Consider the following 115,343-nt stretch of genomic DNA (forward strand, 5'->3'; position numbering starts at 1 on the left):
CTTTCCAGATTTTACAAGAGGAATGTGGGTAAAACGTAAACCTTATAACTGGATGAAAGAAACATACTAAACTAATTAACAACTATATATAACTAAAACTAAAAACTATTTTATGAAAAAACTATTTACTTTTTTAGTGTTATTATCTACAGCTTGTTTTTGTTTTGAGACACATGCACAAAGTAGTGGCAAAACAATAACAGGAACTGTATTTGATGATAGCAATACACCAGCAATAGGTGTAAACATTGTTGTAGAAGGAACTTCTACAGGAGCAACTACTGATTTTGATGGAAATTATTCTATTAAAGTACCAGATGGAGGAACAGCGCTTACATTTTCTTTTTTAGGATTTAAAACTCAAACGATTGTTATTAACAATCAAACAACTATTAATGTAACCTTAGAAACCGATACCTCCACTTTAGATGAAGTTGTTGTTGTAGCCTATGGAACTCAAAAAAAGGAAGCTATTACATCCTCAGTTGTGAGTATTAAATCTGATGATTTAAAGGATATTACAACACCTGATGTATCTTCTATGTTACAAGGAAAAGCTGCAGGGGTGCAAGTAGCAGCATCTAGTGGAGCTCCAGGAGCTACTCCAAGTATTTTAATACGAGGTAGAGCCTCTTTGGGTGGACGTGTTACTCCTTTATGGGTTGTTGATGGTGTAATTCAACATGGTACGCCTATTGTAAATCCAAATGATGTAGAATCTATCTCTGTACTTAAGGATGCTTCAGCTACTGCTTTATATGGTTCGAGAGGTGCAAATGGGGTAGTTATTGTGAATACAAAAAGAGGTAAACTTGGGAAGTCTGAAGTTACTGTTAATACAAAAATAGCTATGAATGAGTTTAATACTGGAGAATTTGAAGTGATGAATTCACAACAGTTATACGATTATCATACGCAGTTTGGAAATACAAACCCATGGTTTACTCCAGACTTATTAACAAGAGATACAGATTGGCTTAATTTAGGAACTCAAACAGGTATAGTTAGGGATGCTAATGTGTCATTTACTTCTGGAACAGATAAACTAAATTTATTCATTAATGCAGGTTACTATAACGAATCTGGTACTTTACGTGGTAATGAATTAGATCGTTATACATTTCGTATGAATTTGGATTATAATATTTCTGAGCGCTTAAAGATAATGCCAAAAGTGTCATTTAGTTTTGATGATAGAGAGCGTGTGGCAGAAGCTCCTTTATACGAATTGTATTTGAACTTACCTTGGGATGTGCCATTTGAAGCAGATGGAACTCCAATAAATGCAGACCAGTCTCAAGATTGGTTAGGTAGAGATAAGCGAAACTATTTTTTCGACCAACAGTGGAATTATTCTTCTAGCAATATCTTTAATATGAGTGCTAACTTTGATTTTGACTATCAAATTGTACCTCATCTAACTTTTAAGTCGATTAATAATTTCACACTTTATCGTTCTTTATCGAAATCTTATACAGACCCAAGATCTAATGGAGGTTTGGCATCTGGCGGTAGTGTAAATGATTTTACAGCGAATAGAATAACAAGGCTTACAACACAAATGCTTAGGTATAATAATACATTTGGAGAGCATTCAGTAACAGCTTTGGCTGGTTATGAATATAACGATTACGTGTATGAGGATTTTGGAGCTACTGGAAATGGAATTATTCCTGGAGGAGAAATTTTAAATGCAACTAGTGAGCCTGGTTCAATTAATGGGTTTAAAAATGATTATGCTTTGCAGTCTTATTTTTTATCTACAGAATATGGTTTTGGAGATCGTTATTTTGCTAAAGCTTCAATACGTCGAGATGGAGCATCAAACTTTGGTTTAGATAATCAATATGGTAACTTTTTCTCTATTGGAGGAGGATGGCTAATCCATAATGAAGACTTTTTCAATAGTGAAGCTATTAACGAATTGAAATTGCGAGCTAGTTATGGTTCAGTAGGAAATAGACCTTCATCATTATATCCATATCAAGGAACTTATAGAGTAAATACTCAATACATTGGAATTCCTGGAGCTGTTCTTAATCAATTTGCAAATCCAGATTTGGGTTGGGAAAAATCATATGAAACGAACATTGCTATAGATGCTAGATTATTTGATAGAGTAGATGCCACAGTTGAGTATTATAATAAAGATACTTCAGACCTTTTATATTTTGTTAGTCTACCAGACATTACTGCATTTAGTGGTTTTTGGGAGAATATTGGTGGTGTCAAAAACAGTGGAATTGAGGCAGTAGTTTCTGCTGATATTATTCGAAATGATAATTTTAATTGGAATCTAGGCTTTAATATAGGTTTCAATACAAATGAAGTTACTGAATTATTTGAAGCTGATGAATTACCACAAGGAAGTAAGATCTGGAAAGTGGGAGAAGATGCTGACTCTTGGTTTATGAGAAAATGGCTAGGTGTTGACCCAGCTAATGGGCAACCACTTTGGGAAGTTGTAGATCCAGATACAGGAGCACGTTCAGAAACAAGTGATTATGCTAGCGCAACACCTCAGTTTTTAGGCAATAAATCGTCACCAGATTTCATCGGTGGTTTTAATACTAGCTTATCTTATAAAGGGATATCTTTAACTGCTAATTTTGATTTTTCTAAAGGGGGAGAGATTTACAACTCATCAAGAGAATTATTTGATTCAGACGGATTTTATTCAACATTCAATCAGCAAGTATTAAAAGATGGTTGGACAAGATGGCAAAACCCAGGGGATATAGCTACACACCCACAAGCTATAGAAGGAGGTAATAACAATTCTAACAAACCATCATCACGTTATTTAGAAGATGGTAGTTATTTAAGAATGCGTAATGTTACATTATCTTATAATTTGCCTCAGCTGGTGCTTAACAAATTAGGAGTGAGTAATGTTAATGTATACGTCTCAGGAGATAACTTATTTACATTTACTAAATATAGTGGTGTTGACCCAAGTGTAGGAGGTTTAGGCGGAAGCGCTAGTTTAAGTTATCCAATACCAAAACGTTATGTTTTTGGCGTTAATGTATCATTTTAATAAAAAAAAGAAAGATGAAAAAAATTATAATATTATTACCAATTATCGCACTACTATTAGTATCATGCGAATTGGAAAGAAATCCTTACGATCAAATAGCAGTAGATGATTTATTATCAGACCCAGGATCTATTGAAACAGCTACTGTTGGTAATTACGCCTTACTAAAAGGAAATGTAGGGTATGATGGATGGGTAGACGACTTACATAGAATATCTGAATATGCTGGAGATAATGTAACACTTAGTGGAGGTACAACCGATCACTTGTTTTTCTTATATAATTATCAATCTATACCTACAAATTCAAGGGTTGCTAGGTTTTGGAGTAATTCTTATAAAATTGCAGTAGGAACCAATGTAATGATTGAAAAAATTCCAGAAGGAGAATCAGATGATAAAGATCAGCTGTTAGGAGAAAATTATTACCTAAGAGGGTTGGTGTATTTTCAAATGGGAAATGTTTTTGGAAAGCCATATAGCCAAGGTAGTTCGAACCTGTCGGTACCACTAAAATTAACTTCAGATACAGAAGATAGACCAGATAGGCATACGGTACAAGATGTTTATGATCAAGTTCTAAGCGATTTGCTAAAAGCAGAAAGCTTAATGACTATTAATAAAGGAGCATCTTATGCTTCTAAAGAGGCAGCACAGGCTTTATTGTCGAGAGTGTATTTATACATGGGTGATGATGTAAAAGCGGAGGAGTATGCCAATAAGGTTATAGGCTCTGGACAATACAGTTTATTGTCTAACAGCGAATTTCAAGAAATGAATAAATTGATACCAAACAATAATGCAGAAGCTATTTTTGCAGTTACTTTAAGTAGTGCATCAGATCTTTTAGGTCAATGGGATGACTGGTTTACAATTGGATCGTTTTATGCAAGTATTGAAGGTTCTGGTTGGGGAGAAATGTATGCTTCTAGATCTTATTTAGATTTAATCGAACAAAACCCTACTGATGCTAGAAAAGCATTTATTGCACCACAATATACAGATGATGGTAGTGGTGGAAAAGTTCCTGCAGTATACTGGGTAAACGATGAATATAAGTACGAATTTAGAAATACAACAGAAGCTGGAGGCGTAACTACATTTACAGATGGAGGTACAACATATACTGTAGAATCTGAAGTTGCTGGAGGGAAAACAGTGTATTATTTTAATGGACCCAATGGAAGACAGGATGTTATAAAAGATTTTGATTTACAGAAACGAAATGGTCATCCTAAGTTCTTTATTCTTAAAGCATCATTACAAGAAGACGATGTACATATGTGGTCTCCAATGGTATCGCGTTTAGCAGAAATGTATCTTAATAAAGCAGAATCGTTAGCAAAACGAGGCCAAGATCAAGCGGCCTTAGACGAAATTAATGTTTTAAGAGATCGAGCTGGTATTCCAGAATATACTTTAGGAACTATCCCATCTGGGAAAACAGTGTTAGATGTAGTTTTAGAAGAACGTAGATTAGAATTGGCCTACGAGGGTCATAGGCGTTACGATGTATATAGAAACGGACGTACTATGAACCGTCGTTATCCAGGTACGCATTTAAATGGATCTAATCCATTTTTCGAGATACAAGCAAATAATAATAGAATTATTGAATTTATTCCAGAGCAGCAAATTATTCTGCAACCAAGTTTAATTCAAAACGATTAGATAATTAATAGTTAAGCCCCTTTCGGGGGGCTTTTTTATTATATTATGGTTTATGAGGTATATACAATATAAATATAGAATAGTTTTAGTGTTTTTTTTTCTTGTGTTTTCGTGTCAAAAATCAATTGATACATTACAAGCAGAAAAATTATTTTCAAAAGTGCCAACTGAAATTACAGGTGTCACTTTTGAAAATAAAATTTTAGAATCTGAAAAAATACATTATTATAAATACCTATACATTTATATTGGAGGAGGTGTAGCTGCTGCCGATTTTAATAATGACGGATTAGAAGATCTTTTTTTTACATCCAATATATACCATAATAAACTCTTCTTAAATAAAGGTGATTTTAAGTTTGAGGATATTACCTTAAAAGCAGGTATTAAAAAAAGAGTAGGATTTGATGTTGGTGTATCTGTAGCTGATGTTAATAATGATGGGTTTTTAGATATTTATATTAATAGAGCAGGTTGGTACAATGGAGACGAAAAACTAGCCAATATGCTTTATATAAATAATGGAGACCTTACTTTCTCAGAACAAGCTAGCGCTTATGGTTTAGCCGAAACAAATAGGTCTATAGCATCAACATTTTTTGATTATGATAAGGATGGTGATTTAGATGTTTATATAGCCAATGCACCCTCAGGGTTTGCATTATCTGGAAAATTAATTGATCTAGAAAAAATTCAAAAAAACGAAGAAACAAAAGCATTTAGAGGCAGTGATAAATTATATAATAATGATGGTAATGGGTATTTTACAGATGTATCTTTAAAAGCTGGAATTCTGCCAGACTTAGGATTTGGACTTAATGCTCAAGTTGGAGACCTTAATAATGATGGTTGGCCAGATATTTATGTGTCTAACGATTTTATCGGACCCGATTTCGCTTATATAAATAACGGAGATGGTACTTTTAAAGATGATCGAAATCACTTATTTAAACACATCTCTTATTATAGCATGGGTAGTGATATAGCTGATATTAACAATGATGGTCTGTCAGATTTATTGGTGTTGGATATGAGTCCAGATGATTATATTCGATCAAAAACCACTATGTCTATGATGTCTATAGATCGATTTCAAGACATGATTGATAAAGATTACCATCACCAATACATGCATAATGTTATGCAAGTAAATAATGGTAATGGTACTTTTAGTGAAGTGGCAAATATGTCTGGAGTTGCAAAAACCGATTGGAGTTGGGCGTCTCTTATGGCAGATTTTGATTTAGATGGATTAAACGATATTTATATAACAAATGGTATTTACAGAGATGTTGTAGATAGAGATACTAATATTGAGATTAATAAATACATTGATGCTAACAAATCAACCTTAACAGAAAAAGATTTTTTTGATTTTACACAAAAATTACCCCAGCAGAAACTTACTAATTATTTGTTTAAAAATAAAGGCGATTTACAATTTGATAATAAAACAGACGATTGGGCTGATGAATCTCCTAGCTTTTCAAATGGAGCTGTATATGTAGATTTAGATAATGATGGCGATTTAGATATTGTTACAAATAATTTAGATGAAAATGCTACTATACTACGTAATAATGCTACTACTCTAACAAAGAATAACTATATAAAATTCAAGTTTAAAGGAGCTGTAAAAAATAAATTTGGAGTAGGTACAGCTGTTAAAATACATCAAAAAAACGGACAGGTATTAACCAGAGAACTAGTAAATTCTAGAGGTTATTTGTCTTCAATGTCAAATACATTACACTTTGGGTTAGGGTTAGACGCTACAATTCCTAGAATAGAAATTGTTTGGAATGATGGTAAAACACAAACTTTAAAGAATGTTAAAGCAAATCAAACCTTAATAGTTAACCATTCAGAAAGTATTAAGCTTGCAGAAAATACAAATACAGCTAAAAAGGAAAAACTATTTACTGAGTATGATTTTGATTTTTCACACCAAGAAATACCTTTTAAAGATTACGATAAACAATTATTATTACCTCACAAATTATCACAAACAGGACCGGCAGTAGCGTCTACAGATTTAAATGGCGATGGGCTAGATGATGTTTTTATAGGAGGGGCACATCAGCAATCTGCTCAACTATTAATTGGAAATAGAGAAGGAAACTTTAAAGCAATATCTATATCAGATTTCACAAAAGACAGTAAATACGAAGATGTTTCTGCTTGTTTTTTTGATGCAGATAATGATGGTGACGACGATTTATATGTGGTAAGCGGAAGCTATGAATTTGATGAGGATTCAGATTTGCTTCAAGACAGACTTTATATTAATCATGGTAATTATAATTTTAAACGCTCAAATTTAAAATTACCAGTATTAAAGTCATCAGGTTCAGTTGTAAGTGCTTCAGATTATGATAATGATGGCGATATAGACCTTTTTATAGGTAGCCGTGTTATTCCTGGAAAATATCCATATGCCCCAGTTAATTATCTTCTTATTAATGAAAAAGGAACCTTTATTGATGGTACAAAACAATATGCTCAAGATGTAGAAAAAGTAGGAATGGTTACAGATGCTCAATGGAATGATATAGATAATGACAATGATTTAGATTTAATTATAACTGGAGAGTGGATGGGAATCGAAATTTTTGCAAATAACAATGGACATCTTTCAAGAGATTATAATTATTCTGACTTAGCATTAGCAAAAGGTTGGTGGAATAAAATCCTAATTGAAGATATTGACGGAGATGGAGATCAAGATATTATTGCTGGCAACTTAGGCCTTAATTATAAATTTCATGCTTCAAAAGAAAAACCGTTTCACATATACACTAATGATTTTGACAATAATGGAACAGAAGATATTGTATTGGCTAAATATTACAATTCAAAACAAGTTCCTGTAAGAGGAAAATCTTGTACTTCGCAACAAATGCCATTCCTAAAGGAAAAGATTAAAACATATACTGATTTTGCAAATTCAGATTTGAAGGGCATTTTAGGAGAGGGTATTAATTCGTCATTACATTATGAAGCCACAGAATTCCAATCAGGTATTTTTTTTAATGAAGGAAATAATCAATTTAGTTTTTCTGCATTTCCAATAGAAGCACAAACAGCTCCCATTAATAGTATTATTTATAAGGATTTTGATGGAGATAATGTAAAAGACCTTTTAATGGCAGGCAATAATTATCATTCTGAAGTTGAAACAACACGTGCTGATGCTGGAGTCGGGGTGTTTTTTAAAGGAACTAAAACTAAAGATTTTAAACACATATCTAATAGACAAATAGGTTTATACGCAGATTCTGATGTTAGAGCTTTAACCTATTTAAAAACAGTAGATGGTAATCTTGTGCTGATTTCAAACAATAATAATAAACATCAATTATATAAAGTTTTTAATAATTTATAACATGCATATAGTAAAAACACGAATAAATTTATTGAGTTCAAACCTCCTATTAATATTCTTAATTAATATTTTAATTTCTTGCAGCTCTTGTTCTCAACATGATAGTTCTTCAGAAATAGAACTAGAAGAAGAAACAGAAGCATTAGAGTTAACAAAAGCAATTCCGATAGGATCAAATAGTTGGGTAGTAAACAATTTAACTCAAGATAATAGTGTTGTATCTGATTCTGGAATACATAATTGGACATCTTTGGATGACGTTATTCGTACTTATGTTAAAACAGGTGCAGGTAAATTAAATTTAGGTTTTAAAATTAAATCACCAGAAACATCTAAAATAAAGGTAACAGTCGGGAGTGTTTCAAAAGAAATAACTATTTCCAATAGTACATATAAAACCGAAGAGGTTGGAACATTTACTGTTCCTGAAGGGTATAATCACATTGAAATTCAAGGGTTAGAAAAAACAGGAAACTACATTGGCGATATTAATGAAATTCTTTTTGGAGGACCTGCAGTAAGTTCTGGAATTACATTTGTCCCTACAAATAACTTTCACTTTGGAAGAAGAGGTCCGTCTGTTCATATGAGCTATGAAGAACCAGAGGGTAAAAATGTACAATGGTTTTATAACGAGGTTACAGTACCTGAAGGGGAAGATCAATTAGGTACATTTTTTATGGCAAATGGTCATGCTGAAGGTTATTTCGGAATGCAAGTTAATTCATCTACAGAAAGGCGTGTTTTGTTTTCCATTTGGAGTGCCTTTAGTACCGATGATCCTAATCAAATACCAGAAGATTATAAAGTTACTAATTTAGGAAACGGAACAGGAGTAACTGTTCAGGATTTTGGTAATGAAGGTTCGGGCATACAATCTTTTATTGATGTAGATTGGAAAGCAGGGGTAACATATAAGTTTTTACTAAAAGGAGAGCCTTCTATTGGCGTTTCTGGATCTACAGATTATACAGGATATTTTTATGACCCTGAGGTTGGAGATTGGCAATTAATTGCTAGTCTAAGAAGACCAAAAACAGACACTCATTTATCAAGATTACACTCATTCTTAGAAAATTTTAATCCCAGCACCGGATATCTTTCCAGAAAAGTAAATTACGGAAACCAATGGGCATATACTACCGATAATACATGGACAGAAATGACAAACGGGACATTTACTGTTGATGCAACAGCTGCGAATGGAGAAAGATTAGACTTTGAAGGAGGTACAAATGGTAATAAGTTCTTTTTAAAGAACTGTGGTTTCTTTAACGCTAATGTGCAACCTAATACAGCTTTTACGAGAACGACATCTGGTGCTGCTCCCAATATAGATTTTACTACCCTAGAAATTCCTAAACTTCCAGACCCTCCTGCTCCAGTAACATTGTTAGACAGAAGTACATGGACAATTTCAGACTTTAGTACTCAAGAAGACAATGGAGGTGAAGGAGATACTGGTAGAGCTGCCGATATTTTAGACGATAATTTAGAGACTTACTGGCATTCTTGTTGGAGCGGTTGTACAGCAACAGCACCGCATTATATTGTTATAGATATGGGGGCAGAAATAGAAGTTGAAGGCATACGATTTGCTCAAAGGCAAACATTGTCTAGGGCTGTAAAAGATATTGAAATACAAATAAGTTCTGATAATACAACTTGGGAAAGTATGGGTGATTTCGCATTACAAAATGTCGCCACAGAGCAAGACATAGATTTTGGGGCAGCAAAAACATATAGATACCTTAAGGTTATAATAAAAGCATCACACGACGGTACCGATAATGCAGCTATGGCAGAAATTATGGGATACACAAAGTAACATTTTTATTTGAGTTAGTTTTTTTCACTATGCCTCTGGTTGTTTTTATAATCAGGGGCTTTGCTTTTATAAAACCAAATAGGGTAATTTTTTACGTGTTAAAAATAAAACCTCACAAAGGGTGCCCAAGAATCTGCATAAATACTTTTATCGGCATCATATAAAACATCGTATCTAACACCAAAAGTTACATTGCCATTTCTGTAACCTGCTCCAAAAAATAAAGCAGGAACCCAATAGTTTTCTTTACCTAAGTTTAAATTAACATCGTAGGTTCTGTTAACATTAAGTTGTTCAAACTCTGCAGAAAGCTGCAATTCTGTTAAAACATTAAATAAACCAATTATGCTACCACCAAGAATTGTTGATTTGTAAACGCCTTTTTGTTTGTTAAATGTAGCATTGAGCCCAAAACCAAGAGCTACATTATTATCAAATTCATAAATAGAACTAGGAGCAATGGTGCCACTAAAGTATCCATCACCAAAACTTAATCCTATGCCTCCGCCAAATCTAACATGATCCCAAAATTCACTGTTTTGCTGCTGTGCAATTAAAATATTTGAACTTATAAAAAGTGTTAAAAAAACAAGTTTTACTTTTTTGTTAATGAATGAATTTGTAATCATATAAAATAAGAAATAATCAAAATTTTAATAAAGAGTGATTGTTTATTTTTTAAACATTTGATAATTCTTATAAATATAATAAAAGAAACATCTAATTTTAGTAAAAGTTGTATTTTTGAAAAATATTTTGACTAACCTTTACGGTATTAAAAATAATAATGGATAAATTTTCATTTTTAAACGCAGCACATACAGCATATTTTGCTGATTTATACGAGCAATATTTACAAAATCCTGACGCGGTAGAACCAAGTTGGAGAGCTTTTTTTCAAGGTTACGATTTTGGTTCCGAGAATTATGGATTAGAAGGTGAAATTGTTGAAGGGGTTTCTACTCAAATCCCAGAACATGTTCAAAAAGAATTTCAAGTAGTTAAGCTTATTGATGGGTATAGAATACGCGGACATTTATTTACAAAAACTAACCCTGTAAGAGAGCGTAGAACATATACACCTACTTTAGATATTAGTAATTTTGGACTAACTGAAGGAGATCTAGATACTGTATTTAGTGCTGGCGATATCTTAGGCATAGGCGCAAAAACTTTGCGTGAAATAGTAGTACATTTAGAAGATATTTATTGTAGTTCTATAGGTATAGAGTACATGTATTTGCGTAATCCAGAAGTTATAAAATGGTGGCAGAGCCAATTAAACGAAAATGACAATCAACCTAACTATTCGGTTGAAACAAAAAAGTATATTCTTTCAAAATTAAATCAAGCTGTTACTTTCGAAAGCTTTTTACAAACAAAATATGTTGGTCAAAAACGTTTTTCGTTAGAAGGAGGCGAATCATTAATCCCGGCCTTAAGCAATGTGCTTTATTACGCTGTTGAAAAATATGGTGTAAAAGAATGTGTTTTAGGAATGGCACACCGTGGACGATTAAGCACTCTAGTAAACATTTTTAGAAAACCATTAAGAGAGCTTTTTAGTGAGTTTGATGGAAAAGATTTTGAAGACGAAAACATTGATGGTGATGTAAAGTATCATTTGGGGTTAACGCTTGATAAAACGTACCAAAACGGAAAAAATATCAAGATGAATTTGGTTCCAAATCCATCACATTTAGAAACGGTAGCTTCTGTAGCAGAAGGAATTACAAGAGCAAAAATAGATTCCGACTATGGAGGTGATGATTCTAAAATAATTCCGATAATTGTACATGGTGATGCTGCAATTGCTGGACAAGGTATTGTATACGAAGTGGCACAAATGAGCCAGCTTAATGGGTATAAAACAGGAGGAACAATACATATTGTAGTAAACAATCAAATAGGTTTTACAACCAACTATTTAGATGCACGCTCAAGTACCTATTGTACCGATGTTGCTAAAGTAACACTATCTCCAGTTTTACATGTAAATGCTGACGATGCTGAAGCTGTTGTTCATGCAGTTGAAATGGCTTTAGAATACAGAATGCGTTACAAAAAAGATGTATATATAGATTTATTGGGGTATAGAAAATATGGGCATAATGAAGGAGATGAGCCTAGATTTACACAGCCAAAATTATATAAAAATATTTCAAAGCATTCAAATCCTTTTAAAATTTATTCTGATAAACTTATAGAGGAAAGCACTATTGATAGAACATACTTAGATAACATAGTATTAAGCTTTAAGGATACTTTAGAAAGGGAATATTCAAAATCAAAAGAAGCTGATTCATCTAAAGTTAGAGAATTTATGCAAGAACGTTGGACAGCGTTTGAGCGTAGAGGAATAGATTCTATGCTAGAATCTGTTAATACAAATTACTCTAAAGATAAGTTAGAGCACATATCAAAAGTGGTTTCAACAGTGCCAGAAGGTGTTAAGTTTTTACGTAAAGCAGAACGCATTTTGGATGGTAGAGCAAAAATGGTTTTTGAAACCGATATGCTTGATTGGGGAATGGCTGAAACTTTAGCTTATGGTAGTTTGATGGAAGAAGGGTTTAACATCCGTATTTCTGGACAAGATGTAGAACGTGGTACTTTTAGTCATCGTCATGCTATTTTAAGAGATGAGATTTCAGAAGAACGCATAAATCTGTTAAATACAAACCCAGAAAACAAAGGTAAAATGGATATTTATAATTCCTTTTTATCAGAATATGGTGTATTAGGCTTTGACTATGGATATGCAATGGCCAACCCTAATACTTTAACTATTTGGGAAGCGCAGTTTGGTGATTTTAGTAATGGAGCTCAAATTATTTTCGATCAATATTTATCGGCAGCAGAAGATAAATGGAAAGCACAAAATGGTATTGTTGTATTATTGCCACATGGATATGAAGGACAAGGGTCTGAGCATTCATCTGCAAGAATGGAGCGCTATTTACAATTGTGTGCCGAGGACAATATGATTGTTGCAGATTGTACAACACCTGCAAATTTTTTCCATTTATTACGTCGTCAAATGAAGCGTGATTTTAGAAAACCTTTAATCGTATTTACGCCAAAAAGTTTATTACGTCACCCAAAAGCAGTTTCATCAATAAAAGAATTAGCAACAGGCACTTTTGAAGAGGTTATAGATGATACGGTAAATCCAAAGAGCATAAAAAAATTAGTATTCTGTACAGGAAAATTCTATTATGACTTATTAGCTGAAAGAGAAAAATTGAATAATGAAGATGTAGCATTGGTAAGAATAGAACAATTATTCCCGTTGCATTTAGATAAAATTCAGCAAGTGATAGACCGTTATTCAAATGTCGAAAATTATGTTTGGGCTCAAGAAGAACCGAAAAATATGGGAGCTTGGAGCCATATAATGGAACGCTTAGATTTGGTTAAATTAAATGTTTGTGCCAGACCATATAGTTCTGTGCCAGCACCAGGATCTAGTACAAGAGATAAGAGAAGACAACAACGCGTTATAAATGCTGTTTTCAATAACGAAAATTAAAAAGCGATATTTATAAAATTCATATACAATTCAAATTATAGAGCATGATTTTAGAAATGAAAGTACCATCACCAGGGGAATCTATTACAGAAGTAGAAATAGCAACATGGTTAGTTGAAGATGGAGATTATGTAGAAAAAGACCAGGCTATTGCCGAGGTAGATAGTGATAAAGCAACCCTTGAATTACCAGCTGAGGTTAGCGGAACAATTACGCTTAAAGCAGAAGAAGGAGATGCTGTTGCTGTAGGAGCAGTAGTTTGTTTAATTGACACTAGTGCAGAAAAACCAGAAGGAGGAGATGCTGTAAAAGAAGAAAAAAAGGAAGAAGACCCAAAAGCTGAAAAGAAAAGTGCTAGTTTGAGTACTAATGAAAACAAAACATATGCTACAGGAACAGCAAGTCCAGCAGCTAAAAAAGTTTTAGCCGAAAAAGGAATAGATGCAGCTTCAGTTTCTGGAACAGGAAAAGATGGTCGTATTACAAAAGAAGATGCTGTAAATGCGGTGCCTAGTATGGGAACGCCAACAGGAGGAAGCAGAGGGACTTCTAGAAGTAAAATGTCTATGTTGCGTCGTAAAGTAGCAGAACGTTTAGTTGAAGCTAAAAATACAACAGCTATGTTAACCACATTTAATGAGGTTGATATGTCTCCAATCTTCGCATTACGAAGAGAGTATAAAGAAACCTTTAAAGCAAAACATGGTGTTGGCTTAGGGTTTATGAGTTTCTTTACTTTGGCTGTAGTTAGAGCTTTAAAAATGTATCCGGCTGTGAATTCTATGATTGATGGAAAAGAAATGATTTCTTATGATTTTTGCGACATTAGCATTGCAGTTTCTGGACCAAAAGGACTTATGGTTCCTGTAATGAGGAATGTTGAAAATTTAAGCTTTAGAGGTGTTGAATCTGAAGTGAAAAGGTTAGCTATTCGTGCTCGCGACGGACAAATTACTGTTGATGAAATGACAGGAGGAACATTTACCATTTCTAACGGAGGTGTTTTTGGAAGTATGTTATCTACACCAATAATTAACCCACCACAAAGCGGTATTTTAGGAATGCATAATATTGTTGAACGACCAGTAGCTATTGATGGAAAAGTTGAAATACGACCTATTATGTATGTGGCATTATCATACGACCATAGAATTATTGATGGTAAAGAAAGTGTAGGGTTCTTAGTAGCTGTTAAAGAAGCTTTAGAAAACCCAACAGAATTATTAATGAATAACGATATTAAAAAAGCATTAGAGCTTTAGTAATATTAAGTTTTTATATACAAAAAAAGCCACCTTCTTTAGGTGGCTTTTTTTTTCAATTAATTCTTTTTTAAAGACTAACTAAAACTAAAAAAAGGTAACAAGAATATTAATTGAAATCACAATTAAAACCAATATTATTAGTCCTATTGCAAAAAATTTTTCAAGAGTATTATTTCTTTCCATTTTGTATATATAAAGACAGGTTTGGGGTAAATTAGTTCTCTTTTTTTTAAAGACTCTGTATTGTGAAAAACACAGAGCCTTCAATAATTCTCCCTAAGAACTAATTAATAGCACTGTAAAAGTATAGTATAGTATTGATAAAAAAAATACGTACTTCTACGTATTTTTTAGATGGATATTATCATTAAATAAAAAAAGCTCTAAATCATTACAATTTAGAGCCTTCAATAATTCTCCCTAAGAACTAATTAATAGCACTGTAAAAGTATAGTATAGTATTGATAAAAAAAATACGTACTTCTACGTATTTTTTAGATAGATATTATTATTAAACAAAAGAAAGCTCTAAATCATTACAATTTAGAGCCTTCAATAATTCTCCCTAAGAACTAATTAATAGCACTGTAAAAGTATAATATAGTATTGATAAAAAAAATACGTACTTCTACGTATTTTTAAAGAAAGTCTTTATTTAAGTTCGCCCAAATTGAAAGGGAGGTAGGTTTGTTGTCTAACCCTAATTTTGCTACAATATTACTTCTGTGCTTTTCTACAGTTCTTACAGAAATTATTAATTCGTTGGCAATGTCATGGCTGGTTTTATTTTCAGATATAAGCTTAACAATTTTTAACTCAGATTTACTTAAGGAAGCTAAAGCATCTGGCTTTTGTTGACTAGCGCTTAAATAATCAGCAATTTCTTCACTAAAATACGACTTGTTATTTACAACGTGTTTAATGCAAGTTTCAATTTCTTCAATAGCAAATTCTTTTAAAATATATCCGTAAACACCAAACTCTAAAGCCTTGTCATAAACTTCCTCTTCTTTATCAAAGGTTATTAAAATAACTTTGGTATTAAGATTGTTCTTTTTGCAAGCTTCTGCAATTTCTAAACCAGTTTTGTGAGGCATTCTTATATCTAGAATGGCAATTTCAGGTTTTAATTTTACGATAAGATTATAAGCAGCATTTCCGTCTTGAGCACTCCCAACAATATTAAAACCTTTTGAGGTTAAAAAATCGGATAGACCTCTTAACATTAGCGGATGGTCGTCTGCAATTACAATGCTATGATTCATTAATTAATTGGTAGGGATTATTTTGCTATATAATTATATTATAAATGTAAGGATTAAAACTATAGATTCTTATAGTTTTAGGTATAAATATTTCTTTTCGTAATCAATTATAGCTTTTGCTTTTTTTAAAATATCTGCACCAATAATACCATCAACAGGTTTTGCGTTATGATTTATAAGGGCAGTGTTAACGTGCGAAAGGTTAAATAAAACCAAAACAATTTTATTATGCTTCCATTTGCCTATTTTAATTTTATTTTTCTTTGCCATTTTAGTATCCATATCTATAGCACCAGCACCTGCTGCTTTAATTAAAGAATCTTCGGCTAATAGGTTAAAATTTTCAACAGCCTCAAACCCCACACATGAACTAGATGCTCCTGTATCTAAAATAAAAAGACCTTTTACACCATTAATAGTCGCCTTGACTTCAAAATGATTTGTTTTAGTAAGCTTCAATTTTACTTTTGTGTAGCCTTTATCTAGTAAAAATTGCTGGTGAGATTGCATCTAATTTAGTTTTAAACAAATATAATGATGTAAAACAATTATTTTTACAAAATAATGCTAATGATACCACATAAAATAATAAAATTTGATAATAACAGATACCCACACTCATTTATATAGCGAGTCTTTTGATGAAGATAGAGAGCAGATAATAAATCGTGCTATTGAGCTAGGCGTAATACGATTTTTTATTCCAGCAATAGACTCTACCTATACAGATGCCATGTTTCAACTTGAAAAAAAATACCCAGATTATATGTTTTTAATGATGGGTTTGCATCCAACGCATGTAAAGAATAATTATATTGAAGAATTAAAGCATGTTGAAAAGTTGCTTGCAGAAAGAAGTTTTTATGCTATTGGAGAAATAGGGATTGACTTATATTGGGATACATCTACTCTAGATATTCAAAAAAAGGCTTTTAAGCATCAAATTCAATTAGCAAAGAAATACCAGTTACCAATTGTTATTCATTGTCGTGATGCTTTCGATGAAATATTTGAAGTTTTAGAAGAAGAAAAGAGTGACGATTTGTTTGGGATATTTCATTGCTTTACAGGAACTATAGAACAAGCACATCAGGCTATATCCTACAATATGAAATTAGGTATAGGAGGAGTGGTTACTTTTAAAAACGGAAAGATTGATAAGTTTTTAAATCAAATCGATTTAAAACACATAGTTTTAGAAACCGATGCCCCATATTTGTCTCCCGTTCCCTATAGAGGTAAGCGAAACGAAAGTTCATATATAATAAAGGTGTTAGAAAAGTTATCAGACCTATATAATATGTCTCAACAAGATATAGCTAAAGTCACAACCGAAAATTCAAAATCTGTTTTTAAAATTTAAAATTATGGCAAATACCAAACCTAATATATTACTTATATATACTGGCGGAACTATAGGTATGATTAAAGATTTTAAAACAGGAGCTCTTCGAGCTTTCGATTTTAAAAACCTTTTAAAGAGAATTCCAGAGCTAAACTTATTAGATTGTAATATAGATACAATCTCATTTAAAGAACCTATTGATTCTAGTAATATGAACCCTAAATATTGGGTGCAAATTGCAGAAATAATTGAGAAAAATTATGATCAGAATGATGGTTTTGTTGTGTTGCACGGAAGTGATACCATGAGCTATACAGCATCGGCATTAAGTTTTATGTTAGAAAACCTTGCAAAACCAGTAGTTTTTACAGGATCACAGCTACCTATAGGTGATTTACGAACAGACGCCAAAGAAAATTTAATTACCTCAATACAAGTCGCATCATTACGACATAGAAAAAGACCAGTAGTTAAAGAAGTGTGTTTGTATTTTGAATATAAATTGTATCGAGCAAATAGAACAACAAAAATTAATGCAGAACATTTTGAAGCTTTTGCTTCATTAAATTACCCAGACCTAGCAGAGTCTGGAGTACATTTAAAAGTCAACAACGAATATTTGTTTAAGCCTAATTTAAAAAAAAGCTTAGTTGTTCATAAAAATTTAGATAAGAATATAGCGTTGGTAAAGCTATTTCCAGGAATTTCAGAGCAGGTTTTACAGAGTATTTTTAATACTCCTGATTTGAAAGGTGTTATTTTAGAAACCTATGGAGCCGGTAATTGTAGTACTGAAGATTGGTTTGTTACTTTGCTGAAAAATGCAATATCAAAAGGGATACATATTATAAATGTAACGCAGTGTTCGGGAGGTGGAGTTATTATGGGGCATTATGAAACGAGTAACCAGCTAAAAAAAATAGGCGTTATTTCAGGAAAAGACATCACAACAGAGGCTGCTATTAGTAAATTAATGTATTTATTAGGGCAAAATATTTCGAGTAAAACCTTCAAAACCAGTTATGAAATGGGTTTAAGAGGAGAAATATCTTAAAATTAACTGTTAAAATTTTAACACCTTGATTTTTTTTTGTTATTTGAGCCACCGTAATTAAAAGTACTGTGAAATACAGAGAGGTGGCCGAGTGGCTTAAGGCGCACGCTTGGAAAGCGTGTATGCGTTAATAGCGTATCGAGGGTTCGAATCCCTTCCTCTCTGCTGTTATTTTTATTTTTTAATTGCTTTTTTTTTATATCTTTAACACTTTAACTAATAAAATTAAGATCGAGAACATGAAAAGATTATTTTCTATCCTAGCCATTACAGGAATAATGGCGTTCGGAACTGTTAATGCAACAACAAATGCAAACGCGACTACAGCAACGACTACTGTAGCAACTATTACTCAAGAAACCAATGAAGCTCCTGCTGAAGAAGCGAGTTTTCATCAAGATTTGAAAAAGAGATTCGTTGAAGGAGGTCCTGGATTTATGGGGATTGTATTATTATGTTTAATATTAGGATTAGCAATAGCTATCGAGAGAATTATCTTTTTAAACCTTTCTACAACTAATACTAAAAAATTAACTCAAAATGTAGAAGACGCATTATCATCTGGTGGTGTTGAAGCTGCAAAAGAAGTTTGTAGAAATACAAAAGGACCTATTGCGTCTATATTCTACCAAGGATTAGATAGAACAGACGAAGGTATTGAAGCTGCTGAAAAAGCTGTTGTAGCTTATGGTGGTGTACAAATGGGTCAATTAGAGAAAAATGTATCTTGGATATCTTTATTTATTGCCTTAGCACCAATGTTAGGTTTCATGGGAACTGTAATAGGGATGATTCAAGCTTTTGATAAAATTGAAGCTGCTGGAGATATGAACCCGTCATTAGTTGCCGGTGGTATTAAAGTAGCACTTTTAACAACTGTATTTGGTTTAGTTGTGGCAATTATACTTCAAATTTTTTACAATTATATTATTGCGAAAATTGATAGCATTGTTAACGATATGGAAGACGCTTCTATTACGTTAATGGATTTGCTAATTAGACAAAAGAAGTAATAATTTAAAATTGTAAGTATTATGAAAAAAATATTAACCATATTGTTAGCAATAGTAGGAGTTCTTTCTATTATATTTCTAGCAATGATAATATCAACTGGCGATGATGCTATCAAAGCAGGAGAGTCTAGTGGTACAGTAAACACGTTTATGTACATTGGATACTTAGTTTTGATTTTAACTTTAGCCTTTGTTGTTATCTTTAGTTTAAAAAATATCTTTAGTAATTCTGAAACACTTAAGAGTACGCTTAAAGGCGTTGGGGTATTCGCCTTATTAGCTCTTATTAGCTATTTTGGATTTGCTAATGGCGTGGAAACAGAATTAAAAGATGGAGACATGTTGTCTGCAGGAGGTTCGCAATTATTAGGAGCAGGATTATATTTATTTTATTTCCTACTTGCTATTGCTGGAGGCTCAATGCTGTTTTTCGGAATAAAAAAAATGATAAGGTAATATGGCAAAACGAGCAGCACCAGAAGTTAATGCAGGCTCAATGGCCGACATTGCCTTCTTACTATTAATTTTTTTCTTAGTTACAACAACTATTGAGAAAGATTCTGGTATTAACCGTAAGCTACCTCCTATTGATGATAGTGAAGTAGAACCACCAATTATAAAACAGAAAAATATTTTTACTGTTTCATTGAACAAAAACAATGATTTATTGGTTGAAGACGAAAGAATGAATATTAAAGATTTGCGCAAAGCCGCTGTTGAATTTTTAGACAATGGAGGTGATGGTACTTGTGATTATTGTGATGGCAAGAAAGACCCAGCATCATCAGATAACCCAGACAAGGCTATTATATCTTTAAAGAACGACCGTGAAACATCTTACGCAGCTTATATTTCTGTTCAAAACGAATTGGTTGCAGCTTATAATGAATTAAGAAACAGAAGAGCACTTCAGGTAGGTCCTCAAAAAGGGTTTAGTGATATGGACTTCATTAAGATGCAAAACAATTATAAGGACGTTAGGTGGAATGGTAATAAAGAAAAGTTAAAAGAGGTTATTGATCAAATAAAACTTGAAATACCTCAAAAGCTTTCAGAAGTTGTAGAATAATTTAGAATTAAATAAATTAAAGATTATGTCTAAATTTAAAAAGAAAAAAGATGGAGGGTTGCCTCCTGTTAATACAGCATCATTACCAGATATTGTATTCATGTTATTATTCTTTTTTATGGTTGCTACCGTAATGAGAGAAGATACACTTAAAATACAAAATCAATTACCGCTTGCAGATCAAGTTGAAAAACTGGATAAAAAATACCCAATTAGCTATATATATATGGGTAAACCAAGTGCTAATTATAAAAAGTTCGGTAATGTTGCAAGAATTCAGCTTAATGATAAATTTGCTGATGTTTCTGAGGTTGGACGATTCATCGATGCTGAAAGACTAGCCATAAGAGAAGAATTAATTCCTTACTTAACAGTATCTTTAAAAGTAGATAAAGATGCTAATATGGGGATTGTTGGAGATGTTAAACAAGAGCTGAGAAAGGTAAATGCATTAAAAATTAATTATACCACCGGCGCTGGAGATGCATTGAGCAACATGGAATAAGAAATCTTAATTTTATATTATAAAAAGCGTTTTGATGATTCAAAACGCTTTTTATTTTTTAATTGCAATGCAATTTTAATTATACTTGTATGTTACTATAATAAATGGATATAAATAAAATGAAGAACCTCTTTTTTATTGTGCTTTTTATACTGGGTTTTCAATGCGTTTTTTCTCAAGAAGTCCAAAATAAAGCTGTTGACTCGCTTTACAAGGAAGATCATTTTTATATTGGAATAACTTATAATTTATTAGGAAGCATTCCAAACGATTTAAAACAAAGTGGGTTTTCATCTGGGTTTCATTTAGGATATATTAAGGATATGCCAATTAATCAGAACAGGAATGTGTCTATAGGAATAGGTATTGGGTATTCAGCAAATTCATTTAATCAAAACTTACTTGTTAATAAAGATAATTCTAGAAACTTCGAGTATAGTATTTTAACAGATAGTGATACATATTCTAAAAATAAATTCTCAATGCATTTGGTTGAATTGCCAATTGAATTTAGATGGCGTACATCTACGGTAGCTAATTACGATTTTTGGCGTATTTATACAGGTTTTAAGCTAGGATATGTACTTGCGAGCACAACCAAGCATGTTGGAGACTTAGGAGCTTTTAAATACAATAATGTTAGTGGTTTTAATGACTTTCAATACGGATTAACATTAAGTGTAGGTTATGGCACATGGAATCTACATTTATATTATGCTTTGAATCCTATATTTTCTAGTGATACCAAAATAAATGGGAATAAAATAGATATAAACGCTATTAAGGTTGGGTTGATGTTTTATATTCTATAAATACTTTTTTCAACCTTACGATATGGGATTCTCCTATAACCAGTAATTTACTAAAATTAGCTGCGGAAACATACCAATAATAAAGCCAATAATTAATTCTTTATAAGTATGTGCATTAAGGTGTAATCTTGAAGTCGCTACAGCTCCAGTAATTATAGACATTAACGCTAATTCATCATTGATGTTAATGTTAAAATGAATGCTCAAAGCTATAAAGAACATAAATAAGCCGGATACTGCAATCATATGAATACTAGCTTTAAATTTAAAAATGGCCAAAATTAAACAAGCTAATGTTGAAATTAATATGCCAACGAAAAAGAAATAGAGCTCAATAATTTGATTTGGAGTAATAATGCGCTGAAGCACCAAAAGGATAACTATACAGTTGAGTATTAAAGGGAAAACTCGCTCCTTAGTGCTTTCTAAATGAATCGACTTAACCTTGCCTAAAGTTTTTAATAAAAAGTATAGTAATATTGGCAAAACAATGGTTAAAATAAAAAGTGAAATTAATTTTGCCTGAATAATTTCATTAGGAATAAATCGTGGTGTTTTTATGAAGTAAAAAGCAACACCTAATAATGGCATTAATAAAGGGTGAAAAATATACGAGATGCTTTTTAAAATACGATCTATCATATTTTTTTGCGTAAACGTGCTACTGGAATGTCCAATTGCTCTCTGTATTTAGCAACGGTACGCCTTGCAATTGGGTAACCTTTTTCTTTTAAAATACCTGCTAAAGTTTCATCAGTTAATGGTTTGCGTTTATCCTCTTCATCAATAACAGTCTCTAAAATTTTCTTTATTTCTCTTGTTGATACGTCTTCACCTTGATCGTTTTTCATCGATTCAGAAAAGAATTCTTTAATCAATTTTGTTCCGTAAGGCGTATCAACATATTTACTATTTGCTACCCTGGATACTGTTGAAACATCCATAGAAATTTCATCTGCAATATCTTTAAGGATCATTGGCTTTAAAGTGCGTTCGTCGCCTGTTAAAAAATATTCACTTTGATAATGCATAATAGCGCTCATGGTTACAAATAATGTTTGTTGGCGCTGTTTTATAGCTTCAATAAACCATTTTGCTGCATCTAATTTTTGCTTAATAAAAATAACCGCATCTTTTTGAGAGCTCGATTTTTCTTTGCTGTCTTTGTAGCCCTTAAGCATATTATTATACTCTCTGGAGACATGAAGTTCTGGAGCATTTCTACCATTAAGTGTAAGTTCTAATTCTCCATCAACAATTTTAATGGCAAAATCTGGTACAACATGTTCAACAATTCTATTGTTTCCAGCATAAGAACCACCAGGTTTCGGGTTTAAATGCTCTATTTCTGAAATAGCATCTTTCAGCTGTTCTTCAGTTATGTCAAACTTTAGAAGCAATTTTTTGTAATGTTTTTTTGTAAATTGATCAAAAGCATTATCAATAATACTTATTGCTAATTCACAATCTGCTGTTTTTTCTTTTCTATGCAGTTGAATACTTAAACATTCTTGTAAACTTCGTGCTCCAACACCCGCTGGATCTAATTGATGTACAATGTTTAAAACAGATTCTACCTTTTCTTCGTCTGTGTAAACATTTTGAGTAAATGCTAAATCATCTGTAATATCAGATAACGAACGGCGTATATATCCACTTTCATCTACGCTTCCTACTAAAAATTCAGCGATATCACGTTCTTCATCGGATAAGCGATACGTATTTAATTGATTGATTAAATGCTGTGTAAACGATGTTCCTGCAGCATAAGGAATTGTTTTTTCATCATCATCGCTACTATAATTATTTACTTGTGTACGATAATCAGGAATTTCATCATCACTTAAATACTCATCAACATTAATGTCTTCGGTATTTATAGTTTCATTGTCATTAAAATCGTCAGTAGAGTTATCTAAATCAGAATCGTAATCACTATCATGTTCCTCTTTACCTCCTTCAAGTGCAGGGTTCTCCTCAAGCTCTTGTTTTAAACGTTGCTCAAACGCTTGTGTAGGCAGCTGAATCAATTTCATTAATTGAATTTGCTGCGGCGACAGTTTTTGTGATAATTTAAATTGTAAGTGTTGTTTGAGCATATATACGATTTGGTTTAAGATAAAAGTAAAAAAAACTTTTATCTCTTAGTTACCAAGTAACGATTCTTTTTTATAGATATGTTAAAATTCAGCATTTTGAGGTGTTCTTGGAAAAGGAATTACGTCTCTAATGTTACTCATTCCTGTTGCAAACATAACCAATCGTTCAAAACCTAAACCAAAACCAGAATGTACTGCAGTACCATATTTACGTAAATCTAAATACCACCATAATTCTTTTTCATCAATATCTAACGCTTTCATTTTTTCTTTTAGCACTTCTAAACGTTCTTCACGCTGTGATCCACCTACCATTTCTCCAATACCAGGGAATAGTATATCCATGGCACGAACCGTTTTTCCATCTTCATTTAAACGCATATAAAAAGCTTTAATATTTGCTGGATAATCAAATAAAATAACAGGACATTTAAAATGTTTTTCAACAAGAAAACGTTCATGCTCGCTTTGTAAATCGGCACCCCATTCGTTTATAATGTATTTAAATTTCTTTTTCTTATTTGGCTTACAATTACGTAAAATGTCTATGGCTTCAGTGTAACTAACACGTTTAAAATTGTTTTCGGTAACAAATTTTAACTTTTCTATTAAACTCATATCGCTACGTTCAGCCTGCGGTTTTGTTTTGTCTTCGTCTTGTAAACGTTTATCTAAAAATTCTAAATCGTCATGATTATTCTCTAAAACATAGCTAATTACAGATTTCATAAAATCTTCTGCTAAGTCCATGTTACCTGCTAAATCCATAAAAGCAACTTCGGGTTCAATCATCCAGAATTCTGCTAAATGACGTGAAGTATTTGAGTTTTCTGCTCTAAATGTTGGTCCGAAAGTGTAAACTTTACCAAGAGACATGGCATAGGTTTCAGCTTCTAATTGTCCAGAAACAGTTAAGTTGGTTTCTTTTCCAAAGAAATCTTCTTTATAATCAACTTCGCCGTCATCATTTAATGGCGGATTTTTATCATCTAAATTTGTTACTCTAAACATTTCGCCTGCACCTTCAGCATCACTACCTGTTATAATTGGCGCGTGCATGTAGTAAAATCCATTCTCATTAAAGTATTTATGTATAGCAAAAGAAAGTGCAGAACGCAAACGCATCACAGCACTAAAAGTGTTAGTACGTGTTCGCAAATGAGCATTTTCTCTTAAAAATTCAAAGGAGTGTTTTTTTGGTTGAATAGGAAACGTTTCAGGGTCCGAATCGCCTAAAATCTCAATTGAATTTACATTAATTTCAACCTTTTGACCTTTTCCTTGACTCTCTACCAGCTCGCCTTTTATATGCATAGCTGCACCAGTTGTTATGCGTTTTAATATGGCCTCGTCAGTATTTTCAAAATCTACTACACATTGTATATTATTTAAAGTGGAACCATCGTTTAAAGCTATAAAACGATTAGCTCTAAAAGTTCTTACCCATCCTTTAACTTCTACTTCGGGTGTAGCTATCTTTTGCGATAATAATTCTGAAACGGTACTTAATTGCATGTGTATTAAATTTTAAAGTGCAAATATAAATTTTTATCTTTTATTGATTAGTGTTTTCGTCATCATCTCCTTCAGGAATAATATTTATTGAAGGTTCTTTTAAAACTTCTTTATTGGCAATACTGCGCTCTAAAGAGAGTAATAATGACGGGAGTAATAAAAGGTTTGAAAGCATTGCGAAAAGCAAAGTGGCTGAAACCAACGCACCTAAAGCAACAGTGCCACCAAAGCTAGAAATCGTAAAAACAGAGAATCCAAAGAACAAAACGATGGATGTATAAAACATGCTTACACCAGTTTCGCGTAATGCAGCATAAACCGATTTTTTAATTTTCCAGTGGTTTGCCTGTAACTCTTGACGGTATTTTGCTAAAAAATGAATAGTATCGTCTACCGATATACCAAAAGCAATACTAAATACTAATATAGTTGAAGGTTTTATAGGTACACCTAAATACCCCATTAAACCTGCGGTAACTAATAATGGTAATAAATTTGGGATAAGTGATACAATAATCATTCTACCCGATCTAAACATATATGCCATAAATAATGAAATAAGAAAAATGGCTAATGATAATGATATTGCTAAGTTTTTTACTAAATATTTTGTTCCTTTTTGAAACACCAATGCCTTACCTGTCATACTTACATTGTACCTTTCTTTTGGGAAAACTTTGTCTATTTTAGCTTGAAGGTTTTCTTCTATGCGTTCCATTTTATCTGTACCAATATCTTTCATAAAAGTTGTAATACGTGCGTATTGACCAGTACTATCTACAAAGTTTTTAAGCAAATCAACATTCGAAGAGGAGTTTTTTGCGTACGATAAAATAAAACTGTTTTCTTGTGAAGTTGGTAATTGGTAATGCTTAGGATTACCGTTATAATATGCTTGTTTCGAATACTTAACAAGACCAACAACCGAAATGGGTTTTGATAATTCTGGTGTTTCAATAATCAAATCCTCCAATTCATTCATTCGCTTTAGCGTAGCAAGTTTCATAACACCTTTTTTGCGCTTGGTGTCAATCATTATTTCCAAGGGCATAATACCATTAAACTCATTTTCAAAAAAACGAATGTCGTTTACAAACTCTGACTCTTGTGGCATATCTTCAATTAAACTGCCAGAAATTTTAATTTGATAAATACCAATAATACTAGCTATAAGTAAAACCACAGATGTTGCATAAATGGCGATATGTTTTTGTTTTACCATATATTCCATCCAATTGACAAACCCTCCAATCCAGCGTTTGTTTAAGTGCTCTAAATGACGATCCTTGGGGTAGGGTAAAAACGTGTAGATAATAGGTATTATAAGTAAACATAAAATAAAAATAGCAAGAATACTTAGCGATGCTACAATACCAAATTCTTTTAAAAGCTTACTTTCTGTTAAAATAAACGTAGCAAAACCAGAGGCTGTGGTAACATTAGTCATTAATGTAGCATTACCAATTTTTGTAATAACGCGTTGTAGTGATTTTACTTTGTTGCCGTGTAATTTTACTTCGTGTTGATATTTATTAATTAAGAAGATGCAATTAGGAATACCTATAACAATAATTAAAGGCGGAATTAATGCGGTTAATACAGTAATTTCATAATTTAATAAACCAAGAAAGCCAAGTGTCCACATAACACCAACACAAACTACAATAAGTGAAATAAAGGTTGCCCTAAATGATCTAAAAAAGAAAAAGAAGATAAGTGAAGTTACAAGCAATGCCGCTAGAATAAATTTGCCAATCTCGTCAACAATTAGTTGCGCATTAAGTGTTCTAATATATGGCATGCCTGAAACTCTAACATCTATATTATTAGCTTCCTGGAAATCTTCTACAATCGGATTTAAAATATTAACAATAAAGTCTTTTCTTGCTGAAGTGTTAACAATATCTTTTTTTAAATAAATTGCTGTTCTAATTGTTTTACTCTCTTTGTTGAATAAGAAATTGTCATAAAACGGATACTTGTTAAAAAGCTCATCTTGAAGTATTTCTATTTGTTTTATAGAAGAAACGGAATCTTTTATAAAAGGTTCAAGAATAAATTTTTCATTAATGTTATCTTTAACAAGTTTTTGTAAATCTTTAATTGAAACAACAGTTTCTACTTCTTTAAATTGTTTGAAGTTTTCCGAAAGTTTATTCCAAGCATTTAATTTTTCAACTGTGAAGAAAGTAGAGTCTTTAACTCCAAGGATAATTAAATTGCCTTCCTCTCCAAAGGTTTTTAAAAAATCATTATACTTTATATTTACCTCATGGTCGTCCGGCAAAAGATTAGCTTCGGTATAAGTAAATCGCATATTCTCCCACTGAAAGCTAAAAAAAATGGTAGCAACAACTATAGCAATAAGAATAGCAATTTTATTGCGCAAAATTAACCTTGCAGTTATATCCCAAAAATTTGTTGTAAAAAGTTTAAACATGCTATGTTTTAAAGATGCGCAAAGGTAGAAAAAACCTATATATAACTAGCTTTAATTGACTTATAATGTTACGTTAAAAGTGAATTTTAGAGCAACATTATCAGCAATTTCTGGTAAATGATATGCACCATATCTGTAAGTGAAGCTTAAACCAAAGCCAAATAGTAATTTATTAAGCTCGAAACCCGATTCTGTATAGCCTTCTTTTAACGAATTAAAACTTACATTTTGGTGTCTTTCAGGGTTTTTAATATTGCCAATAGCATAACGTGTTATTAATACTAATTGTGGTTGGTAACGCGTAGAAATTTTAAAAGGAGCAACATAATGTTTAAGTTGGAAGGTGGTAAACTTATCCGAAAAGAACTCATTAAAAAACATGGTTTCAAAACTATTTAATCCAGCTACAGAAAAGCGTTGCATAATAGTTTCTTTACTAATATTGTTTGGGTAAGCGTGGTATAAATGTGTTAAAGGGGCGTTTACAGAAGTAATTCCAGATACTAATGTGATTTCTGAAAGGGCTTCGTTTTTATGCTGTATTTTATGAATAGTTCTAAAGTCTAATTTGGAAAAATGAATATTGCTATTAAGTAAACCTTTAAAACTATTTGTATACTGAAGTGTAAATTTTGGATAGCTTTCTTTGGTTTCTACTAATTTGTTTTTTTTATATTCAAAACGACTAAAAGGGCTCCATTGCAATGCTAAGGTTATTGTGCTTAAATGAAACTCGCTTAGCGTATCATTATTAAATACATATTGATAGTTATAAGTTGGGTTTATATTGCTTACAGCAAATTGTGTTTCGGTTAATAGCTTAGGTGCCAACTGATGTTGTAAAGAAATGGATTTGGTTATATGTTTATGAAACAAATCAATATTCAATAAACGGGGCTCAAAAAACTGAAAAAAACGTTTGTCAGTTAAAAACTTCGTACTTCCTGTTTCTTGTAAATCGTTTGTATACGAAGCATTTATCCATGTATTTGTTTTTTCTGCTAATCTAAATCCAGCACCAATGCTGTATTTAAAACGATGATCTTTAAAACCGTAAACGGTATAGCCATTAATTCGAAATTTTTCTGAAAATGCCTCATTAGTTATACCTCCAATACCAGTTCTAATAGCTTCGTATTGATTGTATTTTATTAAATAGCGTAAGTCGAAATTGAAATATTTGGTGGGCAAGAAACCGTTTCCAAGTTGTTTAACAAAAGCGCTTTTTTTTATAGAATCTTGTTTAGGCTCTATATCATTTTCAGAAAAAGATTGAGAGTGTGCTAACATTGTAAAAATGAAAAACAATAAAGCTGTACAATGTTTTAGCATATGGACAATAAAAAAGCTAGGGTTTATAAAAAAAAGCGACGTTTTAGTCGCTTTTTAAATTATACGGTCATAATTTCTTTTTCTTTATTTTCAAAGACATCATCTATTCTCTTAACGTAACTATCTGTCATTTGTTGTATATCTATTTCAGCGTTCTTTTTAAGGTCTTCTGAAACATCTTCATTTTTTTTAACATCGTTCATAGCGTCTTTTCGTGCTGTTCTAATACTTATTTTTGCGTATTCTGCTTCAGATTTCGCTTGTTTTGCTAAATTACGACGACGTTCTTCTGTTAAAGGTGGTACATTTATAATAATAGTTTCGCCATTATTCATAGGGTTAAAACCAAGATTAGCATAAGCTATACCTCGCTCAATTTCTTGTAGCATGCTTTTTTCCCAAGGCTGAACAGTTATGGTTCTACCGTCTGGTGTGTTTACGTTAGCCACTTGGCTTAATGGAGTTTGAGATCCATAATAATCTACCATAACACTACCAAGCATAGATGGACTTGCTTTACCAGCTCTAATGTTTACCAATTGTTTTTCTAAATGCTTTATGGCATTATCCATGGCTTCTTTAGCTGTGTCTAATATAAATTGTATGTCTTCATTCATTGTCTTAAACTTTTATGTCAATAAATATTTCAAAAATTACGCCAAAAATTAAATGTTCACTTCTGTTCCAATTTTTTCTCCCGAAACAACTTTCATTAAATTACCTCTAGTATTCATGTCGAAAACAATTATTGGTAATTCGTTTTCTTGACTTAGAGTAAAAGCGGTGGTATCCATAACCTTTAAGCCTTTTCTTAAAACATCATCAAACGTGATGTGTTCAAACTTTATTGCAGAAGTATCCTTTTCTGGGTCTGTATTATAAATACCATCAACACGTGTTCCTTTTAAAATTACATCAGCTTCAACTTCAATAGCTCTTAAAACAGCTGCCGAATCTGTTGTAAAATAAGGATTTCCAGTGCCTCCACCAAAAATAACAACTCTACCTTTTTTAAGATGACTCATGGCCTTTCTGCGTATAAAAGGTTCAGCAACTTCATTAATTTTTATTGCAGTTTGTAAACGTGTTTTTACACCTGCATCTTCCAAAGCATTTTGTAGTGCTAAGCCATTTATTACGGTAGCTAGCATACCCATATGATCTCCTTGAACTCTATCCATGCCATTCATAGCTCCAGCTACACCTCTAAAAATATTACCGCCACCAATTACTATAGCGACTTCAATACCTTTTTCTGTAACGGCTTTTATGTCTTGAGCATATTCTGCTAAACGTTCAGGATCAATACCGTATTGACGATCGCCCATTAAGGCTTCACCTGATAATTTAAGGAGTATTCTTTTGTATTTCATTAGATGTTTATGAGGTTTCCACAGATGTGAAAATAAAAGTTTAGCAAAGCTACATAAAATTTTTATTTTTTGAATTTATATAAATCAGGATTTTAAGAATAAAAAAACCACTATTCTAATTAGAATAGTGGTTTGATATAATACGGTTTCGCAAGAAAGCGAAAATTTTATATTTTATCCAACAGTAGCACGTTTGAAACCTGAGATTTCAACTTCTCCATAAGAAGAAACATATTGAGCTACATTTTTCTTTTCATCTTTGATGAAATTTTGATCTAACAAGCATTGCTCTTGATCAAGAGTAGTATTATCAGAAATAAAGCGTTCCATTTTACCTGGTAAAATTCTATCCCAGATTTGTTCTGGCTTACCTTCAGCTTTTAGTTCCGCTTTAGCATTTTCTTCAGCTTGAGCTAAAACTTCTGGAGTTAATTGAGCCATAGAAATATACTGAGGTACATTTTTAAGTGTTTTACCCAAACGCCCTAATTCAATATTATCTTTTTCTATAACTGCAATTCTTGCTTCTGTTTCTGATGCTATGAAAGCAGGGTCAAAATCTTTATAAGATAATGTAGTAGCTCCCATAGAAGCGACTTGCATAGCTACGTCTTTAACTAAAACATCAGCATTATCAACTTTACTAGTTAAACCTACTAAGGCAGCAATTTTGTTAATATGAACATAAGAGCCAACAAAAGGGGCTTGTAATTTTTCAAAAGCTGTAACATCTAACTTTTCACCAATTACACCTGTTTGTTCAGTTAATTTTTCTGCAACAGTCATTCCATCAAAATCAGCAGCTAAAAACTCTTCTTTAGTGTTATAGTTTAAAGCAACCTCAGCTAGTTGATTAGCTAATGCTAAAAAGTTTTCGTTTTTACCAACAAAATCAGTTTCACATCCTAATACAATAGCAACGCCTTCAGTTTGGTCTGCATTGATTTTAGAAACAGCAGCACCTTCAGATGAATCTCTGTCTGCTCTTTTTGCGGCAACTTTTTGTCCTTTTTTACGTAAAACTTCGATAGCTTTATCGAAATCTCCTTCAGCTTCAACTAATGCTTTTTTGCAGTCCATCATACCTGCACCAGTAGCTTGTCTTAATTTATTTACTTCAGCGGCTGTAATTTTTACTGTAGTACTCATAGTTATGATAATTTAAAAAAGTCGTTCAATATGTTTTCAATAAAGAAAAGAATCAAACGACTTAAATGTGTTGTATTAATGTTGTTTATTCTTCTTCTTCAGCAGCAACTTCAGCTTTTTTTGCAGGAGCGGCTTTAGCTTTTGGTGTTTCAGCTTTAGGAGCATCTTTTGCTTCTTTTTCAGCTTTACGCTCAGCTAAACCTCCAGCTATTGCAGATGTTACATGAGATAATATTTTATTAATCGATTTAGAAGCGTCATCATTTGCTGGGATTACATAATCAACCTGACGTGGGTCAGAGTTTGTATCTACCATTGCAAAAATTGGAATGTTTAATTTTTGAGCTTCTTTAATCGCGATATGCTCACGTTTAATATCTACAACAAATAAAGCACCTGGTAAACGAGTCATGTCGCTAATTGAACCTAAGTTTTTTTCTAACTTGGCTCTTAAACGATCAACTTGTAAACGCTCTTTTTTAGATAATGTCATGAAAGTACCATCTTTCTTCATTCTATCAATAGAAGCCATTTTCTTAACAGCTTTTCTAATAGTTACAAAGTTAGTTAACATTCCACCTGGCCATCTTTCAGTAATGTAAGGCATGTTAATTTCTCCTGCTTTTTCAGCTACAATATCTTTTGCTTGCTTTTTTGTTGCAACGAATAAAATTTTACGTCCTGAAGCTGCAATTTTTGCTAATGCTGCTCCAGCTTCGTCAATTTTAGCCGCTGTTTTGTAAAGGTTAATAATATGGATACCGTTACGCTCCATATATACGTAAGGTGCCATGTTTGGATCCCACTTACGTGTAAGGTGTCCGAAGTGTACACCTGCTTCAAGTAATTCTTTTACTTCTACTGCCATTTTGTAATAGTTTACGTTCTGTTGAATTAGCAATAATTAAGTGGTCTTGAAATAGGTTCAATCGCCTTAACTATTTAGATGCTAAACTAAATCCTGTCATTTTTGGACTAGGACAACAATAACTGTTTAATTTTTTGTTTAAATTTCAACAAGATTGAGAAATAAATCCCCAACCCAGTTGAGGATAAATTAACGTTTCGAGAATTGGAATTTTTTACGCGCTTTCTTCTGACCGAATTTTTTACGCTCTACCATTCTTGGATCTCTAGTTAATAAACCTTCTGGTTTTAATGTTAATCTGTTCTCTGCATCAACTTCGCACATTGCACGAGAGATTGCTAAACGAACAGCTTCAGCTTGACCTGTAATACCTCCTCCAAATACATTTACTGTAATATCAAAGTTGCTATCATTGTTAGTCATAACTAAAGGTTGCTTTACTTTGTACTGTAATGTTGCAGTTGTAAAGTAAGCAGTTACGTCTTTTTTATTAATCGTGATGTTCCCTTTTCCTGGGGCTACATACACACGAGCAACAGCCGTCTTTCTACGGCCAATTTTGTGAATTACATCCATTATTTGAATTCGTTTAAGTTAATTGTTTTTGGTTTTTGTGCAGCATGTGCATGTTCTGAACCAACAACAACTGTTAGATTACGGAATAATTCTGCACCTAATTTGTTTTTAGGGAGCATTCCTTTTACTGATTTTTCTACTACTCTTGCAGGGTCTTTCCCGTACAATTCAGTAGCAGTTAAACTTCTTTGACCTCCTGGGTATCCAGTGTGACGAATGTACGTTTTGTCGTTCCATTTGTTACCAGATAAAGTGATTTTTTCAGCATTGATAATAATTACATTATCTCCGCAATCAACATGAGGTGTGAAGTTTGGCTTGTGTTTACCTCTTAAAAGTTTTGCAACTTTAGAAGATAAACGACCAAGCGCCTGACCTTCAGCATCAACCAAAACCCACTCTTTATTTACAGTAGCTTTGTTTGCTGAAATCGTTTTGTAGCTTAATGTGTCCACACTTATTATTTTTTCTAATTAAACATTCCTCTCTCAAAAAGAGTTTGCAAATTTACGATTATATATTTGATTACCAAATAGTGAAGTGAGATTATTTTATCATTAAAAATGAATCGTATTTCACATTATAATGAGTAGGTGAAAATAATAATAAAACTATGGGTTATAAATTTCTGGATCTGGATAAAATGTAGCTATAGCAAACCAATAACTTACTACTGATTTTACAGCTGTTAATTTTTCGCCAGTTCGGGGTCCTTCAATAGCTTCACCAAAAACAGACCATTTGTTACCTTCATTATCCTTAAAGAAAGATTCTGAGTCATTAAAGTCATAAGAGAAGGTAAGGTTAGCATATTCTCCACTTAGTTTAAATGCTTTTATAAGATTTTGATTGCCCACAACTAAATGTTCAATACTATTGAATGAATCTTTTATAACATTACCATTTTCAAAACTTGTAAATTGATATATTTTAGATTCATTTTTATCAATAATTGCATATACGCGTTCTTTGTTTGGTAGAGCATCATTAAAAATAGCTGGCTGAAAAATAAAATACGTATTACTGGTTCTATAAGGGCCATATGGGTAGTTATTGTAATTTCTTGAAAAGCCAGTATCTGTACTTAAAACCTCTGAGTTAGGATATAAGGCTTTCCAGGTTTTCCAATTAGTTTCTATAATGTTAACCAGTTCTGGCCTATCTCCAATTAATTGCCCGTTGACACATTCTAATTTCATTTGAGACCAATTGCTACCAGTATTTCTATCATATAAAATTAAATTTGCATTGTATAATAAGCCAGAAACTCCAAATGTTGTTTTTGTGTCGTTTACTTTGCTTTTCCACCCAAAAGCTGTGCCTGTTAATGGACAATAATTTATAGTTACAAACTCTCCGTTTACTTCATCATTTAAAACTTCATGCCAATCTAAAATAGGATGTGGATAAGCTCTAACAACATTGCCGTTTACTATTCCAACAATTAAATCATCGTCACTTAAAAAATCTATTTGGTTAATATTTAAAAATTTAGGATTATCTATTGATGGGATACCATCTTTTCCTGGACCACCATCTTTAACTTCTGCAATTGGGATTGACCAATTACCAGCTTCATTATTTCCGTTTTCAGATAAAGTTGTTCCTTCCTGACTTGTACTACAAGCTATTGTAATTATAATAACTAAAGCGTATATAATATTTTTTTTCATAGCGTTTAATTTAAATTAATAACGTTTTCTTTTTTAGCTAAGGTTATTAAAATACCAGTAGTAATTCTGTAAGTTGGAGTTAATTGAGTGCCATCTACTTTACTGTAAATAGGAAGTTCTGCCTTAGTTGAAAAGACCAAATTTGAAGTTAAATTAATTGAGAAATTTGGAATTATAAAAACCCAATCTCCGCCTGTATTGTTTAAGTTAAAACCACCAATTTTATCTTGTTTTGCATTTCTATATTTAAATGAAATACTGGGATTTGTGAGTGTTTTTAGAAAGACAAATTGGTCTGAAAAATTTATAAAAGCTTGGAATTCGTTACCAAATTTATAAGTGGTATTTTCTAAATAAGAATTATTAGTTCCTGTACTCCGATAAATAATTCTTGATGATAAATTAAATGTTGGTCTAAAGTTAAAGCGTTTTGAAAAGGACGATAAATAAACAATGTCCCAAGCATTGCTTCCAGGTTGTAAATCGGCATTTAAAACTATACCATTTTCATCTTTTTCAGTTGAAGATCCTAAAGGAATTTTTGAACCTAAACCTAAACCCCATTCACTATTTTTACCTAAAACATTTTTAAAGTTATATTTAAAAAGTACAACGGCATCACCAATGCCTGAAGATTGATCTAAATCTACATTGCCAAATTGCGAAATTTTTCTACGTTGATTTACCCAAGAAAATAATCCTTCAACAGAAAAATTATTGGTTACAGCATAACCAATATTTATTAGTGCAGAGTGCGTAATGCGTAATCGGGCATTATCATTAAGTTTTTCTGATTCAAAATTTAAAGTATTTAAATTGTTGTAGTCGTAATTTAAAGCTATTTGAAGTGTGCCTTTTTCGGTAGTTTCTAAACCAATACTATTTGATAATGGAATACCTCCAGAGCAACAAGTTTGCGCATTAGTTAATGAAAATACAGAGCAATATAAAATAATATAAAAGACTCTTAAATTCATAGCACAACTTTTATTAACTCTTAAAGTGTCGTTAACAAAGGGGTGTCCTTACTAATTTTAACAGTATATAAAAATTAATGCGCCTCCAACCAATTATCTCCAATATCTAAATCAACATCTAATGGAACGTCTAATTTATAAGCATTTTCCATTTCGCTTTTTACTAGGGTTTTGATAGTGTCTAATTCTGGTTTATAAACATCAAAAACCAACTCATCATGCACTTGTAAAAGCATTTTAGTTTTGTAGTTACCTGCTATAAGTTTTTCATGAATATTAATCATAGCTATTTTAATGATATCAGCAGCACTACCTTGAATTGGTGCGTTTACTGCATTGCGTTCTGCAGCGCCACGAACTACAGCATTTCTAGAATTAATATCTTTTAAATAGCGACGACGACCTAAAACGGTTTGTACATAACCATTATCGCGAGCAAAATCAACTTGCTCACTTATAAAATTTCGTAGTTTAGGATACGTTGCATAATAAGTATCAATCAATTCTTTAGATTCACTTCGAGATAAATCAGTTTGATTACTTAATCCAAAAGCAGATACACCATAAATAATACCGAAGTTCACAGTTTTAGCGTTACTACGTTGCTCACGAGTTACTTGGTTTAACGGCACATCAAAAACTTTTGAAGCTGTTGATGCGTGAATATCTTCACCATTTTTAAAGGCTTCAATCATGGTTTCTTCTTTACTTAAAGCAGCAATAATACGTAATTCTATTTGAGAATAATCAGCAGCCAATAGGGTGTAATTTTCATTTCTTGGAATAAATGCTTTACGTACTTGTCTTCCTCGTTCAGTGCGAATTGGAATGTTCTGTAAATTAGGATTATTACTACTTAGTCGACCTGTAGCAGCAACGGTTTGCATATAATCTGTATGCACTCTTCCTGTTGTTTCTTCAACTTGAGTTGGTAAAGCGTCTACATACGTGCTCTTAAGCTTTGATAAACCTCTAAAATCTAATATATTTCGAATAATCTTATGATCTTTTGCTAAGTAACTCAGTACATCTTCAGAGGTTGAGTATTGCCCAGTTTTAGTCTTTTTTGGTTTATCAACTAGCTTCATTTTTTCAAAAAGGATAATTCCTAATTGTTTTGGTGATGCTATATTGAATTCCTCTCCTGCAGTATCATAAATACTTTTTTCAAGATTAGCAATATCAGTATTGAGTTGTTCAGATAGTGAATTCAAAAATGCTTTATCTAAATTAATGCCTTCCAACTCCATTGTTGATAAAACACGCAACAGTGGAATTTCAATTTCATCAAAAAGCTTTTGAGTATTAGCTTCTCCTAATTCTTTTTCAAAATGTTCTTTTAACTGAAGCGTTATATCTGCATCTTCAACGGCATATTCGGTTTGTTTTTCAAGATCAACTTCTCGCATTGAAAGTTGGTTTTTTCCTTTTTTTCCAATGAGTTCGGTTATTGAAATAGGAGTGTAGTTTAAATAGGTTTCGGCTAATACATCCATGTTATGACGCATATCTGGATTGATTAGATAATGCGCCAGCATAGTATCAAATAACTTGCCTTTTACAGTTACGTTGTATTTTGCTAAAACTTTGATATCGTATTTTAAATTCTGGCCAATTTTTTGAATGGATTCACTTTCAAAAAATGGGCGTAGCTGCTCTATAAGTTCTTGGGCTTCATTTTTATCTTCTGGAAAAGGCATGTAAAATCCTTTACCAATTTCCCAAGAAAAAGCAATACCAACTAATTCTGCTGTTATTGGGTTTAGGCCTGTAGTCTCAGTATCAAAACACACTGATGTTTGATTCATTAAATTTTTAATGAAGAGTTTAGTAGCAATTCCAGGAGCAACGCTTTGATAAAAATGAGATGAGGTTTTAGCTGTTTGTCTTGTGTATTCTGAAGTTGTTTCAGTTGTAACAGAATCATCTACGCCAAATAAAGAAAATTGACCAGCTCCAGCAGATTTTTGTTCTTTAGGGGTGACTTTTTGTGCTTCTTGTTTTTGCGGTGCAGAAGTTGGAGTTGTTTCAGTTTCGGTGGAAAATGTTTTTAAGAAATTATCAGTTAAACGCCTAAATTCTAAATCTTGAAAAATATTTTTTACTGCTTCAATATCAGGGTGGTCGAGTTCAAAATCTTTTGCGTCAAAAGTTACAGGAACATCTAGCATAATGGTAGCTAGTTTTTTTGAAAGAATACCAAGCTCTCCATTAGCTTCAATTTTTTCCTTCATTTTACCTTTAAGTTCATGAGTATTTGCAAGTAAGTTTTCCATACTGCCATATTGAGCTAAAAACTTTTTTGCTGTTTTTTCGCCAACACCTGGTAATCCAGGAATATTGTCGCTAGAATCTCCCATCATCCCTAAAAAGTCAATAACTTGCAGTGGATCTTCAACCTCAAATTTCTTTTGTACTTCAGGAATACCCCAAGTTTCGTAACCGCCTCCAAAAACTGGGCGATACATAAAAATGTTTTCGGAAACTAATTGAGCAAAATCTTTATCGGGTGTTACCATAAACGTTTTATAACCTTCTTTTTCGGCTTGCTTAGAAAGCGTTCCTATAACATCATCAGCCTCAAAACCTGCTTTTACCATAATAGGAATATGCATAGCCTTTAAAATATCTTGAATAATAGGAACGGCAATTTTTATAGCTTCGGGTGTTTCATCTCTATTGGCTTTATATTCAGCATACATTTCAACACGATCAGTACTTCCGCCTTTATCGAAACAAACTGCTAGATGGTCTGGACGTTCACGTTTAATAACATCTAAAAGAGAATTCATAAACCCCATGATAGCAGAGGTGTCGACCCCTTTAGAGTTTATTCTTGGGTTTTTAATAAAAGCGTAATAGCCTCTGAAAATTAAGGCAAAGGCATCAACTAAGAAAAGACGTTTTTGATCAGACATTGAATTTATTTTTGAAGATTATAAAACTACAAAAACTTATGCGTTAAATAAGCATTATGTGAAATGCAATTTGTAATTTTCGCCTTTAATTTTTTAGAATGAATACATTTTCAATAGCCATTCATGGTGGCGCAGGCACTTTAGTAAAAGGGATGATGACTCCTGAGTTAGAAACTCAATATAAGGAAGATTTAAAATTAGCTTTAGATAAAGGGTATACTATTTTAGCAAATGGAGGAACAGCTGTTGAGGCTGTTGAAGTAGCTGTTGTTGCGCTTGAAGATTCGCCATTATTTAATGCTGGAAAAGGGAGTGTGTTTACGGCCACCGAAAGCCATGAAATGGATGCTAGTATTATGGATGGAAAAACGTTGAATGCTGGAGCAGTAAGTTTGATTACTGGAATTAAAAACCCTGTAAGTTTAGCACGAGATGTTATGGAAAAGAGCGAGCATGTTTTTTTAGCAGGAGAAGGCGCAATGCAGTTTGCAAAACAGTTAGACTATAAAGTTGAAGATGCTTCTTATTTTTATGATAAGTTTAGACATAATCAATGGTTAGAAATAAAAGATTCTGACAGTTTTCAGCTAGATCATTCAATAAAAAAGGATTCTAAATTTGGAACAGTAGGTGCAGTAGCTTGTGATAAAAATGGTAATATCGCTGCGGCAACATCTACAGGAGGAATGACTAATAAAAAATGGGGACGTGTAGGGGATAGCCCTATGATTGGTGCTGGAAATTATGCTAACAATAAAACCTGTGCTATAAGCTGTACCGGAAGTGGAGAGTTTTTTATTAGAGGTGTTGTGGCTTACGATGTGGCTTGCTTAATGGAACACAAAGGCTTGTCTTTAAAAGAAGCTTCAAACGAAGTGATTAACAAAAGAATTCTAGAAATAAATGGTGATGGTGGTTTAATTGCTGTGGACACACAAGGGAATATTGCAATGCCTTTTAATACTGAAGGCATGTATCGTGCTTCAAAATCATCAAATGGAAAAGAAGAAGTTTCTATTTATAAAGATTAAATAAAAGGAGCTTCAATTGGCAATACCGAAACCTTTCTGTTTTTAATATCAAATTTATCACCATTTGAAAGTACGTGAACAGTAAGGTTAGCCATAGTCATGGGTGTGCCTTCTTTTAAAACTTTTTCGTTATTATGAGTTAGTTTGCTTCCATCAAATACTATAGTCATTCCAGACCCAATTACGGTACAATCATTTCCGTTTTTAATAATCATTCCAGTATCTTCTGCAAGACCAATCCCAATTAAATTAGGATATTTTGCAACGGCTTCACTTTGTCTTCCAAAACGACCTCTTCTAATAAAGTGTGTGTCAACTATCAATTCTGGAATTAAGCTTAAACCATTGTACATAGTAACTGCGCCTTTTATAAAAGCTTCGGTTGCGCTTCCTCCTGCTATCATTTGATTTGCCATAGCCATGGCACCAGCACTAGTTCCTGCAATTACAAAATCAGTGTCGTTTTGATAACGGTCTAACATTATTTTATGAATAGTTGTATCCCCTATTTTATCTGTAATTTTAGATTGATCACCACCAGAAAACATAATACAATTTGCATTTTTTACTAACTCAATAGCGTTCTCAGTTTCAGAATCTTCTTTAGATCTAATATCTAAAACTTCTATGTTTTTGCAACCTAATTTTTTAAAGGCACTTAAATAGTTTTCGCCAACTTCAACAGGAATACTTGATGCTGTTGGAATAACCACAATATTTGCATTAACACCACCAGATTCTTTAACAACATGATATAAAATACCTTCATCAATAAACTCTAAAGTGTACATTTCATTCTCATCTAACCCTTTATCTTCATTTCCTCCAATAGGAATTAATGTTCCTTTTATCAACTTCATAAAATTTAAGCTCTTTTTTATTGTATCGACAAAAATAAACTAATTTTTTAAGGGAAAAATGTATATATTTATAATCTTTCATTAAAAATTAACTAAACTCAATCCATATGAAGATACGTGAAATAAATGCCATGAGAGGACCAAATTATTGGTCGGTTAGAAGACATAAGTTAATAGTAATGGTTCTTGATCTTGAAGAGATGGAAGAGTTGCCATCAAATAAAATTGATGGTTTTCCAGAACGATTAAAAACAATGTTTCCTTCTATGTATTCTCATCGCTGTTCTGAAGGTTGTGAAGGCGGTTTTTTTATGCGTGTAGATGAAGGTACTTGGATGGGACATATTATTGAGCACATTGCATTAGAAATTCAAACTCTAGCAGGTATGGATACTGGATTTGGAAGAACACGAGGTTATGGAGAAGAAGGTGTTTATAGTGTAGTTTTCTCTTATATGGAAGAATCTGTTGGTCGTTTTGCTGCTAAATCTGCTGTCCGAATTTGCGAAGCCTTAATTGCTGGAGAAGATTACGATTTAACTGAAGATATTCAAGAAATGCGCGAACTTCGTGAAGCAGATCGTCTTGGTCCTAGTACAGGTTCAATTGTTGAAGAAGCTGAAGCTAGGGGTATTCCGTGGATTCGATTAAATAAATATTCACTTTGTCAATTAGGATATGGTGCAAATCAAAAACGAATACAAGCAACAGTTACAAGTGAAACTAGTAGCATAGGTGTAGAATTGGCTTGTGATAAAGAAGATACTAAATACCTATTAGAACAGGCTGAGGTTGAGGTGCCTCGTGGCGATATTATTCGTCGTGAGCGTAGTCTAGAAGAAGCATGTCGTTATGTAGGCTATCCGTTAGTTATAAAACCAATTGATGGAAATCATGGTCGAGGTATAACTGTTGACATTCAAAACTATGAGGATGCGCTTCAAGCATTTCATCATGCAAAAGAGAGCTCAAAGAGTGGGGCTATTATAGTTGAAAAATTTATTGTTGGAGACGATTACAGATTATTGGTTATTAATAATAAGTTAGTTGCAGGAGCTATACGAACACCTGCACATGTTATTGGTGATGGTACATCTACAATACAAGAACTTATTGATAAAGTAAATAGTGACCCACGTAGAGGTTATGGTCATGAAAATGTGTTAACTCAAATTAGTGTAAACGAATTAACGAAAACTATTATTAAAGATGCTGGTTATACTTTAGATTCAGTAATACCAGAAGGAGAAAGATTTATTTTAAAAGATACCGCAAACTTAAGTACAGGAGGAACGGCAGAAGATATTACAGATATTATTCATCCAGCAAATGTCTCTATGGCTGAGCGAATATCTAAAATTATTGACCTAGATATTTGCGGAATTGATATTATGACAACAGATATTTCTAAACCACTATCTGAAACAGGAGGAGCGGTTCTAGAGGTTAATGCTGGACCAGGGTTTAGAATGCACTTAGCGCCAACAACAGGCTTGCCCCGTAATGTAGCATCACCAGTAATTGATAAGTTATTCCCGCAAAAAGGAGATACAGGTCGTATTCCAATTATTGCAACGTCAGGCACTAATGGAAAAACGACTACAACTCGTTTAATTGCACATATAGCTAAAATGAAAGGTTATCGCGTTGGTTATACAACCAGCGATGGGGTTTATATACAAAATCGATTATTGATGACAGGTGATTGCACGGGTCCTGCAAGTACAGAGTTTGTTCTTAAAGATCCAACAGTGAATTTTGCAGTTTTAGAATGTGCAAGAGGAGGTTTGCTAAGAGCAGGTCTTGGTTTTAAAAAGTGTGATGTTGCTGTAGTAACCAATGTAGCCGCTGATCATTTAGGTTTAAAAGGAATACATACTATAGAACAATTAGCAAAAGTGAAAGCAGTTGTGCCAGAAACAGTCTTACCCGATGGTTATGCTATTTTAAATGCAGATGATGATTTAGTATATGATATGAGACGTAATGTGGATTGTAATGTTGCCTTATTTTCTATGGATGAGAATAATCCACGAATCAAAGCTTTACAGCGTCTTAATGGGATTACTGCAGTATACGAAAACGGTTGGGTTACCATTTGTAGAGGCGAATGGAAAATGCGTATCATGAAAGCTGAAAATATTCCGTTAACCTATGGGGGGAAAGCTAAATTTATGATTCAAAATGTACTTGGAGCCATACTTGCTGCTCATGTTCAAGGTATTAGTATTGAAGATATGAAAGCAGCTTTAGAAACTTTTATTCCTTCGGCGTCACAAACACCAGGACGATTAAATTTATTTGAATTTAAAGACTTTACTATTCTTTTAGACTATGCTCATAATCCAGCGGGAATGCGTGCGCTTAAAAAGTTCACAGACGAATTAGATGCCACAGTAAAAGTGGGAATTATTGCAGGTATTGGAGATAGACGTATTGAAGATAACAACGAAATGGGGGGTATTGCTGCTGAAATGTTTGATGAAATTATTATTCGTCAAGATAAACGCTTACGCGGAAAAACAGAAGAGGAGCTTATTAAAATGTTGAATGATGGTATTAAAACGAAAGATCCAAATAAGAAAACAACCATTATCCCATCTGAAAAAGAAGCCATTACCTATGCTGTAAAAAACGCAGTAAAGGGATCACTTATTATATTATGTAGTGATGTTATACCAGACGCGTTAGACCTAGTTCAACAATTTAAAGATAAAGAAGCCAAAGGCGAATTAGTATTTGCAGATTAGAGCAAAGTAAAGTATTATAAATATTTATCATTTACTGGAGGGTTCTTAATTTTCTAATTTTAGAACCCCGAAAGAATTAGGGACATGAAAGTTAGGTTTGTCAGGGTTGCTAACAACCCAGCTAATCCATTTTATGGCAATTTTGCCATCATCTTTATGGTAATATTCTCCTCTATATAATCCCGCATTTAAAATTCCATCGTCATGATAAATACCTAATTGTTTCAGTGATGCAAAACTTATTGCCCCTTCCACAATATAGCCTTCTTCATTTTGACTAGCTTTCAATATGAAATTATTCTCTGGCCAATCCCAATCAATATCAATCTTTTTATTAAATATTCCTTCAGAATCAAGGCATCTGCCTAAAGCATCCATTTCTAGTGAATAGTATGGCTTTTTTTCATCTGCTGATTTAAAGAATATTTCTACTCTATCAGATTTAACGGTATCCATCTCTCCGAGGTTTCCTTGCGGTGTGATGATTTGACTATCCTCTACATGATACAGAAAATACAAATGAGTTTTTGACGATAAAGCACGGAATGTTGTAGAAGGCAAGCCTTCTGGTTCCCATGGGTGTAAAAATTCTGTTAGAATATTGGCATTTTCCCAAGCTTTGTCAGACCCATGTCCTGTTATACTAATAGAATCATCTGTTTTCTTAACTAAATAAGTTTTGGTTTGCGAAATACAAGATGAACAGAGATAATAGAGAAAAATTAAAAGCGATACATATTTCACTGATTATTAATATTTGTAATGGTTAATGGTTTTTCTTTTTGTAAAAAGAATCAACCTGTTCATTTGTATGTCCAGCACTAGTAGCTTTGCGATAAGTAAATCCAGGGTGTACACAATAACCCCCTGTTTCGCCTTTTTTATTTAGTGCCAAAAAGCCAATCTGAAAATCTTCTCGTCCTTTATTTTTTGCCATAATACGTTTTACACCTTCTTCGCAGGCTTCTTGTGGAGACTTTCCTTGACGCATTAATTCAACAATTAAAAAACTACCAACCGTACGTATTACTTCTTCACCAACACCTGTTGCTGTAGCTCCACCAACCTCATTATCAACATATAATCCTGCACCAATTATAGGGGAATCGCCAACACGTCCACCAACTTTGTAAGCCATGCCACTTGTGGTACAAGCACCAGCTATGTCTCCTTTTTTGTCCATAGTTAACATGCCAATAGTATCATGGTTTTCAATATTTATAATGGTTTCATATTTAGATGTTTTTTTCCACTCCAGCCATCTGTTTTTAGCTTCTTCGGTTAACAGATTAGTTTTTTTAAAGCCTTGTTCATAAGCAAACTGCTCTGCCCCTTTGCCAGCTAAGATAATATGTGGGGTCTCTTCCATCACTTTTCGTGCAACAGCAACCGGATGTGCAATGTTTTGCAGATATACTACGGCACCACAATTTCCATCTTTATCCATAATACAAGCATCTAACGTAACATTTCCGTCTCGATCTGGTGTTGCTCCTATACCAACAGTAGTGTTTTTTATATCAGCTTCCTCTGCCATGGCACCTTTCTCAACAGCGTCAAGAGCATTGCCTCCATTTGCCAATACTTCCCATGCTTTAGAATTTGCATTTTCAAAATTCCATGTACAAACAGATATAGGTTTAATTGTTTTTGCGTTTTCTTGTTTTGTAACTGTTTTTTTGTCTTCGCATGATGCTAATAATGAAGCAGAAATTATACCTGCGGTACTTAAGGATGTATTTTTAATAAAGTTTCTTCTTTTCATTTAAATATTATTTTTTATTTCTATGAAACCTTTAGATTCATGAATTCATTACTACAAAAACTTTAAACAATGATTAATGCGAAAGTCTTATTTATACATTGTTTAGAATATCTGTTAACTTAGATTTTTTTGATTAATTTTGGCTTCTAATATACTAAAAATGCTACTAGAAATTTGCGCAAATTCGTATCGCTCTGCTAAATGTGCAGAAAAAGCTGGTGCACACCGAATTGAGTTATGTTCAGAATTAGCCATCGGAGGAATAACTCCTAGTTTTGGATTGATAAAAAAAGTGATAGATACCCTTAAAATTCCGGTATTTGTTTTAATACGTCCAAGAAGTGGAAATTTTACTTTCTCTGATGATGAATTTGATATTATGAAAAATGATATAGAACAATGTAAAATTTTAGGATGCCATGGCATTGTTTCTGGGGTTTTAAATAAAAATAATACGATTGATGTTGAAAGAACAAAAGTATTGATTGATCTAGCAAAACCTTTACCTTTTACATTTCATCGTGCTTTCGATTGGATTGAAAACCCGTATGAAGCGATTAAGCAACTTCTAGATTTAGGAGCAGAAAGGGTGTTAACTTCGGGTCAAGAAACAACTGCTGAAAAAGGTATAGAATTACTTGAAGAATTAAAAGAAAACACCAATAACAAGATTATAATACTTCCTGGGGGCGGTATAAACGCTGAAAATGCTAGCATGTTTAAGGGAGCAGGTTTTAATGAAATTCATTGTTCAGCTTCAACAAAAAATTTGGTTATTGAAACCCCTAAAATACCAATGAATAGCGCTTCTTTTTTTGATGAACGTATTGAGGCGTTTTCAGACTCCGAAAAAATTTCAAAAATAATAAAGGCTTTAAATCGATAGAAATTTAACATCACGTTAAAATTTCCTCATTTTTTTACGACTATATTTGTTTAGACTTTTAAACACTACATATGTCGCGTTGGATTATTACACTTATTATAGCATCACTTATATTCTTTTTTGTTGAGTTTTATGCATTTCAAGCTTTAAAAACTGTTACAAAAAATAAGTACATCAAATGGATTTGGATAATAGTTGCCGTTGTCATCTATGTTAATTTATTTTATACTGTCTTCACTACACCAAGAAGCGCAGGGCAAACTAAAGGTTTTCAGTTTGCTATTGGTTTTATGCTTACTTTTTTAATTCCTAAGCTTGTTTTAGTTGCTATAATGTTTGGAGAAGATGTGGTGCGCGTTATTCAAAAAATAGTTTCAAACTTTTCAAGTGGAGAAACAAAACCATTAGCAAGTAGACGACAGTTTCTTTCAAAATTAGCTTTAGGCTTAGCAGCAATTCCTTTTGCATCTTTTTTATATGGTATTATTCAAGGGCGTTATAATTATAAAGTTTTAAAATATCAATTATCTTTTAAGGATTTACCAGAAGCTTTTGATGGGTTGACTATTACACAAGTGTCTGATATACACTCAGGAAGTTTTACTAATAAAGAGAAAGTACAGTATGGTGTTGATATGATAAATAAGCAAAAATCTGATGTAATTTTATTTACAGGAGATATTGTAAATAATAAAGCTGAAGAAATGGACGATTGGATAGATGTATTTAAAAACCTTGAAGCACCATTGGGGAAATTCTCAGTTTTAGGAAATCATGATTATGGAGATTATATACAATGGAATTCGAAAGAAGATAAAAAAAATAATTTTCAAGCGGTTAAAGATATTCATCCTAAAATAGGGTTTGATTTATTGTTAGACGAACATCGCTACTTAGAAAAAAATGGAGAGAAAATAGCTATAGTTGGTGTTGAAAACTGGGGAAAAGGCTTCAACCAGTCAGGAGATTTGAAGAAAGCTACAGCTGGAATGGAAAAAGAAGATTTTAAAATTTTAATGACACATGATCCTTCTCATTGGGAATATAAAGTTAAAAAGGATGATTTTAATTATCATTTAACGCTTAGTGGGCATACTCATGGTTTACAGATGGGGATTGAAATTCCTGGGTTTTTTAAATGGAGTCCATCGCAATACGTATATAAACAATGGGCAGGGTTGTATAATGAATTTGGTAGATTTATAAATGTAAACAGAGGATTTGGTTATCATGCCTTTCCTGGGCGTGTAGGTATTTGGCCAGAAATAACCGTTATAGAGCTTAAAAAGGATGTAAAACACGCATAAACACTAACAAATGTTGTGATTATTACATTTTTTTATATATTTATAATTAAGTAGATATAGCCTAGTTTAAGTTGTTGATTTTCAAACTGAATAAAAAATTGTAGGTTTGTAATACTTTAGACTGATTTAAAACATTAAGATATGTCAAAATTTGGTGAACTTATCGATGTGGATATTCCTGTTTTGTTAGACTTTTTTACAGAGTGGAACGAGCAATCTACAGCAATGCATCCAGTACTTCGAGATGTTGCTGCGGCATTAGGCGATAAAGCAAAGGTGATTAAAATTGATGTTGAAAAAAATGAAGAGCTTGCTGAAGCTTTACGTGTAAAAGGTCTACCTACATTAATTATTTATAAAGATGGCGAAATGAAATGGCGCCAAAGTGGGGAACAAGACGCAAATACCCTTATTGGTATTATTCAGCAATACGTTTAAAATTCTAGACTTTTAAAACTATATCCCTTTTTACTAAAGTGCTCTAAAACTTTGGGTAAAGCATATTGCATATTTTTTGAAGCTTTAATGCTATCATGAAATACAATGATGCTTCCGTTAGTAGCATTAGAAATTACATTGTTTAAACAGGTTTCAGGTAAAACTGTAGAATCCCAATCAAAAGATAAAACATCCCACATTATTATTTTATAACCTAAACCAATAAGTTTTTTACCTTGTTTTGGTTTTATTTGCCCATAAGGGGGCCTAAACAATGGAGAGCTTAAAGTTTTAAGTTCTGTGGACTGGTGTTTTGAGCTTATGATATTTTGAGCCTCTTTAATATTATATAAATAATCTTTAGTTTTTGTTTTCCAACCTTTTATATGGTTGTGTGTGTGGTTTCCAATAGTATGACCATCATTTATAATATCCTGAAAAATGCTTGGGTGTTTTTCAATATTACTACCAATACAAAAAAAACTAGCTTTGGCATTATACTGTTTTAAAATATCAAGGGTCCAGTTTGTGATTTCTGGAATTGGGCCATCATCAAAAGTTAGATAAATGGTTTTATGGTTAGAGGGGATGTTCCAAATGTAATTTGGAAACATCCTTTTTACTAACATAGGTATTTTAATGGGTGTTAAGGTCATTGCCTTAATCCGAATTAATTAGCACTGTCTATCTGCAAGCTATTACTATCAGCAGGAACATCTAAATCAGTACGTTGTTGCTCTTCTTCAAGTTCGTCTTCTCCATAAAAATGCCTAAATAGCTTCAAGTAATTATTAAATATATCACCTTCAGTTTCAGCAAAATTTATATCATACTCCACTAAAACATCTACAAGACTTTTATAGCGTTGTATATCAGTGTAAATATCCTCGAACAATCGTTCTTGATTTTCAACTTTTAAACCACTGTAATAAGTTAAATTTTCTTGATACTTATTAGCGACGTCTTTAAATAATTGCTGTGCTTTTTCTTTATTTCCTACCTCATAGTATCCGCTAATGTATGGTTCTAAAAGCGTATAGAAACCAAAGTATTCAACAGGCATGTTAGCCATAGCAATATCTGCTATTTCTTCAGCTTTTTCTAGCTTGTCTTCATTGATGAGTTGCTCCATTAAACGTGCTAAATTCCCTCGATAAGTAATGGAGTTTTTACGTGTTTCAACATCATGGTAAATATCTGAACTACCACTATTTCCCCAGTTCCAAGTCTTAACTTTTTCATACATCAAATCACTGTCTACACGACCCATATCAAAAGGGTTTGCTCTATCAACAGGTGTTTTAATTGGTACTAATTTATAACACATACCATCTAGCTGTAAGTAATCTTTCATCCAAATATAATCGTCTTCAGCAAAAGCACCACCAGTAAAATAAATTGGACGTTTCCAATCATTATTAGCGACAATGTCTAGCATTAAAAGGCGATTTTTATAAATAGCTCCATCTTTAATACTAATATCAATATATGGTACAATTTTATCGGCATCTTTTGGTTTTACAATACCATGTTTTAGAGCGTTTGCTTTGCTAACAGGGATTCTTAAATTTTCTGTTGGTAAATAATTAGCATTTAGATCTTGATTTCTTACTTGCGAAATATCTACTTCTTGTTGTTGAAGTATATACTTGTATTTTGATCTAGGGTTATCGCTAGCTATAAAGTTTAATGCTTCTTTAATATCTAAAGTGTCTCTTATTACTAATTCTTTTATGACATAATCATTAGTGCCATATTTGTAATCATCGTGCGTTAATTGCGAAGGCACAGGGTCGCTTTCGTAAGCTTTACGCTTCATTTGATCAATGTACCAATCGGTTTGAAATAAACTGGTATTAACAACACGCACGTCAGTTCTATAGCCTTCAATTTCTTGAGCGTACCAAAGCGCAAAAGTGTCGTTATCTCCAATTGTAAATAATATGGCGTTTTCATCGCAGGAATCTAGGTATTTTTTAGCCATAGATCTTGCAGTGTATTTACCAGATCTATCATGGTCGTCCCAATTGTTTGCAGCTAAAATTCCTGGAACTAAAATTAAACAAGCTAAAGTTATAACAGGTACTGCAAATTTTGAATGCAAGTGCTTTTTAAATGCATCATAAATAGCATAAACTCCAAAACCAATCCAAATAGCAAACACATAAAATGAACCGACTACAGAGTAATCACGCTCACGTGGTTCAAATGGGCGAACATTAGTATAAAATTGAATGGCTAATCCCGTAAACAAGAAAAACACCAACATCACCCAAAATGTTTTTTTATCTTTATTAAACAAGAAAAACATACCAATGAGCCCTAAAATTAAAGGTAAAAAATAGTAAGTATTTCGAGCTTTATTGTTTTTAACATCACTTGGTAAATTCTCTTGAGAGTACCCTAAATGCAATTTGTCAATTGGTTTTATACCACTTATCCAATTTCCATGGTTATCATAGCGTCCTTGGATATCATCTTGTCTACCAGTAAAATTCCACATAAAATAACGCCAGTACATGTATCCTAATTGATATTCTAGCATGTAAAGAATATTTGAACCTAACGAAGGTTTCTCGATCTCTATATAACTTTTAAATCGTTTTAAAAAATTGTTGTAATCTTCATAATCAACACCCCCTTGCGCAACATCGTTTTTAAAATCTGATATGGCTTTACGAAGTTCGTTTTGCATTTGATAATCTGGCTTTAGTTTAAAATCTAAAAAACCAGAAAACATCATATAATTTTCAGCATGCTCAGCACTCCACATTCGAGGAAGAATAGCTGCGTGAGTAGAATTGTAGTTTTGTTTGGCGTTTTTATAATCGTTTACAATAACGTACTCGCCTTTTTCTTTATCTTTTTCGTATTTAGGTTTGTCATCTACATACGGGTTGTTTTTGTCAAGATAAGCAAATTGATCTGTAAACAATGGTCCATAAAACAAATGTGTTTCAGGGTATTGTTCTAAATTGTAATAGGCTAATAACTCCCTAGCACTTGATGGGTTATTTTCGTTAATTACTACATTGGCATTTGCACGAATTGGCAACATTAACCAAGTTGAAAACCCAATAATAATGAAGGTTAAACAAAGAATACCTGTATTTAAATGTGTGTATTCTTTTTTTCTAGTATACTTTAAAGCATAAAAAATAAGAGCAACTAATAATAAACCAGCAATAATAGAACCTGAGTTAAAAGGAAGCCCAATACTATTCACAAAAAAGATTTCGAAAACACTAAAAATCTTAAGAATGTTAGGCGCTAATAATTTAAAAACAAACAATAAAATACCAACGGAAACAACATTTGCTATAATGAAGTTTTTCACTGTAACTGTTTTGTAGTTTTTAAAATAGTAAATAAGCCCAATAGCAGGAATGGTTAATAAACCCATAAAGTGAACACCAAATGATAGGCCTATAACAAAGGCAATTAAAATAAGCCATCGATTTCCTCGTGGTTTATCCATGTCTTGTTCCCAACGTAAACCTAACCAAAACAATACCGACATAATTAGAGTTGCCATGGCGTAAACTTCAGTTTCAACCGCATTAAACCAAAACGAATCGGTAAAAGTAAAAGCTAAGCTACCTACTAAGCCACTGCCTAAAATAGCCATGTTTTGTTGAGCGTTTAGTTCTTTACCGTTAGCCACTATCTTTTTTAATAGCAAAGTAATCGTCCAAAACATAAACAAAATAGTAAATGCACTGGCAACAGCGCTCATCATATTCATCATCCAGCCAACCTGAGAAGGTTCAAAAGCAAACGTAGAAAAGAAAGCTCCCATCATTTGAAATAAAGGTGCTCCCGGTGGATGACCAACCTGCAATTTTGCTGAGGTTAAAATGTATTCGCCAGCATCCCAGAAACTTACCGTTGGTTCAACTGTTAAACTATATGTAATAAGAGCAATTAAAAAAGAGAACCATCCTAAAATAGTATTCCATTTTTTAAAGTTTAAATGTGCCATAAAGTATATGTTTGTTTGCTTGGGCGAATTTAATAATAAATATGAAATGAGGCATAACTATTTAGTTAGTCTTAACATAAAAGAAAAATAGCCAGCCAAATAAACTCTAATTGTTTAGAAAAAACGTTAAATATTCAAAATTATTTTTAAAAAAATGCTTGCGCAAATAAAACTTTATACTAAATTTGCACCTGCTTTAGCGAAATGTAATCGCTAAATTACACATTGGCCCATGGTGTAACTGGCAACACGTTGGTTTTTGGTACCAAAGAGTCTAGGTTCGAGCCCTAGTGGGCCAACAAAATCCTAATCATTTATTTTGATTAGGATTTTTTGTTTTCAAAGCATATTATTTTTGAGGGTTAAAAAAATCTATATTTTTTTCTAGCACCTAAAACAGGATGTGGCTACAATTTCTAACGTAAACCAGTAAGTGTCATTAAATTCTTAGACCTTAAAAGTAATCACGGGTCGTTTGGCATGATTTACTAAATCTTCGCTAATACTACCATTAAAAAAATGCGAAATACCTTGTCTGCCATGAGTACTCATGCCAATTAAATCGGCATTTATTGATTTAGAAAAATTCATAATACCTTTTTCTATGCTTAAATCGTTATAAATATTAGTAACGTAGTTAGAGAACTTAAATTCCTCAACAAACTTATTCATTCTTTTATTTGCCTTAGCAGATGTAATAAATTTATTGGGCGTGTTTACCATAAGCAAATGTATTTTAGCATCTAATACTTTAGCAAAATCAATAGCCTTTTTATAAGACGATTTGCTTTCATCTTTAAAATCAGACGCAAAAACGAAATCGTTAACATTAAATTTGTCGTGGCTATTTTTAATAACAAGTACGGGAGTTTCAGAGGTTCTTACTACTTTTTCGGTGTTGCTTCCAATAAGCATCTCTCTTAAGCCACTTACGCCGTTTGATCCCATAACAACTAAATCAATACTATATTTTTTACAGGTTTGGAAAATGCCTTTAAAAATTTCATGCAAATCTACATGCTCATGAATGACTAAGCCTTTTAAGTATTCTTTTGCCTTTAATTCTTCAAATTGTTTGTGAGCTAATTTCATAAAATAAACAGCCTCAGGTAAGTTGTTGTAGGAGCTTAGAGCATCAACTTTATGCATAGGAATTTCAATAATATGAAGCAAATGAATTTCGCAATTATGTTTTTTTGCTAATTGCGCAGCAACTTTTAAAGCATTTTCGGCTTGTTCAGAAAAATCGGTAGGTACAAGTATTTTTTTCATGATTCTTATTATTTGAGATGCACATAAATTTATAAATTATTACTTTATAAATCAATTAAAATATTATATATTTGCAGCGTTGAAAGGCAAAATTAAGATAATGAGGGGACGGAAAGTCCCCTCTTTTTATACTAAAAATGTTTAAAAATACCGTTACAGATTTACTAGAAACTGCATTAGCTGAAAAACCAAGTTTATTTCTTATTGATTTTTCAATTGATAGTAGTAATCACATAAAAGTGATTATAGATGGTGATAATGGTGTTTTAGTTGAAGATTGCATGTTTATTAGTAGGGCTATTGAACATAATTTAGATAGAGAAGAGCAAGATTTTTCTTTAGAAGTAATGTCTGCAGGTGCAACCTCACCATTAACTCATAATAGACAGTATAAAAAGAATTTAAATAGAGTGCTAGAAGTAAGAACCCATCTAGAAAAAATAGAAGGAATTCTTGCTGAAGCAACAGATGATACCATTACATTAAAATGGAAAGTTAGAGAACCGAAACCAATAGGTAAAGGAAAAATAACTGTAAAGAAAGAAGCAAATATTGCTTATAAAGATATTGTAGAAGCAAAAGTTATGATTAAATTTTAATTCAGATTTATGGAAAATGTAGCGTTAATTGAATCTTTTTCAGAATTCAAAGACGATAAGTTAATTGACAGAGTAACGTTGATGGCTATTTTAGAAGATGTATTTAGAAGCGCCTTAAAAAAGAAATATGGTGATGATGATAATTTTGATATTATTGTTAACCCAGATAAAGGCGATTTAGAGATTTGGAGAAATAGAATAGTAGTTGCAGACGGTGATGTTGAAGAACCAAACCAAGAAATATCTTTAACTGAAGCTCGTAAAATAGAGCCAGATTTTGAAGTTGGTGAAGACGTATCTGAAGAAGTTAAGCTTATAGATTTAGGAAGACGAGCTATTTTAGCATTGCGTCAAAACCTAATTTCTAAAATTCATGAGCATGATAATACTATTATCTACAAGCAATTTAAAGATTTAGTAGGAGAAATTTATACAGCTGAAGTGCACCATATTCGTCACAGAGCTGTGATTTTGTTAGATGATGAAGGTAACGAAATTGTATTACCAAAAGACAGACAAATTCCTTCTGATTTTTTTAGAAAAGGTGATAATGTAAGAGGAGTAATTGATTCTGTTGAGCTTAAAGGAGCTAAGCCAACCATTATTATGTCTAGAAGTTCACCTATATTTTTAGAAAAGTTATTTGAGCAAGAAATACCAGAGGTTTTTGATGGCTTAATTACTATTAAAAATGTAGTTAGAATTCCAGGCGAAAAAGCAAAGGTAGCTGTTGATTCTTATGATGATAGAATTGACCCAGTTGGTGCCTGTGTTGGTATGAAAGGGTCTCGTATTCACGGTATAGTTCGTGAGTTGGGTAACGAAAATATAGATGTAATTAACTATACAAATAATTTACAATTATATATAACTAGAGCCTTAAGCCCAGCAAGAGTAACATCAATAAAACTTGATGAAGAGACTAAACGTGCCGAGGTTATTTTAAAACCAGAGGAAGTAAGTAAAGCTATTGGTAGAGGAGGTCACAATATTCGTTTAGCCGGACAATTAACAGGTTATGAGATAGATGTGTTTAGAGAAGGCGCTGAAGAAGATGTAGAATTAAGAGAATTCTCTGATGAAATTGAAGGATGGATTATTGACGAATTTAGCAAAGCAGGATTAGATACTGCTAAGAGTATTTTAGAACAAGATGTAACGGATTTAGTTAAAAGAACTGACTTAGAGGAAGAAACAATTAATGATGTTATTAGAATTCTAAGAGAAGAATTCGAGGAATAAATACCAATTTAATTTGTATGATTAAATAGGTATAATATATATTTGAGTATTTTAAAGGCAATTTATGGCTGAAACAATTAGATTAAATAAAGTATTACGCGAACTTAATATCTCTCTAGATCGCGCTGTGGAATTTTTAGAATCCAAAGGCGTAGAAATTGAGAAGCGCCCTACTACAAAAATTTCTGAAGAAACTTATAGAATTCTTTCAGACGAATTTGAAACAGACGCTAATAAAAAAGTTGCATCTAAAGAAGTTAGTGAAGCGAAACAAAAGGAAAAAGATTTGTTACGCGAACAACGTGAGCGTGAACTTGAAGAAAAACAAAAGGTAGCAGCCCAAAAAGAAGAAGTTGTTAAAGCAGCTAAAACGCTTTCTGGACCAAAAACAGTAGGTAAAATTGATTTAGAACCTAAAAAGAAAGAAGAAGTAGCAGCTAAAAAAGAAGAAGTTGTTGCTCCAGAAGCGCCTCAAGAAGCAGTTAAAAAAGAAAAAGAGGTAGCGGTAAAAGCGGTAGATGTTAAAGAAGAAGCTAAAGCGAAAGAACCTGTAAAAGCTGAAAAGGAAGAAGCTAAAACAGAAGAAAAGATAGAAGTCAAAAAAGAAGAAGTTGTTTCTAAAAAAGAAAAACTAAATGAAGATGGAGAGCTTGTTCCAGATGAAAAGGTAGCTACACAATACAAAAAACTTACTGGACCAAAAATAGCTGGAAATAAAATTGATTTAACTCAATTTAATAAACCTAAGAAAAAGAAAGAAGAAAAGAAACCAGAAGCTAAAACTGGAGAAGGTGCTGCAAATAAGAAAAAGCGTCGCCGTATAAGTAAAGCTGGTGCACCAGGTTCTGGAAATGGAAATGGAAACGCTTCAAGAAGAGGTGGAAATGACAGGTTTAAAGGAAAACCTGGAGCTGGTAAAGGAAGACGAAACATTGTAAAAGAGGAGCCTAGTGAAGAAGATGTGAAAAAACAAGTGCGGGAAACACTTGAAAAGCTTCAAGGCAAATCTAGCAAAGGTAAAGGGGCTAAATATAGAAGAGACAAAAGAGATCAACACAGAGAGCAATCTGAAATTGACCAGCAAATTGAAGCTGCTGAAAGCAAAATACTTAAAGTAACAGAGTTTGTTACTGCTAGTGAAGTAGCAACCATGATGGATGTGCAGGTGACTCAAATTATTTCTGCTTGTATGTCTTTAGGTATGATGGTTACCATGAATCAACGATTGGATGCTGAAACTTTATCTATTGTAGCTGAAGAATTTGGGTACAAAGTTGAATTTATAACAGCAGATATAGAGGAGTCTATTGAAGAAGTTGAAGATAAACCAGAAGATTTAAAACCACGTGCGCCAATTGTTACAGTGATGGGTCATGTCGATCACGGTAAAACATCGCTTCTGGATTACATTCGTCAAGAAAATGTAATTGCAGGAGAATCTGGTGGTATAACACAGCACATTGGTGCTTATGGGGTACAATTAGAAAACGGTCAAAAAATAGCATTTTTAGATACGCCAGGTCACGAAGCTTTTACAGCGATGCGTGCTCGTGGTGCTCAAGTTACAGATATTGCAATTATTTTAGCAGCAGCTGATGATGATATTATGCCGCAAACAAAAGAAGCTATTTCGCATGCCCAAGCAGCAGGAGTTCCTATTGTTTTTGCAATTAATAAAATAGATAAGCCTGACGCAAATCCTGAAAAAATTAAAGATGGATTAGCTCAAATGAACTTGCTTGTTGAAGACTGGGGTGGAAAAATTCAATCTCACGATATTTCAGCAAAGGTAGGTACTGGAGTTAAAGAATTATTAGAAAAAGTATTGCTTGAAGCAGAATTGTTAGAGCTTACAGCTAATCCAAATAAATCTGCAGTTGGTACAGTTGTAGAAGCGTTTCTAGATAAAGGACGTGGTTATGTGTCAACTATATTAGTGCAAGCTGGGACTTTAAAAGTTGGAGATTATGTCTTGGCAGGACAACATAGTGGTAAAGTAAAGGCCATGCATGATGAGCGAGGGAATGATGTTATAGAAGCAGGACCATCAACACCAGTATCTATATTAGGTTTAGATGGAGCCCCACAAGCAGGTGATAAATTTAATGTATTTGAAGATGAACGTGAAGCTAAACAAATAGCGACTAAACGAGCTCAATTACAACGTGAACAATCAGTTAGAACACAACGCCATATAACTCTAGATGAGATTGGTCGTCGTATTGCACTTGGTGATTTCCAAGAGTTGAATATTATTCTTAAAGGTGATGTAGATGGATCTGTTGAAGCACTTACAGACTCATTCCAAAAATTATCAACAGAAGAAATTCATGTAAATATAATTCATAAAGGTGTTGGAGCTATAACAGAAAGTGATGTGTTATTAGCTACAGCATCAGATGCTATTATTATAGGATTTAATGTACGTCCAGTTGGGAATGCAAGAATGATTGCTGATAAAGAAGAAATTGATATTAGAACATATTCTATTATTTATGATGCCATAAACGATCTTAAAGATGCTATGGAGGGCATGTTATCTCCAGAGCTTAAAGAAGAGATTACTGGTACTGCAGAGATTAGAGAAATGTTTAAAGTATCTAAGATTGGTACCATTGCAGGTTGTATGGTAACAAATGGTAAAATACTTAGAAGCTCTAGTATAAGATTAATTAGAGATGGTGTAGTTGTATATACAGGAGAGTTGGCCTCTTTAAAGCGATTTAAAGATGATGTTAAAGAAGTATCAAAAGGTTACGATTGTGGTATGCAAATTAAGAACTACAATGATATTAAAGAAGGCGATATTATAGAAGCTTTCCACGAAGTAGAAGTTAAAAAGAAGTTGAAATAAAGCTTTAAAAACTTCGAACAAAATTTTAAAAGCCTCACAAATTAATTTGTGGGGCTTTTTTATTTCTATTAAAATATCATTTTTTTTGTAAAGCTCACGTGAGCTTTATATATTTACATCATTATTATGATTGAAAGCAAAAATACTGTCACGATTAAAGATGTTGCGAGAGAACTCGGTATTCATCATGTAACAGTGTCTAGAGCTTTAAGAAACACAGGTTCTGTTAAGAAAGAAACAAGAGATCAGATAAAGAAGAAAGCTAATGAGTTAGGGTACAAACCAAACCGTTTAGCGCAAAATTTTAGAAATAAGCGAAGTAATGTGTTGGCTGTTGTGGTTCCAGATTTACGGCCTTATTTTTTCTCAAAATTTGTTTCAGATTTTATGGAAATAGCGCAAGAAGCAGGCTACTCTGTAATGATATTTCAATCAAGTGAGAAGGCTAGTGTAGAAAAAGAAATTATTGATTCATTGATAGGATATCGGGTAGCAGGTGTTATAGCATCCGTTACTAAAGATACTGTTCAAGAGAGCCATTTTGATGTGCTGAAAAGCGAAGGTATCCCGTATGTGTTTTTTGATCGTGCTCCTGAAAAAACTGAGGCATCACAGGTTTTAGTTAACAATTTTCAAGGTGCTTATGACGCAGTTAATGCGATGATAAAATCAGGAAAAAAGGAGATTGCTTATATTTCTACGCATTATCAACATAAAATATTTCGTGATCGCTTGGAAGGGTATAAAGAAGCATTGAAGGATAATGGTTTGACATATCGAGAAGAACTGGTTGTAAAAGGTGGGTTTTTTATGAAAGATGGATTTGTTCAAGCCGAAAGGTTAATGGCGTTGGAAAAAAAACCAGATGGAATATTAGCGGTTAGAGATGAAATAGGAATAGGTGTTATTAAATATTTAAAAAAAACAGACGTTAGCGTACCAGAAGATGTTGCTGTTATTGGATTTGATAATGACCCAATGGGTGTTGCATGCGAACCAGAATTAACAACCGTAGAGCAATCTATTCCGTTAATGGTAGAGAGTTCGTTTGACTTGCTATTAGGGCAAATAAAAAATGCAAAATTAAATTTTGAAAAAAAAGTAATTGAACCAAAAATTATTTTTAGAGGGTCAATTTAGTTTTTAAACAAAAAAGCACACGTGAGCATTTTTGTTTTTTGGATAGAAAAATGAATTAGTAAGTGTAGAATTAGTATAGAACATTTCAAATTGAAAGAAATTTTTAACTTAACCGTTAAGTTTAGATTTATGATTGTTAATAGAAACATAAAAAGAATATGGTCATTGAGCATGCTGTGCTTAATCTTATTATCATGTAATAGTTCTAATCAATCTTATGAGTCACTTCCTAAAAAAGTTGATTTTAACTTTGATATTCGCCCAATACTTGTTCAAAATTGTTATTTATGTCACGGACCAGATCCTAGTAGTAGAAAAGCCAATCTTAGACTTGATACTTATGAAGGCGCTACTGCAGCATTAAAAGAAGGAGGGCATGCAGTTGTGCCAGGGAAACCAAGTAAAAGTGAATTGATTTATCGTATTACTCATGAGAACGATGATAAAATCATGCCACCACCAGAAATGAATAGTAAGCTTAGTGAAAGAGAGATTAAACTTTTACAAAAGTGGATTGATCAAGGTGCAGAATGGAAACCTCACTGGTCGTTTATTAAGCCTAGCCTAGATAATGAAATCAATGATATTGATTTTTACGTTAATAATTATTTAAATCTAAAGGAATTGAATAAGGCCCCAGTAGCAAATAAAAACACATTGATAAGAAGAGTTTCATATTTGTTAACTGGTTTACCTCCTGTTACTGAAGATGTAGAAGAATTTATCTCAGACTCATCTGAAAATGCTTATGATACGATGGTAAATAAGTATTTAAACTCAATGGGTTATGGTGAGCGTTGGGCAAGACATTGGATGGATTTGGTTAGATACGCAGAAACTAAAGGTCATGAATTTGATTATACTATTACTGGTGCATGGGAATACAGAGATTATTTAATAAAAGCGTTTAATAACGATGTACCTTATAGTCAGTTGTTAAAAGAACATTTAGCAGGAGATTTATTAAAAGAAAAGAGATATGATACCGAAACAGGGAAATTAGAATCCCAAATAGCAACAGCATTCTATGCTATGGGAGAAGGAACCCATAGTCCCGTTGATGTGCGTCAAGATGAAGCCAATCGAATAGATAATATGATTGATGTAACTTCAAAAACTTTTCAAGGGCTTACAGTATCGTGTGCTAAATGTCACGATCATAAATTTGACCCAATTACAGCAGCAGATTATTATGCTTTTTATGGGATAATGGAAAGCACTCGCTTTACACCATTAGATGCTAATTTATCTATTGAAAAAGAAAATATAGCAAAAGAATTATTAGAAATTCAAGATTATATAAAGGCTTTAGTAACAGAAAAAGTTAGTCCTCAAATTCAGGTAGAAAGGAACCAAAAAGATAATGAAGTTATAAAACCTTCAAATGATTATAATCTACTTGGAGATTTTAGGGCTTCAAGTTTTGGTAAATGGAAAACAAGTGGAATGGCATTCGGTGAAAAGACAACTTTAGGGGTTCCAGAAATCGATAAACATTCAGGGAAATTAATTGCATTAAAAGAAGGAGTAGCATCAAGTAGGGTTTTTGATGTTGGTGTTTTTGGCAGTTTACGATCTCCCGATTTTATTTTAGACTCCAATTTTATAGGAGTTCGCGCAAGAGGTAATCAAAGTACAATTCGAATAATAGTTGACAATTTTCAATTAATACAAAACCCTATTTATGGAGATTTAACTAAAGGAATAAATAGTTCAGAATGGACAAACTATATTTTTAATGTTGAAGCTTGGAAAGGTCATAAAGCCTATGTTGAAATTCTTACAGGAGAATATATACAGCATAATTTTAATTTAGCTAAAGATGCCTTTGTCGAAGCAGAGTATGCTATTTCCTTTAATAAAGAATGGCCTTCAGAAATAAGAATAACGAATAATGACCCATCAGCAAAACAAATTAAAGCAATTAACAAACAAATTAAAAAAGGACATTTAAAGCCTTCTTTTTATGAGTTAATAACGACTATCGATAGCAGTAAAAAATTATCAAGCAAATTAAAAGGCAAAACATTTATTTATGGGGTTTCAGATGGTTTTGCGAAAAATAGTCCAATATTTAATAGAGGGAGGCACCAAGACCTCTCAGAAGATAGTATACCAAGAAGATTTTTATCAGCGCTACCACTAGGAGATGTCCCTTTTAAATCAAAAGGTAGTGGTCGGTTAGAATTGGCTCAAGCTATGCTTAACAAAGAAAACCCTTTAACTTCTAGAGTTATGGTAAACCGTATTTGGCATCATCTTTTTGGAAGAGGTATCGTTGAAACTGTTGATAATTTTGGGCTTCAAGGAAAGCTCCCTTCACATCCAGAACTTTTAGACCACTTGGCAATTAAGTTTCAAAAGGAGGGTTGGTCAATTAAAAAAATGATAAAATATATAGTGACTTCAGAAACTTTTAAAAGAAGTACACTTGTTAATAAAGAGGCTTTAAAAAAAGACCCTAATAACATATATTTGGCCTCTTTTCCAGTAAGACGCTTAGAATCAGAGGCAATAAGAGATGGGATTTTAGTCGCATCTGAAAGTTTAAACGCTACAGTTTATGGGCCTCCAGTACCTACCTATTTAACTAAGTTTATGCAAGGAAGAGGAAGACCTGAAAAATCAGGACCTTTGAATGGTAATGGAAGAAGAAGTATTTATCAGTCTGTGAGGCGGAATTTTTTAGAACCTATGATGACCGTTTTTGATCGCCCTATACCATTTACTACTTTTGGAAAGCGTGATGTTACTAATGTACCATCTCAATCTTTAATTTTAATGAATGATCCTTTTGTAATTGAGCAAGCTGAAATTATGGCTCAAAAGTTATTAAAAGAAGAAAGCTTATCCTTTGGTCAAAAAATTGAGTGGATTTATATGCGTGCCTTTTCAAGAAAACCAACTGAAGATGAGATTGCTAATGCGTTTAAATTTGTAAAACAACTTGAGGATATGAAAAAGGGAAACAATAATAACGCCGATTTTGATTTAGAAATATGGAAAGAATATTGTCATAGTATATTTAATTTAAAAGAATTTTTATACCTAATATAATGAGTAAGTACCATAATTTTATGCAAAAACCACTTTCACGTCGTGAAATGTTAGATATCTGCAAAGGTGGATTTGGATCACTCGCTTTATTGAGTTTGTTAGGACCTTTACCATTATCTTGCGGTCAGTCTGAAAGGTCTATTATAAACCCAAGTTCAAATCTCAATTTAGGACCACATTTTTTACCTAAGGCGAAAAGCATCATTTTTCTTTATATGGATGGCGGGGTGTCTCAAGTAGACTCTTTTGACCCTAAACCAAGGTTAACAAAAGAAAATGGAGAAGATCCAAGGAAAAAATTTAAAGTAGATGCAACTCAATTTGATAACGTTGGTAAAATTTTAAAAAGCCCTTGGGAGTTTAAACAGTACGGTGAGTGCGGGATGCCAGTTAGTGAGCTTTTTCCTCATATTGCAACTTGCGTAGATGACATAGCATTAATTAGATCTATGACATCACAATTTCCAGAACATACAAATGCGAATTATTTTTTACATACAGGTAGTGGACTTCAAGGAAGACCAAGCATGGGGTCTTGGATAACTTATGGTTTAGGAAGCGAAAACAAAAATATTCCTGGATATGTAGTGCTAGACGGAGGACTTATTCCTCCTGGAGGCCTTGATAACTTTAAAAATGGATTCTTACCAGCATCTTATCAGGCTTCAATATTAAGAGCAGGCCCCCAACCTATCGCTAATATAAAACCCAAAGAAAGTATTCCGAATTTACAGGAACAAAAACTAAGTTTTATTAAAGCACTAGATAAAAAACAACTTGCTGAAATAGGTGAAGTTGACGCTGTTGAATCAGCTATTTCAAATTATGAGCTAGCATATAAAATGCAATCTTCAATTCCAGAATTAACAGAATTCAAAGAAGAATCTAAAGCTACAAAAAAATTATATGGATTTGAATCTGATGATCCTCATACAAGAGGCTATGCAGCTCAATGCTTGTTAGCACGTAGACTTGTTGAAAGAGGGGTGCGCTTTATAGAGTTAACGTGCCCAAAAGTAAGTGCCGACAGGTGGGACCAACATGGAAATCTAAAAGATGGGCACGAGAAAAATGCTCACGCAGTAGACCAGCCCATTGCTGGATTACTTAAAGATTTAAAATCGAGAGGACTATTAGAAGAAACCTTAGTTGTATGGACTGGAGAATTTGGAAGGACACCATTTGCTCAAGGGTCAAATGGACGAGATCATAACCCTTCGGCTTGTAGTATGTGGATGGCCGGTGCTGGAATTAAAGGAGGAACTATATTTGGAAGAACAGATGAATATGGTTATAGAGTAATTGAAAATGAAGTCTCAGTTCATGACCTTCATGCTACGATGATGCATTTAATGGGGATCAATCATGAGCATCTTACTTTTAGATTTGGAGGACGAGATATAAGATTAACAGATGTACACGGACATGTCATTAAAGATATATTAGCTTAAAACCTAAAAACAGTAATTAAATGAAAATAAATACAACTTTTAAATTAGTTCTAGCTATATGCTTAATTGTACCATGTTTTTTATGGTCTCAAAAAACAGTACCAGAAATAACGCATTCTTTTTTTATAGCTGGACCGCAGTTTACTGGAATTATTGGTGAAGCAGGAGAAGTTATTTGGGATTCTAAAAAAGCTGGAGCTCGAGATGGATATATCTTGAAAAATGGACATGTTTTAATATGTTGGGGTGATGAAGTGAGAGAGTATAATAGGAAAAAAGAGGTTATTCTTAGTTATAAGAAAACTGAAGAATCAATGGAATTAGGAACAGCTGTACGTTTATCTAACGGAAATACAATGATTACTGAATCTGGATACAAACCTAGAATAGTTGAAATCAATAAAAAAGGAAAAGTGGTAAAAAGTATTCCTCTGAAACCTGAAACTGATAATATTCATATGCAAACCCGTATGGCAAGAAAGTTAAAAAATGGCAATTATCTAGTGCCTCATTTGCTAGCTTTTGCAGTAAAGGAATATCAGCCAGACGGAACTATAGTAAAAACTTTTAGTACAGATTATGAAAAATTTGGAGGCCGAAAAGCAGAGACTTGGCCATTTACAGCTATTCGATTAAAGAATGGAAATACTTTAGTAACACTTACGCATGGGAACAGAGTTATTGAGTTAAACTCAAAAGGACAAATAATTTGGGAAATAAACAATGCTTTATATGATGAAGATCCTTTAGTGGACCCTTGTGGTGCCCAAAGATTACCTAACGGAAATACAGTAATTGCAAGTTATGGTGCACAAAAAGGGATAAAAATTTTTGAAGTTGATTCGAATAAAAATATAGTTTGGACTTATAATAATTTTAGAGCACATCATTTTCAAATTCTAACTACAAATGGTAAACCTATTAAAGGAACTCCGCTTAAATAAAAATAAATGGAGTTAAGCATTTTATTAAATACCGGTGTTACTGATAATCCTTCAGATATTTTAATATTTTTTGGAAGAATTCATCCTTTAGTAGTTCATTTTCCTATCGGTTTTTTAATATTAGCAGCTTTGGTTGAAATAACAACTAAGTGGGCTAAATTTCAACCTTTAAAAAATTATATTCATTACTTATGGGGATTAGGTAGTATAAGTTCGCTTTTTGCAATATTATTTGGATATTTTCTTTCTCTCTCTGGTGATTATAATGAGAATACTGTTTTTTTACATAAATGGAGCGGTGTAGCATTGTTTTTATTTTCTTCTATATGCTATTATATTTCCAAAAGGCAAATTAAACTTCCATTTTATGGCAAATCAATACTTATACTTATTATTGTGTTTACAGTTTTTTATACAGGCCATTTAGGAGGGAACCTTACACACGGGTCAACATATTTATTTGAATATGCTCCAAATTCAATCCGATCACTTGTAGGAATGCCTAAAAAAGAAATTCCTCGAAAAAAAGTAACTGTTTTAGACTCTGCAGATGTTTATTTAGATTTGATTTCGCCTATAATGAATAATAGGTGCGTTAGTTGCCATAATCAAGATAAAAAGAAAGGAGATCTTGACTTAACTAGCTATGCAAACTTAATGAAAGGAGGCGAAAATGGAGATGTAGTTATTCCAAATGATGCAGAAGCTAGTGATTTTTATAGACGAATAACACTTCCTGAATCGCATGATGACTTTATGCCCTCAGAAGGAAAAAAGCCTTTAACTAAAAATGAAGTATTGCTTATTGGTTGGTGGATAAATAACAACGCACCATCCAATGGTTATTTTTCTCAATTGAATCCAGATAAGGAAATAATTAGCAAGGCGAAAAATATTCTTGGATTAGATAAAAACAACCTGTTTAATAAAAAAGTTAGCCCGCCTAAAAAAGAGATTATCGATTCATTAAGTAGTCAAGGGTTTATACTAAATAAACTAATGAAGGATAACTATTATTTGGAAGCAAATTTTAGTTTAAGCGAAAAAAGTATAACCCCAAAAGGATTTGAAACTATCTTACAATTAAAGGGCCAGTTAATATGGTTAAACTTAAATCATTCTAATATTACAGACGAGTATTTAATGAAAATAGGACAATTAGAAAATTTGATAAAACTAAATGTTAGCAGAAATAATATTTCAGATAAAGGCTTAATGCATTTGTCTGGCCTACAAAATTTGGAGTCTCTTAATTTATACGAAACAAATGTTTCAGACAGTTTACTAACTGTAATCCCTAAACTTATCAATTTAAAAAGGCTCTATCTTTCAGGATCTAAAGCCAATGATAGTATTATAAACGAGCTTAAAAAAAAGAATGAAAAGCTGAGAATTATTTTTGATTAAAACTTATCTAAGGTTTTAACTTTACTCGCATCAATTTTGGTCCAGAAGTAATATATAAAGTTTCTTCTTTATCATCTAAAACACAGTTGGTATTAAATTCATTATTTAAAATAGTACCTAAATGCTTTCCTTCGGGGTTTAGAATATAAACCCCACCTGGGCCAGTGGCGAATATAATCCCATTTTTGTTAACCTTTAAACCATCTGGATGCCCCTTTTCTTTAGGAGCATTTCCTGTAGCATCAAAAAAATGTCTTCCATTTGAAATATTCCCATTTTCATCAACGTCTGCTGCAATCCAAATGGCATGTTTCCAATCTGCATTTGCAATATATACTGTTTTCTCATCTGGTGAAAAAGCAATTCCGTTAGGGCTAGAAAGAGTGTCTGTTACAATTTGCACTTCCCTTTCAGGTGTAATACTATATACTGCAGCTTTTAAACCCTCTTTTTTTGTTGGAGGAGGATCAGACATAATCATGTTTCCATTTGAATGGAAAGCAGCATCATTTGTATTATTAAACGGAATACCATTATAATTATCAACAAAAACACTAAAATCATTTGTAGGTTTATCCAAAGCGCTGTTCATTTTCACTGCTTGTCCATGGCCATATTGTAGAATGACTAATTTTTTATTTTTATCAATTAAAAGTGCACTAGGACCTGGTCTGTTTGGGTTTGGGTCATTCATATCTAAGTATAAGCTAACACTATCTTTCTCTGTCCATTGATAAATTTTTTGATGACCAACATCGGTATATACTAATTTTTGATCTTCTTTAATCCATATTGGGCCTTCGGACCATTTATGACCTGTAGAAAGTATTTCAATAACAGCATTAGGTGAAATTATATCATCTAATTGTTTATCAAGCCGCTCAATTTTTCCAACTGTTTGAAATGTTTTGTGCTTTATTTTTTTCTGTTTTTCACAAGATGATAAAAGTATAGGTATTAGAAGTATTGTTGAAACCTTGTTTATTAAATTCATAATTTTAATTGATTTTTATACTATCAACTTTTATAGGTCGATTTTCTATTAACGACTTATTAGCAGCTTCAGCAATTATCATAGCTTTAATACCATCTTCACCAGAAACAGGCATTGGTTTATTATTAATAAGTGCATTAATAAAACATCGCATTTCTTCTAAGTATGATAATTTATACCTATCCATAAAAAAATTTAAATGAGAATCAGTCTCTGTTCCTATTTCAGTAGATGTTTCTACATTACTTTTTAATGGGTTTTTAACTTTTATAACGCCTTTAGATCCAAATACCTCTAGACGTTGATCATAACCGTATTTTGCTTCCCGACTATTTTCAATAGTAGCTAGGGCATTATTTTCAAACTTAAGTAAAACCGTAGCACTGTCAATATCTCCTGCTTTACCTATGGCTGGGTCTATTAAGCAATTTCCGTAAGCAAAAACTTCAGCAACCTCACTACCCATTATAAATCGCGCCATGTCAAAATCATGAATAGTCATGTCTTTAAATAAGCCACCAGAATTTTTAATGTAAGAAATGGGTGGTGGTTGAGGATCTCTACTAATAATATGAATGTTTCGCAAAAGCCCTATTTTTCCAGCAGAAATGTCATTCTTCACTTTTGAGAAATTGTTGTCAAACCTTTGATTAAACCCAATCATTATAGGAACATTTAATTTAGAAATTAAAGAGATGGTTTCATTAGCCTTTTCTAGAGACATATCAATTGGTTTCTCACAAAAAACAGCTTTTCCTGCTTTAGCAGCTTTTATTATATATTCTGAATGAGTATTATTAGGAGAGCATATTACAACAGCATCAATTTCAGGGTTGCTAGTAATGGAATCTATTTTATTAGAAACATTTTTAATACCATTTTGTAATGCAAAATTTTGTCCTTCGTCTCCAGGATTAACCGCAGCAATTACTTTTGCGTCCTGTATGTTTTTAGATAGGTTTTCAAGGTGGATTTTCCCCATCCTGCCTAATCCAACAACACCGATTTTAATCATAAATTAAGTTTCTTTAAAAGTAAGCATTATTGGGTGGAATTCCAATAGTTAATTCATGCTTCAATAGAGATAAATTATGATTAGAAGGAGTTAATCTTGAAGTATTAAATCAAATATTTTTAAGAGGAAATAATTTGTAAGTATTTAACTGTTTTTTTTCGACTTTGGTTTAAAGATAAACGCGCTAGGAAAGTTTCTTTTAATTCTCTTTAAAGCTCTATCGGCCTCTAAGCGTGTTCTAAAATTACCAGCCCAAATTTTAAAGTTAGGTGTGTCAAAAACAATTTTTGAATGCCAATCACCATAAATAGAATGAAATTCTTTTTGAGCAGATGTAGCGCCTGCTCTATTGCCATTATAAATTTGTATTTTGTACCTGTCTGATGCTTTGTCGTCTTTATTAAGTTCTTTTTTTAGACTTAAAAGAGTAGATATATTTTTATCTTGATTTATGGTAACATTGCCTTGTTGAGCAAAACAATTGGCCGAGACTAAAACAAGACAAAAAACAAGAAATGAGTTAATTTTTATTTTCAATGTGTTCATTTTTAAATATATTTATACAAATGTATACGTTATAAACTTAAATACAGCTCTTTTTATTATTTAGAATGCCTCTAAATTACCAATTAACACTTCTGTAACATTTCTAAAATCGACTTTTAATATTACTTTTGCGTGAGATTTTATAACTGTATTTTTTTCTAATATTAAATGAAAAAATCATACCAAAGTTTAGAAGTTAATTTAACCAACAATATGATACAGGTAATTTACCGTAAACTAACCTCAAATATTCTTCATTTCGGGTTCGTTATTTTACTAACATTTACAACGTCTCTTTCGGCTCAAGAAGGAGATTCAGCAAAAGGAAAATCGTTATTTAATGCCAATTGTGCAGCGTGTCATACTTTAGATAAGAAAATGACTGGCCCTGCTTTACGAAATGTAGAGCAACGTTTAGCTGATGATGAAGGCTTAGATAGAGAATGGCTTTATGCTTGGGTAAAAAATAGCGCAGGCATGATTAAATCTGGTGATGCTTATGCTAACAAGATTTATAATGAGTATAGTGGTGCAGCAATGACAGCTTTTCCACAATTATCAAATGAAGATATTGATAATATACTTGCTTATACTGCAGAAGAAAAGAAAGCTCCTGTTCCTGTTCCAGGTGGAGCAGTGGCAACTCAAGCTACAGAAACTACTGGAGGTATTTCTAACGAAATCATTTTAGGTGCTTTAGCTATTTTGTTTATATTGTTAGCTGCTGGTTTGTTTTTAGTAAACAAAACATTGCGCCGTTTTGCTTCAGCACAAGGCATAGAAGTAGAAGAAGATTCAAAAAGAACACCGTTATGGAAAGCTTTTGTTAAGAATCAATTCTTAATGTTAGTTACTGCTATTTTCTTTTTATTAGCAAGTGCATACTTTGTGTTTGGTTACTTTATGCAAATAGGTATAGATCAAGGGTATCAGCCAGTGCAGGAGATTCATTTTTCGCATAAAATTCACGCAGGAGACAATAAAGTAGATTGTAAATACTGTCACTCTTCAGCAAGAACTAGTAAAACATCTGGTATTCCATCTTTAAATGTATGTATGAATTGTCATAAATCTATATATGAGTATAATGGAGAAACTACTCCTGAATACTCAAAAGAGTTTTACGATGGTGAAATCAAAAAATTATATGCAGCCGCTGGATGGGATGATGCAGAACAAAAATATACAGGTGATTCTCAGCCAGTTAAGTGGACGCGTATTCATAACTTGCCAGATTTTGTTTATTTCAATCACTCACAACACGTAACTGTTGCAGGTGTTGAGTGTCAAACATGTCATGGTCCAGTTGAGGAAATGGAAATTATGTACCAACATGCACCATTAACAATGGGCTGGTGTATAGAATGTCATAGAACAACAAATGTTAACGTAAAGGATAATGCTTACTATACCAAAATTCACGAAGAACTTTCTAAAAAGTATGGTGTAGATAAATTAACTGTTGCTCAAATGGGCGGGTTAGAATGTGGTAAGTGTCATTATTAATTTATTAAGAAGTAATTCAATTATATAATATGTCATCAAACAAGAAATACTGGAAAAGTGTTGAAGAGCTAAACGAAAATAGCTCTATTGTTGAGACGCTAAAACAAAACGAGTTTGTTAATGAGATTCCTACAGATGAATTTTTAGGTGATAAAGAGACATTAGAGGAGACATCAACAACACGTCGCGATTTCTTAAAATATGTAGGTTTTAGTACTGCAGCGGCATCACTTGCTGCTTGTGAAGGCCCTGTTAAAAAGGCTATTCCTTATGTAGTACAACCAACAGAAATTATTCCTGGTGTTGCAAATTATTATGCAACAACAATTGCTGATGGTTTTGATTTTGCGAGTGTTTTAGTTAAAACCCGTGAAGGTCGTCCAATTAAAATTGAAAATAATGCTTTAGCAGTTACTAATGGTAATGCAAATGCTAGAGTAAATGCGTCAGTTTTAGGATTGTATGATAGTTTAAGAGTTCAAGGCCCGAGCAAAGAAGGAGAGCCTATTTCATGGGAGGCTTTCAATTCAGAAACAACTAAAGCTTTGAATAGTGCTGCGGATGCTAATAAAGATATTGTGTTATTAACACAAACTTTTGCAAGCCCATCTACAAGTAAATTGATTTCTGAGTTTAAGGAAGAATATGGTAATGTTCGTCATGTAGTATACGATTCTGTTTCAGAATCTGCTGCACTTGATGCTTACCAAGCAAAATATAACGAGCGCGCTTTAGCAAATTACGATTTCTCTAAAGCCATGACTATTGTTTCTGTTGGTGCAGATTTCTTAGGAGATTGGCAAGGCGGAGGATTTGATTCGGGTTACTCTAAAAACAGAGTTCCAGATCATGGGAAAATGTCACGACATATTCAGTTTGAATCTAATATGTCTTTAACTGGAGCTAATGCAGATAAGCGTGTGCCTTTAACACCAAGTCAGCAAAAAACCGCTTTAGCTAAATTATATAGTCAAGTTGTTGGAGGATCTGTTTCTACACAAGATTTACCTGCTCATATCGAAGATGCTATTAGTAAAGCAGCTTCTCAACTTAAAAAAGCAGGAAGTAATGGTTTAGTGGTTACAGGAATTCAAGACGTAAATGCACAGACGGTTGCTTTAGAAATTAACGAAGCTTTAAATAGTAAGGCATTTGATAAAGCAGCACCAATAAAAATAAGACAAGGTAGCGATAAAGCAGTAGCTAAATTAGTTGCCGATATGAAAGCTGGAACAGTTGGAGCGATCATCATGAGTGGTGTAAATCCAATGTATACACTTTCAAATGCTTCAGATTTTGCTGAAGGATTGAAAAAAGTAGATTTATCTGTAACCTTTTCTTTAAAGGCAGATGAAACTGCAGTACTTACAGATTATATAGCAGCAGCACCTCATTATTTAGAATCTTGGGGAGATGTTGAAATTAAAAAAGGGCATTATGCGTTAACGCAACCAACAATTCGTCCTTTATTTGATACAAGACAATTTCAAGATGCTTTATTAACGTGGACTGAAAACGATGCATCTTATCATGATTATATAAAAGAAGCTTGGGGAACTACTATTTTAGGAGGAAGTTCTTTTAATAAAGCATTGCATGATGGTACTTTTGTTGGCGCTATTGCGACTGAAACTGAAGATACAACTACAACAACTGAAGTTGTTGAATCTGATGAGACAGAAGAAACACCTTCTGGAAATGCAGCAAGAGCTATAGCAGCCTCTGTTAAATCTGATTCAGGATTTGAATTAACATTATATACCAAAATAGGTATGGGTGATGGCCAACAAGCCAATAACCCATGGTTACAGGAATTTCCAGACCCACTTACAAGAACATCTTGGGATAACTACTTAACCATTTCTAAAGTTGATGCAGATGCATTAGGTTTAGTAAATACACACGTAGCAACTGGTGCATTAAATAGTAACTATGCTAATGTAACAGCAAACGGAACAACAATTAAAGTTCCTGTAATGATTCAACCAGGGCAAGCAAAAGGTTCAGTTGGGTTAGCATTTGGTTACGGAAAAACTTTAGGTTTAAAAGAAGAAATGCAAACAGGTGTTAATGCCTATGCATTATATCAAGATTTCAATAATGTACAATCTGTTACTATTGAGTCTGCTGGCGGCGAGCATGAATTTGCTTCGGTACAATTGCATAATACTTTAATGGGTCGAGGTGATATTGTTAAAGAAACCACCTTAGAGATTTTCAACACGAAAGACAAGAAACATTGGAATGCAATTCCTGTAGTGTCTCTTAATCACGTTGAAACCCCAGTAACTTCTCCAGATGTAGATTTATGGGATGAGTTTGATCGTTCTATCGGGCATCATTTTAACTTATCGGTAGACTTAAATGCTTGTACAGGTTGTGGAGCATGTGTAATAGCATGTCATGCAGAAAATAATGTGCCTGTAGTTGGAAAAGAAGAAGTACGTCGTAGTCGTGATATGCACTGGTTACGTATTGATAGGTATTATTCATCTGATGAAACGTTTGAAGGTGATAATAAAGAGAAGGAAGATGCTGATGGATTAGGATTAGGTAATTACGTTTTTGGTGATAGAGAAGGAGATGGGTCTCTTTCTACATTCGAAAGAATGGAAAAAGCGTCTGAGAATCCTCAAGTAGCATTCCAACCTGTAATGTGCCAGCATTGTAACCATGCACCTTGTGAAACAGTTTGTCCTGTGGCGGCAACATCACACGGTCGTCAAGGTCAAAACCATATGGCTTATAACCGTTGTGTAGGGACTAGGTATTGTGCAAACAACTGTCCTTATAAAGTACGTCGTTTTAACTGGTTCTTATATAATGGTAACGATGAGTTCGATTATTATATGAATGATGATTTAGGACGTATGGTATTAAATCCAGATGTTGTTGTACGCTCTCGTGGTGTGATGGAAAAATGTTCTATGTGTATACAAATGACACAAAAGACTATTCTTGATGCTAAACGTGATGGGCGTGAAATTAAAGACGGAGATTTCCAAACCGCTTGTTCTGCAGCTTGTAGCAGTGGCGCTATGGTATTTGGAGACATTAACGATAAGAGTAGTAAAGTTGCAAAACTTAAAGAAGATAACCGTATGTATCACTTGTTAGAAAGTGTTGGTACAAAGCCTAATGTGCAGTATCAAACAAAAGTGAGAAATACAACAGAAGCATAAATCTAATTAAAGAATCAATTATATAATTATGGCGTCTCATTACGAAGCACCTATTAGAAGACCTTTAGTTACAGGCGAAAAGTCATACCACGACGTTACTGTGGATGTAGCTGCACCTGTTGAAGGAAAAGCAAATAAACAATGGTGGATAGTTTTTGGTATTGCACTTGCCGCTTTTCTTTGGGGTATTGGATGTATCATTTATACCATATCTACAGGTATTGGAACTTGGGGTTTAAATAAAACCGTAGGTTGGGCTTGGGATATTACTAACTTTGTTTGGTGGGTAGGTATTGGTCACGCAGGAACACTTATTTCTGCAGTACTATTATTGTTCCGTCAAAAATGGAGAATGGCAATTAACCGTTCTGCAGAGGCAATGACTATTTTCTCTGTAGTTCAAGCAGGGTTATTCCCGATTATTCACATGGGTCGTCCTTGGTTAGGCTATTGGGTATTACCAATTCCAAATCAATTTGGTTCATTATGGGTAAACTTTAATTCACCATTACTTTGGGATGTATTTGCTATCTCAACATATCTATCAGTATCATTAGTATTCTGGTGGACTGGTTTATTGCCTGATTTTGCCATGTTACGTGATAGAGCAATTAAGCCTTTCCAAAAGAAAATATACTCATTATTGAGTTTTGGATGGAGTGGGCGCGCTAAAGATTGGCAACGTTTTGAAGAAGTATCTTTGGTTTTAGCTGGTTTAGCTACGCCTCTTGTACTATCTGTACATACTATTGTATCGTTTGACTTCGCAACATCGGTAATTCCAGGTTGGCACACCACAATATTCCCTCCATACTTTGTTGCTGGAGCGGTATTCTCAGGGTTTGCCATGGTAAATACACTACTTATTATTATGAGGAAAGTGTGTAACCTTGAAGATTATATTACAGTACAACATATCGAATTAATGAACATTGTAATCATGATTACAGGTTCAATAGTTGGTGTAGCATATATTACAGAGTTATTTATTGCATGGTATTCTGGTGTTGAATACGAGCAATATGCATTCTTGAATAGAGCAACCGGACCTTACTGGTGGGCATATTGGGCGATGATGACTTGTAATGTGTTTTCTCCACAATTTATGTGGTTTAAAAAATTAAGAACAAGTATTATGTTCTCATTCTTTATCTCTATTGTAGTAAATATAGGGATGTGGTTCGAACGTTTTGTAATTATTGTGACCTCGTTACATAGAGATTACTTACCATCATCATGGACGATGTTCTCTCCAACATTTGTAGATATAGGAATATTTATAGGAACCATTGGATTCTTCTTTGTATTATTCTTATTGTACTCAAGAACATTCCCGGTAATTGCACAGGCTGAGGTTAAAACAATTTTAAAATCATCTGGAGAACGTTATAAGAAAATTAGAGAAAGAGGAGATAGCTTAGTTGGAACAGGTGTTGATGCTAGAACTTCTGGTGGAACGGTTTCTAAACCAGCTAAAGCTTCAAATGATGATAATTCTGAAAAAGTAAGTAACTTACTTGGAAGTATTGGATCTTTTGATGCCGCTACGCAAACTGCCGATGATTTAAAGAAAGTAAATGGTATCGGCCCTAAGATGGAAGAAGTATTAAATAGCATTGGTATTTATACATTCCTTCAAGTTAGTAAGATGACCAAAAAAGAATATGATTTGTTAGACAGTATTACAGGTTCTTTCCCTGGAAGAGCAGAACGTGATGATTGGTCTGGACAAGCTAAAAAATTAATAAACTAAATATAGTCAATGGAAGCTTCAAAAGTTATTCACGCTATTTATACTGATGATGATGTATTAATGTCAGCTGTTAAAAAAGTTAAGGCAGAAAGACATCATATTGAAGAGATATATACACCGTTTCCGGTTCACGGATTAGACAAAGCTATGGGACTAGCTCCAACTCGTATTGCTATTACAGCATTTATATATGGGTTAATAGGTTTAACAGTAGCAATTGTTATGATGAATTTTATAATGATTGAAGATTGGCCTCAAAATATTGGAGGAAAACCAAGCTTTAGTTACATAGAAAACATGCCAGCATTTGTGCCAATTATGTTTGAACTTACTGTATTTTTTGCAGCACACTTAATGGTAATCACTTTTTATTTACGTAGTAGAATGTGGCCATTTAAAAACGCAGAAAATCCAGACCCAAGAACTACAGACGATCATTTCTTAATGGAGATTGCAATACATGGAAATGAAAATGAATTGGAAAGTTTACTAGCAGAAACTGGAGCAGTTGAGATTAATATTATTGATAAAGAAGATGGACATTAATATGAAAGGCTTAATTAAAATATTAGTATTAGCAGTTGTATTTGTAGCAGTATCTTGTAATAAGAGTACAGCTCCAAACTATCAATTCATGCCAAATATGTATGAACCTGTTGGTTATGAAACTTATCAAGAATCTAAGGCATTTAGAAACGGCATGGAAGCTCAATTACCTGCTGAAGGATCTGTAGCGAGAGGGTATGTTCCTTTTGATATTGATAATACAACTGAAGGGTTTGAATTAGCGAAAACAACATTAGCCAACCCATTAGACTCAGCTGGAGAAGTTGATTTGATAAGAGGAAAAGAACTTTATGACGTTTACTGTGGTATTTGCCATGGTAACAAAGGAAAAGGTCAAGGTAATTTGGTTAAACGAGAAAAAATTCTTGGAATTCCAAGTTATGATGATCCAGGTAGAGCTATTACAGCAGGAAGTATTTACCATACTATTTATTATGGAAAAAATGCGATGGGTTCTTATGCAAACCAATTGAAAGAAGAAGAGCGTTGGCAAGTAGTATCATACGTGTTGAAGTTAAAAGCAGATTTAGAAAAGTAAGAAGATAAGATTATATAGATATGTACACATTTTCAAATAAATTAAAGACATTTTCTATCATTCTAATGGTTTTAGGATTGTTAGGTGTTGGATATGGTTTTATGACATCTCATAAATCTTTAGACGAGGTAAAAACAATGTTAGCTGAAGAGGCTTCTCATCACGGAGGAGGACATGCTGAAGAGGCTCATGTTGTTGCTGAATCTCATGATGAACACGCTGAAGCTGCAACTCATACTAATGAAAGTCAAGCACATGCAACTGCTGACGAAGCACATCATGGTGATGAGCACGCGGAACATGTAATGCACCAAATTCATAATAGACCTTGGTCTGCATTATACGTTGCAGCATTTTTCTTCATGATGATTGCTTTAGGTGTTTTAGCATTTTATGCTATCCAAATAGCATCACAAGCAGGTTGGTCTCCAGTACTTTTTAGAGTTATGGAAGGTATAACTGCTTACTTATTGCCTGGAGGTTTAATTGTTTTAGCAATAGCATTTTTTGCAGATAGTCATTTATTTGTTTGGCTAAAAGAAGGTATAACAGTTGAAGGTCATGAGAATTACGATAAACTAGTTGCAGGTAAATCGGGATGGTTAAATAAAACAGGATTCTTTATTAGAGGTCTAATTTTCTTAGGAGGATGGGTATTATATCGTCAATTTTCACGTAAATTCTCTATTGCTCAAGACACAGCTGATGATAATAGAAACTTTAAAAAATCTTTCCGTATTGCTGCGGGGTTCTTAGTATTCTTTATTTATACAGAATCTATGATGTCTTGGGATTGGATTATGAGTGTAGATCCACACTGGTTCTCAACACTATTTGGTTGGTATGTATTTGCAAGTATGTTTGTAAGCGGAATTACTGTAATTGCATTAATTTCAATTTACCTTAAATCAAAAGGTGTTTTAGAATTTGTAAACGAAAATCATTTGCACGATGTTGCTAAATTTATGTTTGCTTTCAGTATTTTTTGGACATACTTATGGTTCTCACAATTCATGTTAATTTGGTATTCAAATATTCCAGAAGAAGTAACGTATTTTGTAACACGTTTTGCAGATTATAAACTACCTTTCTTAGGTATGGTTGTTATGAATTTTGTATTCCCAATACTAATGTTAATGAATGCCGATTATAAACGTATTCCTTGGTTTGTAGTTATGGCTGGACTAGTAATATTGTTTGGGCACTATATAGATATTTTCAATATGATTATGCCAGCTACCGTAGGCGATAGATGGTTTATTGGAATCCCAGAAATAAGCTCAGTATTGCTTTTTGCAGGACTGTTTATATTTATAGTATTTACAGCTTTAACAAAAGCACCATTACTAGTAAAAAGGTACCCTTTTAGAAAAGAAAGCGAAGAATTTCATTATTAATTAAGATATAAATAAAGACGAACGATACCAATGACTGCTTTATTAACAATTATAGTTTTAGTATTTATTTTAGTTGCCATATGGCAAATGGTAAAGATTTTCGATTTAGCTCAGGCTAAAAACGATAATGTGCCAGGAGTTGCCACAGATAAAGACAACACCATTAATGGGTATTTAATGATGGGCTTTTTAGCTTTCATTTATATCATCACCATTGTATGTTTTGTAAAGTGGGGAGACTTACCATTAATGTCAAACTCGGCTTCAGAGCATGGTCCAACTATAGATAATTTAATGGTTATCTCTATGGTAATCATATTTATTGTTCAAACAATCACTCAATTTTTATTGCATTATTTTGCTTATAAGTATAAAGGTGAAAAAGGGAAAAAAGCATTGTTTTTTGCAGATAACAATAAGTTAGAAGCAATATGGACAATTATTCCAGTAATTGTTTTAGCAGGTTTAATTATTTACGGGTTAAATACCTGGATTAACATAATGGGTGTTGAAGAAGATGAAGACACCTTAGTAGTAGAATTATATGCACAACAGTTTAACTGGAAAGCAAGATACGGTGGAAACGATAATACTTTAGGTAAAGCTAATGTACGTTTAATTGATATTGATAGAGCTAATATTTTAGGTTTAGATGAATCTGATCCTAATGCCCAAGATGATATTATAACTACAGAATTACACTTACCAGTAGGAAAACCTGTATTATTTAAAATGCGTTCTCAGGATGTTTTACACTCAGCATATATGCCACATTTTAGAGCACAAATGAACTGTGTTCCAGGGATGATTACTCAATTTGGTTTTACACCAACAGTAACTACTGCAGAAATGAGAAAAACTCCTCAAATGCAAGAGAAAGTTAAAAGAATTAACGAAATAAGAGTTGAAAATAGTAAACCATTAATTGCAAAAGGTGAAGATGCCTTAGAGCGTTATGAGTTTGACTATATACTATTATGTAATAAGATTTGTGGTAAATCTCACTACAATATGCAAATGAAAATAGTAGTAGAAACACAAGAAGAATACAATGCTTGGATAAAAGAGCAAAAAGAGTTCAAAAACTCTCTAATTAACTAATTAAAAAGATAAATACGATATAAGATTATGTCAGCACACGCAGATAACCACGATCACGACGACGACCACGGACATCATCATAAAGAAACGTTTGTAACTAAATATATATTTAGTCAAGATCATAAAATGATTGCGAAACAGTATCTAATCACAGGTACTATTATGGGAGTTATTGGTGTATTAATGTCATTAATGTTCCGTATGCAAATTGCATGGCCAGAAGAGCCGAATGTATTATTTGAAGCTTTGCTTGGTAAATGGGCACCAGACGGTGTTATGGATGCAGATATCTATTTGGCATTAGTAACAATTCACGGTACCATAATGGTATTCTTTGTATTAACTGCAGGGTTAAGTGGTACATTTAGTAACTTATTAATACCGTTGCAAATTGGAGCTCGAGATATGGCTTCAGGCTTTTTAAATATGGTGTCGTATTGGTTATTCTTTTTATCAAGTGTAATCATGGTCATTTCATTATTTGTTGAAGCTGGACCCGCCGCTGCAGGTTGGACAATCTATCCACCATTAAGTGCATTGCCAATGGCTCAAGGGGGTTCAGGTATGGGTATGACACTTTGGTTGGTATCTATGGCAATATTTATTGCGTCATCATTATTAGGATCGCTTAATTATATTGTTACTGTAATAAACTTACGTACTAAAGGGATGTCTATGACTAGATTGCCTTTAACTATTTGGGCATTTTTTGTAACAGCTATTATTGGTGTAGTATCATTCCCAGTATTATTATCTGCTGCGTTATTATTAATAATGGATAGAAGTTTTGGAACATCATTCTTCTTATCAGATATATTTATTCAAGGCGAAGTATTGCATTATCAAGGTGGTTCTCCTGTTTTATTTGAACACTTATTTTGGTTTTTAGGACACCCAGAAGTATATATCGTAATCTTACCAGCCATGGGACTTGTCTCCGAAATCATGGCATCAAGTTCACGTAAACCTATTTTTGGTTACAGGGCTATGATTGCTTCTATTTTAGCAATTGCATTTTTATCAACAATAGTTTGGGGTCACCATATGTTTATATCAGGAATGAATCCATTTTTAGGATCTGTATTTACATTTACAACTTTATTAATTGCAATTCCATCAGCTGTAAAAGCATTTAACTGGATAACCACACTCTGGAAAGGTAATTTACAACTAAATCCTGCAATGTTATTTTCTATTGGTTTTGTATCAACATTTATAACAGGAGGTTTAACAGGAATTATTTTAGGGGATTCTGCATTAGATATTAATGTACATGATACATACTTTGTAGTAGCCCACTTCCATTTAGTAATGGGTATATCGGCATTGTATGGTATGTTTGCCGGAATTTATCATTGGTATCCAAAAATGTTTGGGCGTATGCTAAATAAGAATTTAGGTTACATTCACTTCTGGATAACTGCTGTTTGTGCTTATGGTGTATTCTTCCCAATGCACTTTATTGGTATGGCGGGATTACCACGTCGTTATTATACTAATAGTAATTTTCCATTATTTGATGATTTAGCGAATGTAAATGTTATTATTACAATTTTTGCTTTAATTGGAGGTGTAGTTCAAATAGTATATTTATATAATTTCTTTGCTAGTATGTTTTATGGAAAGAAAACAGTTCAAAACCCATGGCGTTCTACAACTTTAGAATGGACAGCTCCTATAAAGCATATTCATGGTAACTGGGAAGGAGAAATTCCTCATGTACACAGATGGGCTTACGATTATAGTAAACCAGGTCATGACGACGATTTTGTACCTCAAAACATACCACTTAAAGACGGAGAAGAGGAGCTACAGCATTAGCACTTAATATATATTATAGTCATATATAATAATTAAGCCTTTCTAATATTTTTAGAAAGGCTTTTTCATTTCTTATAAAATAGTTTTTTATACAAATTCACATAATAAAAAAAAGAACTATAGCATTCAAAGCTTAAAAACAAGCTTTCAGCGTGTAAAAACAACGATTAAATACAATTTTTTTCGATAAAGTGTAAAATAAATTAAAAAATATCGATGAAATACAAATAAATCAGTTAAATTGCAATCATAAATAATTTAAACATAGGTTTTTAATAATCATATATCAATGCTTTATTACAAGTTAATGTTAGTTAATAATAATTTAATCAACCAAATTATGAATGCAAAATCCCTTTTAAGGCATACAAAAAAAAATGTTGCCTTTATAATGGTATTTCTTTGGACGGCATTTTCAATAAACGCCCAATGTCCTACCATTAGTGATCCTACACCACCACCTATTTGTGATGCGTCTGGCTTTACCTTTAATGATTTAAATGCATACGCTACCGATGCTGGAAATGGCATTGTTTGGTACGACTCAGCTAGTGGAGGTAGTGCTTACAATGCTAGTCAACTAGTTTTAGAAGGCACTTATTACGCAGATGATAATTCAGGAACCTGCGGAGTAAGATCTTCAATAGTAGTGGATTTTCAAGTTGATGCTTCTGGTCAGGTTTTAGATCGAATTTATTGTTCAAACGATAATGCGACAATACAAGATTATATAGATGATGTTTTACAATCTAGTATTCCATCAGGAGGATCTGTTCAAGTTTATAATGATTTTAACTTAACAAATTTGGCTAATCCAACAGATGCTATCCCAACAGGAGCATCAAACTATTATATAGTATTCGTAGATAACGGCGGATGTGAAAGTCAACAAGAAATTGGTCAAGTAGGAGTTTTTACTGCACCGGTAGATCCTACACCACCAACTCCACAAGACTTTTGTATAGATTCAAATCCTACAGTTGGCGATTTAGATCCAGGAACAGCAGCAACTAATTTTAATTGGTATACAAGCTTAGATGGGTCGGGAGATCCAATTTTACCTGCATTACCTTTTTCAGCATCTTTAATAGATGGGAATACTTATTATGTTCAAGTTGATGACGTTTTTTGTGTTAGTAATCCAGTTGCGGTTATAGTTAATATAGACAACCCTGTTGATCCAGGAACTCCAGGAGTTAGAGAGTTTTGCAATAACAATATTCCTTCTTCAGATTTTGATTTGTTTGATTATTTAAATGGCACACCAGAGAATACAGGAACTTGGTCAGGACCACTTACAACATCTGGAGGTCATTTAGGAACAGTAAATGTTTCAACATTGACTACACCAGGAGATTATATTTTTACATACACTGTTACAGATGGAGGCTTTTGCCCAGACCAAACAGCTACGGTAACAATCACAATATATGAAGCGTTTACATCTGGAACATCGGTTTCTGGCACTCCAATTTGTGAAGTGAATTTACCTTCAGCCTTTGATTTATTTACATTATTAGAAAATGAAGATCCTAATGGACAATGGACACAAGGCACATTAAGTACAGACCCAATAGTTAGTTCTCCAATTGATTTAACAGGTTTAGCACCTGGCATATATAGTTTTACATACACACAGAATGTATCACCAAACCCTTGCCCAGAAGAATCAACTACAGTACAGGTTGAAGTGTTGGAAGATCCAGAAGCAGGAACCCCAACTAATCCATCGCCATTTTGTGAAAATGATTTGGTTGCAAATTCTCCATTTGATTTATTTGGTCAACTATCTGGAAATGATGTAGGAGGAACTTGGTCTGATGATAATTCAACAGGAGCCTTAAGTACAAGTGATGTAGATTTAACATTGCTAACGATAGGTTCTTATGACTTTACTTATAGCGTTACAGCAGCCAATGGTTGTACAGATGATGCTTTAGTAACAATAACTATTGTAGACGCTCCCGAATCTGGGACAGTAAATGGTTCGGCTCCTTTTTGTGAAGGTTCAGCGCCGTCCGCTTTTAATTTGTTTGATTTATTAGATAACGAGGACCAAACAGGGACTTGGTTTGTAGGAACAGATAATCTAGGAGCAGTAACCGCAAACCCTGTAGACTTGTCAGGATTAACAAATGGTACTTATAGCTTTACTTATGATGTAGATGTTATTGGGTCTTGTGATGATGTATTGGTTACAGTTGATGTAATAATTAATGCATTGCCAAATACAGGAACGGCAAACAACCCACTACCTTTTTGTGAAAACGATCCAGCATTAACAAATACTGCTTTTGACTTGTTTTCAATATTGAGCGGACCTTTTGATGCAGGAGGAACATGGTCTGATGACGATAGCACAGGAACTTTGGTTACCGCTAATGAAATAAACCTTTCACTATTAGGTATAGGGGTTTATAATTTCACGTATAGTATTACAGATGCTAATTCATGTACCAATAGTACAACTGTTACTATAACTATTGTACCAGCTCCAGAATCAGGAACACCAGTTACTAGCTTTCCTGAGTTTTGTCTTGCAGAAATTACAGCAGCACAATCGGTAGATTTATTTGATTTATTAGAAGGAGAAGATCAATTAGGGGTATGGAATGACGATTCATTGTCAGGGATGCTAACAGGAAATACCGTAACTATTGATGGATTGGGGGCAGGAACTTACAATTTTACTTATGATGTAAATGCAATTGGTTCTTGTGATGATGTAGACGTAACAGTAAGTATAACAATTAATGATACAGCGGCACCAACAGCTATAACACCTCAAGAGTTTTGTGATGCCGCTACAGTTTCAGATTTAGTTGCTACAGGAACTAACATACAATGGTATGATGAAGCGGCAGGAGGTTCTCCTTTGGTAGGAACAACAAGTTTAGTAGATGGAGAAACATATTATGCAACCCAAACAGACGCTACAACTAGTTGTGAATCTTCAATTAGGTTTGAAGTTATTGCAGAAATATATCAATCACCAAACCCAGGTAATCCTAGTGCAACTGGAATTTCTGCTTGTAATAATGATAATAATATAGACTTAAATAATGGTTTAGATGGCACTCAAGATACCGGAGGTGTTTGGCAAGATACAGACGGAACAGGAGCATTAACAGGAAACATTTTTGATGCTACTGGACTTGCAGCTGGAGATTACCAATTCACATATTTTGTAGCAGCTACTTCACCATGTGTCGACGATAGTACTACTATAACAGTAAGAATTGATACGCCTTTAGATGCAGGAACTGATGGAACTTTAGATGACTGTAGTAATAATGGAACAACAGATTTATTTACTCGATTAGGAGGAAGTCCAGATACAGGAGGAACATGGTCACCAGCTTTAACAAGTGGGACAGGTGTCTTTGATCCATTGGTTGATGTTCAAGGAACATATACTTATACACTAACTAATGCTTGTGGAACATCAACGAGCGAGGTTGTGGTTTCTATAACACAAGCTCCGTATGCAGGAGCTGATGATTCAGTTTCAATATGTGTTATCGATGGAGTTACAGATTTATTCCCATTATTAGGTTCGGGAGCACAAAGCGGAGGTATATGGTCGCCAGCTTTAGCAAGTGGAACTGCTAATTTTGATCCAAGTGTAGACGCATCAGGTGTTTATACATATACTGTTCTTGCTACTGGTTTTTGTACAGTAGATTCGAGTGCTCAAATAACAGTAACTGTTAATGACAGTTCAGCCCCAACTGTAATTGATCCAAATCCAGGATTTTGTTTAATAGATAACCCTACAGTTTCAGATTTAGATAGTGCTTTAACGATAACGGGTACAATAATATGGTACGAAGATGCGGCATTAACTACTGTAGCGAGTGCTACAGACACCTTAGTAAATGGCGAAGATTATTATGCAAGCCAAACCAATAGTTCAGGTTGCGAGTCTTCAACAAGTACTTCAGCAATTACTGTTACTATTAATGATGCCCCAACACCAACATTAATTAATTCTAACCAAGAATTATGTATTAATGATGGACCAACCATTGCAGAATTATCCTCAAATATTAATGAGTCAACATCAGCACAATATAATTTAGTTTGGTATGATTCTGAAACGGGAGGCTCTGTTATATCTAGTAGTTCAATATTAAATAATGGAGTAACGTACTATGCTGTTTTAGTAGATATTGCAACAGGTTGTGAAAGTAGTTTACGCTTAGCAATAACTCCAGACTTAACAGCATGTGGTAAATTGGTAATTCCAGACGGATTCTCTCCAAATGGAGATGGTGTTAACGACACTTTTGATATTGATAATTTAGAAATATTATACCCGAACTTTGAAATAGAAATTTTTAATAGATATGGAAACATGGTTTATAAAGGAAATGCTAATTCACCTAGGTTTGATGGCAAATCTAATCAATCAGGAACACTAGGAAATGGCGATTTGCCAGTTGGAGTATATTTCTACATTTTCAATTTTAACGACGGTATAAATAAACCAGAAGAAGGACGCTTATACTTAAGCAGATAATTTATAGATAAGCAAAATTTAGAATCATGAAAAAATTAAATATATATAAAATAGCTGCTTTGTTAAGTATAACATTATTGTCTTTCCAAAGTTTCGCACAACAAGATCCACAATTTACACAGTATATGTATAATATGAGTGTAATAAACCCTGCTTACGCAACTGCAGAAGAAGGTATATTAAATTTAGGTGGATTTTATAGAACACAATGGGTTGGTTTTGAAGGGGCACCAAAAACAGGTAGCTTCTTTGCACATACACCTATAAATGATAAAATTGAATTAGGTCTTTCTTTTACCAATGATAATATTGGCGATATTGTAAATGAAAATAATGTGTTTGCAGATTTTGCCTATGTGTTACCAGTTGGAGTTGAAAGCAAAATTTCGTTTGGAGTTAAAGCTGGGTTTACTTTTTTTGATGCCATCTTTGATGATTTTGTATTACAATCTGGTAATGTAAGTACAGATGTAGCATTCAACGAAAATATCAGTAAAGCATTCCCCAATATAGGAATTGGCGCATTCTTTTTCTCTAATAATTATTACTTGGGATTATCTGCACCTAATATGCTTACAACTAAACATATTGAAAACGAAAATGGAATAAAGGCAACTGGAGTTCAGGATATTCATTTCTTTTTTACAGGTGGATATATTTTTGATATTAATCCAAACCTTAAGTTTAAGCCTGCATTTATGGCTAAGGCTGTAAAAGGGTCTCCTATGGCTATGGATATTACTGCTAATGTACTTGTAAATGAAAAACTTGAAGCAGGTTTAGGCTATCGTTTAGGAGACGCCGTAAGTGCTTTGGTTAACTTTAGGATAACACCAGATTTAAAAATAGGTTATGCTTACGATTATACAACAAGTAACTTAGGAAATTTTAATTCAGGTTCTCACGAAATATTCATTTTGTTTAATGTCGATTTATTTGGATTTAAAAACGGATATGATCGTTCACCAAGATTCTTCTAAATATTTAATAATTGGAAAACATGAAAAAACAAATATACATACTTGCAAGCCTTTTATTAGTTAGTGGAATAGGATTTGCACAAAAGAAAAATTTAAAACGAGTTAATAAGCTTTTTGAAATAAGAGCTTATAAGGATGCCGCTGAAATTTATGAAACTAAAGAGCGCAATCAAGAAGTGCTTCAAAATTTAGCTGATAGCTATTATTATAATACAAGTCTTCAAAAAGCAATTAAAACTTATAGAGAACTGTTTGTAGAATATGGAGACTCAATTGATATTGAATATCATTTTAGATATGCACAAGCTTTAAAAGGTGTTAAAGATTATAAAGAAGCAGATAAACATTTAAGCAGATATTATAACAAATCAGTAAATACCAGTGCATTTATTGAAAACACAGATAAAACAACACCGCATACGTTTAAATTAAAGCAAATAGAAAATCAAAATTCTAGTAGCGATTTTGGATTATCGTTTTATGGCGAAAACAAAGTAGCTTTTGCTTCGGCAAGAAATAGTGAAAACCCATCGTATTCATGGAATAATTTACCATACCTAGACTTGTATAGCGCAACGTTAACAAATGATAATATTTTAGAAGATATTGTGCCTTTTTCGGATGCTATAAATACAAGCACGCACGAAAGTAATGCTGTGTTTACTAAAAATGGTAAAACAATGTATTTTAATAGAACAAATACAACCCGTAAAAAAACAGACGAACAAAGGATCGCACATATTAAAATTTATAAAGCAGAATTGGTAGATGGAAATTGGACAAATGTTTCCGCATTACCATTCACTTCAAATGCATATAGTACAGAGCACCCAGCTTTAAGTAAAGATGAAAAAACACTATATTTTGCTAGCGATATGCCAGGAACTATAGGTAGTTTTGATATTTATAAAGTGGCTATTAATGATGATGGAACTTATGGAGAGCCTGAAAACTTAGGACCAACAATTAATACAAAACACAGAGAGCAATTCCCATTTATTAGTGAATTTAATGTGCTGTATTTTTCATCTATAGGTCATCAAGGCTATGGAGGTTTGGATGTGTTTAGAAGTAATAAAGTAAATAATACATTTGATAAACCAGTAAACTTAGGAAGCTCAATAAATAGTAATTTGGATGACTTTGCTTATGTAGTTAGAGAAAAAGATAACAAAGGGTATGTGTCTTCAAATCGAACAGGTTATGATAGGTTATTTGGTTTTGGTAGAGAAGAAAACCCTTTAACAAAATATCAAGTAGAAGGAATTGTGCAAGATTTAAATAGTAAAGAATTATTAGCAGGGTCTTTAGTAACTCTATTTGATGAATCAGATACCGTAATTCAAGATACTATTGTTGGAGATGATGCACATTATATTTTTAAAATAGAACCGAATAAAAAATACAAAGTAAGAGGAACCAGAAAAGCATATATTCCTCAAGATGTTGAATTTTCAACCGATAGCAAAGGAAAAGTACAGCACAATATTTATTTATCTTTAGAGTCTTTTGCTGATGCAGAAGAACGTGTAAAGGAAAACGAAAAAGGAGATGTACAAGTAGAATTAGACAAGATTTATTTCGATTTCGATAAATCTAATATTCGCGAAGATGCAGCAGTAACTTTACAAGTATTGGTAGATTTAATGAAAAAATATCCATCAATGGAAGTAGAAGTATCTGCGCATACCGATGCACGAGGTCCAGATCAGTACAATTTAGATTTATCTAAACGCAGAGCTGCTTCAACCTTAGAGTATTTAGTTAGTCAAGGGATAGACAGAGCGCGATTAAAAAGTATTGGATATGGCGAAATGCAACCTCTTAACGAATGTGTTAAAGAAGGTATTTGTGATGATGAAGCGTATGATATAAACAGGCGTTGTGAATTTACAATTCTGAATTAAAATAAAATCAATATTAAAAAGCCTTTCTGTTTAGAGAGGCTTTTTAGTTATATTTGTTTGTGATGAACGAAAACCTAGATCCAACAGACGAAAATTTTTCTCCAGAAGAATTAGATGTAGAAAAAAAACTGAGACCCTTATCTTTTGATGATTTTACAGGGCAGGATCAGGTATTAGAAAACCTTCAAATTTTTGTTCAAGCTGCAAATTTACGTACCGAAGCTTTAGATCATACATTATTTCATGGACCTCCTGGATTAGGAAAAACTACACTTGCTCATATTTTAGCAAATGAACTTAGTGTTGGTATTAAAGTAACTTCAGGTCCAGTTTTAGATAAACCAGGAGATTTAGCAGGATTACTTACTAACCTTGAAGAACGAGATGTCTTATTTATTGATGAAATTCATCGATTAAGCCCCATTGTAGAAGAATATTTATACTCTGCAATGGAAGATTATAAAATAGATATCATGATTGAATCTGGACCCAATGCAAGAACGGTGCAAATCAATCTTAATCCATTTACCTTAATTGGAGCAACAACACGCTCGGGGTTGTTAACTTCTCCAATGCGAGCACGTTTTGGAATACAAAGTAGATTACAATATTACAAAACCGATTTACTAACAACCATTGTACAGCGTAGTGCGACTATTTTAGATGTACCAATTTCTATGGAAGCAGCTATTGAAATAGCAGGTAGAAGCCGAGGAACACCAAGAATTGCGAACGCATTATTGCGTCGTGTTAGAGATTTTGCACAAATTAAAAGTAACGGGAGTATCGATATAAAAATTGCAAAATATGCTTTGGAAGCTTTAAACGTTGATGCCCATGGTCTAGACGAAATGGATAATAAAATTTTGTCAACCATTATTGATAAGTTTAAAGGCGGGCCAGTAGGTATTACTACTATTGCTACAGCAGTTAGCGAAAGCCCAGAAACTATTGAAGAGGTTTATGAACCATTTTTGATACAACAAGGGTTTATTATGCGAACCCCTCGAGGGCGAGAAGTAACAGAACAAGCTTATAAGCATCTTGGTAAAGTAAAAGGATCAATTCAAGGCGGACTGTTTTAGTGTATGCTTCTCGGTTTACTATTACAACAATTAAACGGATAAATAAATCCTTTCAACATATTAGCTAATTATTCGTTTATTTCATCAAAAAATTTGTAAGGTTTTTGAAAGTGTCATTATGTTTGGCGCTTAAAATATTAATAACCCAATTATAATGAAAAACCTACGAGTATTCAATGTACTTGCAATTTGTGTAGCATCTTTATTTTTTTCTTGTGCTACAGACAATGATGATTATGTTGATATCACATTTCAAAACAATTTAGAAAAAAAAATTATAGAGCTATATGGGTCTAAAGAAGCGCTAATCCTTCCAGCTTCAAATAATTATTCAGCCATACCAAACGATTTAAAAAACCCGATTACAGAAGCTAAAGTTGCTTTGGGAAAAATGTTGTTTCACGAAACAGGTTTGGCTAAAAATCCTAAACTTTCTCAGGGAATGGATACTTATTCTTGTGCAAGTTGCCATCATGCAGGAGCAGGTTTTCAAAGTGGTATATTACAAGGTATTGGCGAAGGTGGTTTTGGTTTTGGTTTGTTTGGAGAAGAGCGTACTAAGTCTTCTGATTATACAGAAGAGCACTTAGATGTACAGCCAATTAGAAGCCCCAGTGTTTTAAATGTAGCTTATCAAGATGTTATGCTATGGAATGGTCAATTTGGAGCAACAGGGACTAACGCAGGAACGGAAGCAAATTGGACGGCAGGAACACCAAAAGAATCTAACACATTAGGTTTTGAAGGAGTAGAAATACAGGCTATAGCAGGAATAAATGTTCACAGATTAGTTATTGATGAAGATTTTATTAAAAACTCATCCTATAAAGCTATGTTTGATAGCGCTTTTCCTAATGTTAATGTAAATGAGCGTTATTCTAAATTAAATGCAGGTTTAGCAATAGCAGCTTATGAGCGTACATTGCTTGCTAATCAAGCTCCATTTCAAAAATGGTTAAAAGGCGAAAGTATTGCAATGAGTAATGATGAAATACAAGGGGCTACATTATTTTTTGATAAAGCTAAATGCTACACGTGCCATTCGGGACCAGGTTTAAATGGTATGAGCTTTCATGCATTAGGTATGAAAGATTTAGCTGGCAATAATGTTTTAACAGTTATAGATGAAGCAACAAAAAAAGGGCGAGGTGGATTTACTGGAAACACAAATGATGACTATAAATTTAAAACACCTCAATTGTATAACTTAAAAGATGTTAGCTTTTTTGGACATGGCGGTAGTTTTGAAAGTGTAAAAGATATTATTCGTTATAAAAGTGAAGCTGTTCATGAAAATATTGAAGTCCCTTCAAATAAACTTTCTCCTATGTTTGTGCCTCTTAACCTAACAGATTCTGAAATTGATTTGCTTACTTTATTTGTTGAAAATGCACTCTATGATGATAATTTAAAACGATTTGTGCCAGAGAGCTTACCATCAGGATATTGCTTTCCAAATGCTGATTTGCAATCATCGTTAGATATGAATTGTAATTAATATTAAGTGACAGATATAGATTAATTAAAACCGAAGTATTTAGCATCGGTTTTTTTGTTTAGTATTACTAATAAAATAGTACTTTTAAAGTATGTGAAATGGTCTAAACTCAAATGTCCTAATTTTATAAACAAATGCCTAAATACAGCTACCCAAATAAAATACCATTTCGAAAGTTTTTATTAATGTCGGCTTCTATAGCCAAAAACCCTATCCCGTTTCATAATAAATGCTTTAATAATGCAGGAGACACCTTTGCTATTAAATCACCTTTTTATGGACATATTGTTTTAACTCGAGAAATAAACATTGTTAAACACATACTTCAAAAAAACCATAAAACCTATCATAAATCAAAAATTCAAACCAAATATTTATCAAAATATGTAGGTTACGGGTTGCTAACTTCAAGTGGCGATTATTGGTTAAAACAACGTAGATTAATACAACCAGCATTCCATAAAGAAAAAATTCAAAACTTAGTTTCAATTATTAATAATGCTATTGAAACTCAAGTAAATTTAATTGAAGAAGGAGAGTTTGTAGATTTATACCCTATAATGAATGAATTAGCTTTTGAAGTAGTTGCTAAATCTTTGTTCAATTTTTCTGCAGAAAAACAAACTTTAAAACGCTTGCAATTCATTATTGAAAAGTTACAATTGTTTATTGTAAAAGAATTGAGAATGCCTTACAAAAAGTTATGGTATTTTTTAAAAGGCGATATTAGTTACCACATGAAATTGGTAAAAGAAAGTAGAGATATAATAAATACTATTATTGATCAAAGACGAAATTCTGATGATGAGCATGATGATTTATTAGATATGTTATTACATGCTAAGTATGAAGACGGAACAACTATGAGTAACGAGCAATTAATTGACGAAATTTTAATTTTGTTTGTTGCTGGACATGAGACTACCGCCAATGCATTAACATTTACATTAAAACTTTTAGCACAAAATAAAAAGGAATTAAAAAAGGTTGAAGACGAAATTAACAAAGCAAAAAAAGAAAGCTTAACGTCCTTACAAACCATTACACAATTAAATTATACTAAATGTTGTGTTGAAGAAAGTTTACGATTATACCCACCAGCTTGGATCACCGATAGAGTAAATATTGAAGATGATGAAATAGAAAATTATGTCTTAAAAAAAGGCACTATTGTTGGAGCATCAATATACGAACTGCACCGAAATAAAGATTACTGGAGCGATTCTGAAGATTTTAAACCTGAGCGCTTTTTAGAAAAAAACAGAAAGCAAATATTACAATATTATATGCCCTTTGGTGCAGGACCAAGACTCTGTATTGGGAACAATTTTGCGATGTATGAAATGATTTTAGCGGTAAATGCTATTATGAAAAAGTTTAATGTTTCTACAGATAATGATATTATTAAAATAAATCCTTTAATTACTTTAAAACCAGTAGATGTTAAGTTAAAGTTCACTTTAAAAGCATGATGGTAAAATCAAAAGCAAACCATACTAAGCTTATTAAAACCGAAGCTAAACGTCTTGGGTTTTTGTCCTGCGGTATAAGTAAAGCTGATTTTTTAGAAGAAGAAGCACCTCGATTAGAAAAGTGGTTGAAAAATAATATGCATGGGGAAATGCACTATATGGAAAATCATTTCGATAAACGATTAGACCCAACAAAGCTTGTTGAAGGCTCAAAAAGTGTAGTTTCATTATTGCTTAATTATTACCCAAGCCAAGAGCAAATAGCTAGCAGCTATAAACTATCAAAATATGCCTATGGAACCGATTATCATTTTGTTATTAAGGATAAACTTAAATCTCTACTAAATTTTATTCAAGATGAAATAGGAGAAGTTAGCGGAAGAGCTTTTGTAGATTCTGCCCCTGTTTTAGATAAAGCTTGGGCTGCAAAAAGTGGCTTAGGCTGGATAGGTAAGCATAGTAATTTATTAACCCAACAAGTAGGCTCGTTTTATTTTATAGCCGAACTTATAATAGATTTAGAGCTCGATTACGATATGCCAACCACAGATCATTGTGGTACATGTACGGCATGTATTGATGCTTGCCCAACCGAAGCCATTACAGAGCCTTATGTAGTAGATGGCAGTAAATGCATTTCTTATTTTACTATTGAATTAAAAGAGAATATACCAACAGAGTTTAAAGGAAGAATGGATGATTGGATGTTTGGTTGTGATGTTTGTCAAGATGTTTGCCCATGGAATCGATTTTCTAAATCACACAATGAACCCCTATTCAATCCACATCCAGAATTATTATCGATGACAAAAAAAGATTGGGAAGAGATTACTGAGGACACTTTTAAAAAAGTATTTCAAAAATCTGCAGTAAAGCGAACTAAGTTTTCAGGCTTAAAAAGAAACATCAATTTTTTAAAAGATTAGGCTTATCCTATCATAGGATTATTATCTTTGTTGGTTTGATATATTTAAACTAATCCATAATGAGCGAAGAAAGTAAACGAAGAGAAGCCCTTATATATCACGCAAAGCCAACTCCAGGAAAAATAAAGGTAGTTCCAACCAAAAAATATGCTAGCCAAAGAGATTTATCTTTAGCCTATTCGCCAGGTGTTGCAGAGCCTTGTTTAGAAATAGAGAAAGACAAAAATAATGCTTATAGATATACAGCCAAAGGTAATTTAGTAGCAGTAATATCTAACGGAACAGCAGTTTTAGGATTGGGAAATATTGGTCCTGAAGCCTCAAAACCAGTAATGGAAGGTAAAGGCTTATTGTTTAAAATATTTGCTGATATTGATGTTTTTGACATTGAAGTTGATACCGAGAATGTTGACGAATTTATTGCAACAGTAAAAAACATAGCTCCAACTTTTGGGGGTATTAATTTAGAAGATATAAAAGCTCCAGAAGCTTTTGAAATAGAGCGTCGCTTAAAGGAAGAGTTAGATATTCCTGTAATGCATGACGACCAACACGGAACTGCTATAATTTCTGCGGCAGCGTTATTAAATGCAGTTGAGTTAGCAGAAAAAAAGCTGGAGAAAGTTAAAATAGTAATAAGCGGTGCTGGGGCAGCAGCTATATCATGTTCTCGTTTATACCAAGCTTGTGGTGTAAAGCGTGAAAATATGGTTATGCTAGATAGCAAAGGTGTTATTAGAAATGATCGAGAAAGTTTGTCTACTGAGAAAGCAGAATTTGCTACACACAGGAAAATAGACACGCTTGATGAAGCTATGAAAGATGCCGATGTTTTTATCGGTCTATCAATGCCAGATATTGTCACTCCAGATATGCTTTTAACTATGGCAAAAAATCCTATTGTATTTGCAATGGCTAATCCAAACCCAGAAATAAAATATAATACTGCAATTGCAACGCGCAAGGATATTATTATGGCAACAGGGCGTAGCGATCATCCTAACCAAGTAAATAATGTACTAGGGTTTCCATTTATTTTTAGAGGAGCTTTGGATGTGCGTGCAACAAAAATTAACGAAGCTATGAAAATGGCTGCAGTTAAAGCTTTGGCTAGATTAGCTAAAGAGCCAGTGCCAGAGCAAGTTAATATAGCTTATGGCGAAACACGATTAACATTTGGGAAAGAATATATCATTCCAAAACCATTTGATCCGCGTTTAATTGCCGAAGTGCCGCCAGCGGTTGCAAAAGCAGCTATGGAAAGCGGTATAGCAAAAGAGCCTATTATAGATTGGGAAAAATACCAAGACACACTTAGAGAACGTTTGGGTTCTGATAACAAATTAGTAAGGCTATTATTAAATAGAGCAAAGCTTGATCCTAAACGTGTTGTGTTTGCAGAAGCTGACCAGCTAGCTGTTCTGAAGGCAGCACAAATAGCTTATGAAGACGGTATTGCATATCCAATTTTATTAGGAAGAAAAGAGACTATTGAGAGTCTTATGAAGGAGATAGAATTTGATGCCGATGTGCCAATTATCGACCCTAAAACAGAAGAAGAAAACCCGCGTAAAGATAAATATGCAAAAGTATATTGGGAACAACGTAAGCGTAGAGGAATAACATACTATTCTGCTCAAAAATTAATGCGTGAACGTAACTATTTTGCTGCAATGATGGTTAGCGAAGGAGATGCAGATGCCCTAATTTCGGGGTATTCTAGAAACTATCCTACAGTTGTAAAACCTATGCTAGAATTAATAGGTATGGCAAAGGGAGCAACAAGAATTGCTACCACAAATGTTATGATGACTAAAAGAGGCCCGCTTTTTTTAAGTGATACATCTATAAACATAGACCCAAGTGCTAAAGATTTAACCAAAATAGCACAAATGACATCTCAAGTTATTAAAATGTTTGGCATGAAGCCTGTCATGGCAATGACTTCTTATTCTAACTTTGGGTCGTCTCAACATATTAATGCATCAAAAGTTAGAGAAGCTGTATCGTATTTACATCGCCATTTTCCAGACATGATTGTTGATGGTGAATTGCAAACTGATTTTGCTTTAAATGATGAAATGCTTCGAGAAAAATTCCCATTTTCTAAACTGGTTGGTAAAAAAGTAAACGCGCTAATATTTCCTAATTTAGATTCGGCTAATATTACTTATAAACTATTAAAAGAACTGAACGACTCTCAATCTATTGGACCAATAATGATGGGCATGCGTAAACCAGTACATATACTTCAGTTAGGGGCTAATGTTGATGAAATTGTTAATATGACAGCAATTGCAGTTATTGATGCACAACATAAAGAAAAATGGGAACTAGAAAAGGCTAATTCTTAATCGTTTTAATGTAAATAATTTTATTACATTTGATTGACTAAGATATAGGGGATTTATGATAACACATATTAAAGGAAAACTTACTGAAAAAAACCCAACAAGTGTTGTTATTGAATGTAATGGAGTGGGCTATATGCTTAATATTTCGTTGCACACATATTCTCAAATACCAGACAGCGAACAGCTAAAATTATATACGCACCTTCAAGTTAAGGAAGATTCACATACGCTTTATGGCTTTACGTCACTAGCAGAGCGCGAAATTTTTAGATTATTAATTTCTGTAAGCGGAATAGGTTCTAGTATTGCACGCACCATGTTGTCTTCTTTAACACCTAAACAAGTTAGGGAAGGTATAGCTGTTGGTGATGTAGCTTTAATTCAATCTATTAAGGGAATAGGAGCAAAAACAGCTCAGCGTGTTATAATAGATTTGAAAGATAAAATTTTAAAGATTTACGATATAGACGAAGTTTCTGTTTCAAAAGGCAATACCAATAAAGATGAAGCGTTATCTGCATTAGAAGTTCTTGGTTTTGTAAAAAAGCAGGCTGAACGTGTTGTGGACAAAATTATTGTGTCTGAGCCCGAGGCTAGTGTTGAAACCATTATAAAACAAGCTTTAAAAAATTTATAATAGATTTTGAATATAACTAACCCAAATTTTTATAAATCAAAAAAACATTACTTTTTTTTAGGTTTTATAGTCTTGTTTTCTACTATGGCTTGGTCTCAGCAAACAGAACAAGATTCTGTAAAAACAGGGTTTAATTTAGGAGAAATAAAAGCACCAAACCCTAATAGTGTAGAATCTAAATATACTTTTGACCCTTTAACGAACCGTTACATTTACACTGAGAAAATAGGAAGTTATAATATTAAATACCCAATTATTTTAACACCAAAAGAGTATTATGCTCTGGTGGCTAAAGAAAATTTAAAAGCATATTACAAAGAAAAAATTGATGCGTTTGATGGTAAAAAATCAGGAGCAAAAGATGGACAAAAAAACTTAATTCCCGAGTTTTATGTGAAGTCCGATTTTTTCACATCTATTTTTGGGAGCGATACCATAAGCGTGATTCCGCAAGGTTCTGTTGAAATGGATTTAGGAGTATTGTTTTCAAAACAAGATAACCCTTCATTTTCACCAAAAAACAGAAGTAATTTTACTTTTGATTTTGACCAGCGTATTAGTTTAAGTTTACTAGGTAAAGTTGGCACAAGATTACAAGTAACAGCAAATTATGATACACAAGCAAGTTACGATTTTCAAGATATTATTAAATTAGAATACACACCAACTGAAGATGATATTATTCAAAAAATAGAAGTTGGTAATGTAAGTATGCCTTTAAATAGCTCTTTAATTACTGGAGCACAAAGTCTTTTTGGAGTTAAAGCACAATTGCAATTTGGTAGAACAACCGTTACTGGTGTGTTTTCTGAACAGAAATCGCAAGCCAATACAGTAGTTGCCCAAGGAGGTGGAACACTTGAGGAATTTGAATTATTCATTCGAGATTATGATGAGAACAGGCACTTCTTTTTAGCGCAATATTTTAGAGATACTTACGACGCTTCATTATCAACTTACCCCTATATGAATAACAAAGGGCTTCAAATTACTAGGCTTGAGGTTTGGGTAACAAATAGGAGTAATAGAACAGATAATGTTAGAAATATTGTTGCCCTTCAAGATTTGGGAGAAACAGATTTAATAGGTTTGCAAACACCTCCAGCAGGTTTTGTAAATGCAGGATTTGGTGCCATTCCAGATAATAGTAATAATGATTTTGATCCTACAGCTATTGGATCAACAAGTTTACTTACAGAAGCGGTTAGAGATGTAGCAACCGTCCAGTCGGGAATATTAGTGCCCAATGTTAATGAAGGATTTGATTATGCTAAATTAGAGAATGCTAGAAAATTAATTAGTGGGCAAGAATATAACTTAAATAAAGATTTAGGGTATATTTCATTAAATCAGCGTTTAAATAACGATGAGGTATTGGCCGTCGCATTTCAATTTACTATCGGAGGAAAAGTATACCAAGTAGGAGAATTTGCAAATGATGGTGTTGATGCAACAGGTGTGACCACAGATGCCAATACTGGAGATATAACCTCTGTAGTTAATAAAAACTTAGTTTTAAAATTATTAAAAAGTAGTATTACAAATGTCAATCAGCCCGTTTGGAAGCTGATGATGAAAAATATTTATGATACGGGTGCTTTTAATTTAAGTCAAGATGATTTTAAACTGAATATATTTTATAATGAAGCTTCTCCTTTAAATTTTATTTCGCCAGTAGGAACAACAGCGTTTCCCACACCTGGACCAAATGAAGACCCTTTAAATGAAACACCTTTATTAAGAGTGTTTAGTTTGGATAAGTTAAACTTTAATAACGATCCGCAAGCAAAAGGCGATGGGTTTTTTGATTTTGTCCCCAATATAACAGTGTTGCCGCAAACAGGAAAAATAATATTTCCAAGTGTTGAACCATTTGGAGAATATCTTTTTAACAAGCTATCACTTAGTGCTACTGAAAATTATAATATAAATACCTCATATAACGAAAATCAAGTAAAATACGTTTACGATGTGCTATACAAAAGCACAAAAACAGCAGCGCTAGAAGCCGTTGAAAAAAACAAATTCAAACTTAAAGGACGTTATAAGTCTTCTGGAGGAGATGGAATTCCTATTGGATCGTTTAATGTGCCAAGGGGTTCTGTTAAGGTTACTGCTGGCGGACGTGTTTTAGTTGAAGGTGTAGACTATACAGTAAATTATCAACTAGGGCGAATTCAAATTTTAGATGAAGCTTTAAAAGCATCAAACACACCCATTAATGTTTCTACTGAAAACAATGCTGTTTTTGGTCAGCAGACAAGGCGTTTTACAGGCATCAATGTAGAGCATAAATTCAACGATAATTTTGTTTTAGGCGCAACACTTTTAAATCTTAATGAACGCCCAATAACTCAAAAAGCAAATTACGGTTCAGAGCCTATAAATAATACTATTTTTGGTTTTAATGGAAACTATTCTACCAAAGTACCGTTTTTAACTCGACTAGCAAATAAACTACCAAATATAGATACCGACGTAGAATCTAATTTGTCGTTACGCGGGGAGTTTGCTTATTTAGCTCCTGGAGCTCCAAAAGGGACAAACCTTAATGGTGAAGCAACATCATATGTTGATGACTTTGAAGGCTCTCAAGGAAGTATCGATTTAAAATCGCAGCAATCATGGTTTTTATCTAGTACACCATTTGATCCTAATTTGGGCTATGTAGATGTAACAGACCCTAACAATCCTTTAAACTTACAAAACGGTTATCAAAGGGCATTATTAAATTGGTATACTATCGACCCTATTTTTTATAGCGCTAGAAGACCAGATGAGATTTCAGATGATGACGTGTCTGATTTATTTACGAGTCGTGTATTTATAAACGAGTTATTCCCAGAAAGAGATTTAGTTCAAGGTCAAAACTCAGTAATATTTACTTTAGATTTAGCGTATTATCCATCAGAAAGAGGACCATACAATTTTAATCCAGTAGCAAATGGTAACATACTTCCTAATCCACAACAAAGTTGGGCAGGAATTACGCGACAATTAACATCAACAGATTTAGAACAAGCCAATGTAGAGTATATCGAGTTTTGGTTACAAGATCCGTTTCAAGAAAACCCAACAAATCCTGGGGGTAAATTGGTTTTTAATTTGGGAAATATTTCTGAAGATGTACTGTCTGATGGGAGAAAACAATACGAAAACGGATTGCCAGATTCATCAAACAATGCTTTTACAACAGAAACATCTTGGGGGAAAACACCAGGAAATCAATCCTTAATTTATGCTTTTGATACTACAGGGCAAGACAGAATTCTTCAAGATATAGGTTATGATGGTTTAAATGACACAGATGAAGGGCTTAAATTTCCTGCTTTTTCAGGATTAGAAGACCCAGCAAATGACAATTACAGTTATTTTTTAAATACTGACGGAGATATTTTTGAACGCTATAAAAAATACAATGGGGTTGAAGGAAATACGCCAGATACATTTACAAATACAGAAAGAGCAGCTAATACACAACCAGATGCTGAAGATATTAATCGTGATAATACTATGAATACGATTAATAGTTATTTTGAATATGAATTAGATATTACACGTCAAAATTTACCAGAAACTGAAGCCGATTTTGATAATATACCGACTAGTAACCCTATAAAAGATTTTTTAAGAGATTTTAAAATAAGACCAAGGTTATTACCAAATGGAGACACAAAAGATGTACGTTGGTACCAATTTAGAATCCCAGTTCAAGGGAGCCATGTTACTTCTGTCGGAGGCATTAGCGATTTAAGGTCCGTTCGTTTTGCACGTGTATTTCTTAAAGAATTTTCAGAAAACACAGTATTTCGTTTTGGAACTTTAGATTTAGTAAGAAGTGACTGGAGAAGATATACTCAAGCCTTAGATAAAAATGATCCAACTCCTGATGACCCGCAAACTGATTTTTCAGTTGGCGTTATTGGTACACTAGAGAATGAAGGGAGTTATCAAAGACCTCCAGGAATCGATCCTGAAGAGCTGTTTAATAACAATACAGTTATTCAACAAAACGAGCAATCATTAGTAGTTAATGTCTGTAATTTAGAATCAGAAGATTCCAAGGCAGTTTATAAAAATATAAATATAGATATGCGTCAATATAAACGTATAAGAATGTTTATGCACGCTGAAGCAGATGAGTCTGGAAACTCTTTAACAAATGATGATTTGGTTGGTTTTATAAGAATGGGGAATGATTTAACGGAAAACTTTTATCAAATAGAAATCCCTTTACAAGTTTCTACATCAACAACAAGAGAAGGGCTTTGGCCAACGGATAACGAAATTAATTTACCGATTGAAATTTTAGGTCAAATTAAATCTATAGGGATCTCAGATGGAAGTTTAACCAATTTAGATCCTACCTACTATGATGTTATTAACGGAGAAGCTATTCCGCTTACTGGTGATGAATTTTCAAATTACGTAGCTGGTCAACACAGAATAGCTATAAAAGGAAATCCTAATTTTGGAGATGTAAGAACACTTATGGTGGGTGTAAAAAATGCTACAAATAGAGATGATGTTTGTGCCGAAGTATGGTTTAACGAGTTACGTTTATCCGATTTAGATAACGAAGGCGGTTGGGCAGCTGTTTTAAGTGTTGACACCAATATTGCAGACTTTGCAAATATAAGCGCCACAGGTAGGCAAAGCACTTCGGGTTTTGGTACTATCGAACAAGGTCCAAGTCAACGTAGTTTAGAAGATGTTAAGCAATACGATGTAGTAACTAATGTTAATATTGGACAATTATTACCAAAAAAATGGGGAATTCAAGTACCATTTAATTATGCTCAGAGCGAAGAGCTTATTACACCTAAATATGATCAGTTTTATAAAGATTTAACTTTAGAATCTAGATTGGCTGCGGCAGATACAGAGGAAAAAAGAAGACAGGTTAAAGAAGATTCTGAAGATTATACTAGAAGACAAAGTATCAATTTTATAGGTGTTAGAAAAATAAGAACAGGAGATTCTAAGCCACGTTTTTATGATGTTGAAAATTTAACATTTAACTATTCCTATAATAAAGTAGAACATCGAGATTTCGAGATAGAAAACTCAGTAAACAAAACCGTTAGAGTTGGTGCTAATTATGCATTTAATTTTAATCCAATAACAATTGAACCTTTTAAAAAGAACGATTCATTATTTAGAGGTAAATATTGGAAGATTTTAAAAGATTTTAACTTCAACTTATTACCAACAAGTTTTACAGTTAATACAGACATTAATCGTCAATTTAATCGTCAAAAATTCAGAGATATTGATTTAGGTGGCGGTAATATTGGTATTGAAGAATTGTTTAGAAGAAACTATACTTTCGATTTTCAGTATACTATCAATTATAATTTAACCAAAGCCCTAAGTTTTAATTTTACGGCAGCAAATAATAATATCGTCCGTAATTATTTTAAAGATAATATTGTAAATGGCGATCAGGACCCAACCTTAGATGTTTGGGATGGTTTCCTAGATTTTGGAGATCCAAACAGACAAACTCAAAATTTAGGAGTTACCTATGAATTGCCAATACATAAAATTCCAACATTTAGTTTTTTAAAAGCAACGTATCAATACTCCGGAGATTTTATGTGGCAAAAGGGCTCAGATTTATATGGGAATTTACCATTAACAATAACAGACCCAATTACTGGTACTGAGACTACAACTAGTTATGACTTAGGTAATAGTATTCAAAATGCAAATACTCACAATTTAAATTCAACTTTAGATATGAAAAAGTTGTACAAGTATATTGGACTTGTAAAAAAGCCAATTAGAAATGTGAGATCAAGAACACCTCAAAAAGGAAGACCACCTGGGGCAAATCAAAATAAAAAACCTACGAAGAGTAAAAATAAGTCGGCTACAAAACTGTTAAACGCAGGAGTTGATATTTTAACAAGTATTAAAAGAATTCAATTTAATTATTCTGAAAACAACGGAACTTTTTTACCAGGATATACTCAAACACCTGGGTTTATTGGTACACTTAGACCAACATTAGGTTATACCTTTGGTAGTCAAAGCGATATAAGACATTTGGCAGCTAGAAATGGCTGGCTAACAGTATTTCCAGAATTTAATCAGCAGTATACTGAAACACACACAAAGCAGCTGGATATTTCAGCAAATTTAGAACCTGTAAAAGATTTAAAAATTGATCTTGTGGGTAATAGAGCATATTACGAAAATTATAATGAAAATTATAAAGTAGAAAATGGAGTTTATAATTCATTAACACCAAATACTTTTGGAAACTTTAATATATCTACTATTCTAATTAAAACAGCATTTGGAAAAAGTGATGAAAATGTGTCAGAAGCATTTAACGATTTTAGAGCTAACAGATTAAAGGTTGCTGAAAGGCTTGCAGAAAATTTTTATGGAAACTCTACCTATGCTAGGGATACTGACGGTTATCCGTTAGGCTTTGGTAAAAATAATCAAGCAGTTTTATTACCTGCATTTTTAGCCGCTTATTCTGGACAAGATGCCAATAAAGTTAAAACTAGTGCTTTTAGAGATGTGCCAATTCCTAACTGGGATTTAAAATACACTGGATTAATGAAATTTGCTTGGTTTAAAAAACGCTTTAAGCGATTTTCTATAACTCACGGTTATCGTTCAACGTATACCATTAACCAGTTTAGTACAAACTTAAATTTGAATTTAGATCCTCTTGATAATGAAGCTCCAATCCCTGGATTAGATTATGCTAGCCAACCATCAGAATCTTTAGACCAATCTGGTAATTATAAAAACGGAACTTTATTTAGTAACATTAATTTAACCGAATTATTCAGTCCATTAATTCGAATTGACTTCGAAATGAAAAACTCTGTAAAGATTCTTGCTGAAGTTAAAAAAGATAGACTGTTGTCGCTTAGTTTCGATAATAATTTATTGACAGAGATTCAAGGAAACGAGTATATTATTGGTTTAGGATATAGAATTAAAGATGTACGCATTCGCTCAAAACTTGCAGGACCCAAAAAGCGTATTGTAAGCGATTTAAATATGAAAGCCGATATATCAGTTAGAGATAATAAAACCATTATTCGGTATTTAGATTTGGAGAATAACCAAGTAACATCTGGTCAAACCATTTGGGGCTTAAAATATTCGGCAGATTATGCGTTCAGTAAAAACTTAACAGGCATTTTCTATTTTGATTATGCATTCTCTGAATATGCTATTTCAACAGCATTTCCTCAAACAACAATTCGCTCAGGGTTAACACTCAGATATAATTTTGGTAATTAATAGGTAATCTATTTGAAATTATAATTTGAATAAATACATTTGTCAAAATAAACAAACAAACTTAAATTAATATAATGAATATTCCATCAGAATTAAAATATACTAAAGACCACGAATGGATTAGTATTGAGGGCGACGTTGCAACAATAGGTATTACAGATTTTGCACAAAGTGAATTAGGAGATATTGTGTATGTTGAAGTTGAAACTGTTGATGAAACACTTGATGTAGAAGAAGTTTTTGGAACCGTTGAGGCAGTAAAAACTGTATCGGATTTGTTTTTGCCTTTATCTGGTGAAATTATTGAGTTTAATGAAGCTTTAGAAGACGAACCGGAAAAGGTAAATAGCGATCCTTATGGTGAAGGTTGGATGATTAAACTTAAATGTTCTGATCTTTCTCAAACAGAAAATCTTATGTCGGCTGATGATTATAAAGCACTTGTAGGTGCTTAAAAAGTATGCTCTTATAATTGCGATATTTTATTCGGTTGCTTTAGCGACAGTGAGTTTAATTAAAATTAATAACTTACCAAACGCAGGTATATCTTTTGCCGATAAAATATTTCATTTTTTAGTCTACAGTGTGTTAGCCTTTTTATGGTTTAACACATTTTTTTTTAAGTTTAAATACAAAAAAACAAAAGCAATTATTTACGCCGCTATATTTTCAATAGCTTTTGGTATAATAATTGAGATATTACAAGGAAGTGCTACCGCATCAAGGCATACCGATGTTTATGATGCTATAGCGAATACTTTGGGAGTGTTAATTACTGTAATAATACTGTTAATTAACAAAAAAACGCATATTAAAAATTTATAAACGCTTGCTTTTTTGACAAATAAATGGTTATTTTAGCAATCTTCAAAAACAATTAAATTATGGAACCTAAAAAAAATCCTAAAGCAAATGTAGGGCGTAACAGCTCACTATATTTTGCAATTGGCTTAGCTTTAATGCTTTTTTTAACAAATTATGCAATTAACTATAAGACTTATGATAAGTCTGATATTGATATAGGACAGTTAAATTTAGATGATCTTGATGATGAAGAAATTCCATTAACAGAACAAATACAAACGCCACCGCCACCGCCACCGCCACCAGCAGCTCCAGAAGTTATTGAGGTAGTAGAGGATGAGGAAGAGGTTGAAGAAACTGTAATTGAATCAACTGAAGCCGATCAAGAAACTGAGATAGTTGAGATTGAAGAAGTAGAAGTAGAAGAAGTTGAAGAAGATATAGAAGTTCCTTTTGCAGTTATTGAAAACGTACCAGTTTTCCCTGGTTGCGAAAAAGGAAACAATGCAGCTAAGAAAAAATGTATGTCTGATAAGATTGCAAAATTTGTAAACAGAAAATTTAATACAGATTTAGCAGGTGATTTAGGTTTATCAGGTAGACAACGTATTAATGTTATTTTCAAAATAGACAAAACAGGTAACATTATTGGTGTACGAGCAAGAGCTCCACACCCAGGTTTAGAAAAGGAAGCTAAACGAGTTATTAGTTTGTTGCCTAAAATGAAACCAGGAAAACAACGTGGTAAAGCAGTAACAGTTCCATATTCATTACCAATTATTTTCCAAGTGCAAGATTAAATATTTCACCCAGTAAATACAGGAATTCAAATAATTTAAAATCCCGTTACAAAATTTGTAACGGGATTTCTTTTTTGGTATGCTTATTGTGATTTTACCATAATATTAACATATAAACTATAATTATTATGAGTAATCCAAAAAAAACTCACGAACTCATTCGGCAAAATGAGAAAATCGTGAAAAAATCACAAAAGCATGACGCAAATTTACAAAAAAACTCAACCCTTTACTTTCAAATTGGCTTAATTGTTTGTTTGTTGGGAGCTTATGGCTTATTTGAGATGAAGTTTGAAACGACCATTCCTAACTATGGCGAATTGCCAAAGATAGAAGATCCTACTTATGTTGCTATTCCGATAATTAAAACGGTAAAGCCAACTTTTGATGAACCAGTAGAAAAAAAGCAAAGCAAGCCATCTAATGAATTTGTTGAAGTACCAGACACTACTCCTGATAAACTTTTTAATGATGAGCCTGTTAAGGAAAAGCAGTCAGATAATGTTAACCCTCCAATAGACGATGAAGAATTTAACGTAGAAGTTCCAGATCCTGTTGATGTTCCTTTTGCAATGATTGAAGAAGTGCCAATTTACCCAGGGTGCGAAAAGAAAAAAACTAATGATGAGAGACGTAAATGTATGTCTGAAAAAATCACTAAGCTTGTTCAGAAAAAATTTAATACAGGTATTGGTGATGATTTAGGGTTATCTGGAAAGCAAGTAATTCGTACGCAGTTTAAAATTGATAAAACTGGGCATGTAACAGATGTTAAAGTTAGAGGTCCACATTCTAAACTAGAAAAAGAAGCACAACGTGTTATTAATAAAATCCCTGAAATGACTCCAGGAAAACAACGCGATAAAAATGTAGGAGTTATATATTCTCTGCCTATTGTATTTAAAGTAGAAAATTAAATATACCAAATACTTTAAAAATTGGAAAACCGTTATTAGTTAAACTGATAGCGGTTTTTCTTGACCTGAATTTATTTCAGGTTCTCATTATTTAACTTCTATCTTAGAGAGATACCTAAAGATTTTAATGACTTACTAATCTAAAAAATATAGTATCTTTCTGCTCAAAATCAATTCTCATTAAATTTATGAAGAGATTCGTTGTCCTATTTCTACTTTTAGTTCAATATAATATATATGCACAAGATACTTTCCAATATGAAAAGGCTCCAGTTTTTCCTAATTGCGAAACGATAGAAATTGATTCATTACAACAGTGTTTTGATACGAATGTATTCACGCATGTTTACGAGAACTTTAAAGTGCCACAAAAAGTTTTAGATGAAAATTATAAAGGTAATGTTGCAGTGCTTTTTGAAGTAGATACAACAGGCCTATTTAAGGTTATTTATATTGATGCCATTTATAAAGAATTAAAAGACGAAACAAAAAGGGTTTTTGGGCTTTTACCTAAAATAAAACCAGCAACTTATAACGGAAGAGTAACCTATAAGCAATATTCTACTTCTATTAAAATACCATTAATAAATCAATCTATAGTTTCTAAAAGCGTCACAAAAGTTAATGCTTTTTCCAAATTAGAAGCAAAAGCAAAAACAGAATTTGACAGCGTAAATGCTAGTTTAGTAGCTTTTGAAAATAAAGGTTATACAAGTCAGTTAAATATTCCTTTTACGCATAGCGATTATTCAAAGTTTGACAGGCAAATGAATTTGATTGGAACCAATAGTCACACCGCATCAAAACCATTTGTTTATGAAGAGGTTTCAAAATATTACAATTTTAAAGCCGAAAAGGAAAAACTTAAAAAAGAAACTGATACTTGGGCTGGAAGAAAACTTTGGAATGAGCATTTAGTACAATTGCAAGGAAAAGATTATTGGTTTACTATAGACCCTATTTTTGATTTACAAGTTGGGAAAGATACCGATGCAGAATTTAGCTCAACCTATAATAATACCCGAGGATTTTTAGTTCGAGGAGGTTTAGGTAAAAAGTTGAATTTTTATGCCTCTGTTTTTGAAAGCCAAGGGCGTTTTGCAAAATATGTTAATGAGTATGCCGAAAGTTTAAAAGCGTTTGGTCCAGATCCAGCAATAATTCCTGGTCGTGGTATTGCTAAACGTTTTAAAAGTGATTCTTACGATTACCCTGTTGCTGAAGCATATTTGTCGTACGCTCCAGCAAAATTTATAAATATTCAGTTTGGGCATGGTAAAAACTTTATTGGTGATGGGTATCGATCTTTATTATTAAGCGATGTAGCGAGTCCACATCCGTTTTTGAAATTGAACACTAAATTTTGGAAAATAAAATACACCAATACTTGGATGTGGTTAAGAGACGTGCGACCAGAAGTTACTGAAGACGGAGCGTTTTTAACCAAATACATGGCCAATCACTACTTAAGTTGGAATGTTTCCAAAAGATTTAATTTAGGTTTGTTTGAATCGGTTATTTGGACGAATTCAAATGATAGAGGTTTTGATGTAAACTATTTAAACCCTATTATATTTTACAGAGCCATCGAATTTGAAACAGGACAAGACGCAGGGAATGCTATTATTGGGGCATCGGCAAAATATAAATGGAATGATAATGTAAATATTTATAGTCAATTTGTTTTAGATGAATTTTCGCTAAATGATATTAAAGGAGGAGAAAAAAGTTGGAAAAATAAATATGGTTACCAAATAGGTGTTAAATATTTTAATGCTTTTAAGGTTAGCAATTTAATGCTTCAGTTTGAATATAATAGAATAAGACCTTATACATATTCGCATAATACAATAGCAACAAATTATGGGCATAACAACCAATCTATGGCGCATTTATGGGGTGCAAATTTCAGCGAAGCTATACTAATTGGTCGTTATCATTACAAACGTTGGTTTGCCAATGCTAAGTTTATTTTTGGTGTTCGTGGCTTAGATTTTAATGACGGAACTGATAACTTTAGTTATGGAGGAAATGTGTATCGAGATTATGATGATCGACCTTTTGATACCGGTGTTGAAGTGGGACAAGGTATAAAAACAAAAACCTTCAACGGGAATTTACAAGCGGGGTATTTAATAAACCCTTCATCAAACCTTAAGGTATTTACTGATATTAATTTCAGAAATTTTGCCCCAGAATCTATTACAACTTCAACGTTTAAAAGCAGTACAGTTTGGTTTAATTTTGGACTTAGAACCGATTTATTTAATTGGTATTTTGATAACTAATCAATTCTTGCGAAATCAAGAATCTACTTTTAAGTTTATTTATATCAATTTTTAATGAAGTTGAATTAACTTATTCTTCTTTTAAACTTCTATAAAACGTTTGACGTATTTGGGCGTCTTTAATAAACCAATCTCCATAATTTAAAGCGGTGTATTCTTTGTTAATAGTTTCGTTATTTGTTACCTCTTCTTCGGTTTTTCCTTTTTTAATTTCTGCTAAAACACGGGTTTTTAGAGTTTTTAGCATGGTTAAGTATGCTGTTAATTCTTTTTTGTTTGATAGGTTTCTGTGTCCAGGAATAATTTTAGTGTCGTCATCAATTAGCATTAAAGCACGCTTTGCAGCATTTATATAACCATTTACACTTCCGCCAGTTGCTAAATCTATAAATGGATATTTACCTTGAAAATAAGTGTCGCCCATATGTAGTACATTACTATTTATAAAATATATCATAGCATCGCCATCAGTATGTGCATTATCTACATGAAAAACCATAATGTCTTCACCATTCATATGAAACGTTATGTTATCCGAAAAAGAAACCAATGGTAATTTTGTTGGAGAAGCTTTGGTAGTCCTGTTTCGGTATTTATCAAACTGATCTACACTCATACGTTTTCTAACATTATCATGGGCTACTATAATAGCGCCTTCATTTTTAATATTTTCGTTGCCGCCAACATGGTCGTGATGCCAATGTGTATTGATTAAAAACTTTATGGGTTTATTACTAATTGCTTTAATGGCGGTTAAAATTTTAGGCGTTAATGGGGCAAACTGGCTGTCAATCATAACAATACCATCTTCTCCAACAGAAATACCAATATTACCACCTTGACCTTCTAGCATATATATGTTCTCAGACAGTTTGTTGGTTTTAATAACAACATCGTTGTTTTGTGCGCAAACTATTAAGGAAAAGCAAAAAACAAAAAGAGAAAATATAGCTTTTAAAGATTTCATAATAAGATGTGTAATGTTAAGTTTTCAATAAAAATACAAAATCTTGAGAGGTTAATGATGTAAATAAATTTACCGCTAAAAAGGATTGCTCAAATTGCTTTAATAAAGTATCTTTGCACTCGCATTATAAAGCGACCAAGAAAAGGAAACATTGAGCAACTCAAAATCTTCATTAGCAACATATTCTGTAATTTCAGATTTTAAGGAAATCACAAAAATGCGATTAGCATTAAGTGTTGTTTTTTCTTCACTTGCAGGCTATTTATTAGGCGCAGAAACCGTAGATTTTAAAACTCTAATTTTACTAGCTTTTGGCGGGTATTTTATGGTTGGAGCTTCAAACGCATTTAATCAAATTATTGAAAAAGATTTAGATGCCTTAATGAGTCGTACTAAAAATAGGCCAATTCCAGGAGGAAGAATGTCTGTTACTACTGCTTTTATAATTGCATCAATTTTTACATTATTAGGCATTATTATACTATACACCATCAATAAGCAAACGGCTATGTTTGGTGCTATTTCAATATTTTTATATACATGTGTTTATACGCCTTTAAAAACTAAAACACCATTAGCGGTTTTTGTTGGAGCTATACCAGGTGCCATTCCGTTTATGTTAGGTTGGGTTGCAGCTACAGACGATTTTGGTATAGAACCAGGAACTTTGTTTGCATTACAATTTTTTTGGCAATTCCCTCACTTTTGGGCTATTGGCTGGTTTTTATTTGAAGATTATAAAAAAGGCGGATTCTTTATGTTGCCAACAGGAAAGCAAGATAAAGGCACAGCAGTACAAACTATTATGTACACTGTTTGGACGCTAATAGTATCAATAATTCCTGTTTTTGGAGTTACTGGTAAATTAGAATTATCAATAGTATCAGCAGTTATCGTATTTCTTTTAGGACTATGGATGCTGTATTATGCAATTCGCTTATTTAAATTAATGACTGAAAAATCAGCAAGACAGCTTATGCTAGTTAGTGTATCTTATATTTCATTAGTACAAGTTGTTTATGTAATTGATAAATTTATTAGATAACCATGGATTTAACTCAAGGGACTTTAGAAGAAAAAAATAACCGAGCAAAAAAAATGATGCTTTGGTTTAGCCTTATTTCATTATTTATGGCTTTTGCAGGATTAACAAGTGCTGTAATTATTAGCAGGAAACGACCAGATTGGTCTAGCGAATTAGAATTACCAAATATTTTTTTAATCAGTGTTTTTGTTACTATTGTAAGTAGTATTACTTTTATTTTGGCAAAACAAGCATTAAAAAAAGGAAATAGATCGTTAACATCTATATTAATAGTAACAACATTTTGTTTAGGAATTTTATTCGTGTTTTTACAGTTTGAAGGATTTAATGCTTTAATAGAATCCGGTTATAGATTTACAGGAGAAATAAGTAACCCAAAAGCTTCTTTTGTCTTCTTGATAGCTTTCTTTCATGTTTTACATGTAGTTGCAGGACTAATATGCATTTTAGTAGTAATTTATAATCATTTTAAACAAAAGTATAATGCAACTAAAATACTTGGGTTTGAATTGGCAGCTACCTTTTGGCATTTTGTTGGTATACTATGGGTATTTCTTTATTTATTACTAACTTTTGTAGGGTAAAATTATAAAGGTTTTTTCTGAAAAAAGAAGGTTTTAGATATAATGCGTTATAACCATTTTAAAAATTACTTAAACGATATTTTATTACATAGATAATTTGATTATTTTTGTGCAACTTTTAAATAACAACCATTACATATGAGTACTACAGTTGTAAATACTGGAACAGAAGGTAAAACTTGGGGCGGAGGAAATAAACCGCTAAATGCAAGTTATGGTAAAATGATGATGTGGTTTTTCATCGTTTCAGATGCTTTAACGTTCTCTGGGTTTTTAGCGGCCTACGGATTTTCAAGATTTAAATTTATAGATTCATGGCCAATTGCCGATGAAGTGTTTACTCACTTTCCATTTTTACACGGTGTAGATGCACCAATGTATTATGTGGCTTTTATGACATTTGTACTTATTATGTCGTCTGTAACCATGGTGTTAGCGGTTGATGCTGGTCATCATTTAAATAAAGGAAAAGTAACCATTTACATGTTTTTAACCATTATTGGTGGTTTAATATTTGTGGGCTCTCAAGCTTGGGAATGGAATACTTTTATTAAAGGAGACTATGGCGCTATTCAAACAAAAGGAGGTAACATATTACAGTTTGTAGATACTGACGGTCATCGAGTTGCACTAAGAGATTTTGCAGTTGCAGAAGAAACGTATAGAGCAGAGCATGGTCGAAAAGACGGGTTGTGGTTTGTACAAGAAGGGACATTGCCAACCTATACCGTTGATGAGGTTATTAATGGTTTTGAAGCGCATGATAATATTTTAGTAAGAACACAAATTATAGACGATGCTGGTAAAAAAACAGTGCTATCTAGAGGAGAATCATTAAAGCTTTTAAAAGAGAATGGTAGAACTGTTGTAGAAGGGGCTAATCTACATGTAAACGAGTATGGCTCACCATTATTTGCAGATTTCTTTTTCTTTATAACAGGTTTTCACGGTTTTCACGTATTCTCTGGAGTTATTATTAATATCATCATTTTCTTTAATGTGATATTAGGAACTTACGAAAGACGTAAAAACTACGAAATGGTTGAAAAAGTTGGTTTATACTGGCACTTTGTAGATTTAGTTTGGGTATTTGTATTTACATTCTTCTACCTAGTTTAATTAAAATATATTTCATTTCCTTGAAGAAAGGAGACATTAAAAGCATTTAAAAATGGCACACGAACATAAATTAGAAATATTTAGAGGCTTATTAAAATTTAAGTCAAACACTCAAAAAATTTGGGGCGTTTTAATTTTTCTTACCATTGTAACTATAGTAGAAGTAGTGTTAGGGATATTAAAACCAGAGATATTAATGGGGCAAGTTTTAGGGATGAAAGCTTTAAACTGGATTTTTATCATCTTAACCATAGTAAAAGCCTATTACATTACTTGGGATTTTATGCACATGCGAGATGAGTTAAAAAGCTTAAGACGCATGGTAGTTTGGACAGCAATCTTTCTAATTTTATATTTAATATTCATCTTGTTACAAGAAGGCGGCTATGTTTTTGATGTTTATAAAGATGGATTTGTTAAAAGAGATTTCTAAAGACTTTATTTATAGTTTACACATAGTGTAATTTAAGTGTTAAATAGATATACAAAGGCGGTTTTTAGACTGCCTTTTTTTATTTTTGCAACCGTATTTATTTTCAATAAAAAGGCATCTATTCAATGGATTATAAGAAAATTAGCCGTTATGTAGTTTTAGGAGTTTTATTTTTTCTTCCTGTAACATTTTTGTTGTTTTTATATCCTGCAACTCACAATTATGAACCATTGGATATAGTAAATGAAAATGTATTAGATTTACAATCGTTTTCTTCAAACTCTAGCGAGCAAATTATATTAAAAGATCACATTACTGTGCTGGGTTTTTTTGGTAATGAGCCTGATAATAAATCAACAACAGCTTTAAATTTAAAAGAACTTGTTTACGATAAGTTTAAAGGCTTTAAGCGTTTTCAAATAGTAATTATAATGCCAAAGGGTACTGAGTCTGCTGTTGAAAACCTTAAAAGAGAAATAGCATCATATGAAGATTTGCGATTTTGGCATTTTCTTTTTGGAGAGCCAAATGATATTCAACGTTTATTTTATAGCTTAAAATCGAAACCGAATCTTAGCGGTAATTTGTCATCAGATAATGTTTTTGTTGTTGATAAAGATTTAAACCAACGTGGTAGATTAGATGATAGAACTGATAAAGAACTGGAAAAGGGAGAACCTATTTATGGGCTATATTCTTATAATTGTATTGAAGTTGCAGAAATTAAAAATAAAATGAGTGACGATTTACGTATTTTATTTACAGAATATAGACAAAAACGAAAAGGCGAATTTAATTCTGATACTAGAAGAGCAAACGATTTAAATAAAACCAATGAGCAAGAAAACTAATTATTCATATATAGGTATAGCATTTATTATACTAGTTTTTGGAATAATATTCATACCTAAAATTGTTGACAGAATATCTAATAACGATATTATACGCAATGAAAGTAGAAGTGATTCTGCTAAAGAAAAAAAGTCGACAAAATCAGATTTAGCATTCATTGAGATTAATGAGCAACCAAAAAAAGTGCCAACGTTTTCGTTTACTAATCAAGAAGGGAAAACAATTTCTAATAAAGATTATGAAGGGAAAGTTTATGTTATAGAATTTTTCTTTACAACATGCCCAACTATTTGCCCGCGGATGAATGCTAACCTTATTCAAATTCAAAATAGCTTTAAAGGTTTTGAAGATTTTGGTGTTGCATCATTCACTATTAATCCAGACTATGACACGCCAGAAATTCTAAAGGGATATGCAGAGCGCTATGGAGTGACTAACCCAAATTGGCATTTAATGACTGGTAATAAAGATGAAATTTATAAATTGGCGAACCAAGGGTTTAATTTATATACAGGAGAAAATGCAGAGGCCGAAGGAGGTTTTGAGCATTCTGGTAATTTTGCTTTAATTGATAAAAATGGATTTATACGCTCAAGAAAAGATAAATTTGGAAATCCCATAATCTATTATAGAGGAATAATTTCAGAAGAAGAGAAAGTTGATGAAGATGGTGTTAAAGAAGAAATTAGTGCATTAAAAGAAGATATAAAAAAACTACTTAACGAATAATTTTCCGTTAAGAACGAAGCAAAGAACCTCTTAAAAATGAATAATCAAGAACCTCTTTTAGACGATAAAAAATATAACAAGTTAATAGTTATATTATCAATAATTATCCCAATTGTTGTAGCTACTTTATTTAGAGTTAAAATACCAAACGTAGAACCTTTGAGCTTTTTACCTCCAATTTATGCAACTATAAATGGGCTAACAGCAGTTATTTTGGTTTTGGCTTTTTTAGCAATAAAAAAGAAAAAGATTGTACTTCATGAAAACCTAATGACTACAGCTATATGGTGTTCTGTAGTTTTTTTAGTTTTGTATGTGGCTTATCATATGACGAGTGATTCTACAAAATTTGGAGGAGAAGGTGTTATAAAATATGTTTACTATTTTATTTTATTAACACATATTGTTTTGTCTATTGCAGTTATCCCGTTCGTGTTAATCACTTATGTAAGAGCGATAACAAACAACTTTGAAAAACATAAAAAAATAGCCAGAATCACATTCCCTTTATGGTTATATGTAGCAGTAACTGGCGTTATTGTTTATATAATGATTTCACCATATTATGTTTAAAACGATGAAGAAGAGTAAAATAGTTTTTCTTGTTTTTTCTTTTTTCTTTTTCTTAGAAACAAATGGACAATGTGCCATGTGTCGTGCAGTTTTAGAAAGCGAAGAAGGGCAAGCTACAGCCGAAGGCATTAATGATGGTATTGTATACTTAATGGCAATACCATATATACTTGTAGGAGGATTAGCTTACTTTATTTATAAGAAATTCAATACGTTAAATAAATAATAAAAATTTTTAGGTACAATTTTTGTAACATTTCTTTGTCTTTTAAGTCTAACTACAAAGCCTTAGCTTTATTAAATCAATCAAAGTAATGTTAAATATTAGCCAACTACACAAGTCCTACCCAATAGGCGATTCCAGTTTACATGTTTTAAAAGGTATTGATCTTTCTGTAGAAGAAGGAGAAATGGTAGCTATTATGGGCTCCTCAGGCTCAGGAAAATCAACATTACTAAATATTATTGGTATGTTAGATGAAGCTGATGAAGGAGATTATGTTTTAGATGGATTACCAATAAAAGATCTTACCGAAAAAAAGGCAGCCGTTTATAGAAATAAATTTTTAGGATTTATTTTTCAATCATTCAATCTTATAAATTATAAAAATGCGCTTGAAAATGTAGCATTGCCATTATATTATCAAGGTATGAAACGTAAACAGCGTCAAGAATTGGCTATGTTTCATTTAGAGAAAGTAGGCTTAGCAGATTGGGCAGAACACTTACCTAAAGAACTTTCAGGAGGTCAAAACCAGAGAGTTGCTATTGCAAGAGCTTTAGCTGCAAACCCTAAACTATTATTGGCCGATGAGCCAACAGGTGCATTAGATACTAAAACGTCGCATGAAATTATGGCTTTCATTCAACAATTAAATGATGAAGGAAAGACCATTTTAATGGTAACGCATGAGGAAGATATTGCCAATATGTGTAAACGTATTGTAAGATTACGTGATGGTGTTATAATGGAAGATAAAAAAGTAGAACAAGTTAGGGCAGAACAGTATGTTTGATATAGACCTTTGGCGCGAAATATTTCAAAGTATTAATAAAAACAGAACCAGAAGTTTATTATCTGGTTTTACTGTGGCATTTGCCATATTATTATTTACCATTCTTTTTGGGATTGCTAATGGTTTGAAAAATACATTTGCTGAAGCATTTGTTGATGATGCAAATAATTCTATTTTTATTCGATCTGGTAGAACTACAAAAGCCCATAAAGGATTACAAGCAGGAAGACGTATTCAGTTTAAAAATGAGGACTTTGATTATGTAAAAGATGATTTTGGTAATAAAGTAGAATTTATAACTGCTAGAATTTATAAAAATGTTCAAGCGTCTTTTAGAAACGAACAAAACAGTTATAGATTAAGAGCAGTACATCCAGACCATCAATACTTAGAAAAGACAAATATAAAAGAAGGACGATACATTAATCAGAACGATTTACAAAATAGAACAA

The 115,343-nt window shown here is 32.8% G+C and carries 86 protein-coding genes and 2 tRNA genes (1 of these 88 running past the window's edge); 61 read left to right on the forward strand and 27 right to left on the reverse strand.

Annotated features, from left to right (window positions below):
* Positions 1-112: 112 nt before the first annotated feature.
* Genes M3P09_RS09890 through M3P09_RS09905 form a run of 4 tightly spaced genes read left to right on the forward strand, consistent with a single transcriptional unit; the run spans position 113 to position 9,923 of the window.
* The gene (locus M3P09_RS09890) at positions 113-3,040 is read left to right on the forward strand and encodes a SusC/RagA family TonB-linked outer membrane protein (protein WP_249973018.1); all 2,928 of its coding nucleotides are present in this window, start codon (positions 113-115) and stop codon (positions 3,038-3,040) included.
* Between the two features lie 14 nt (positions 3,041-3,054).
* Entirely contained in the window at positions 3,055-4,710 is a 1,656-nt protein-coding gene (locus M3P09_RS09895) for a RagB/SusD family nutrient uptake outer membrane protein (RefSeq protein WP_249973019.1), read from the forward strand.
* 52 nt (positions 4,711-4,762) lie between these two features.
* The gene (locus M3P09_RS09900; RefSeq protein ID WP_249973020.1) at positions 4,763-8,095 is read left to right on the forward strand and encodes a CRTAC1 family protein; all 3,333 of its coding nucleotides are present in this window, start codon (positions 4,763-4,765) and stop codon (positions 8,093-8,095) included.
* Position 8,096: 1 nt separating this feature from the next.
* Positions 8,097-9,923 carry a DUF3472 domain-containing protein gene (locus tag M3P09_RS09905; protein WP_249973021.1) on the forward strand — a complete coding sequence of 609 codons (1,827 nt, stop codon included), beginning with the start codon at positions 8,097-8,099 and terminating at the stop codon, positions 9,921-9,923.
* 98 nt (positions 9,924-10,021) lie between these two features.
* Here M3P09_RS09905 and M3P09_RS09910 read toward each other — a convergent pair whose 3' ends face one another.
* Positions 10,022-10,552: an alpha-ketoglutarate decarboxylase gene (locus M3P09_RS09910; RefSeq protein ID WP_249973022.1), complete on the reverse strand. Its 531-nt coding sequence runs from the start codon at positions 10,550-10,552 to the stop codon at positions 10,022-10,024.
* A 158-nt stretch (positions 10,553-10,710) separates the two neighbouring features.
* On the opposite strand from M3P09_RS09910, the gene M3P09_RS09915 reads away from it, so the two are divergent.
* Both M3P09_RS09915 and odhB read left to right on the forward strand, forming a co-directional pair.
* Positions 10,711-13,455, forward strand: a complete 2,745-nt coding sequence (locus M3P09_RS09915) for a 2-oxoglutarate dehydrogenase E1 component (protein WP_249973023.1) — start codon at positions 10,711-10,713, stop codon at positions 13,453-13,455.
* Positions 13,456-13,499: 44 nt separating this feature from the next.
* Entirely contained in the window at positions 13,500-14,717 is a 1,218-nt protein-coding gene (gene odhB / locus M3P09_RS09920) for a 2-oxoglutarate dehydrogenase complex dihydrolipoyllysine-residue succinyltransferase (RefSeq protein WP_249973024.1), read from the forward strand.
* Between the two features lie 641 nt (positions 14,718-15,358).
* On the opposite strand, the gene M3P09_RS09925 is transcribed toward odhB, so the two are convergent.
* Both M3P09_RS09925 and M3P09_RS09930 read right to left on the reverse strand, forming a co-directional pair.
* Positions 15,359-15,985: a response regulator gene (locus tag M3P09_RS09925; RefSeq protein ID WP_099563278.1), complete on the reverse strand. Its 627-nt coding sequence runs from the start codon at positions 15,983-15,985 to the stop codon at positions 15,359-15,361.
* Positions 15,986-16,054: 69 nt separating this feature from the next.
* Entirely contained in the window at positions 16,055-16,495 is a 441-nt protein-coding gene (locus M3P09_RS09930) for a retropepsin-like aspartic protease (RefSeq protein WP_249973025.1), read from the reverse strand.
* Positions 16,496-16,580: 85 nt separating this feature from the next.
* Here M3P09_RS09930 and M3P09_RS09935 point away from each other — a divergent pair, with 85 nt between their 5' ends.
* From M3P09_RS09935 to M3P09_RS09970, 8 genes are all read left to right on the forward strand, one after another.
* Complete coding sequence (locus M3P09_RS09935; RefSeq protein ID WP_249973026.1) at positions 16,581-17,348, forward strand: TatD family hydrolase; 768 nt, start codon at positions 16,581-16,583, stop codon at positions 17,346-17,348.
* Positions 17,349-17,352: 4 nt separating this feature from the next.
* On the forward strand, positions 17,353-18,384 hold the full coding sequence (locus M3P09_RS09940; protein ID WP_249973027.1) for an asparaginase: 1,032 nt from the start codon (positions 17,353-17,355) through the stop codon (positions 18,382-18,384).
* A 77-nt stretch (positions 18,385-18,461) separates the two neighbouring features.
* Positions 18,462-18,549: transfer RNA gene (locus tag M3P09_RS09945), tRNA-Ser, on the forward strand.
* A gap of 74 nt (positions 18,550-18,623) precedes the next feature.
* Positions 18,624-19,397: a MotA/TolQ/ExbB proton channel family protein gene (locus M3P09_RS09950; protein ID WP_249973028.1), complete on the forward strand. Its 774-nt coding sequence runs from the start codon at positions 18,624-18,626 to the stop codon at positions 19,395-19,397.
* 21 nt (positions 19,398-19,418) lie between these two features.
* Entirely contained in the window at positions 19,419-19,853 is a 435-nt protein-coding gene (locus tag M3P09_RS09955; RefSeq protein WP_099563283.1) for a hypothetical protein, read from the forward strand.
* A 1-nt stretch (position 19,854) separates the two neighbouring features.
* The gene (locus M3P09_RS09960; RefSeq protein WP_099563284.1) at positions 19,855-20,466 is read left to right on the forward strand and encodes an ExbD/TolR family protein; all 612 of its coding nucleotides are present in this window, start codon (positions 19,855-19,857) and stop codon (positions 20,464-20,466) included.
* Positions 20,467-20,491: 25 nt separating this feature from the next.
* Complete coding sequence (locus tag M3P09_RS09965) at positions 20,492-20,971, forward strand: ExbD/TolR family protein (RefSeq protein WP_099563285.1); 480 nt, start codon at positions 20,492-20,494, stop codon at positions 20,969-20,971.
* 119 nt (positions 20,972-21,090) lie between these two features.
* Positions 21,091-21,783, forward strand: a complete 693-nt coding sequence (locus tag M3P09_RS09970; protein WP_249973029.1) for a porin family protein — start codon at positions 21,091-21,093, stop codon at positions 21,781-21,783.
* Between the two features lie 33 nt (positions 21,784-21,816).
* On the opposite strand, the gene M3P09_RS09975 is transcribed toward M3P09_RS09970, so the two are convergent.
* The 14 genes from M3P09_RS09975 to polA form a co-directional block, all read right to left on the reverse strand.
* The gene (locus tag M3P09_RS09975) at positions 21,817-22,425 is read right to left on the reverse strand and encodes a hypothetical protein (protein WP_249973030.1); all 609 of its coding nucleotides are present in this window, start codon (positions 22,423-22,425) and stop codon (positions 21,817-21,819) included.
* Positions 22,422-23,882 carry an RNA polymerase factor sigma-54 gene (rpoN, locus tag M3P09_RS09980; protein ID WP_249973031.1) on the reverse strand — a complete coding sequence of 487 codons (1,461 nt, stop codon included), beginning with the start codon at positions 23,880-23,882 and terminating at the stop codon, positions 22,422-22,424. Before rpoN ends, M3P09_RS09975 begins: the two co-directional genes overlap by 4 nt.
* An 81-nt stretch (positions 23,883-23,963) precedes the next feature.
* Entirely contained in the window at positions 23,964-25,397 is a 1,434-nt protein-coding gene (asnS, locus tag M3P09_RS09985; protein ID WP_099563287.1) for an asparagine--tRNA ligase, read from the reverse strand.
* A gap of 40 nt (positions 25,398-25,437) precedes the next feature.
* A complete protein-coding gene (locus M3P09_RS09990; RefSeq protein ID WP_249973032.1) occupies positions 25,438-27,837 on the reverse strand; it encodes an efflux RND transporter permease subunit in 2,400 nt (799 codons plus the stop codon).
* 60 nt (positions 27,838-27,897) lie between these two features.
* Entirely contained in the window at positions 27,898-29,127 is a 1,230-nt protein-coding gene (locus M3P09_RS09995) for a hypothetical protein (RefSeq protein WP_249973033.1), read from the reverse strand.
* Positions 29,128-29,228: 101 nt separating this feature from the next.
* Positions 29,229-29,786, reverse strand: coding sequence for a ribosome recycling factor (gene frr, locus M3P09_RS10000; RefSeq protein ID WP_249973034.1), 558 nt, complete (start codon positions 29,784-29,786; stop codon positions 29,229-29,231).
* Between the two features lie 48 nt (positions 29,787-29,834).
* Entirely contained in the window at positions 29,835-30,542 is a 708-nt protein-coding gene (pyrH, locus tag M3P09_RS10005; protein WP_099563291.1) for a UMP kinase, read from the reverse strand.
* Between the two features lie 174 nt (positions 30,543-30,716).
* The gene (tsf, locus tag M3P09_RS10010; protein WP_099563292.1) at positions 30,717-31,691 is read right to left on the reverse strand and encodes a translation elongation factor Ts; all 975 of its coding nucleotides are present in this window, start codon (positions 31,689-31,691) and stop codon (positions 30,717-30,719) included.
* Between the two features lie 85 nt (positions 31,692-31,776).
* Positions 31,777-32,559 (reverse strand): 30S ribosomal protein S2, encoded by a 783-nt coding sequence (rpsB, locus tag M3P09_RS10015; RefSeq protein WP_249973035.1) that lies wholly within the window; start codon positions 32,557-32,559, stop codon positions 31,777-31,779.
* A gap of 189 nt (positions 32,560-32,748) precedes the next feature.
* Positions 32,749-33,135 (reverse strand): 30S ribosomal protein S9, encoded by a 387-nt coding sequence (gene rpsI / locus M3P09_RS10020; protein ID WP_099563294.1) that lies wholly within the window; start codon positions 33,133-33,135, stop codon positions 32,749-32,751.
* On the reverse strand, positions 33,135-33,590 hold the full coding sequence (gene rplM / locus M3P09_RS10025) for a 50S ribosomal protein L13 (RefSeq protein WP_099563295.1): 456 nt from the start codon (positions 33,588-33,590) through the stop codon (positions 33,135-33,137). The genes rpsI and rplM overlap by 1 nt, the downstream gene beginning before the upstream one ends.
* Before the next feature lie 156 nt (positions 33,591-33,746).
* Positions 33,747-34,808, reverse strand: a complete 1,062-nt coding sequence (locus M3P09_RS10030) for a DUF3179 domain-containing protein (protein ID WP_249973036.1) — start codon at positions 34,806-34,808, stop codon at positions 33,747-33,749.
* Positions 34,809-34,813: 5 nt separating this feature from the next.
* The gene (locus M3P09_RS10035) at positions 34,814-35,785 is read right to left on the reverse strand and encodes a transporter family protein (protein ID WP_249973037.1); all 972 of its coding nucleotides are present in this window, start codon (positions 35,783-35,785) and stop codon (positions 34,814-34,816) included.
* Between the two features lie 74 nt (positions 35,786-35,859).
* Positions 35,860-38,703, reverse strand: coding sequence for a DNA polymerase I (gene polA / locus M3P09_RS10040; protein WP_249973038.1), 2,844 nt, complete (start codon positions 38,701-38,703; stop codon positions 35,860-35,862).
* Between the two features lie 98 nt (positions 38,704-38,801).
* Between polA and M3P09_RS10045 the strand changes: the two genes are divergently transcribed.
* Positions 38,802-39,734, forward strand: a complete 933-nt coding sequence (locus M3P09_RS10045) for an isoaspartyl peptidase/L-asparaginase family protein (protein ID WP_099563299.1) — start codon at positions 38,802-38,804, stop codon at positions 39,732-39,734.
* On the opposite strand, the gene M3P09_RS10050 is transcribed toward M3P09_RS10045, so the two are convergent.
* Positions 39,731-40,594 carry a cyanophycinase gene (locus M3P09_RS10050; RefSeq protein ID WP_099563300.1) on the reverse strand — a complete coding sequence of 288 codons (864 nt, stop codon included), beginning with the start codon at positions 40,592-40,594 and terminating at the stop codon, positions 39,731-39,733. The genes M3P09_RS10045 and M3P09_RS10050 overlap by 4 nt on opposite strands.
* A 107-nt stretch (positions 40,595-40,701) precedes the next feature.
* Between M3P09_RS10050 and cphA the strand changes: the two genes are divergently transcribed.
* Complete coding sequence (cphA, locus tag M3P09_RS10055) at positions 40,702-43,344, forward strand: cyanophycin synthetase (RefSeq protein ID WP_249973039.1); 2,643 nt, start codon at positions 40,702-40,704, stop codon at positions 43,342-43,344.
* 45 nt (positions 43,345-43,389) lie between these two features.
* On the opposite strand, the gene M3P09_RS10060 is transcribed toward cphA, so the two are convergent.
* Both M3P09_RS10060 and M3P09_RS10065 read right to left on the reverse strand, forming a co-directional pair.
* Positions 43,390-44,088, reverse strand: coding sequence for a carbohydrate-binding family 9-like protein (locus tag M3P09_RS10060; protein WP_099563302.1), 699 nt, complete (start codon positions 44,086-44,088; stop codon positions 43,390-43,392).
* Positions 44,089-44,110: 22 nt separating this feature from the next.
* The gene (locus M3P09_RS10065; protein WP_249973040.1) at positions 44,111-45,109 is read right to left on the reverse strand and encodes an isoaspartyl peptidase/L-asparaginase family protein; all 999 of its coding nucleotides are present in this window, start codon (positions 45,107-45,109) and stop codon (positions 44,111-44,113) included.
* Between the two features lie 160 nt (positions 45,110-45,269).
* On the opposite strand from M3P09_RS10065, the gene M3P09_RS10070 reads away from it, so the two are divergent.
* From M3P09_RS10070 to M3P09_RS10080, 3 genes are all read left to right on the forward strand, one after another.
* Entirely contained in the window at positions 45,270-45,995 is a 726-nt protein-coding gene (locus M3P09_RS10070; protein WP_249973041.1) for a copper homeostasis protein CutC, read from the forward strand.
* 71 nt (positions 45,996-46,066) lie between these two features.
* The gene (locus M3P09_RS10075; RefSeq protein ID WP_249973042.1) at positions 46,067-47,302 is read left to right on the forward strand and encodes a metallophosphoesterase; all 1,236 of its coding nucleotides are present in this window, start codon (positions 46,067-46,069) and stop codon (positions 47,300-47,302) included.
* A 141-nt stretch (positions 47,303-47,443) separates the two neighbouring features.
* Complete coding sequence (locus tag M3P09_RS10080) at positions 47,444-47,740, forward strand: thioredoxin family protein (RefSeq protein ID WP_034042853.1); 297 nt, start codon at positions 47,444-47,446, stop codon at positions 47,738-47,740.
* Here M3P09_RS10080 and M3P09_RS10085 read toward each other — a convergent pair.
* Both M3P09_RS10085 and M3P09_RS10090 read right to left on the reverse strand, forming a co-directional pair.
* Positions 47,737-48,369, reverse strand: a complete 633-nt coding sequence (locus M3P09_RS10085) for a polysaccharide deacetylase family protein (protein ID WP_347709809.1) — start codon at positions 48,367-48,369, stop codon at positions 47,737-47,739. The genes M3P09_RS10080 and M3P09_RS10085 overlap by 4 nt on opposite strands.
* Positions 48,370-48,410: 41 nt before the next feature.
* On the reverse strand, positions 48,411-51,722 hold the full coding sequence (locus tag M3P09_RS10090; protein ID WP_249973044.1) for a protein O-mannosyl-transferase family: 3,312 nt from the start codon (positions 51,720-51,722) through the stop codon (positions 48,411-48,413).
* Between the two features lie 226 nt (positions 51,723-51,948).
* Here M3P09_RS10090 and M3P09_RS10095 point away from each other — a divergent pair.
* Positions 51,949-52,021, forward strand: a tRNA-Gln gene (locus tag M3P09_RS10095).
* A 148-nt stretch (positions 52,022-52,169) separates the two neighbouring features.
* Here the strand turns inward: M3P09_RS10095 and M3P09_RS10100 are convergent.
* Complete coding sequence (locus M3P09_RS10100) at positions 52,170-52,994, reverse strand: universal stress protein (RefSeq protein ID WP_249973045.1); 825 nt, start codon at positions 52,992-52,994, stop codon at positions 52,170-52,172.
* A gap of 137 nt (positions 52,995-53,131) precedes the next feature.
* Between M3P09_RS10100 and rimP the strand changes: the two genes are divergently transcribed.
* The 8 genes from rimP (at position 53,132) to M3P09_RS10140 (ending at position 65,688) form a co-directional block, all read left to right on the forward strand.
* The gene (gene rimP, locus M3P09_RS10105; RefSeq protein WP_099563309.1) at positions 53,132-53,593 is read left to right on the forward strand and encodes a ribosome assembly cofactor RimP; all 462 of its coding nucleotides are present in this window, start codon (positions 53,132-53,134) and stop codon (positions 53,591-53,593) included.
* Positions 53,594-53,602: 9 nt separating this feature from the next.
* Positions 53,603-54,835, forward strand: coding sequence for a transcription termination factor NusA (nusA, locus tag M3P09_RS10110; protein ID WP_099563310.1), 1,233 nt, complete (start codon positions 53,603-53,605; stop codon positions 54,833-54,835).
* 64 nt (positions 54,836-54,899) lie between these two features.
* Complete coding sequence (gene infB, locus M3P09_RS10115; RefSeq protein WP_249973046.1) at positions 54,900-57,689, forward strand: translation initiation factor IF-2; 2,790 nt, start codon at positions 54,900-54,902, stop codon at positions 57,687-57,689.
* Positions 57,690-57,815: 126 nt separating this feature from the next.
* Positions 57,816-58,829 (forward strand): LacI family DNA-binding transcriptional regulator, encoded by a 1,014-nt coding sequence (locus tag M3P09_RS10120; RefSeq protein ID WP_249973047.1) that lies wholly within the window; start codon positions 57,816-57,818, stop codon positions 58,827-58,829.
* A 90-nt stretch (positions 58,830-58,919) separates the two neighbouring features.
* On the forward strand, positions 58,920-61,886 hold the full coding sequence (locus tag M3P09_RS10125; RefSeq protein ID WP_249973048.1) for a DUF1553 domain-containing protein: 2,967 nt from the start codon (positions 58,920-58,922) through the stop codon (positions 61,884-61,886).
* 20 nt (positions 61,887-61,906) lie between these two features.
* Positions 61,907-63,337 (forward strand): DUF1501 domain-containing protein, encoded by a 1,431-nt coding sequence (locus M3P09_RS10130; protein WP_233192437.1) that lies wholly within the window; start codon positions 61,907-61,909, stop codon positions 63,335-63,337.
* A gap of 20 nt (positions 63,338-63,357) precedes the next feature.
* Entirely contained in the window at positions 63,358-64,281 is a 924-nt protein-coding gene (locus M3P09_RS10135; RefSeq protein ID WP_249973049.1) for a beta-propeller domain-containing protein, read from the forward strand.
* Positions 64,282-64,287: 6 nt separating this feature from the next.
* The gene (locus M3P09_RS10140; protein WP_249973050.1) at positions 64,288-65,688 is read left to right on the forward strand and encodes a c-type cytochrome domain-containing protein; all 1,401 of its coding nucleotides are present in this window, start codon (positions 64,288-64,290) and stop codon (positions 65,686-65,688) included.
* Between the two features lie 7 nt (positions 65,689-65,695).
* On the opposite strand, the gene M3P09_RS10145 is transcribed toward M3P09_RS10140, so the two are convergent.
* From M3P09_RS10145 to M3P09_RS10155, 3 genes are all read right to left on the reverse strand, one after another.
* Entirely contained in the window at positions 65,696-66,682 is a 987-nt protein-coding gene (locus M3P09_RS10145) for an SMP-30/gluconolactonase/LRE family protein (protein WP_249973051.1), read from the reverse strand.
* 4 nt (positions 66,683-66,686) lie between these two features.
* Positions 66,687-67,697: an inositol 2-dehydrogenase gene (gene iolG / locus M3P09_RS10150; protein ID WP_099563316.1), complete on the reverse strand. Its 1,011-nt coding sequence runs from the start codon at positions 67,695-67,697 to the stop codon at positions 66,687-66,689.
* A gap of 144 nt (positions 67,698-67,841) precedes the next feature.
* Complete coding sequence (locus M3P09_RS10155) at positions 67,842-68,243, reverse strand: SPOR domain-containing protein (protein ID WP_099563317.1); 402 nt, start codon at positions 68,241-68,243, stop codon at positions 67,842-67,844.
* Positions 68,244-68,456: 213 nt separating this feature from the next.
* Between M3P09_RS10155 and M3P09_RS10160 the strand changes: the two genes are divergently transcribed.
* From M3P09_RS10160 to M3P09_RS10270, 23 genes are all read left to right on the forward strand, one after another.
* Complete coding sequence (locus M3P09_RS10160) at positions 68,457-69,749, forward strand: c-type cytochrome (protein WP_249973378.1); 1,293 nt, start codon at positions 68,457-68,459, stop codon at positions 69,747-69,749.
* Positions 69,750-69,778: 29 nt separating this feature from the next.
* A complete protein-coding gene (locus M3P09_RS10165; RefSeq protein WP_249973052.1) occupies positions 69,779-72,931 on the forward strand; it encodes a TAT-variant-translocated molybdopterin oxidoreductase in 3,153 nt (1,050 codons plus the stop codon).
* A 28-nt stretch (positions 72,932-72,959) separates the two neighbouring features.
* Positions 72,960-74,684, forward strand: coding sequence for an NrfD/PsrC family molybdoenzyme membrane anchor subunit (gene nrfD, locus M3P09_RS10170; RefSeq protein WP_249973053.1), 1,725 nt, complete (start codon positions 72,960-72,962; stop codon positions 74,682-74,684).
* A gap of 9 nt (positions 74,685-74,693) precedes the next feature.
* Positions 74,694-75,230: a DUF3341 domain-containing protein gene (locus M3P09_RS10175; protein WP_099563320.1), complete on the forward strand. Its 537-nt coding sequence runs from the start codon at positions 74,694-74,696 to the stop codon at positions 75,228-75,230.
* A gap of 1 nt (position 75,231) precedes the next feature.
* Complete coding sequence (locus tag M3P09_RS10180; protein ID WP_199099638.1) at positions 75,232-75,789, forward strand: c-type cytochrome; 558 nt, start codon at positions 75,232-75,234, stop codon at positions 75,787-75,789.
* Between the two features lie 20 nt (positions 75,790-75,809).
* Positions 75,810-77,186: a quinol:cytochrome C oxidoreductase gene (locus M3P09_RS10185; protein WP_249973054.1), complete on the forward strand. Its 1,377-nt coding sequence runs from the start codon at positions 75,810-75,812 to the stop codon at positions 77,184-77,186.
* 30 nt (positions 77,187-77,216) lie between these two features.
* On the forward strand, positions 77,217-78,287 hold the full coding sequence (locus M3P09_RS10190) for a cytochrome c oxidase subunit II (RefSeq protein ID WP_099563322.1): 1,071 nt from the start codon (positions 77,217-77,219) through the stop codon (positions 78,285-78,287).
* Positions 78,288-78,314: 27 nt separating this feature from the next.
* Positions 78,315-80,108: a cytochrome c oxidase subunit I gene (locus M3P09_RS10195; RefSeq protein WP_099563323.1), complete on the forward strand. Its 1,794-nt coding sequence runs from the start codon at positions 78,315-78,317 to the stop codon at positions 80,106-80,108.
* Positions 80,109-80,448: 340 nt separating this feature from the next.
* Positions 80,449-84,630, forward strand: coding sequence for a T9SS type B sorting domain-containing protein (locus M3P09_RS10200; protein WP_249973055.1), 4,182 nt, complete (start codon positions 80,449-80,451; stop codon positions 84,628-84,630).
* A 26-nt stretch (positions 84,631-84,656) separates the two neighbouring features.
* Positions 84,657-85,610, forward strand: coding sequence for a PorP/SprF family type IX secretion system membrane protein (locus M3P09_RS10205; protein WP_099563325.1), 954 nt, complete (start codon positions 84,657-84,659; stop codon positions 85,608-85,610).
* Positions 85,611-85,630: 20 nt separating this feature from the next.
* Positions 85,631-87,517 carry an OmpA family protein gene (locus M3P09_RS10210; protein ID WP_249973056.1) on the forward strand — a complete coding sequence of 629 codons (1,887 nt, stop codon included), beginning with the start codon at positions 85,631-85,633 and terminating at the stop codon, positions 87,515-87,517.
* 62 nt (positions 87,518-87,579) lie between these two features.
* Positions 87,580-88,602 carry a Holliday junction branch migration DNA helicase RuvB gene (ruvB, locus tag M3P09_RS10215; RefSeq protein ID WP_099563327.1) on the forward strand — a complete coding sequence of 341 codons (1,023 nt, stop codon included), beginning with the start codon at positions 87,580-87,582 and terminating at the stop codon, positions 88,600-88,602.
* 154 nt (positions 88,603-88,756) lie between these two features.
* Entirely contained in the window at positions 88,757-90,100 is a 1,344-nt protein-coding gene (locus tag M3P09_RS10220; RefSeq protein ID WP_249973057.1) for a cytochrome-c peroxidase, read from the forward strand.
* Positions 90,101-90,234: 134 nt separating this feature from the next.
* Positions 90,235-91,572: a cytochrome P450 gene (locus tag M3P09_RS10225; RefSeq protein ID WP_249973058.1), complete on the forward strand. Its 1,338-nt coding sequence runs from the start codon at positions 90,235-90,237 to the stop codon at positions 91,570-91,572.
* Positions 91,569-92,498: a tRNA epoxyqueuosine(34) reductase QueG gene (gene queG / locus M3P09_RS10230; RefSeq protein WP_430886765.1), complete on the forward strand. Its 930-nt coding sequence runs from the start codon at positions 91,569-91,571 to the stop codon at positions 92,496-92,498. The genes M3P09_RS10225 and queG overlap by 4 nt, the downstream gene beginning before the upstream one ends.
* Positions 92,499-92,557: 59 nt before the next feature.
* Positions 92,558-94,852: an NADP-dependent malic enzyme gene (locus tag M3P09_RS10235; protein ID WP_099563329.1), complete on the forward strand. Its 2,295-nt coding sequence runs from the start codon at positions 92,558-92,560 to the stop codon at positions 94,850-94,852.
* Between the two features lie 55 nt (positions 94,853-94,907).
* Positions 94,908-95,489, forward strand: coding sequence for a Holliday junction branch migration protein RuvA (gene ruvA, locus M3P09_RS10240; RefSeq protein WP_099563330.1), 582 nt, complete (start codon positions 94,908-94,910; stop codon positions 95,487-95,489).
* Between the two features lie 6 nt (positions 95,490-95,495).
* Positions 95,496-102,764, forward strand: coding sequence for a T9SS outer membrane translocon Sov/SprA (gene sov, locus M3P09_RS10245; protein ID WP_430886766.1), 7,269 nt, complete (start codon positions 95,496-95,498; stop codon positions 102,762-102,764).
* 74 nt (positions 102,765-102,838) lie between these two features.
* The gene (gene gcvH, locus M3P09_RS10250) at positions 102,839-103,219 is read left to right on the forward strand and encodes a glycine cleavage system protein GcvH (RefSeq protein ID WP_249973059.1); all 381 of its coding nucleotides are present in this window, start codon (positions 102,839-102,841) and stop codon (positions 103,217-103,219) included.
* Between the two features lie 49 nt (positions 103,220-103,268).
* On the forward strand, positions 103,269-103,589 hold the full coding sequence (locus tag M3P09_RS10255) for a VanZ family protein (RefSeq protein WP_233192439.1): 321 nt from the start codon (positions 103,269-103,271) through the stop codon (positions 103,587-103,589).
* Between the two features lie 59 nt (positions 103,590-103,648).
* Entirely contained in the window at positions 103,649-104,368 is a 720-nt protein-coding gene (locus tag M3P09_RS10260; protein ID WP_099563333.1) for an energy transducer TonB, read from the forward strand.
* 179 nt (positions 104,369-104,547) lie between these two features.
* The gene (locus M3P09_RS17450; RefSeq protein WP_249973060.1) at positions 104,548-105,285 is read left to right on the forward strand and encodes an energy transducer TonB; all 738 of its coding nucleotides are present in this window, start codon (positions 104,548-104,550) and stop codon (positions 105,283-105,285) included.
* Between the two features lie 188 nt (positions 105,286-105,473).
* Positions 105,474-107,573, forward strand: a complete 2,100-nt coding sequence (locus M3P09_RS10270) for a gliding motility protein RemB (protein ID WP_249973061.1) — start codon at positions 105,474-105,476, stop codon at positions 107,571-107,573.
* A 70-nt stretch (positions 107,574-107,643) separates the two neighbouring features.
* Here the strand turns inward: M3P09_RS10270 and M3P09_RS10275 are convergent, their stop codons facing one another.
* Positions 107,644-108,540: an MBL fold metallo-hydrolase gene (locus M3P09_RS10275; RefSeq protein ID WP_249973062.1), complete on the reverse strand. Its 897-nt coding sequence runs from the start codon at positions 108,538-108,540 to the stop codon at positions 107,644-107,646.
* A gap of 151 nt (positions 108,541-108,691) precedes the next feature.
* On the opposite strand from M3P09_RS10275, the gene cyoE reads away from it, so the two are divergent.
* The 10 genes from cyoE to M3P09_RS10325 all read left to right on the forward strand — a co-directional run.
* Positions 108,692-109,585 (forward strand): heme o synthase, encoded by an 894-nt coding sequence (gene cyoE / locus M3P09_RS10280; RefSeq protein ID WP_249973063.1) that lies wholly within the window; start codon positions 108,692-108,694, stop codon positions 109,583-109,585.
* A gap of 2 nt (positions 109,586-109,587) precedes the next feature.
* Positions 109,588-110,169 carry a cytochrome c oxidase subunit 3 gene (locus M3P09_RS10285; protein WP_249973064.1) on the forward strand — a complete coding sequence of 194 codons (582 nt, stop codon included), beginning with the start codon at positions 109,588-109,590 and terminating at the stop codon, positions 110,167-110,169.
* A gap of 138 nt (positions 110,170-110,307) precedes the next feature.
* Entirely contained in the window at positions 110,308-111,288 is a 981-nt protein-coding gene (locus tag M3P09_RS10290; RefSeq protein WP_099563339.1) for a cytochrome c oxidase subunit 3, read from the forward strand.
* A gap of 52 nt (positions 111,289-111,340) precedes the next feature.
* Positions 111,341-111,721, forward strand: a complete 381-nt coding sequence (locus tag M3P09_RS10295) for a cytochrome C oxidase subunit IV family protein (protein ID WP_099563340.1) — start codon at positions 111,341-111,343, stop codon at positions 111,719-111,721.
* 125 nt (positions 111,722-111,846) lie between these two features.
* A complete protein-coding gene (locus M3P09_RS10300) occupies positions 111,847-112,572 on the forward strand; it encodes a hypothetical protein (RefSeq protein WP_249973065.1) in 726 nt (241 codons plus the stop codon).
* A complete protein-coding gene (locus tag M3P09_RS10305) occupies positions 112,556-113,302 on the forward strand; it encodes an SCO family protein (protein WP_249973066.1) in 747 nt (248 codons plus the stop codon). The genes M3P09_RS10300 and M3P09_RS10305 overlap by 17 nt, the downstream gene beginning before the upstream one ends.
* Positions 113,303-113,338: 36 nt before the next feature.
* Positions 113,339-113,875 (forward strand): DUF420 domain-containing protein, encoded by a 537-nt coding sequence (locus M3P09_RS10310; protein WP_249973067.1) that lies wholly within the window; start codon positions 113,339-113,341, stop codon positions 113,873-113,875.
* Positions 113,876-113,879: 4 nt separating this feature from the next.
* The gene (locus tag M3P09_RS10315) at positions 113,880-114,101 is read left to right on the forward strand and encodes a hypothetical protein (RefSeq protein ID WP_249973068.1); all 222 of its coding nucleotides are present in this window, start codon (positions 113,880-113,882) and stop codon (positions 114,099-114,101) included.
* 88 nt (positions 114,102-114,189) lie between these two features.
* Positions 114,190-114,891, forward strand: coding sequence for an ABC transporter ATP-binding protein (locus M3P09_RS10320; RefSeq protein ID WP_099563344.1), 702 nt, complete (start codon positions 114,190-114,192; stop codon positions 114,889-114,891).
* Positions 114,884-115,343, forward strand: the 5' end (the start) of a protein-coding gene (locus M3P09_RS10325) for an ABC transporter permease (protein WP_099563345.1). The gene runs 770 nt beyond the window's last position; only the first 460 of its 1,230 coding nucleotides appear in the window; it begins with the start codon at positions 114,884-114,886; its stop codon lies off the right edge, out of view. Before M3P09_RS10320 ends, M3P09_RS10325 begins: the two co-directional genes overlap by 8 nt.

Origin of the sequence: Jejuia spongiicola, from assembly GCF_023502325.1 — a bacterium.
GTDB classification, from domain to species: domain Bacteria; phylum Bacteroidota; class Bacteroidia; order Flavobacteriales; family Flavobacteriaceae; genus Wocania_A; species Wocania_A spongiicola.

What these genes read in the sequence shown, in the direction of transcription:
- M3P09_RS10270 (WP_249973061.1), top strand. Translation starts at nt 105,474, where the DNA reads ATGAAGAGATTCGTTGTCCTATTTCTACTTTTAGTTCAATATAATATA.
- M3P09_RS10050 (WP_099563300.1), bottom strand. Translation starts at nt 40,594, where the DNA reads ATGAAGTTGATAAAAGGAACATTAATTCCTATTGGAGGAAATGAAGAT.
- M3P09_RS10165 (WP_249973052.1), top strand. Translation starts at nt 69,779, where the DNA reads ATGTCATCAAACAAGAAATACTGGAAAAGTGTTGAAGAGCTAAACGAA.
- M3P09_RS09890 (WP_249973018.1), top strand. Translation starts at nt 113, where the DNA reads ATGAAAAAACTATTTACTTTTTTAGTGTTATTATCTACAGCTTGTTTT.
- M3P09_RS10160 (WP_249973378.1), top strand. Translation starts at nt 68,457, where the DNA reads ATGATACAGGTAATTTACCGTAAACTAACCTCAAATATTCTTCATTTC.
- M3P09_RS10185 (WP_249973054.1), top strand. Translation starts at nt 75,810, where the DNA reads ATGTACACATTTTCAAATAAATTAAAGACATTTTCTATCATTCTAATG.
- odhB (WP_249973024.1), top strand. Translation starts at nt 13,500, where the DNA reads ATGATTTTAGAAATGAAAGTACCATCACCAGGGGAATCTATTACAGAA.
- M3P09_RS10305 (WP_249973066.1), top strand. Translation starts at nt 112,556, where the DNA reads ATGAGCAAGAAAACTAATTATTCATATATAGGTATAGCATTTATTATA.
- M3P09_RS10035 (WP_249973037.1), bottom strand. Translation starts at nt 35,785, where the DNA reads ATGAATTTAAGAGTCTTTTATATTATTTTATATTGCTCTGTATTTTCA.
- rpsI (WP_099563294.1), bottom strand. Translation starts at nt 33,135, where the DNA reads ATGGATGTAATTCACAAAATTGGCCGTAGAAAGACGGCTGTTGCTCGT.
- M3P09_RS09970 (WP_249973029.1), top strand. Translation starts at nt 21,091, where the DNA reads ATGAAGAACCTCTTTTTTATTGTGCTTTTTATACTGGGTTTTCAATGC.
- M3P09_RS10045 (WP_099563299.1), top strand. Translation starts at nt 38,802, where the DNA reads ATGAATACATTTTCAATAGCCATTCATGGTGGCGCAGGCACTTTAGTA.
- pyrH (WP_099563291.1), bottom strand. Translation starts at nt 30,542, where the DNA reads ATGAAATACAAAAGAATACTCCTTAAATTATCAGGTGAAGCCTTAATG.
- M3P09_RS10295 (WP_099563340.1), top strand. Translation starts at nt 111,341, where the DNA reads ATGGCACACGAACATAAATTAGAAATATTTAGAGGCTTATTAAAATTT.
- M3P09_RS09990 (WP_249973032.1), bottom strand. Translation starts at nt 27,837, where the DNA reads ATGTTTAAACTTTTTACAACAAATTTTTGGGATATAACTGCAAGGTTA.
- M3P09_RS09910 (WP_249973022.1), bottom strand. Translation starts at nt 10,552, where the DNA reads ATGATTACAAATTCATTCATTAACAAAAAAGTAAAACTTGTTTTTTTA.
- M3P09_RS10090 (WP_249973044.1), bottom strand. Translation starts at nt 51,722, where the DNA reads ATGGCACATTTAAACTTTAAAAAATGGAATACTATTTTAGGATGGTTC.
- rpsB (WP_249973035.1), bottom strand. Translation starts at nt 32,559, where the DNA reads ATGGCAGTAGAAGTAAAAGAATTACTTGAAGCAGGTGTACACTTCGGA.
- nusA (WP_099563310.1), top strand. Translation starts at nt 53,603, where the DNA reads ATGGAAAATGTAGCGTTAATTGAATCTTTTTCAGAATTCAAAGACGAT.
- M3P09_RS09895 (WP_249973019.1), top strand. Translation starts at nt 3,055, where the DNA reads ATGAAAAAAATTATAATATTATTACCAATTATCGCACTACTATTAGTA.
- M3P09_RS09950 (WP_249973028.1), top strand. Translation starts at nt 18,624, where the DNA reads ATGAAAAGATTATTTTCTATCCTAGCCATTACAGGAATAATGGCGTTC.
- M3P09_RS09915 (WP_249973023.1), top strand. Translation starts at nt 10,711, where the DNA reads ATGGATAAATTTTCATTTTTAAACGCAGCACATACAGCATATTTTGCT.
- M3P09_RS10285 (WP_249973064.1), top strand. Translation starts at nt 109,588, where the DNA reads ATGGATTTAACTCAAGGGACTTTAGAAGAAAAAAATAACCGAGCAAAA.
- infB (WP_249973046.1), top strand. Translation starts at nt 54,900, where the DNA reads ATGGCTGAAACAATTAGATTAAATAAAGTATTACGCGAACTTAATATC.
- iolG (WP_099563316.1), bottom strand. Translation starts at nt 67,697, where the DNA reads ATGATTAAAATCGGTGTTGTTGGATTAGGCAGGATGGGGAAAATCCAC.
- M3P09_RS10260 (WP_099563333.1), top strand. Translation starts at nt 103,649, where the DNA reads ATGGAACCTAAAAAAAATCCTAAAGCAAATGTAGGGCGTAACAGCTCA.
- M3P09_RS10075 (WP_249973042.1), top strand. Translation starts at nt 46,067, where the DNA reads ATGTCGCGTTGGATTATTACACTTATTATAGCATCACTTATATTCTTT.
- M3P09_RS10130 (WP_233192437.1), top strand. Translation starts at nt 61,907, where the DNA reads ATGCAAAAACCACTTTCACGTCGTGAAATGTTAGATATCTGCAAAGGT.
- M3P09_RS10275 (WP_249973062.1), bottom strand. Translation starts at nt 108,540, where the DNA reads ATGAAATCTTTAAAAGCTATATTTTCTCTTTTTGTTTTTTGCTTTTCC.
- M3P09_RS10205 (WP_099563325.1), top strand. Translation starts at nt 84,657, where the DNA reads ATGAAAAAATTAAATATATATAAAATAGCTGCTTTGTTAAGTATAACA.
- ruvA (WP_099563330.1), top strand. Translation starts at nt 94,908, where the DNA reads ATGATAACACATATTAAAGGAAAACTTACTGAAAAAAACCCAACAAGT.
- M3P09_RS09925 (WP_099563278.1), bottom strand. Translation starts at nt 15,985, where the DNA reads ATGAATCATAGCATTGTAATTGCAGACGACCATCCGCTAATGTTAAGA.
- M3P09_RS09995 (WP_249973033.1), bottom strand. Translation starts at nt 29,127, where the DNA reads ATGTTAGCACACTCTCAATCTTTTTCTGAAAATGATATAGAGCCTAAA.
- M3P09_RS09900 (WP_249973020.1), top strand. Translation starts at nt 4,763, where the DNA reads ATGAGGTATATACAATATAAATATAGAATAGTTTTAGTGTTTTTTTTT.
- M3P09_RS10100 (WP_249973045.1), bottom strand. Translation starts at nt 52,994, where the DNA reads ATGAAAAAAATACTTGTACCTACCGATTTTTCTGAACAAGCCGAAAAT.
- frr (WP_249973034.1), bottom strand. Translation starts at nt 29,786, where the DNA reads ATGAATGAAGACATACAATTTATATTAGACACAGCTAAAGAAGCCATG.
- M3P09_RS10140 (WP_249973050.1), top strand. Translation starts at nt 64,288, where the DNA reads ATGGAGTTAAGCATTTTATTAAATACCGGTGTTACTGATAATCCTTCA.
- M3P09_RS10180 (WP_199099638.1), top strand. Translation starts at nt 75,232, where the DNA reads ATGAAAGGCTTAATTAAAATATTAGTATTAGCAGTTGTATTTGTAGCA.
- M3P09_RS09960 (WP_099563284.1), top strand. Translation starts at nt 19,855, where the DNA reads ATGGCAAAACGAGCAGCACCAGAAGTTAATGCAGGCTCAATGGCCGAC.
- M3P09_RS10065 (WP_249973040.1), bottom strand. Translation starts at nt 45,109, where the DNA reads ATGAAAAGAAGAAACTTTATTAAAAATACATCCTTAAGTACCGCAGGT.
- ruvB (WP_099563327.1), top strand. Translation starts at nt 87,580, where the DNA reads ATGAACGAAAACCTAGATCCAACAGACGAAAATTTTTCTCCAGAAGAA.
- M3P09_RS10315 (WP_249973068.1), top strand. Translation starts at nt 113,880, where the DNA reads ATGAAGAAGAGTAAAATAGTTTTTCTTGTTTTTTCTTTTTTCTTTTTC.
- M3P09_RS10220 (WP_249973057.1), top strand. Translation starts at nt 88,757, where the DNA reads ATGAAAAACCTACGAGTATTCAATGTACTTGCAATTTGTGTAGCATCT.
- M3P09_RS10070 (WP_249973041.1), top strand. Translation starts at nt 45,270, where the DNA reads ATGCTACTAGAAATTTGCGCAAATTCGTATCGCTCTGCTAAATGTGCA.
- M3P09_RS09975 (WP_249973030.1), bottom strand. Translation starts at nt 22,425, where the DNA reads ATGATAGATCGTATTTTAAAAAGCATCTCGTATATTTTTCACCCTTTA.
- M3P09_RS10195 (WP_099563323.1), top strand. Translation starts at nt 78,315, where the DNA reads ATGTCAGCACACGCAGATAACCACGATCACGACGACGACCACGGACAT.
- M3P09_RS10320 (WP_099563344.1), top strand. Translation starts at nt 114,190, where the DNA reads ATGTTAAATATTAGCCAACTACACAAGTCCTACCCAATAGGCGATTCC.
- M3P09_RS09930 (WP_249973025.1), bottom strand. Translation starts at nt 16,495, where the DNA reads ATGCAATCTCACCAGCAATTTTTACTAGATAAAGGCTACACAAAAGTA.
- queG (WP_430886765.1), top strand. Translation starts at nt 91,569, where the DNA reads ATGATGGTAAAATCAAAAGCAAACCATACTAAGCTTATTAAAACCGAA.
- M3P09_RS10310 (WP_249973067.1), top strand. Translation starts at nt 113,339, where the DNA reads ATGAATAATCAAGAACCTCTTTTAGACGATAAAAAATATAACAAGTTA.
- nrfD (WP_249973053.1), top strand. Translation starts at nt 72,960, where the DNA reads ATGGCGTCTCATTACGAAGCACCTATTAGAAGACCTTTAGTTACAGGC.
- cphA (WP_249973039.1), top strand. Translation starts at nt 40,702, where the DNA reads ATGAAGATACGTGAAATAAATGCCATGAGAGGACCAAATTATTGGTCG.
- rpoN (WP_249973031.1), bottom strand. Translation starts at nt 23,882, where the DNA reads ATGCTCAAACAACACTTACAATTTAAATTATCACAAAAACTGTCGCCG.
- M3P09_RS10290 (WP_099563339.1), top strand. Translation starts at nt 110,308, where the DNA reads ATGAGTACTACAGTTGTAAATACTGGAACAGAAGGTAAAACTTGGGGC.
- M3P09_RS10155 (WP_099563317.1), bottom strand. Translation starts at nt 68,243, where the DNA reads ATGAACACATTGAAAATAAAAATTAACTCATTTCTTGTTTTTTGTCTT.
- M3P09_RS09940 (WP_249973027.1), top strand. Translation starts at nt 17,353, where the DNA reads ATGGCAAATACCAAACCTAATATATTACTTATATATACTGGCGGAACT.
- M3P09_RS10200 (WP_249973055.1), top strand. Translation starts at nt 80,449, where the DNA reads ATGAATGCAAAATCCCTTTTAAGGCATACAAAAAAAAATGTTGCCTTT.
- M3P09_RS09905 (WP_249973021.1), top strand. Translation starts at nt 8,097, where the DNA reads ATGCATATAGTAAAAACACGAATAAATTTATTGAGTTCAAACCTCCTA.
- asnS (WP_099563287.1), bottom strand. Translation starts at nt 25,397, where the DNA reads ATGCAATTAAGTACCGTTTCAGAATTATTATCGCAAAAGATAGCTACA.
- M3P09_RS09965 (WP_099563285.1), top strand. Translation starts at nt 20,492, where the DNA reads ATGTCTAAATTTAAAAAGAAAAAAGATGGAGGGTTGCCTCCTGTTAAT.
- M3P09_RS10300 (WP_249973065.1), top strand. Translation starts at nt 111,847, where the DNA reads ATGGATTATAAGAAAATTAGCCGTTATGTAGTTTTAGGAGTTTTATTT.
- M3P09_RS10175 (WP_099563320.1), top strand. Translation starts at nt 74,694, where the DNA reads ATGGAAGCTTCAAAAGTTATTCACGCTATTTATACTGATGATGATGTA.
- M3P09_RS10120 (WP_249973047.1), top strand. Translation starts at nt 57,816, where the DNA reads ATGATTGAAAGCAAAAATACTGTCACGATTAAAGATGTTGCGAGAGAA.
- M3P09_RS10225 (WP_249973058.1), top strand. Translation starts at nt 90,235, where the DNA reads ATGCCTAAATACAGCTACCCAAATAAAATACCATTTCGAAAGTTTTTA.
- gcvH (WP_249973059.1), top strand. Translation starts at nt 102,839, where the DNA reads ATGAATATTCCATCAGAATTAAAATATACTAAAGACCACGAATGGATT.
- M3P09_RS10145 (WP_249973051.1), bottom strand. Translation starts at nt 66,682, where the DNA reads ATGAATTTAATAAACAAGGTTTCAACAATACTTCTAATACCTATACTT.
- M3P09_RS10235 (WP_099563329.1), top strand. Translation starts at nt 92,558, where the DNA reads ATGAGCGAAGAAAGTAAACGAAGAGAAGCCCTTATATATCACGCAAAG.
- M3P09_RS10135 (WP_249973049.1), top strand. Translation starts at nt 63,358, where the DNA reads ATGAAAATAAATACAACTTTTAAATTAGTTCTAGCTATATGCTTAATT.
- M3P09_RS10080 (WP_034042853.1), top strand. Translation starts at nt 47,444, where the DNA reads ATGTCAAAATTTGGTGAACTTATCGATGTGGATATTCCTGTTTTGTTA.
- M3P09_RS10030 (WP_249973036.1), bottom strand. Translation starts at nt 34,808, where the DNA reads ATGAAAAAAAATATTATATACGCTTTAGTTATTATAATTACAATAGCT.
- M3P09_RS09955 (WP_099563283.1), top strand. Translation starts at nt 19,419, where the DNA reads ATGAAAAAAATATTAACCATATTGTTAGCAATAGTAGGAGTTCTTTCT.
- M3P09_RS10190 (WP_099563322.1), top strand. Translation starts at nt 77,217, where the DNA reads ATGACTGCTTTATTAACAATTATAGTTTTAGTATTTATTTTAGTTGCC.
- tsf (WP_099563292.1), bottom strand. Translation starts at nt 31,691, where the DNA reads ATGAGTACTACAGTAAAAATTACAGCCGCTGAAGTAAATAAATTAAGA.
- polA (WP_249973038.1), bottom strand. Translation starts at nt 38,703, where the DNA reads ATGTCTGATCAAAAACGTCTTTTCTTAGTTGATGCCTTTGCCTTAATT.
- M3P09_RS10085 (WP_347709809.1), bottom strand. Translation starts at nt 48,369, where the DNA reads ATGTTAGTAAAAAGGATGTTTCCAAATTACATTTGGAACATCCCCTCT.
- M3P09_RS10210 (WP_249973056.1), top strand. Translation starts at nt 85,631, where the DNA reads ATGAAAAAACAAATATACATACTTGCAAGCCTTTTATTAGTTAGTGGA.
- rimP (WP_099563309.1), top strand. Translation starts at nt 53,132, where the DNA reads ATGTTTAAAAATACCGTTACAGATTTACTAGAAACTGCATTAGCTGAA.